Origin of the sequence: Parasphingorhabdus sp., assembly GCF_039982395.1 — a bacterium.
Taxonomy (GTDB): Bacteria; Pseudomonadota; Alphaproteobacteria; order Sphingomonadales; family Sphingomonadaceae; genus Parasphingorhabdus.
Genome location: NZ_JBDWYO010000001.1, coordinates 56,483 through 170,093 on the forward strand (window position 1 = coordinate 56,483; position 113,611 = coordinate 170,093).

117 protein-coding genes (2 of these 117 cut by a window edge) are annotated in these 113,611 nt (G+C 54.3%); 42 read left to right on the forward strand and 75 right to left on the reverse strand.

Features of this window, described 5'->3' with window-relative positions:
* A protein-coding gene (locus ABJV08_RS00290) for an MBL fold metallo-hydrolase (RefSeq protein ID WP_348040058.1) crosses the window boundary here: on the forward strand, positions 1–428 show its end. The gene continues 517 nt to the left of window position 1, outside the view; 428 of the gene's 945 nt are visible here — the last part of the coding sequence; its start codon lies off the left edge, out of view; it ends in the stop codon at positions 426–428.
* A gap of 73 nt (positions 429–501) precedes the next feature.
* Here the strand turns inward: ABJV08_RS00290 and ABJV08_RS00295 are convergent, their stop codons facing one another.
* The 5 genes from ABJV08_RS00295 to ABJV08_RS00315 all read right to left on the reverse strand — a co-directional run bounded on the left by ABJV08_RS00295 (position 502) and on the right by ABJV08_RS00315 (position 8,950).
* Positions 502–2,739 carry a M3 family metallopeptidase gene (locus ABJV08_RS00295; protein WP_348040059.1) on the reverse strand — a complete coding sequence of 746 codons (2,238 nt, stop codon included), beginning with the start codon at positions 2,737–2,739 and terminating at the stop codon, positions 502–504.
* Between the two features lie 170 nt (positions 2,740–2,909).
* On the reverse strand, positions 2,910–3,758 hold the full coding sequence (locus tag ABJV08_RS00300; RefSeq protein ID WP_348040060.1) for a phosphodiesterase: 849 nt from the start codon (positions 3,756–3,758) through the stop codon (positions 2,910–2,912).
* A 27-nt stretch (positions 3,759–3,785) separates the two neighbouring features.
* Complete coding sequence (locus ABJV08_RS00305) at positions 3,786–5,591, reverse strand: cytochrome c3 family protein (protein WP_348040061.1); 1,806 nt, start codon at positions 5,589–5,591, stop codon at positions 3,786–3,788.
* 15 nt (positions 5,592–5,606) lie between these two features.
* Positions 5,607–6,500, reverse strand: coding sequence for a hypothetical protein (locus ABJV08_RS00310; RefSeq protein ID WP_348040062.1), 894 nt, complete (start codon positions 6,498–6,500; stop codon positions 5,607–5,609).
* Positions 6,500–8,950: a cyclic nucleotide-binding domain-containing protein gene (locus ABJV08_RS00315; RefSeq protein WP_348040063.1), complete on the reverse strand. Its 2,451-nt coding sequence runs from the start codon at positions 8,948–8,950 to the stop codon at positions 6,500–6,502. Before ABJV08_RS00315 ends, ABJV08_RS00310 begins: the two co-directional genes overlap by 1 nt.
* A gap of 243 nt (positions 8,951–9,193) precedes the next feature.
* Between ABJV08_RS00315 and ABJV08_RS00320 the strand changes: the two genes are divergently transcribed.
* A complete protein-coding gene (locus ABJV08_RS00320; RefSeq protein WP_348040065.1) occupies positions 9,194–10,156 on the forward strand; it encodes a tetratricopeptide repeat protein in 963 nt (320 codons plus the stop codon).
* Positions 10,157–10,159: 3 nt separating this feature from the next.
* On the forward strand, positions 10,160–10,720 hold the full coding sequence (locus tag ABJV08_RS00325) for a hypothetical protein (protein ID WP_348040067.1): 561 nt from the start codon (positions 10,160–10,162) through the stop codon (positions 10,718–10,720).
* 187 nt (positions 10,721–10,907) lie between these two features.
* Here the strand turns inward: ABJV08_RS00325 and ABJV08_RS00330 are convergent, their stop codons facing one another.
* From ABJV08_RS00330 to ABJV08_RS00385, 12 genes are read right to left on the reverse strand one after another with little or no spacing between them, the layout of a single operon-like run.
* The gene (locus ABJV08_RS00330; RefSeq protein ID WP_348040069.1) at positions 10,908–12,350 is read right to left on the reverse strand and encodes an AMP nucleosidase; all 1,443 of its coding nucleotides are present in this window, start codon (positions 12,348–12,350) and stop codon (positions 10,908–10,910) included.
* Between the two features lie 52 nt (positions 12,351–12,402).
* Positions 12,403–13,101: an ATP12 family protein gene (locus ABJV08_RS00335; protein WP_348040071.1), complete on the reverse strand. Its 699-nt coding sequence runs from the start codon at positions 13,099–13,101 to the stop codon at positions 12,403–12,405.
* A complete protein-coding gene (locus tag ABJV08_RS00340; protein ID WP_348040073.1) occupies positions 13,098–13,412 on the reverse strand; it encodes a hypothetical protein in 315 nt (104 codons plus the stop codon). Before ABJV08_RS00340 ends, ABJV08_RS00335 begins: the two co-directional genes overlap by 4 nt.
* Positions 13,409–14,065 carry an HAD-IA family hydrolase gene (locus tag ABJV08_RS00345; protein WP_348040075.1) on the reverse strand — a complete coding sequence of 219 codons (657 nt, stop codon included), beginning with the start codon at positions 14,063–14,065 and terminating at the stop codon, positions 13,409–13,411. The genes ABJV08_RS00340 and ABJV08_RS00345 overlap by 4 nt, the downstream gene beginning before the upstream one ends.
* On the reverse strand, positions 14,062–14,697 hold the full coding sequence (locus ABJV08_RS00350; protein ID WP_348040076.1) for an FMN-binding negative transcriptional regulator: 636 nt from the start codon (positions 14,695–14,697) through the stop codon (positions 14,062–14,064). The genes ABJV08_RS00345 and ABJV08_RS00350 overlap by 4 nt, the downstream gene beginning before the upstream one ends.
* Positions 14,697–15,986 (reverse strand): RluA family pseudouridine synthase, encoded by a 1,290-nt coding sequence (locus ABJV08_RS00355; protein WP_348040077.1) that lies wholly within the window; start codon positions 15,984–15,986, stop codon positions 14,697–14,699. Before ABJV08_RS00355 ends, ABJV08_RS00350 begins: the two co-directional genes overlap by 1 nt.
* A complete protein-coding gene (crcB, locus tag ABJV08_RS00360) occupies positions 15,983–16,360 on the reverse strand; it encodes a fluoride efflux transporter CrcB (RefSeq protein ID WP_348040079.1) in 378 nt (125 codons plus the stop codon). The genes ABJV08_RS00355 and crcB overlap by 4 nt, the downstream gene beginning before the upstream one ends.
* 9 nt (positions 16,361–16,369) lie before the next feature.
* Positions 16,370–16,633 (reverse strand): ribbon-helix-helix domain-containing protein, encoded by a 264-nt coding sequence (locus ABJV08_RS00365; RefSeq protein ID WP_348040080.1) that lies wholly within the window; start codon positions 16,631–16,633, stop codon positions 16,370–16,372.
* Complete coding sequence (gene hemH / locus ABJV08_RS00370; RefSeq protein ID WP_348040082.1) at positions 16,624–17,631, reverse strand: ferrochelatase; 1,008 nt, start codon at positions 17,629–17,631, stop codon at positions 16,624–16,626. The genes ABJV08_RS00365 and hemH overlap by 10 nt, the downstream gene beginning before the upstream one ends.
* A gap of 3 nt (positions 17,632–17,634) precedes the next feature.
* Entirely contained in the window at positions 17,635–19,923 is a 2,289-nt protein-coding gene (locus ABJV08_RS00375) for a molybdopterin cofactor-binding domain-containing protein (RefSeq protein WP_348040084.1), read from the reverse strand.
* Positions 19,913–20,350 carry a CoA-binding protein gene (locus tag ABJV08_RS00380; protein ID WP_348040213.1) on the reverse strand — a complete coding sequence of 146 codons (438 nt, stop codon included), beginning with the start codon at positions 20,348–20,350 and terminating at the stop codon, positions 19,913–19,915. Before ABJV08_RS00380 ends, ABJV08_RS00375 begins: the two co-directional genes overlap by 11 nt.
* Before the next feature lie 17 nt (positions 20,351–20,367).
* Positions 20,368–21,330, reverse strand: coding sequence for an Mrp/NBP35 family ATP-binding protein (locus tag ABJV08_RS00385; RefSeq protein WP_348040086.1), 963 nt, complete (start codon positions 21,328–21,330; stop codon positions 20,368–20,370).
* A gap of 131 nt (positions 21,331–21,461) precedes the next feature.
* Between ABJV08_RS00385 and ABJV08_RS00390 the strand changes: the two genes are divergently transcribed.
* The 5 genes from ABJV08_RS00390 to ABJV08_RS00410 all read left to right on the forward strand — a co-directional run bounded on the left by ABJV08_RS00390 (position 21,462) and on the right by ABJV08_RS00410 (position 27,323).
* Positions 21,462–22,505, forward strand: a complete 1,044-nt coding sequence (locus tag ABJV08_RS00390; protein ID WP_348040215.1) for a protease modulator HflK — start codon at positions 21,462–21,464, stop codon at positions 22,503–22,505.
* Positions 22,506–22,508: 3 nt separating this feature from the next.
* Entirely contained in the window at positions 22,509–23,360 is an 852-nt protein-coding gene (locus tag ABJV08_RS00395; RefSeq protein WP_348040217.1) for a protease modulator HflC, read from the forward strand.
* Positions 23,361–23,366: 6 nt separating this feature from the next.
* Complete coding sequence (locus ABJV08_RS00400) at positions 23,367–23,807, forward strand: nuclear transport factor 2 family protein (protein WP_348040088.1); 441 nt, start codon at positions 23,367–23,369, stop codon at positions 23,805–23,807.
* Between the two features lie 281 nt (positions 23,808–24,088).
* On the forward strand, positions 24,089–25,639 hold the full coding sequence (locus ABJV08_RS00405) for a Do family serine endopeptidase (RefSeq protein WP_348040090.1): 1,551 nt from the start codon (positions 24,089–24,091) through the stop codon (positions 25,637–25,639).
* 103 nt (positions 25,640–25,742) lie between these two features.
* Entirely contained in the window at positions 25,743–27,323 is a 1,581-nt protein-coding gene (locus tag ABJV08_RS00410; protein WP_348040092.1) for a helicase HerA-like domain-containing protein, read from the forward strand.
* A gap of 338 nt (positions 27,324–27,661) precedes the next feature.
* On the opposite strand, the gene ABJV08_RS00415 is transcribed toward ABJV08_RS00410, so the two are convergent.
* From ABJV08_RS00415 to queF, 3 genes are all read right to left on the reverse strand, one after another.
* Positions 27,662–28,054, reverse strand: a complete 393-nt coding sequence (locus ABJV08_RS00415; RefSeq protein WP_348040094.1) for a thioesterase family protein — start codon at positions 28,052–28,054, stop codon at positions 27,662–27,664.
* Between the two features lie 80 nt (positions 28,055–28,134).
* A complete protein-coding gene (locus ABJV08_RS00420; RefSeq protein ID WP_348040096.1) occupies positions 28,135–29,223 on the reverse strand; it encodes a glutathione S-transferase in 1,089 nt (362 codons plus the stop codon).
* Positions 29,223–29,693 (reverse strand): preQ(1) synthase, encoded by a 471-nt coding sequence (gene queF / locus ABJV08_RS00425; protein ID WP_348040098.1) that lies wholly within the window; start codon positions 29,691–29,693, stop codon positions 29,223–29,225. Before queF ends, ABJV08_RS00420 begins: the two co-directional genes overlap by 1 nt.
* Positions 29,694–29,796: 103 nt before the next feature.
* Here queF and ABJV08_RS00430 point away from each other — a divergent pair, with 103 nt between their 5' ends.
* From ABJV08_RS00430 to ABJV08_RS00450, 5 genes are all read left to right on the forward strand, one after another.
* Positions 29,797–30,990 carry a hypothetical protein gene (locus ABJV08_RS00430; RefSeq protein WP_348114485.1) on the forward strand — a complete coding sequence of 398 codons (1,194 nt, stop codon included), beginning with the start codon at positions 29,797–29,799 and terminating at the stop codon, positions 30,988–30,990.
* Positions 30,991–31,169: 179 nt separating this feature from the next.
* Positions 31,170–32,006, forward strand: a complete 837-nt coding sequence (gene sseA, locus ABJV08_RS00435; RefSeq protein WP_348040102.1) for a 3-mercaptopyruvate sulfurtransferase — start codon at positions 31,170–31,172, stop codon at positions 32,004–32,006.
* A 17-nt stretch (positions 32,007–32,023) separates the two neighbouring features.
* Positions 32,024–33,223 carry a cystathionine beta-lyase gene (metC, locus tag ABJV08_RS00440; protein ID WP_348040104.1) on the forward strand — a complete coding sequence of 400 codons (1,200 nt, stop codon included), beginning with the start codon at positions 32,024–32,026 and terminating at the stop codon, positions 33,221–33,223.
* Complete coding sequence (locus ABJV08_RS00445; protein ID WP_348040106.1) at positions 33,220–34,557, forward strand: mechanosensitive ion channel domain-containing protein; 1,338 nt, start codon at positions 33,220–33,222, stop codon at positions 34,555–34,557. The genes metC and ABJV08_RS00445 overlap by 4 nt, the downstream gene beginning before the upstream one ends.
* 246 nt (positions 34,558–34,803) lie before the next feature.
* On the forward strand, positions 34,804–35,637 hold the full coding sequence (locus tag ABJV08_RS00450) for a TorF family putative porin (protein ID WP_348040108.1): 834 nt from the start codon (positions 34,804–34,806) through the stop codon (positions 35,635–35,637).
* A gap of 58 nt (positions 35,638–35,695) precedes the next feature.
* Here ABJV08_RS00450 and ABJV08_RS00455 read toward each other — a convergent pair whose 3' ends face one another.
* From ABJV08_RS00455 to ABJV08_RS00475, 5 genes are all read right to left on the reverse strand, one after another.
* Positions 35,696–37,243 carry an ABC transporter ATP-binding protein gene (locus ABJV08_RS00455; protein ID WP_348040110.1) on the reverse strand — a complete coding sequence of 516 codons (1,548 nt, stop codon included), beginning with the start codon at positions 37,241–37,243 and terminating at the stop codon, positions 35,696–35,698.
* A complete protein-coding gene (locus ABJV08_RS00460) occupies positions 37,240–38,028 on the reverse strand; it encodes an ABC transporter permease subunit (protein ID WP_348040112.1) in 789 nt (262 codons plus the stop codon). The genes ABJV08_RS00455 and ABJV08_RS00460 overlap by 4 nt, the downstream gene beginning before the upstream one ends.
* A gap of 4 nt (positions 38,029–38,032) precedes the next feature.
* Positions 38,033–38,953: an ABC transporter permease subunit gene (locus ABJV08_RS00465; RefSeq protein ID WP_348040113.1), complete on the reverse strand. Its 921-nt coding sequence runs from the start codon at positions 38,951–38,953 to the stop codon at positions 38,033–38,035.
* Positions 38,954–38,959: 6 nt separating this feature from the next.
* Positions 38,960–40,105 carry an epoxide hydrolase family protein gene (locus tag ABJV08_RS00470; protein WP_348040115.1) on the reverse strand — a complete coding sequence of 382 codons (1,146 nt, stop codon included), beginning with the start codon at positions 40,103–40,105 and terminating at the stop codon, positions 38,960–38,962.
* A 96-nt stretch (positions 40,106–40,201) separates the two neighbouring features.
* Positions 40,202–41,071 (reverse strand): 3-hydroxyacyl-CoA dehydrogenase NAD-binding domain-containing protein, encoded by an 870-nt coding sequence (locus ABJV08_RS00475; protein WP_348040117.1) that lies wholly within the window; start codon positions 41,069–41,071, stop codon positions 40,202–40,204.
* Positions 41,072–41,147: 76 nt separating this feature from the next.
* Between ABJV08_RS00475 and ABJV08_RS00480 the strand changes: the two genes are divergently transcribed.
* Positions 41,148–42,239 carry a DUF1176 domain-containing protein gene (locus ABJV08_RS00480; protein ID WP_348040119.1) on the forward strand — a complete coding sequence of 364 codons (1,092 nt, stop codon included), beginning with the start codon at positions 41,148–41,150 and terminating at the stop codon, positions 42,237–42,239.
* A gap of 3 nt (positions 42,240–42,242) precedes the next feature.
* Here the strand turns inward: ABJV08_RS00480 and egtD are convergent, their stop codons facing one another.
* From egtD to gluQRS, 5 genes are all read right to left on the reverse strand, one after another.
* A complete protein-coding gene (gene egtD / locus ABJV08_RS00485; protein WP_348040121.1) occupies positions 42,243–43,202 on the reverse strand; it encodes an L-histidine N(alpha)-methyltransferase in 960 nt (319 codons plus the stop codon).
* Between the two features lie 18 nt (positions 43,203–43,220).
* Positions 43,221–44,354: an ergothioneine biosynthesis protein EgtB gene (gene egtB / locus ABJV08_RS00490; RefSeq protein WP_348040123.1), complete on the reverse strand. Its 1,134-nt coding sequence runs from the start codon at positions 44,352–44,354 to the stop codon at positions 43,221–43,223.
* A 212-nt stretch (positions 44,355–44,566) separates the two neighbouring features.
* Positions 44,567–45,145 carry a cob(I)yrinic acid a,c-diamide adenosyltransferase gene (locus ABJV08_RS00495; RefSeq protein ID WP_348040125.1) on the reverse strand — a complete coding sequence of 193 codons (579 nt, stop codon included), beginning with the start codon at positions 45,143–45,145 and terminating at the stop codon, positions 44,567–44,569.
* Positions 45,146–45,157: 12 nt separating this feature from the next.
* Positions 45,158–45,388, reverse strand: a complete 231-nt coding sequence (locus ABJV08_RS00500; protein WP_348040127.1) for an HIG1 domain-containing protein — start codon at positions 45,386–45,388, stop codon at positions 45,158–45,160.
* A gap of 10 nt (positions 45,389–45,398) precedes the next feature.
* On the reverse strand, positions 45,399–46,289 hold the full coding sequence (gene gluQRS, locus ABJV08_RS00505) for a tRNA glutamyl-Q(34) synthetase GluQRS (protein WP_348040129.1): 891 nt from the start codon (positions 46,287–46,289) through the stop codon (positions 45,399–45,401).
* Positions 46,290–46,375: 86 nt separating this feature from the next.
* Here gluQRS and ABJV08_RS00510 point away from each other — a divergent pair, with 86 nt between their 5' ends.
* Positions 46,376–46,942 carry an HNH endonuclease gene (locus tag ABJV08_RS00510; protein WP_348040131.1) on the forward strand — a complete coding sequence of 189 codons (567 nt, stop codon included), beginning with the start codon at positions 46,376–46,378 and terminating at the stop codon, positions 46,940–46,942.
* A 17-nt stretch (positions 46,943–46,959) separates the two neighbouring features.
* Here ABJV08_RS00510 and ABJV08_RS00515 read toward each other — a convergent pair whose 3' ends face one another.
* Positions 46,960–47,676 (reverse strand): CPBP family intramembrane glutamic endopeptidase, encoded by a 717-nt coding sequence (locus ABJV08_RS00515; RefSeq protein WP_348040133.1) that lies wholly within the window; start codon positions 47,674–47,676, stop codon positions 46,960–46,962.
* 110 nt (positions 47,677–47,786) lie between these two features.
* On the opposite strand from ABJV08_RS00515, the gene ppc reads away from it, so the two are divergent.
* Positions 47,787–50,474: a phosphoenolpyruvate carboxylase gene (ppc, locus tag ABJV08_RS00520; RefSeq protein WP_348040135.1), complete on the forward strand. Its 2,688-nt coding sequence runs from the start codon at positions 47,787–47,789 to the stop codon at positions 50,472–50,474.
* A 129-nt stretch (positions 50,475–50,603) separates the two neighbouring features.
* Positions 50,604–52,742, forward strand: a complete 2,139-nt coding sequence (locus ABJV08_RS00525; protein ID WP_348040137.1) for a molybdopterin-dependent oxidoreductase — start codon at positions 50,604–50,606, stop codon at positions 52,740–52,742.
* Positions 52,743–52,808: 66 nt separating this feature from the next.
* Here ABJV08_RS00525 and ABJV08_RS00530 read toward each other — a convergent pair whose 3' ends face one another.
* The 3 genes from ABJV08_RS00530 to ABJV08_RS00540 all read right to left on the reverse strand — a co-directional run bounded on the left by ABJV08_RS00530 (position 52,809) and on the right by ABJV08_RS00540 (position 55,079).
* Positions 52,809–53,129 carry a DUF6481 family protein gene (locus ABJV08_RS00530; protein ID WP_348040139.1) on the reverse strand — a complete coding sequence of 107 codons (321 nt, stop codon included), beginning with the start codon at positions 53,127–53,129 and terminating at the stop codon, positions 52,809–52,811.
* A gap of 171 nt (positions 53,130–53,300) precedes the next feature.
* The gene (locus ABJV08_RS00535) at positions 53,301–54,461 is read right to left on the reverse strand and encodes a Xaa-Pro peptidase family protein (protein ID WP_348040141.1); all 1,161 of its coding nucleotides are present in this window, start codon (positions 54,459–54,461) and stop codon (positions 53,301–53,303) included.
* 144 nt (positions 54,462–54,605) lie between these two features.
* The gene (locus tag ABJV08_RS00540) at positions 54,606–55,079 is read right to left on the reverse strand and encodes a hypothetical protein (RefSeq protein ID WP_348040143.1); all 474 of its coding nucleotides are present in this window, start codon (positions 55,077–55,079) and stop codon (positions 54,606–54,608) included.
* A 352-nt stretch (positions 55,080–55,431) separates the two neighbouring features.
* On the opposite strand from ABJV08_RS00540, the gene ABJV08_RS00545 reads away from it, so the two are divergent.
* The 5 genes from ABJV08_RS00545 (at position 55,432) to ABJV08_RS00565 (ending at position 60,730) form a co-directional block, all read left to right on the forward strand.
* Positions 55,432–56,733, forward strand: coding sequence for an SRPBCC family protein (locus ABJV08_RS00545; protein ID WP_348040145.1), 1,302 nt, complete (start codon positions 55,432–55,434; stop codon positions 56,731–56,733).
* 43 nt (positions 56,734–56,776) lie between these two features.
* A complete protein-coding gene (locus ABJV08_RS00550; protein WP_348040147.1) occupies positions 56,777–57,532 on the forward strand; it encodes a glucose 1-dehydrogenase in 756 nt (251 codons plus the stop codon).
* Between the two features lie 89 nt (positions 57,533–57,621).
* Positions 57,622–58,686 (forward strand): GTPase ObgE, encoded by a 1,065-nt coding sequence (gene obgE / locus ABJV08_RS00555; protein ID WP_348040149.1) that lies wholly within the window; start codon positions 57,622–57,624, stop codon positions 58,684–58,686.
* Positions 58,683–59,792, forward strand: coding sequence for a glutamate 5-kinase (proB, locus tag ABJV08_RS00560; RefSeq protein WP_348040151.1), 1,110 nt, complete (start codon positions 58,683–58,685; stop codon positions 59,790–59,792). The genes obgE and proB overlap by 4 nt, the downstream gene beginning before the upstream one ends.
* A gap of 5 nt (positions 59,793–59,797) precedes the next feature.
* Entirely contained in the window at positions 59,798–60,730 is a 933-nt protein-coding gene (locus tag ABJV08_RS00565; RefSeq protein ID WP_348040153.1) for an NAD-dependent epimerase/dehydratase family protein, read from the forward strand.
* Positions 60,731–60,736: 6 nt separating this feature from the next.
* On the opposite strand, the gene ABJV08_RS00570 is transcribed toward ABJV08_RS00565, so the two are convergent.
* Entirely contained in the window at positions 60,737–61,255 is a 519-nt protein-coding gene (locus ABJV08_RS00570; RefSeq protein WP_348040155.1) for a Pycsar system effector family protein, read from the reverse strand.
* A 179-nt stretch (positions 61,256–61,434) separates the two neighbouring features.
* Between ABJV08_RS00570 and ABJV08_RS00575 the strand changes: the two genes are divergently transcribed.
* The 3 genes from ABJV08_RS00575 to ABJV08_RS00585 all read left to right on the forward strand — a co-directional run bounded on the left by ABJV08_RS00575 (position 61,435) and on the right by ABJV08_RS00585 (position 63,782).
* The gene (locus ABJV08_RS00575) at positions 61,435–61,680 is read left to right on the forward strand and encodes an acyl carrier protein (RefSeq protein ID WP_348040157.1); all 246 of its coding nucleotides are present in this window, start codon (positions 61,435–61,437) and stop codon (positions 61,678–61,680) included.
* A gap of 102 nt (positions 61,681–61,782) precedes the next feature.
* Entirely contained in the window at positions 61,783–62,982 is a 1,200-nt protein-coding gene (locus ABJV08_RS00580; protein ID WP_348040159.1) for an aminotransferase class I/II-fold pyridoxal phosphate-dependent enzyme, read from the forward strand.
* A gap of 5 nt (positions 62,983–62,987) precedes the next feature.
* Positions 62,988–63,782 (forward strand): enoyl-CoA hydratase-related protein, encoded by a 795-nt coding sequence (locus tag ABJV08_RS00585; protein WP_348040161.1) that lies wholly within the window; start codon positions 62,988–62,990, stop codon positions 63,780–63,782.
* A 6-nt stretch (positions 63,783–63,788) separates the two neighbouring features.
* Here the strand turns inward: ABJV08_RS00585 and ABJV08_RS00590 are convergent, their stop codons facing one another.
* From ABJV08_RS00590 to ABJV08_RS00605, 4 genes are read right to left on the reverse strand one after another with little or no spacing between them, the layout of a single operon-like run.
* Positions 63,789–64,190, reverse strand: a complete 402-nt coding sequence (locus tag ABJV08_RS00590; RefSeq protein ID WP_348040163.1) for a cupin — start codon at positions 64,188–64,190, stop codon at positions 63,789–63,791.
* A gap of 19 nt (positions 64,191–64,209) precedes the next feature.
* Entirely contained in the window at positions 64,210–65,127 is a 918-nt protein-coding gene (locus ABJV08_RS00595) for a hypothetical protein (protein ID WP_348040165.1), read from the reverse strand.
* Between the two features lie 15 nt (positions 65,128–65,142).
* Positions 65,143–66,117: a diacylglycerol kinase family protein gene (locus tag ABJV08_RS00600; protein WP_348040167.1), complete on the reverse strand. Its 975-nt coding sequence runs from the start codon at positions 66,115–66,117 to the stop codon at positions 65,143–65,145.
* A gap of 35 nt (positions 66,118–66,152) precedes the next feature.
* A complete protein-coding gene (locus tag ABJV08_RS00605) occupies positions 66,153–66,635 on the reverse strand; it encodes a DUF2141 domain-containing protein (RefSeq protein WP_348040169.1) in 483 nt (160 codons plus the stop codon).
* A 131-nt stretch (positions 66,636–66,766) separates the two neighbouring features.
* On the opposite strand from ABJV08_RS00605, the gene lptF reads away from it, so the two are divergent.
* Both lptF and lptG read left to right on the forward strand, forming a co-directional pair.
* Positions 66,767–67,972: an LPS export ABC transporter permease LptF gene (lptF, locus tag ABJV08_RS00610; RefSeq protein ID WP_348040219.1), complete on the forward strand. Its 1,206-nt coding sequence runs from the start codon at positions 66,767–66,769 to the stop codon at positions 67,970–67,972.
* 6 nt (positions 67,973–67,978) lie between these two features.
* Positions 67,979–69,067, forward strand: a complete 1,089-nt coding sequence (lptG, locus tag ABJV08_RS00615) for an LPS export ABC transporter permease LptG (protein WP_348040171.1) — start codon at positions 67,979–67,981, stop codon at positions 69,065–69,067.
* Between the two features lie 5 nt (positions 69,068–69,072).
* Here the strand turns inward: lptG and ABJV08_RS00620 are convergent, their stop codons facing one another.
* Entirely contained in the window at positions 69,073–70,173 is a 1,101-nt protein-coding gene (locus tag ABJV08_RS00620; protein WP_348040173.1) for a fatty acid desaturase, read from the reverse strand.
* 142 nt (positions 70,174–70,315) lie between these two features.
* Here ABJV08_RS00620 and ABJV08_RS00625 point away from each other — a divergent pair, with 142 nt between their 5' ends.
* Positions 70,316–71,476 carry an N-acetyltransferase gene (locus ABJV08_RS00625; RefSeq protein WP_348040175.1) on the forward strand — a complete coding sequence of 387 codons (1,161 nt, stop codon included), beginning with the start codon at positions 70,316–70,318 and terminating at the stop codon, positions 71,474–71,476.
* Here ABJV08_RS00625 and ABJV08_RS00630 read toward each other — a convergent pair.
* From ABJV08_RS00630 to tgt, 8 genes are all read right to left on the reverse strand, one after another.
* Positions 71,473–72,309: an alpha/beta hydrolase gene (locus ABJV08_RS00630; protein WP_348040177.1), complete on the reverse strand. Its 837-nt coding sequence runs from the start codon at positions 72,307–72,309 to the stop codon at positions 71,473–71,475. The genes ABJV08_RS00625 and ABJV08_RS00630 overlap by 4 nt on opposite strands.
* Entirely contained in the window at positions 72,309–73,097 is a 789-nt protein-coding gene (gene xth, locus ABJV08_RS00635; protein WP_348040179.1) for an exodeoxyribonuclease III, read from the reverse strand. The genes ABJV08_RS00630 and xth overlap by 1 nt, the downstream gene beginning before the upstream one ends.
* Positions 73,098–73,448 (reverse strand): iron-sulfur cluster insertion protein ErpA, encoded by a 351-nt coding sequence (gene erpA / locus ABJV08_RS00640; protein ID WP_348040181.1) that lies wholly within the window; start codon positions 73,446–73,448, stop codon positions 73,098–73,100. It abuts the gene before it with no gap.
* A 92-nt stretch (positions 73,449–73,540) separates the two neighbouring features.
* On the reverse strand, positions 73,541–74,236 hold the full coding sequence (locus tag ABJV08_RS00645; RefSeq protein WP_348052731.1) for a M23 family metallopeptidase: 696 nt from the start codon (positions 74,234–74,236) through the stop codon (positions 73,541–73,543).
* A gap of 80 nt (positions 74,237–74,316) precedes the next feature.
* Positions 74,317–75,141 carry a ferritin-like domain-containing protein gene (locus tag ABJV08_RS00650; protein ID WP_348040185.1) on the reverse strand — a complete coding sequence of 275 codons (825 nt, stop codon included), beginning with the start codon at positions 75,139–75,141 and terminating at the stop codon, positions 74,317–74,319.
* Positions 75,142–75,151: 10 nt separating this feature from the next.
* Positions 75,152–75,613 (reverse strand): peroxiredoxin, encoded by a 462-nt coding sequence (locus tag ABJV08_RS00655; protein WP_348040187.1) that lies wholly within the window; start codon positions 75,611–75,613, stop codon positions 75,152–75,154.
* Positions 75,610–78,336 carry a bifunctional [glutamine synthetase] adenylyltransferase/[glutamine synthetase]-adenylyl-L-tyrosine phosphorylase gene (locus ABJV08_RS00660; protein ID WP_348040189.1) on the reverse strand — a complete coding sequence of 909 codons (2,727 nt, stop codon included), beginning with the start codon at positions 78,334–78,336 and terminating at the stop codon, positions 75,610–75,612. Before ABJV08_RS00660 ends, ABJV08_RS00655 begins: the two co-directional genes overlap by 4 nt.
* Positions 78,333–79,472 carry a tRNA guanosine(34) transglycosylase Tgt gene (gene tgt / locus ABJV08_RS00665; RefSeq protein WP_348040191.1) on the reverse strand — a complete coding sequence of 380 codons (1,140 nt, stop codon included), beginning with the start codon at positions 79,470–79,472 and terminating at the stop codon, positions 78,333–78,335. Before tgt ends, ABJV08_RS00660 begins: the two co-directional genes overlap by 4 nt.
* Positions 79,473–79,614: 142 nt before the next feature.
* Between tgt and ABJV08_RS00670 the strand changes: the two genes are divergently transcribed.
* Entirely contained in the window at positions 79,615–79,974 is a 360-nt protein-coding gene (locus ABJV08_RS00670) for a DUF2282 domain-containing protein (RefSeq protein ID WP_348040193.1), read from the forward strand.
* Positions 79,975–80,067: 93 nt separating this feature from the next.
* On the opposite strand, the gene ABJV08_RS00675 is transcribed toward ABJV08_RS00670, so the two are convergent.
* The 6 genes from ABJV08_RS00675 to ABJV08_RS00700 all read right to left on the reverse strand — a co-directional run bounded on the left by ABJV08_RS00675 (position 80,068) and on the right by ABJV08_RS00700 (position 85,032).
* Positions 80,068–81,489, reverse strand: a complete 1,422-nt coding sequence (locus tag ABJV08_RS00675) for an aldehyde dehydrogenase family protein (RefSeq protein WP_348040195.1) — start codon at positions 81,487–81,489, stop codon at positions 80,068–80,070.
* Between the two features lie 90 nt (positions 81,490–81,579).
* A complete protein-coding gene (gene queA, locus ABJV08_RS00680; protein ID WP_348052729.1) occupies positions 81,580–82,611 on the reverse strand; it encodes a tRNA preQ1(34) S-adenosylmethionine ribosyltransferase-isomerase QueA in 1,032 nt (343 codons plus the stop codon).
* An 8-nt stretch (positions 82,612–82,619) separates the two neighbouring features.
* A complete protein-coding gene (locus tag ABJV08_RS00685) occupies positions 82,620–83,270 on the reverse strand; it encodes a peptidylprolyl isomerase (RefSeq protein WP_348039299.1) in 651 nt (216 codons plus the stop codon).
* A gap of 86 nt (positions 83,271–83,356) precedes the next feature.
* Entirely contained in the window at positions 83,357–83,860 is a 504-nt protein-coding gene (gene coaD / locus ABJV08_RS00690) for a pantetheine-phosphate adenylyltransferase (protein WP_348039298.1), read from the reverse strand.
* Between the two features lie 16 nt (positions 83,861–83,876).
* Positions 83,877–84,743, reverse strand: a complete 867-nt coding sequence (locus tag ABJV08_RS00695; RefSeq protein ID WP_348039316.1) for a polyprenyl synthetase family protein — start codon at positions 84,741–84,743, stop codon at positions 83,877–83,879.
* A gap of 40 nt (positions 84,744–84,783) precedes the next feature.
* Complete coding sequence (locus tag ABJV08_RS00700) at positions 84,784–85,032, reverse strand: exodeoxyribonuclease VII small subunit (protein WP_348039297.1); 249 nt, start codon at positions 85,030–85,032, stop codon at positions 84,784–84,786.
* 98 nt (positions 85,033–85,130) lie between these two features.
* On the opposite strand from ABJV08_RS00700, the gene ABJV08_RS00705 reads away from it, so the two are divergent.
* Both ABJV08_RS00705 and ABJV08_RS00710 read left to right on the forward strand, forming a co-directional pair.
* Positions 85,131–85,790 (forward strand): hypothetical protein, encoded by a 660-nt coding sequence (locus tag ABJV08_RS00705; RefSeq protein ID WP_348039296.1) that lies wholly within the window; start codon positions 85,131–85,133, stop codon positions 85,788–85,790.
* Positions 85,791–85,803: 13 nt separating this feature from the next.
* Entirely contained in the window at positions 85,804–86,214 is a 411-nt protein-coding gene (locus tag ABJV08_RS00710) for a DUF2177 family protein (protein ID WP_348039295.1), read from the forward strand.
* 279 nt (positions 86,215–86,493) lie between these two features.
* On the opposite strand, the gene ABJV08_RS00715 is transcribed toward ABJV08_RS00710, so the two are convergent.
* Positions 86,494–87,093 (reverse strand): 2-hydroxychromene-2-carboxylate isomerase, encoded by a 600-nt coding sequence (locus ABJV08_RS00715; protein ID WP_348039294.1) that lies wholly within the window; start codon positions 87,091–87,093, stop codon positions 86,494–86,496.
* Positions 87,094–87,184: 91 nt separating this feature from the next.
* On the opposite strand from ABJV08_RS00715, the gene purL reads away from it, so the two are divergent.
* Genes purL through ABJV08_RS00730 form a run of 3 tightly spaced genes read left to right on the forward strand, consistent with a single transcriptional unit; the run spans position 87,185 to position 90,182 of the window.
* Entirely contained in the window at positions 87,185–89,398 is a 2,214-nt protein-coding gene (gene purL / locus ABJV08_RS00720) for a phosphoribosylformylglycinamidine synthase subunit PurL (RefSeq protein WP_348039293.1), read from the forward strand.
* Between the two features lie 44 nt (positions 89,399–89,442).
* The gene (locus tag ABJV08_RS00725; protein WP_348039292.1) at positions 89,443–89,772 is read left to right on the forward strand and encodes a DUF6122 family protein; all 330 of its coding nucleotides are present in this window, start codon (positions 89,443–89,445) and stop codon (positions 89,770–89,772) included.
* Positions 89,773–89,774: 2 nt separating this feature from the next.
* Positions 89,775–90,182 carry a hypothetical protein gene (locus tag ABJV08_RS00730; protein ID WP_348039291.1) on the forward strand — a complete coding sequence of 136 codons (408 nt, stop codon included), beginning with the start codon at positions 89,775–89,777 and terminating at the stop codon, positions 90,180–90,182.
* Between the two features lie 13 nt (positions 90,183–90,195).
* Here the strand turns inward: ABJV08_RS00730 and ABJV08_RS00735 are convergent, their stop codons facing one another.
* Positions 90,196–90,999, reverse strand: coding sequence for a Coq4 family protein (locus tag ABJV08_RS00735; protein WP_348039290.1), 804 nt, complete (start codon positions 90,997–90,999; stop codon positions 90,196–90,198).
* A 152-nt stretch (positions 91,000–91,151) separates the two neighbouring features.
* On the opposite strand from ABJV08_RS00735, the gene ABJV08_RS00740 reads away from it, so the two are divergent.
* Entirely contained in the window at positions 91,152–91,826 is a 675-nt protein-coding gene (locus ABJV08_RS00740) for a nitroreductase family protein (RefSeq protein ID WP_348039289.1), read from the forward strand.
* Positions 91,827–91,855: 29 nt separating this feature from the next.
* Entirely contained in the window at positions 91,856–93,091 is a 1,236-nt protein-coding gene (locus ABJV08_RS00745; RefSeq protein WP_348039288.1) for a DUF418 domain-containing protein, read from the forward strand.
* Here the strand turns inward: ABJV08_RS00745 and ABJV08_RS00750 are convergent.
* Positions 93,086–93,913 carry a hypothetical protein gene (locus ABJV08_RS00750; RefSeq protein WP_348039287.1) on the reverse strand — a complete coding sequence of 276 codons (828 nt, stop codon included), beginning with the start codon at positions 93,911–93,913 and terminating at the stop codon, positions 93,086–93,088. The two genes, ABJV08_RS00745 and ABJV08_RS00750, sit on opposite strands and share 6 nt — an antisense overlap.
* Here ABJV08_RS00750 and ABJV08_RS00755 point away from each other — a divergent pair.
* The 3 genes from ABJV08_RS00755 (at position 93,900) to bfr (ending at position 94,883) form a co-directional block, all read left to right on the forward strand.
* Positions 93,900–94,085, forward strand: coding sequence for a hypothetical protein (locus ABJV08_RS00755; RefSeq protein WP_348039286.1), 186 nt, complete (start codon positions 93,900–93,902; stop codon positions 94,083–94,085). The two genes, ABJV08_RS00750 and ABJV08_RS00755, sit on opposite strands and share 14 nt — an antisense overlap.
* A 28-nt stretch (positions 94,086–94,113) precedes the next feature.
* Positions 94,114–94,284 carry a (2Fe-2S)-binding protein gene (locus tag ABJV08_RS00760; protein ID WP_348019287.1) on the forward strand — a complete coding sequence of 57 codons (171 nt, stop codon included), beginning with the start codon at positions 94,114–94,116 and terminating at the stop codon, positions 94,282–94,284.
* 122 nt (positions 94,285–94,406) lie between these two features.
* A complete protein-coding gene (gene bfr / locus ABJV08_RS00765) occupies positions 94,407–94,883 on the forward strand; it encodes a bacterioferritin (RefSeq protein WP_348039285.1) in 477 nt (158 codons plus the stop codon).
* Positions 94,884–94,898: 15 nt separating this feature from the next.
* Here the strand turns inward: bfr and ABJV08_RS00770 are convergent, their stop codons facing one another.
* The 13 genes from ABJV08_RS00770 to ABJV08_RS00830 all read right to left on the reverse strand — a co-directional run bounded on the left by ABJV08_RS00770 (position 94,899) and on the right by ABJV08_RS00830 (position 105,008).
* Positions 94,899–95,312 (reverse strand): Hpt domain-containing protein, encoded by a 414-nt coding sequence (locus ABJV08_RS00770; protein WP_348039284.1) that lies wholly within the window; start codon positions 95,310–95,312, stop codon positions 94,899–94,901.
* A 134-nt stretch (positions 95,313–95,446) separates the two neighbouring features.
* On the reverse strand, positions 95,447–96,838 hold the full coding sequence (gene der, locus ABJV08_RS00775; RefSeq protein WP_348039283.1) for a ribosome biogenesis GTPase Der: 1,392 nt from the start codon (positions 96,836–96,838) through the stop codon (positions 95,447–95,449).
* A gap of 31 nt (positions 96,839–96,869) precedes the next feature.
* Complete coding sequence (locus tag ABJV08_RS00780) at positions 96,870–98,204, reverse strand: PQQ-binding-like beta-propeller repeat protein (protein ID WP_348039282.1); 1,335 nt, start codon at positions 98,202–98,204, stop codon at positions 96,870–96,872.
* Entirely contained in the window at positions 98,201–99,028 is an 828-nt protein-coding gene (locus ABJV08_RS00785; RefSeq protein ID WP_348039281.1) for a tetratricopeptide repeat protein, read from the reverse strand. Before ABJV08_RS00785 ends, ABJV08_RS00780 begins: the two co-directional genes overlap by 4 nt.
* Before the next feature lie 99 nt (positions 99,029–99,127).
* On the reverse strand, positions 99,128–100,000 hold the full coding sequence (gene panB, locus ABJV08_RS00790) for a 3-methyl-2-oxobutanoate hydroxymethyltransferase (RefSeq protein ID WP_348039280.1): 873 nt from the start codon (positions 99,998–100,000) through the stop codon (positions 99,128–99,130).
* Between the two features lie 44 nt (positions 100,001–100,044).
* A complete protein-coding gene (locus ABJV08_RS00795) occupies positions 100,045–101,049 on the reverse strand; it encodes a glycerophosphodiester phosphodiesterase (RefSeq protein WP_348039279.1) in 1,005 nt (334 codons plus the stop codon).
* Positions 101,050–101,138: 89 nt separating this feature from the next.
* Positions 101,139–101,420, reverse strand: coding sequence for a DUF427 domain-containing protein (locus tag ABJV08_RS00800; protein WP_348039278.1), 282 nt, complete (start codon positions 101,418–101,420; stop codon positions 101,139–101,141).
* Complete coding sequence (locus ABJV08_RS00805) at positions 101,420–101,929, reverse strand: metal-dependent hydrolase (RefSeq protein WP_348052723.1); 510 nt, start codon at positions 101,927–101,929, stop codon at positions 101,420–101,422. Before ABJV08_RS00805 ends, ABJV08_RS00800 begins: the two co-directional genes overlap by 1 nt.
* A gap of 11 nt (positions 101,930–101,940) precedes the next feature.
* Positions 101,941–102,309, reverse strand: a complete 369-nt coding sequence (locus tag ABJV08_RS00810) for an ArsC family reductase (RefSeq protein ID WP_348019277.1) — start codon at positions 102,307–102,309, stop codon at positions 101,941–101,943.
* A gap of 125 nt (positions 102,310–102,434) precedes the next feature.
* Complete coding sequence (locus ABJV08_RS00815) at positions 102,435–103,130, reverse strand: DUF4336 domain-containing protein (protein ID WP_348039276.1); 696 nt, start codon at positions 103,128–103,130, stop codon at positions 102,435–102,437.
* Positions 103,131–103,133: 3 nt separating this feature from the next.
* Complete coding sequence (locus ABJV08_RS00820; protein ID WP_348422300.1) at positions 103,134–103,610, reverse strand: GNAT family acetyltransferase; 477 nt, start codon at positions 103,608–103,610, stop codon at positions 103,134–103,136.
* The gene (locus ABJV08_RS00825) at positions 103,570–103,971 is read right to left on the reverse strand and encodes a GFA family protein (protein ID WP_348039274.1); all 402 of its coding nucleotides are present in this window, start codon (positions 103,969–103,971) and stop codon (positions 103,570–103,572) included. The genes ABJV08_RS00820 and ABJV08_RS00825 overlap by 41 nt, the downstream gene beginning before the upstream one ends.
* Positions 103,972–104,000: 29 nt before the next feature.
* The gene (locus ABJV08_RS00830; protein WP_348039273.1) at positions 104,001–105,008 is read right to left on the reverse strand and encodes an NAD(P)-dependent alcohol dehydrogenase; all 1,008 of its coding nucleotides are present in this window, start codon (positions 105,006–105,008) and stop codon (positions 104,001–104,003) included.
* Between the two features lie 799 nt (positions 105,009–105,807).
* Here ABJV08_RS00830 and ABJV08_RS00835 point away from each other — a divergent pair.
* The gene (locus ABJV08_RS00835; RefSeq protein ID WP_348039272.1) at positions 105,808–106,227 is read left to right on the forward strand and encodes a hypothetical protein; all 420 of its coding nucleotides are present in this window, start codon (positions 105,808–105,810) and stop codon (positions 106,225–106,227) included.
* Between the two features lie 36 nt (positions 106,228–106,263).
* Here the strand turns inward: ABJV08_RS00835 and guaA are convergent, their stop codons facing one another.
* Together guaA and ABJV08_RS00845 are read right to left on the reverse strand one after the other, a co-directional pair.
* On the reverse strand, positions 106,264–107,835 hold the full coding sequence (gene guaA / locus ABJV08_RS00840; RefSeq protein WP_348039271.1) for a glutamine-hydrolyzing GMP synthase: 1,572 nt from the start codon (positions 107,833–107,835) through the stop codon (positions 106,264–106,266).
* An 88-nt stretch (positions 107,836–107,923) separates the two neighbouring features.
* Positions 107,924–109,576: a tetratricopeptide repeat protein gene (locus ABJV08_RS00845; RefSeq protein ID WP_348039270.1), complete on the reverse strand. Its 1,653-nt coding sequence runs from the start codon at positions 109,574–109,576 to the stop codon at positions 107,924–107,926.
* A gap of 382 nt (positions 109,577–109,958) precedes the next feature.
* Here ABJV08_RS00845 and ABJV08_RS00850 point away from each other — a divergent pair, with 382 nt between their 5' ends.
* Positions 109,959–110,465, forward strand: a complete 507-nt coding sequence (locus tag ABJV08_RS00850) for an LPXTG cell wall anchor domain-containing protein (protein ID WP_348039269.1) — start codon at positions 109,959–109,961, stop codon at positions 110,463–110,465.
* Positions 110,466–110,539: 74 nt separating this feature from the next.
* Here ABJV08_RS00850 and ABJV08_RS00855 read toward each other — a convergent pair whose 3' ends face one another.
* Positions 110,540–112,111, reverse strand: coding sequence for a class I adenylate-forming enzyme family protein (locus tag ABJV08_RS00855; RefSeq protein WP_348039268.1), 1,572 nt, complete (start codon positions 112,109–112,111; stop codon positions 110,540–110,542).
* A 69-nt stretch (positions 112,112–112,180) separates the two neighbouring features.
* Positions 112,181–112,585 (reverse strand): GxxExxY protein, encoded by a 405-nt coding sequence (locus tag ABJV08_RS00860; RefSeq protein WP_348039267.1) that lies wholly within the window; start codon positions 112,583–112,585, stop codon positions 112,181–112,183.
* A gap of 187 nt (positions 112,586–112,772) precedes the next feature.
* Between ABJV08_RS00860 and ABJV08_RS00865 the strand changes: the two genes are divergently transcribed.
* Complete coding sequence (locus ABJV08_RS00865) at positions 112,773–113,270, forward strand: rhodanese-like domain-containing protein (RefSeq protein WP_348039266.1); 498 nt, start codon at positions 112,773–112,775, stop codon at positions 113,268–113,270.
* Between the two features lie 15 nt (positions 113,271–113,285).
* Here the strand turns inward: ABJV08_RS00865 and ABJV08_RS00870 are convergent, their stop codons facing one another.
* On the reverse strand, positions 113,286–113,611 hold the 3' portion of the coding sequence (locus ABJV08_RS00870; protein WP_348116081.1) for a MarR family transcriptional regulator. It continues 121 nt past the right edge of the window; the window shows 326 of its 447 coding nt (coding positions 122–447); the start codon falls outside the window, past its right edge; it ends in the stop codon at positions 113,286–113,288.

Here is a 113,611-nt window from a genome sequence, read left to right on the forward strand (position 1 = left end):
CCAGACGCGACGACGTGCAAGCCGTCAGCGGGCTGACCGATGTCACAATAGAGGCTATAAGTGTCCATCATCTGGAAGTGCCCTCGCTGGCCTATGTCATCCGCACAAAAGGCAAGCGATTGCTCTTTTCTGGCGACCAGAGCTTTCTGAGCACAGGCTTCGTCGAAGCCACACGCAACAGCAAGCCTGATTTGATGTTCATGCACAATGCGATATCCATGGCGGACGGCCAGCCGCGCGGATTGCACCGCGACGGACGCTCCATGGGCGAAGCCGCTGCCAGCGCCGGCACGAAAAAGCTCGTCCTTACTCACCATATGCAGCGCGCGCTGGATGATAAGGATGCCGTTGTCGCCGCGATCCGAGAGAATTTTGATGGTCCGATCATATTTGCCGATGATCTGTCTTGCCATGCAGTTGCTGCCTAATTGATTCAGCAGCGCTAAAAAAAGGGGAGCGCAACCGCACTCCCCTTTCCAAATTTCATCCAGATAAGTGCGCCTATTTGGTTGCGCTATCCTTACCACCCGCATCCGCGCTTTCGCTTGGTACCGGAAAGCCGCGTTTCTTGAGGATATATTTAACCTCGGGATCGCGTCCACGGAATTTGCGATAGGCTTCCTTGCGGTCGGTTTCATTGGCGGTGCTCAAAATGATCGAACGGAAACGTTCGGCCGTGTCGGCATCCCAAACATCACCGGCTTCTTCAAAAGCGGCCCATGTGTCGGCATCCATCGTTTCCGACCAGAGATAGCTATAATAACCAGCAGAATAGGCGTCCGACGAGAACAGGTGATTAAACTGTGGCAGGCGGTGACGCATCACGATTTCTTTCGGCATGCCAATTTCTGCCAGCGTCTCCCGCTCAAATGCATCCGGATCGGCAACCGCTTCTTCCCGATTGTGCAGCTTCATATCGACAATCGCGCTCGAAAGATATTCGACCGTCGCAAAGCCTTCGTTGAAGGTTTTTGATTTGTTGATCTTGTCGACCAGAGCCTGTGGCATCGGTTCGCCAGTCTCCGCATGTTTCGCATAATTGTCGAGCACGTAGCGCGTCAGCAACCAATTTTCATTCACCTGGCTAGGATATTCCACAAAATCGCGCGGTGTACCGGCAAGGCCCGGATAGGTGATATCATAGTTGAGATAATGCAGCGCATGACCAAATTCATGGAACAGGGTTGAAGCATCATCAAGGCTGATCAGCGTCGGTTGTCCTTCGCCACCCTTGACGAAATTATTGTTGTTCGACGCGAGAACATAACGGTTCTTGCCGCCCAGCTTGTGCTGGCTGCGATAAGTGGTCATCCAAGCGCCCGAGCGTTTGCCTTCGCGGGCATAATTGTCGAGATAGAAGAGACCGATCACCTTATCGCCGCGCTTGACTTCAAACGTCCGCACTTCCGGATCGAATACCGGAACGCTTCCCGTATTGTCAGTGAAGGTCATGCCATAAAGCTTGCCCGCCGCATCAAACATCGCATCCACCATATTGTCGAGCTTGAAATAGGGTTTCACTTCTGCAGCATCGAGATCATATTTCGCTTTGCGGACCTTCTCTGCGTAGAAACGATAATCCCAAGGCGCGATGGTAATACCGGCGCCTTCAGCGTCAGCCACTTCCTGCATATCTGCGACTTCTTCTTTCACGCGGGCGACCGCTGCCGGCCAGACTTTCATCATCAGGTCCATTGCTGCTTCGGGCTCTTTCGCCATCGTGTCAGCCATCCGGTAATGCGCGTGGGTTTTGAATCCCAACACCTTGGCGCGGTCGGCCCGCAGTTTCAGGATCTTGGCGATGGTCGCATTGGTGTCGTTTCCGTCACCATTGTCACCACGGTTGATATAAGCGTTATAGACTTTTTCCCGCAGAGCGCGGTTGGTTGAATTTTGCAGGAACGGCTGCATCACAGACCGCGTGTTTTTCAACGCCCAGCCTTCTTTCTTCTGGCTCTCTGCAGCGCCCTTGATCGATGCGATGAAGCTATCTGGAAGGCCTGCTAGCTCTGCTTCGTCCGTCAGATAGATATAAGTCTCTTCATCAGCCAAAACCTTGTTCGAAAAGTCATTAAAGGCCTTCGACAATTCGGTGTTGAGCGCGATCAGCTTCTCTTTTTCAGCCCCTTCGAGCAATGCGCCGTTACGGACAAGCTGTTCGTAATTGCGTTCCACCAGGCGCAATTGCTGGGCGTTGAGACCAGCATCGGCACGGCTTTCGTAGACCGCCTTGGTCTTTGCGAGCAATATCGGATCGAGCGTCAGTTCATTGAAAAAGGCGGAGACCTTCGGCAGCCACTCGCCTTGAATCTTGCGCACGTCTTCGTTCGACAGGTTACTGCTATGCACGCCCCAGATTGAAAACAGTTCGTTCGCATCATTGCCGGCCAGTTCCGAAGGCAGCGTAAAATTCTCAAAGGTTGCGGGTTCCGGATTGTCACGGACCGCGTAAACTTCGGCTTTTACCTTGTCCATCGTCGCTTGAAAAGCGGCTGGAAAGTCGGAGACCTTAATCTCGTCCCACGGTGGTACCCCATCATAAGGGCCCGTCCATGTTTGGAGAATGCTATTTTCACTTGCTGCAGCCGGGGCAGATTGCATCGCGCTCATTTTGTTCAATTCTGCTGTTGTCATTTTTTTCCCATGATCGTCGGCCAAAGCTGGAGTCGCAGTTGCGCCAAAAAGCGCAGCGCTGGAAACGCCCAGAAAAAATTTGCGGGTGGAAATCGTGAATCGCATTTATATGTCTCCAAATGTGGGGCCGCTATCGCGGGTTGCCCGTGAGCGCCATTGGCGCCGTTGGCAATGGTCTACCCAAAGCAAAGCGGAAACGCAAAAAAGGTTGCGCTGGAAATCAATTATTAGACGAACGGCGATTTCCTGTCGATGAACGACATGGTAAAATATCGCTATTTGGGTCGCTCAGCCAGAAGCGCTCGTACCAGCGGCTGCAGATTTTCGTCATAGCGGGCCAACATCACATGTTCTTCAGCATTTTCGAAATGGCTAATCATCTGGCGTCCGTTCCACCAGTGCAGTGCAATGGCTGGCGGATCGGCAACGATCATATTGCGTCCGTCCGGATTTTCAGGATCAATCGGCTTCAGATCAAGGGCAACTTGCGGCGCGGTCGAAGCGCAAATCGCCAGGCTGATATCGCCCCACCAGGTAGAAATATTGCGGTGTAAATGGCCGGTGATCATACCTTTGACCTGCTTGTGTCCGGCGACGGTTTCGGCGAGCCGTCCGACCCAGGGTTCGTCGGGATGGGTGTTCATCCATTCGATGCCGCTTTCCACCGGTGGGTGGTGCAACACGAGGACGGTCGGCTTGTCAGGCTTTTCCGATAGCTTCTCGGTCAACCATGCCGCGCGGATATCGCAAAAGGCGCCGCCATGCCGTCCCTCTTCCAGCGTATCCAGCACCAGCAGCCGGAGTTGCGGGGTATCGACTTCATATTGCACAAAGCCTTCAACCGTTGGAACGTCTGGGAATTGTTTGCTGAACGGTGCTCGCAGATCATGATTGCCGAGGCACATGTGAACGGGGAAAGGAACAACCGAAAGGGCATTTTCAAGCCGCCGGTAGCTTTCTTGGTCACCGCGATCAACGAGGTCACCGGTTGCCAACAACAGATCTGGTTGCGGATCCATAGCGCAAATGATCTTGATCGCTTGATCAAGCCGCTTGCGATTAAATTCCGCCGGATTGTCCGGATCAAAGCCCAGATGAATATCCGTGATTTGCGCCATTAGCATGGGCGCTCTCCCTCTTCTGCAATCCCGTTATTGTTGGGCAATCTGTTTATCCGGCTTCTTCTGTTTGTCTTTTTGTAGTTCCTTGGTCAACCAGGGCGCGCCATCATCGGCATGATAATCGTGGCACATGGCGCATGTCGAAGGCACATCCGATGTCTTCTGGAATTCTCCGCCATGACATTCTCGGCAAGTCTTGATACCCGGAAGCAGCAGATCACTGGCATCTTTGGACGCCGGCGCATTGTGACAGGTCGAGCATTTCTCGTCATTATGCGGTTCGTGGCTGAACCAACCCTTATGCATGAAGCGATCGGATTGGGTGACCGGCTTGATGCCAAAGTCAACCCGACCGCGCGCGGTGGGCGGCGTGATGCCATGGCAGTCGAAACAAGCCCCTCCGCGCGAAAAGACGTCTCTAATCGCAAGATTGGCGCGGGTCGGACGGAATTTGACGGCCCGGGCATAATCGCTGGCAACCCGCACTTCATTGATATTCCCCGGACGGCGGCGCTTCATGCCGCCAAGGTTGATCGGACGGGTCGGACGGGTGGAACGATAATAGGCACGGATATCGGCCTGCACCATTTCTGGTTCGCCATGCCGCAATGTCCGGATCGTGCCGCCAATCTCGTCATAGGCGAGACTGTGGCACATGCTGCAGTCTTCCTGCATATCGACGGGTTCAAAGCGCACACCATTGGGATCAGGCGTATGACAGTCTTTGCAAGCAAGCGCGGAACCAAAGCCATATTCCTTCGATAGCCTCCGCCCCATTTGCGCCACACCGCCGGTCCGCGACAGATGCACGTCATGCGGGAATTTCAGACCATTATTGTCGGTTGGCTTATCGTCTAGCGAGACACGTTTGCGCACCGGGTTTTTGCCGCCCGGGCTGATCAACACGGCGGGCCGGAACTGCGGATGTTCAATACCGAAGTCGGATGCATTTTCCAGTTTGGTATCGGTCAAGCGCGCATCCATCCCATTGTGGCAATCCGCGCAGAATTTTTGCGCGGTCGGTTCCATAGCACCGCTGCCTTCATGCTCGCTGTGACATTCGACACACCTGCCCGGTGGTTTGTTAAAAGCAGAAGCAAAGGCAGCGCCGATTTTGTCAAATCCTTCGGGTGCACCGCGCGCGGTCAGCAGGCGGGGCTTGGCCGCATGATCATGCGCGTCGTCTTCATGACAGGTCATGCAGGTTTCGTCTTTGACCGTGACAAAGGCATCCACGTGACAGGCTTGGCAATCTTTCTCGAGACCATGATGGGCGCTGCTCAGCGCGCCCGACGACCACATCGTATCCGCGTGGAATTCATCCGGTCGTTCGTCGACACTGCGCCATGTCGACCACGTATATATCGGCCAGACAAGAAACGCTGCCAGCACCAAGGCGACAAAGCCCCAAGCCGTAAGACGCTTGCCCGGAAGCAATCCTTTCAACGTATAGATCGTCGATTCGCTGCGTGTCTGGGCGGAATCGGACAAGGCCTCGACTCGCTTAACAGTCAGGACGATATCATCGCCCTCTTCGCTCACAACAATGACATGGCCGCCAAAACCAAGTTCTGCACCGGCAGCAGGTTCAACGGTCACAGAGATTCTCTGTTTTCCATCCAGCGTGAAATTCTGGCCGGAGGTGCTTTCGACAATGATCTGCCCATCGTCGCGTTTGCGAATGACGGCATGGTCGGGGTTGACCGCTAGATCGGGTAAGTGAATCGCATTTGTGGTGCTACGGCCAATGCCGATTTCATCCGATGGAAACGGGTTGGACCGGATGATTTCCCGGCCGTCGGCGGTGGTCGCAATCTGGCGAACAATGAAGGTCATGCTTGGGTCTCCATCCTACCAGTAAAAAAACACGCTGATGATGTGCGCGGTGAGCGAAGCAATCAACGCGAAGGTCATCGGAATGTGAATGAACAGCCAGACCTGAAGCATTGCTTTGAGCTTCAAATGGCGGCGAACGCGGGCCAATGTGGCTTCCTTTTTCTCGAGCAGCGCGTCAACCTTGTCGAGCGGATCATCGCCGCCCATTTTCGGCTGATAGGCCCGTTCGCGGCGCAGATCACCCTGCGCCACGCGGGTCGCGCAGTCGCGATATTTCCCTGATATTCGCTGAAAAAAGCCGCCGCCGAAGGGGTCCTGCTCCAGCGATTGCAGCACCAGATTGGCATGTTCCGCCGACAAGGGCTGGGCCGATTCGTGCAGCTGCCGGTCGAGCGAGCGGAGATTTTCAAGCATCTCCGTTTCGGTCATCTCGTCACGGTTATCCGACAATGCCTTTGGAATGGTCACATAGAAGTAGATCCCGACGATGCCGGAAATGATGACGATCATCATGAACACATAGGCCGCGGTGTGGATGTTCCAGCCGAGCTGGAACCCGGTGTGCAAAGTTCCGATGACAATCAGGCTGAGCCCTAGATAGATATGCGCCGATGTCCAGGCCTTGAGCGACCAGCTTCCCGACGTCATGGCCCGCTTGCGGACGCCCAACATGGTCAACCAGAGGATCAGCAGCGCGCCAATCGTGCCCAGCGTATAGCCGTACCAACTGCCGCCATTATGCCGTGGCGACACGTCGATGAAAATATAGCTGACGATGCAAGTCAACATGATCACCGATGAAATCTTCAACCAGCGGAAACCGGCATGCCGCAGGAAACCATCATGACCGACGGTTTTTGCGGCTGCTTTTTTGCCACCAGACTTGGCGGGCATTGCCTGAGACGCCATCAGATATCCTCCGCTTCAAGCTTGGAAACGGTCAGAAATTCTTCCGGTGCGACGCGAATGGCAGCGCCGGTCGGGCAAGCCCGCACACAGGCCGGGCCACCCTTGATACCAGCGCACATATCGCACTTGATCGCCTTCTTGGGCTTTTCAACCGTTGGATCGCTGTTGTCGGCGGTCCATTGCTTGTCCGGCTCACCCGGTCCTGGGCCAGCACCAAAGAACAACCAGTTCAACAGGCTCGGCTTTTTCGGTGGGACCTTGTCCATGCGGATCACGCCATAAGGGCAATAGCGCTGGCAATTGCCACAGCCGATGCAGGTGTCGTCGATAAACACTTCGCCATCGGGTCCCCGATGGATCGCGTCCGGCGGACAATCGGACATGCAATGCGGATGTTCGCAATGGCGGCAACTGGTCGGCACGTGCAGATGCGCATAGGTGCGGCCAGCCTCGCGATCGAGACGTGATAGACCTTCATGGCTGTCGGCGCAGGCTTTTTCGCAATTGTCGCAGCCGACGCAAAGATTTTCGTCGATCAGCAACACGTCCGTGGCTTCGCCAATACCATTGTCGACCAGGAAGTTGGCGATCCCCGAATACATGTCAACGACACCCGAGAAACTGTCTTTCTTCGCCTCGACGAAGGCATTGACGTCTTGCCGCGACGCCATTTCCTTCTTCGCCTTGCGCATCAAATCCGGATTGGCATCGAGCACTTTCTTGAAGGCATCGCCATTGATCTTGATGACTTCCGACTTGATCGCCGCCTTGACCGTTGCAGTACGATAGCCGCCAGCGATCAATGTCATTTCACCGACATAGGAACCGGCGGGCAGATAGGAGAGGAAGACCGGCTTGCCGCCAATCTGTTTCTCAACCACCATCGACCCGACACGTATGACAAAAATGTCATTGCCTTCCGCACCTTCGTCGATGATCGCTTCCCCGGCCCGGACGTTGAGAATTTCGCTGGATTCAACGACCTCGGCAATATCCTCTTTGGTCAGACCTGATCCGAACATCTGCAACAATTGCCGTTCGGTAGAAATTTGTGTGATCCGGCGCTTGGCCGCAGGAACCGAGGCCTGCAGCTTCAACGCAGCCGTGCGCGAAATTTCAACCACGATGACATCTTCTGCTGCCTTGATCGTAGCGCCGCGCCGCCGACCCGAAATCAGGCCCACTTCGCCAAAGATCGAGCCTTGCTCAATCGGCACGGTGATCGATGGATCATCCGGATTAATCTCGACCGCGACCGAACCCTCGGCAATGGCGAAAAGTGAGCTACCCGGATCGCTTTTTTCGAAAATCACATCGTCCCGCCGATAGCTTTGCGGCTCGCTGTCGAGCATGAATTCCCGCATCTGCAATGGCGATAGATCATTGAGTATCGTCACATTGGAACGGAAAAACTCAAGCCATTCATCAACCGACCGGCTGTTAGGCAGGCCCGCAAATTTCGCTTCGAGAATCGGTTCATCGGCAGGCTTCAGCTCGCTGTTGCCATTGATGAATTCGATGACATCATAGCCCTGGTTCATGCAGTGTTTGATCAGCGGATAGCCGGCGAGCGCGCCAATGACATAAATGCCTTTCTTGGTGCTTTCAAATGCGGGCGACAGCTTTGGATAGGCTTCCCGGTCTTCGCTGGTAAATTCAATCCCGCATTGTTCGACAAATTTGCGCGGCGGTGCACTGCCCATCCGAGCGATGATCCGGTCGCATTTGATGGTTTCCTGACCATCCCGGGTTTCCAGCACCAGTTCGCCATCCTTGACTTCGGCGGGCGTCGTCTCGTTGCGGACCATCACCTTGCCTTGCTCGCCCGCTTCCATGAGCAGTTTCACATTGGCTTTCTTGGCACGGGCGAATTCCGCCGAACGGTTTAAGATGGTCACGATATTATTCTGCGCCGCGTCGGCAGCAAGGCCAAGGGCGTTCTCGATTCCGGCATCACCGGACCCAATCACAGTAATATGTTCGTCATAATATTCGCCGGGATCGTCGAGCTGATATTGCACCAGCTTGTTGTCGCCGCCGGGGCACCGCATCAAATTGGGATTACCCTGCGTCCCGATCGCCATGACGATCGTTTCCGCTTGAACCGTATCTCCGTTTTTCAAAGTGATGGTGAAATTGCCTTCTTCACCCTCAATCTTTGTCGGCTCGGCATTATACATGACATTCACGCCATGGCCGGCTGTTTGCTCGTCCCATGTGCCGAGAATCGCCTCGCGTTTGCCGGCGTCAAAATCCATATCCGAACGCAGAACCAGCTGGCTCGGCGTCGCCATGACATGTTTGCCCTTCTGATATTTGTAGATGGTATCGGAAAGATGGTCGGTTTTCTCAAGCAACACATGCTTCAGTTTCAGCTGTGCTGCACGCCCAGCGGCGCTCATGCCCGCTGGTCCGGACCCAATTATGACTACTCGAAACTTGTCCGACACGCGCTAAATTCCCCCTTTATTGCTTCACCGACCAACGCACCCTCATACGTTTTTTTCGATCCGGTTCAGCTATATGTCCGGTAGTAGCGCGACCCAAAAGATTGAACTTTGGCAGTATCTTACCAAAAAGTCCCTTCATTGCCAGTGCAAAATAACACAAGCATCTCGGCGCTTGTCAGGTAGCGAACGGCTCCGTATCCCTGCGCGGGAATATTGCGACAAAAATCAGCTTAAGGACTATTCATGACAAAACCCGGTTCATCGATGAATATTGGCCGTATCGCCCTCATTGTCGCGGCTTTGCTGGCGGTCGGAGCGGTTGCGGTACAGGTCTATCGCAGCATGAACGACGAATCAGGTGCCAATGGTTCGGTCGCTGCCAGCGACGCCGAACCAGCACCCAGCGTCGATGAAGTCATCGCCGGTCTGGAAAAAAAGCTGCAAGAAAGCCCTGATGATGCCGAAAGCTGGCGGATGCTGGGGTGGAGCTATTTCGAAACCGCAAAATTTGCCGAGTCGGCCACGGCGATGAAACGGGCGACCACGCTTGACCCGGACAATCCAGAATATTGGTCGATGCTGGGAGAAGCCCTGGTCATGGCGAGCGACGGACAACAAGTCCCTCCCGATGCCGCAGAAGCTTTCCGCAATGCGTTGAAACATGATCCCAAAGACCCGCGTGCGCGCTATTTCCTGGCGGTTCAGAAAGACATAGCCGGCGACCATAAGGGTGCGATCGACGCGTGGTTCGCGCTGCTCGAAGACACGCCCGCCGATGCGCCTTATGCCGCAGACATCCGCCGCGTCATCGGACAGGTGGCCGAGAATGAAGGAATCGACGTCGCGGCCCGCCTCGCGAAAGCCGCACCCGCCGCGCCTACCGGTGGCATCACCACCGACGGCCCTGCCACCGCCACGGCGGCAATCCCCGGCCCCAGCCGCAAGGAAATGCAGGAAGCCGCCGCCCTGCCCCCCGGCCAGCAAGAAGCGATGATCGCCAATATGGTCGACGGCCTCGACAAGCGCCTGAAAGCCAATCCCAATGATGCCAACGGCTGGATCATGCTGATCCGCAGCCGCATGCAATTGGGTCAGACGGTTCAAGCGAAACAGGCGCTGGATCGCGGACTGGACGCGTTCAAGAACGATGGCGCCGAGGCGAAGCGAATTAGAGAGGCTGCTGCGGCATTGGGTGTTGGCGGTTAAAAAATGCGAGTAATTGCCAGATTGCTTCTTCTAACCTCAACCATCTTTTCGGGCGGAACAATCCTCCACGCTCGCTCCGTGCCGCCTTCATGCCCGCAATATGATCAATACCTGGGCATGAGTTTACAAGAACTGGTCAAAACATCTGATGCGGTGGATCTGGTGAATATTGTCAGCTTCTCTCCCTCTGACAACGATGGGCTTTTTGACGGCACATATAAAGGAATTAGCACAGGATCGGACTTAAAAGGATCGCAGCGGCTTCCCTACAAATTTCGAGGCAGAGCACCATATAAAATGCTGCCACAATATTATCTCGACCTAACATTGAAACACCAGCGCATAGACGCGAAACAGTTTTATCCAACCAGCCATCCACGCGTACATCAGCCGGAAGGCTGTAGTTTCCTACCTAAGTTTCTAATAAACTTCTCGTACTTGATGTTTATGAAAAAGGGCGATCTGATCGCATATGAGCCAATTCATACAGCTTCTCTCGACAATCTTTACAAGAAAGTTGAGCAAATCGCGTTATGTCAATCCGATAGCAATTTGTGCAAGTGAATATTTGAGCTAGACGATCAAGTTTTAGGGCTTTGAAAGCTGTATCCTCCGACAGCTTTTCTAAAGCTACTTCCACCACTTATCTTCCTCGCCACTCCATAGCCAAGCGCAGGGCTAACTCTTTGGCAATTGGGATATAAACAAACCAGCATTCTCTACCAACTTTGCGACGTGAAAGCGGCAGAGTCTAACGGAACAACGGTTCGCCAAAGCTCCTTAGTTTCCGGCTATGCAGCGTTCCCGCATCGGCTTCTTTCGCCAGCAGGTCGATGGCGCGCAATCCGATCGCCAGATGCTGTCCGACCCGTTCCTGATAAAAGGCATCTGCCATGCCGGGCAGTTTGATCTCGCCATGCAGCGGTTTGTCGGAGGCGCATAACAACGTCCCGTAAGGCACACGATAGCGATAGCCATTGGCGGCGACCGTCGCGCTTTCCATATCGATGGCGATGGCGCGGGACTGGTTGAGGCGCCGGGCAATCTGTTCAAAGCGCAGTTCCCAATTGCGGTCGCCGGTGGTCACCACCGTACCGGTGCGCAATTGCTGCTTAAGCTTTGAATGATCAATGCCAGTTTCTTCCTGCACGGCCCGCGTCAGCGCCAGTTGCACTTCGGCGATGGTTGGCAACGGGATGCTCGGTGGCAGCACATCGTCGAGGACATTGTCATCGCGCAAATAGGCGTGTGCCAGAACATAGTCGCCCAGCCGCTGGGTCCGGCGGAGCGCGCCGCAATGGCCGATCATCAGCCAGACATGAGGGCGTAGCACCGCAAGATGGTCGGTGATCGTCTTCGCGTTGCTGGGGCCGACACCGATATTGACCAATGTCACCCCGGGGCGGCCATCGCCGCGCACCAGATGATAAGCCGGCATTTGTGGCGGCTTCGCGATCGGCGGGGCTGATGGATTGCCATCGCTGCCGGTGATCCGGTTGCCCGGTTCCACCAACATGGTGGCTTTGCCCGATTTCACTTCGGCCAGGCCATGTTCGATAAATTCGTCAACATAGCGCTGATAGTTGGTGAACAGGATGAAGGGTTGAAAATGCTCGGGATCGGTCGCGCAATAATGGCGAATCCGGTGGAGCGAATAGTCGACCCGTTCCGCCGTGAACAGGGCGAGCGCAGAGGCATCTTCGCCTTGAAAAATCTGGCCGCCGTCGACGATCTCGTCATTGGTTTTGACCAGATTGGGTGTGTGGAAATAATTTGGCAGTTTTTCCTTCTTCGCCCGATCGAGGCCGGCTCCGGCATCTTCCAGCGCGAAGGCCAATGGAATCGGCGTGTCGGAAAGCCCGACCCAGATTTTCGCGGTGAAGGTTTCGGCGATACGCTCCAGCTGATCGAGCAGATAGGCCCGATAGAGACGCGGTTCGGAGATCGTCGTGCGGTAGGTGTTGATATCGGACAGATGGCCGGATGCCAAATGGCTGGTTTCGGTAGCCTGATCGGCGGGAATTTCAACGCTGATCTGCGGATAAAGACCCTGCTGACGATCGTCCTTGGCAAGGCCGGATGTCGCATAGCGCCCAAAACGGGCAGCCGTGATTTCAATTTGTTCGGTATAGAGTTTTTCAAGCAAGGCCACCGCTTCAACAGGGGTGGCACATAAAGTGGCTTCGGTTGTCATGTAGTCTCCGTTACAGTTTCAGCCCTTTAACGGAAAACCGGAACAAAAGATACTAACTACGCGACAAGTTGAGAAAACGGGTCGCGGCTTCAAATTCTGCCTGCTTGAGATTGCGGGTGGCAACGGCTTGATCGTCGCGTCCCCATTGCTGCTCCTGCCAAAGCTCTTCCAGATTGACCAGCGGCCAAAGCGTCTCGGCATCCCGGGTCTGTTCAACCAGCGCAAGCGTCGCAATCAGAGAGCCGGTCAAGCCGACGAGCGAAAGCATCGCAGCGACGACAAAATCATCTTGTCCGTCAACCACTGCTCCAAGATTTTCGATCGTTGCTGCCGGTTGGGCTTCATAACGGATGCCATAGATGAGATTGAAGCTGACATCATAATTTTGCCGCGCCCAATCGAGCAACGGATCCCAATGCTCGGCTTGGTGATCAATCAGCGCCTGTTGATTTGGGTCAGCCCGGTAATAGAGCATGTCGCTATCGGCAAAAGCGGCAATGCGGGAGACGATGCGGTCGCGCTCATTCTCGACCTGATCCAGCGCGCCTTGCGCCAGTGCGGTCAGCGGCATGGTCACGGGTAGAATATCTTCTCCTTGCGCCGCCCATTCCGCTGCGATCGCTTCGGCCAGACCAGCATAGGGCACGGCAAGCGCATTGCGCTGAGGCGTCTTCATCGGACGCCCATCAAGCGCAATCGCAAATGCATCGCTATCCTGGGAGACCGACACGTCTTTATAGAAACGTTTCATGGGGTGTCGGAGCCTTCTGCCGCTTTGGCAATTTGTTCTTCGGCTACCCGGGCCTGGACATATTTGCGGATGATCCAGACCGGTGCGATCCACATTTGCGCGAGGCCAAGGGCGATGAACACATAGCCCACAGGCGCCGGCATGGGCGGCAAGCGATCCAGCACAATGGCCAGCCCCAGCATCACCAACACCACACCCAGCAACCGGATCATGCTGACCATGAAATGCACGGCCTTGGCCTGTTTCTCTTTCTCGGGATCCGGAACATATTCAGGCTGTTCTTGGCCAGATTCGTCGATTTTCTGGGTCATTTGTTCAATATTCCGCTCAGATCCGACATTTTGGCGGCGACAATTTCCGCTCCGGCGTCGATCAGTTCATGCTCGTCATGATAGCCCCAGTCGACTCCGACCGCGCGGACATTGGCATTGACCGCCATCGCCATATCAAAGCTGGTATCGCCGATCATAGCCGTGGTTTCCGCCGCCGCTCCAGCTTCGGCAATCGCCAGCTCAACCATCGCCGGATGCGGTTTTGATGGATGCCTGTCCGCGGTTTGCAGCGTCACGAAACGATCCAACAGACCGTGCGTTTCCAACACATGACGCAAACCACGATCCGACTTTCCAGTCGCTACGCCCAACACCCAACCAGATGCCTCCAATGCTTCCAGCGTCTGGAGCAATCCCTCATAAAGAGGTTCCTGAACACCGCCGGACTGGCGGAGTTCAAAGAAACCGTCCTTATAGGATTGGGTCACCTTGGCGACGATGACTTCGTTGCCGCCCGGCAGCAATTGTCCGACGGCTTCCGTGAGGCTCAGGCCAACAATCCGCCGCACCAGATGGTGGTCAGGCGGAATCAGGCCGTTTTTCTGAAAGGCCAGATCCATTGAGGCACAGATATTGGCTTGGCTATCCACCATCGTGCCGTCGCAGTCGAACAGGGCAAGCTTGTTGGTCATTTCTCTCCGAATTCCCGCATCATATGAGCGATCGCGCGACGCCCGACCGAATCCAGTTCGGCGGCAGCGCGCTCTCTTACCGCTTGCGGTTTGTTTTGGCTGAGCTTGGCAGTGGGCCGCCAAGCCATTATTTCCATCTCAAAGCCGACAATAGCGTCAACCATCTTGTCATATTTTTGCGCATCCATTTTATTCCGATGCCAAGGCGTTTTGGGCAGCAGCTTCGCTTCATTCTGCGCCGCGAGGTCATCCAACAGGCTGATCAGGCCTTCCCGCTCCATCTGACGTACCGTCCCTTCAAGTTCGAGCGTCAGGTAATTCCAGGTCGGCACCTGATCATCAACGCCATACCAATCCGGGCTGATATAGGCATCGGGGCCGTTGATCACACATAGCGCTTTGTTGGTCGCGATATGCTTGGTCAAACCATTGCCGCGCGACAGATGAAATTGCAGCGCACCATCTCCGGTTGAAAAAACCGGGACATGGGCAACGCGCGGCCCATCGGGGGTTTCAGCAAAAACCATAGCAAAACCAATATTGGCGATCATCGCCTCAAGGGCCGCCCGCTCATCAGCGTCATGATGATCATTGGCAGACTTGGGCCATCGGAAGGCAGGATCAGGATGCATTATTTGGACTTCTTGTGGAGTGCCTGTTTAACTTTGGCTTTGTGCGGCATGTTTTTCTTATGCGTGGCTTTGCCAGCATTGGGACGCTCGCGTTTCGTCGGCTTGCCCGCTTTTGTAGGCTTGCCGCTAGTCTCTCCCCGACCGCGCCGTTCGCCGCGCTTGTCCTTTCGGATCTGCTTCGCATGAGCCTTGGCCTGCTGTTTGCGAACCATTTTTCCGCCCGGCTTTTTCTCGTCAAGAGGCAAGTCACCGAGAATCAGGTCTAGTCCAAGATTATCAATCGATTCCGCAAAATGAGCCGGCAAATCAGCCTTCACATCCAGATTGTGTCCATCTGGATGCTCAATCCGCAACCGTCTCGCATGCAAGTGCATTTTGCGGCTGATTGTGCCGGTCAAAAATGCATCTTTGCCGCCATATTTTCCATCACCCACAATCGGGTGACCAATGGCTGCCATATGCACACGAAGCTGATGAGTACGCCCAGTATGAGGTTGCAACTCGACCCAGCAAGCCCGGTTGCCAGCACGTTCGATAATCCGATAACGAGATTTGGCCGACTGGCCGTTCTCTTCATCAACATGCATTTTTTCGCCTCCGGAACCCGGCTGCTTGGAAAGCGGTAAATCGATCACGCCATCGGCAATTTCCGGCACACCCATAACGAGCGCCCAATAGACTTTGCGGACGTCGCGCCCGGAAAAGCGCTTCGAGAAAAAGGCAGCCGCGCCCGCTGAGCGGGCCAGCAGAATCACGCCGCTGGTGTCCTTGTCGAGGCGATGGACCAGCTTGGGTCGCGATTTTGCATCAAAGCTCAGCGCATCGAGCAGACCATCAAGATGGGTTGTTGTTTTGCTGCCGCCTTGCGTCGCCAAGCCCGGAGGTTTGTTGACGATCACCGCTGCCTTGTCTTTGTGAATCACCAGTTCCCGCGCGAAATCGATCTGATCCTGAGACAAGTCTGCCTTGGCTTTCGGAGTCCGACCGGGTCGTTCCAATTCTAGGGGCGGGACACGCAGAATCTGCCCCGCTTGAATGCGATCACCCGGAGATACTCTTTTGCCGTCCAGTCGCAATTGCCCGGTCCGCGCCCAACGCGATACAATGTTGAACGGAACATCCACCATGTGCCGCTTGAACCAGCGGTCCACGCGAATATCATCATCATCGGCCGACACCGTGAATTGCCGCACATCAAGTGTTTTCAGCGCCTGCTTCTGTTCCTTGGCCGAACCCTGCGGCTTTTCTTCTTCGGAACCGCTTTCCGCCGTGGGGTCAAAGCCGCTCATGCCAATGCCCTAACAGCCATAAGGCCCGCAAATAGTGCCAGCACCGAACCGACAACTGAAAGCAAGGCATAGCCGATAGCCATGCTCCATTCGTTTCGCTCGATCATATTGATAACTTCCAAACTAAAGGCCGAAAAAGTAGTAAAACCGCCTAGCAGACCAACGCCAAGCAAAAGCCGCCAAGGTTCATCAACAAAATTGCTACGGGCCAACACGCCAGCCAGCACACCCATCAAGACCCCCCCCATCAAATTGGCCACTAAAGTGCCAAGGGGATAGCCCATGGGACCGAGTTGAAACACGAGACGACCGAGGTGGTAGCGTCCTGCCGCTCCAATCGCACCGCCCGCCATGACAAGAAGGGTTGCGTTCATGGCCGTCCCTTAGTCTCCTTGCGTCGTTATTCCAAGCAGATCATTGGTAAGCCACAAGCGGATCGCTGTTGCCAGACCTGGAGGCTGTGCAGCAGATATCCTTTCAACGTCGATCTGGGCAACCAATGCATTGAGAGGTAAACCCCTAAGATCAGCAGCTGATCTGAGTAAGTCCCAGAACAGCGGTTCGAGGGAAATGGAAGTCTGGTGCCCGGCGATTGTGATGCTCCGCTTGACCGGCGGATGGAAAATTTCGGACTTTTCTAGATCCACCCTGACAGTTCCCGGCGGGCCAGTTTTTCGAGCATATTGATGCTTATTTCGCTATCATTGAGACACGGAAGATAGGCAAATTTTTCGCCACCGCCCGCTTCAAATTGTTCTTTGCCGCGGATCGCCAATTCCTCACAGGTTTCCAAACAGTCGCTGGAGAAGCCGGGCGCAAAAATCGCGATATTTTTCTTCCCCTGCCCCGGCAGCGATTCCAAAGTTGTGTCGGTCGCCGGTTCGAGCCATTTTGCCCGGCCAAAACGCGACTGGAACGCAATCACCAATTCTCGTCCCATCTTCTCAGACAAAAGTCGGGCGGTCTTCTGGCAATGACAATGATAAGGGTCCCCCAATTCCAAGGTGCGCTCTGGCATGCCATGAAAGCTTGCGACTATGGCATCCGGTTCAAAATCTAGCGCCGCGATATCGCGTTCAAGGCTGTTTGCCAGTGCCGTAATATAGGCTTCGTCATCATGATAGGCGGGCAGCAGCCGAATAGCGGGTTGCCAACGCATATCAGCAATTGCATCAAATACCGCATCATGAACGCTCGCGGTCGTTGCGCCGCTATATTGCGGGTAAAGCGGTGCGATCAAAATACGATCGCATCCTGCCTCTTTCATGGAGTCCAGTCGGCTTTTGATGCTAGGATTGCCATAACGCATCGCCCAATCCACCATGACTCCATCAATTTGGTCATCAAGCTTCGCGGCCTGCTTCCTGGTGTATGAAGCCAGCGGCGAACCATCTTCGGTCCAAACCAGACGATAGGCTTCCGCAGATTTTGCCGGACGGGTGTTGAGAATGATCCCTCGCAAGATCGGCTGCCAGATGATCGAGGGAATTTCGACAACCCGTTTATCCGATAGAAACTGCTTGAGATAGCGTTTGACGGCATGCTTGTCAGGTGCATCCGGCGTACCGAGATTGACCAGCAGCACGCCGATTTTTTTCTTTGCAACCCCTGGATGATTCTGTGGCAATGGACCGGTTTCACGCATAGCTTATGATACTTCCCCAAAAAGCGGAATTTGGCGCAGTCGAACGCCAGTTGCCGAGAATAGTGCATTGGCGACCGCTGGTGCGACTGCCGGTACACCCAATTCTTCGTAACCGACAGGATCTTCATCGCTTCGGATAAATTCGATCTGGATCGGTGGAATTTCTGCGAGCCGCGGCAAAGACAGATCGCTCAGCCTGCGGGCAGTGGGCAGACCGTTTGCAAATCCTGTTGCGCTGCCAAGCGCCATCGCCAATCCAAAAATTATGCCGCCTTCAATCTGCTGTCGGGCAATATCCGGATGTATGATCCGACCAATATCGACGGTTGCAGAAATGCGGCGAACTTCCAAGCCACTGGCTCCCCGGCTAGCGCTCGCGATGACGGCAATATGGCCGCCGCGCATGCTGTGACACGCCATGCCCTGACCGCTGTTGTCGAGCCCCCCGTCCCATGCTGCCATGGTCGCGACGCTCGTGAGACAACGGGCAAGCCTCGGCTGATTGTTCATCATTTGCATGCGAAAAGACAGGGGCTCGATGCCGGCATTCGCCGCCAGTTCATCGATGAAAGACTCGAGATAAAACACATTACTGCTATGGGCGTTGCTGCGCCAGTTTCCTGTCGGCACGCCAACAAAGGCGCTATGATGATCAACGGTTAGATTGGGGATATCATAGGGTATGTCCAGACCGTCAATGGCCTTGATATCCGCCTCTCCGATTGACGATCGCATCGCCTCGACATTGTCCATAGCGTCAAACAGACGTTTGACCTGTTCCCGGGCTGACGGCGGAGCGGCTATTTTGATCTGCATCGCGTCCACGCGGCCAGCCTTGGCCATGGCTGCATCAAAACGCGCGTGGCTCGGCGCCCGATAATGATCGTGCATCAAATCTTCAGGCCGAGACCAGACCAGTTGAACCGGACGGTCCATTTTTTTAGCAATTTTCGCGACTTGCGCCGCGATATCATTGTCAAGATTATGGTCGAATGACCCGCCGCTCAACATAGGATAAAGCGTCACGCGATCCTGACCAATATTCAATGCTCTGGCCGCCGCCTGAACGGCCGCGGCCGGCGCCTGCGTGGCCATCCATAGCGCGAGACTGCCATCTACAAATTCGGCAGTGGCGGTCCGCGTTTCGATCGGCGCATGCAGTGCTGCGGCAGCATGGTAACGGGCGCGAAAAACAGTGTCTTCTTCAAACACCGCTTCGGTATCACCGCGAGACACAAAGCGGATTCCGGGACCATCTTCTAGCGCCTCTTCCAAAGCGGTATCAATCTTGTCGCTATCCGCCATGAAACCCTTGGTTTCGAATACTGGACTCATCAGGTCCAATGCCCGATTGGCTGCCCACCAGTTTGTCGCCACCGCAGCAATCCATTGCTCGCTTTCGACAACATCGATAAATCCCGTGATCTTGCTCGCGCCGTCACGGTTGAACGATTTCAAGCTGGTCTCGCCAATTGGTCCCTGTCGGACAGCCGCAAAAACCATGTCCGGTAATCTGATATCACCAGCAAAATTTGCAGAACCATCTAGCTTGGACGGCATATCTAGACGCGGAACATCCTGACCAATCAAATTGCCTGCACCCGCCGGACGAAACGGCACAGGATCGTGCAAGACCTGATTTGCGGCATCGCGAACCAGTTCGCCAAAGCGCACTGTCTTTTCACCATTGGAAATCACACCGTTCTCGACAGTACAAACTTCCCAGTCCACGTCCCATTTGGCGGCCGCAGCCTTGGTCAGCAATACTCTCGCGGCAGCGCCCGCTTCGCGAAAGCTCTGAGCGAAAGCGGGAATAGACGTGGAGTCTGCGGTCAGCATATATTGATCCGGAATCGTCACTTTCTGCGCGACCCATTGCAGCTTTTCCGATTCTGCCAATTTTCCAATACCGGCCGGCATCTGGGATTCGGCCCACTGCGCAGCCAATAGATGATTGCTATAGAGAGGATTGATCGGCGCAGGCTCGACCGCGACCGTTCGCCAGTCAGCGCCCAGCTCATCGGCTAAAATTTGAGGCAAAACAGTATAGACGCCCTGTCCCATTTCGCTTTGCGGTACGACCACAGTGACTAGCCCATCTTCGGATATTTTCAGAAATGCCCCGAAAACCTGCTCGTTTTCGGTAGCAGCTACATTGGGTTCGTAGCGGCGTGGCCAGAATGCCCAAGCGACAACCAGGCCAGCAACAGCGCCAGTGCCAACCAGAAATTTGCGGCGGTTCAAACCCTTTGACGGACCGTCCGCTTTTTCAATTTCGGGTTCATCCGCCATGTGATTCTTTCATCAGGCCCAAACGAGGGATTTCGATTTTCGGACATCGATCCATAACGACCTTAAGGCCCGCATCTATTGCGCGCCGCGCTGCGGGTTCGTTGATCACGCCCAGCTGCATCCAGACCGCTTTCGCGCCAATCGCGATGGCCTCGTCCACCACATCGCCGGCGGCGGCAGAATTCCGAAAAATATCTACAAGATCGATGTCTCCTGCAACAGTATCCAAGGAACCCGCCACCGGAACATCATATAATGTTTGACCTGCGAGCCCGGGATTAACCGGAATCACATCATAGCCTTGCTCCAGCAGATACCGGAATATCCGGTTGCTCGCCCGTTCCGGCTTAGCCGATGCGCCAACCAGAGCGACACGCTGTGTCGACAGAAGCAAATCGGCAATGTCCAGATCACTTTCCAGCAGCATGACGCCCTTTCTAGCGGCTATTGATTGTCCAACCAAGTGGCCAGCTTTTTGGCAACATCCCGGAAAGCCTGTCCTTGCGTGCCGTCCATACATGCCGGCGGCGTGCCGCCGTCGCTGGACTTGCGGATATCAATGTCCAGCGGAATTCTGCCAAGAAAGGGCATGCCCATTGTTTTGGCAGCCGCTTCGGCGCCGCCGGCTCCAAAGGGGTCGCTCGCCTCGCCACAATGCGGGCAATGATAGCCGGACATATTCTCGACCATACCGATGATCGGAATCTTCGCTTGATTAAACAGATCCACGGCGCGCGTGGCATCCATCAATGCCAGATCTTGTGGCGTCGAAACAATCACTGCGCCAACCGGTTTGTGATTTTGCATCATAGACAATTGCACATCGCCGGTGCCCGGAGGCATATCGACGATCAGTTCTTCGACATCTGCCCAATGAGCATCGATCAACTGCTCCAGAGCTTTGCCTGCCATCGGTCCGCGCCAGGCGATTGCCTGCCCGGGCTTCGCGAGATGCCCCATGGACAAAACTGGCACGTCATACCCATTCGGTACCGGGATCAACTGCTTGCCTTCAACCTCTGGGCGTCGCCCTTCACATTGCAGCAGACGAGGCTGAGAGGGGCCGTATATATCGGCGTCCACCATTCCAACCTTGCGACCCATCAACTGCATCGCAATCGCCAGATTAGCAGAAAGCGTAGACTTACCGACACCACCCTTGCCGCTGGCTACGGCAATGAGACGCCGTTCCACCTTCTCGGCTGTCATTGCCAAATCGACTTTCTCAACGCCGTCCATCTCCAGCAGCTTGCCTTTGACGGCAATTTCGATCTGGCCACGGTCTCGTACGTCGAGTCCGCCAACATTAAGCACCAGAGTGACGCGGCCTTGCGCAAATTTTACGGCGCTGAAGCGGCCTTTGGCAACAGCGTCCAGCGCTGCTTCAATTGAAGAAATATCGGTCATGAGATGGACATAGTTACACTTTTCTCGGATTGACACTGTTTTTCTGGTGATGTGCTACCTATAAAGAAACTATGGATAAAAATATTGACGGCGAAGCCCGCCGCGGATCGATTTTAAGCGCAATATTGAACATGGCCGGACCATGGGGCAATGACAATGGCAGCGGAGGGGAAGGCGGCAACGGCAATGGCGGCGGTCCCCGCAATCCCTGGGGCAACCCTCCAGGCGGGTCTCCCGGTGGCGGACGCAAAGGCGCTAGCTCTCTAGAAGAGCTGTTCAAAAGAGGTTCTGGTGGCGGGTTCAAAGGCGGCATGCCGAAACGCCCCGGCGGCCGATCTTGGTGGCCCCTTATGGCCATTGGCTTTATCGTTCTATGGGTTTTGCTGACCAGTATTCACCGCGTCAGCCCGCAAGAGCGCGGCGTTGTTACGTTTTTGGGCTCTTATTCTCGAACAATGGAACCTGGCCTGCACTTCTCGCTGCCCACTCCGCTTGAGCAAGTCACGAAGCTTGATATCGAGGATATCCGGACAATCGATATTCCCGAAGGAGAGACTGAGAAACTGATCCTGACCGGCGATCAGAACATTGTCGACTTGGCCTATTCCGTGCGTTGGAACATCAAGGCGCCAGAGCTATTTCTGTTCCAGATTGCTGAACCGGAAGAAACCATCAAAGAAGTAGCGGAAGCCGCAATGCGTGCATCGGTAGCGAATTTCACGCTAGACGATACGATCGGTTCCGAGCGGACAGAAATCGAGCAACAGGTCGAACGCAATATGCAACAACTGCTCGACGGCTATGGCGCCGGCGTTGTCATTCGCGGTATCGCGATCAAAAAAGCGGACCCTCCTGCGGCGGTTAACGACGCGTTTAAAGAAGTGTCCGCCGCTCAACAAACGGCGCAAACTTATCTCAACGAAGCGCGCGCTTATGCGCAGCAGCTGACCGCGCAGGCACAAGGTGAATCGGCCGCTTTTGACAAAGTCTATGAAGAATATCGTCTTGCCCCAACCGTGACGCGTCAACGTATGTATTATGAAACAATGGAACGTGTCTTGTCCAAGGTCGATAAAACCGTGGTCGAGGCAAATGGCGTCACTCCCTATCTTGCCCTGCCAGAATTGAAGAAGCGCGCGCTGCAACCTCCGATTACAACCGTGGAGGGCAAGTAGATGATAGGACGCATCATGCAAAACCCCGTTGCGCTTGGCGTAATCATCATCGCAGCTTTGTTCACATTGCTGAACACACTCATCATCGTGCCCGAAACACGGCAAGGCGTGGTTGTCCGCTTTGGTGAACCTGTACGCATTATCAACCGGTACCAGAATGATGTCCCATTCGGACAAACTGGCGCCGGACTGCTCATGAAATTCCCGTTCATTGAGCAAGTGGTGTGGATCGACAAACGCATCCGCGACGTCGAAATGGAACAACAGCAAGTGCTCTCTACGGACCAGCTGCGCTTGCAAGTCGATGCCTTTGCCCGCTTCCGGATCACCGATCCGTTGCGTATGTATATTGCAGCTGGCAGCGAAGAGCGCGTTTCGGAAGAACTCCGGCCAATTTTGGGTTCGGCCTTGAGAAACGAACTGGGCAAACGTCCCTTTGCGGCCTTGCTTAGCCCCGAACGCGGCCAAGTGATGGACAATATCCAAGCCGGACTCAACCGCGTTGCACGCCAATATGGGGCCGAGATTGTGGATGTGCGCATAAAACGCGCCGACCTGCCAGACGGCACGCCACTCGACAGCGCTTATCAAAGAATGCGGACAGCCCGTGATCAGGAAGCGCGGACAATTCGCGCCCAGGGTGCAAAGCAGGCACAGATTATTCGGGCCGAAGCAGACGCTAGCGCCGCTCGGACCTATGCCGAAAGCTTTGGCAAAGACCCGGGTTTCTATGATTTCTACCGGGCTATGAAGAGCTATGAAACGACCTTCCAGGGCGGCGGACCAGACGATCCACAAAGCTCGTTCATTCTCTCTCCGGACAATGAATATTTGCGCCAGTTCCGGGGTCGATAAGACGCTTTGAGCAGCAACTGCGAGATCATTGACGCCTATTATGCTGCATTGGCGGCGATGGACGTCGATGGTTTCGAAGCGCTGCACCATTCAGATGTCGTATACAATGTATCGGGACATACGATCATATCCGGGCGGTATGAGAGTTTCGCGGCACTGAAACAGGTGCTGCCTGCTATATTTGAAGCGTTGGATTTCGAACAATTCCAGTTCGCGGTAAAATGGCGTGTGATGAACGATGGTCCGGATGGAGCAACCGCCATCATGGAAGCCAAGGGCGTGGCCCGAAACGGACAGCGCTATGACCAACGCTATGCCCATATCTTCTCGTTCCGAAATGGCAAGATCGCTTCGGTTCATGAATTTTTCGATACACAGTTGGCCAATGATGCTTTGGGTTTCAGTGGCAAATCACAATTTGAAACCGACGGTTCATTCGAATTTTGACGATCACATATTTTGACGCCCCTTCTTACCGACTACATTTGTCATCTTTTCGGCACGGAGCCGGTTTTTTTCGACCAAAGGCCTCTTGCACGCTTGCGAAAAGCTCGTAACGCACCCAAATAGGTGAACATGAGAAATATGTTGCAGTTCTGCGCTCGGGAACGACGAATAAATATGCTAATATTCAATTGCCGTTCATGAAAATTGCGCCATTATTTCTACGAATTTGAACGGATCTGACGGCGAGCATCCTTTTGCTCCGTCAGAAATTTGAGAGGAAAATGACAGTGCGTTACGCTTACGGAATTTCAGCAGCTTTGCTTTTGGCCGGCAGTGCAGCAGCCCTGACTGGCATAGGCCCAGCCGGAGCACAGACCGCCGCCAACGACAGCTCAGCAATGCGCAACGTGGTACCACGCGCAAATGCTCCGATGAGTTTTGCAGACCTGACTGAGCAGTTGCAGCCAGCCGTGGTCAACATCTCTACCACCCAGCGCGTCCGCGTAAACAATAGCAATCCCTTTGCAGGCACTCCGTTCGACGGCTTGTTCGGCAACCGCAGGGGTGGCGGAAACGGCGGCGCACAAACACGTCAAGCACAGTCGCTGGGATCAGGCTTTATAATTTCCGCCGATGGCTATGTTGTTACCAACAACCATGTTGTGGCGCCGGGCAACCGCAATGCAACGATCGAAACCATCACCGTCATCATGCCGGACCGCACAGAATATGAAGCCGAATTGATCGGCCGCGATGCGGCTTCTGATATTGCTGTGCTCAAGATCAAATCATCTAAGCCGCTGCCGTTTGTGAAGTTCGGCGACAGCACGGGAGCCCGGGTCGGCGACTGGGTCATCGCAATCGGCAATCCTTTTGGCCTTGGCGGTACGGTAACCACTGGCATATTGTCCGCGATCCACAGAAACACTGGACAAGGCGGCGCATATGATCGTTTCCTCCAGACCGACGCATCGATCAATCGGGGCAATAGTGGCGGACCAATGTTCGATCTCAATGGCAATGTCATTGGCATCAACAATGCTATTATTTCGCCCACCGGCGGCAATGTCGGCATTGGCTTTGCCATTCCTGCAGAAGTTGCTGCTCCGATCGTCGAAACGCTGAAAAAAGGGAAAGCGATCGAGCGTGGCTATCTCGGCGTTCAGATCAGTGCGCTTTCAGAAGATCTGGCGGACTCTCTGGGATTGCAGAAAAACCGAGGCGAATTTGTCCAGCGGGTTGAACCAGGTGAGGCTGCTCAAAAGGCCGGCATTCAGGCTGGTGACGTGATTACCAAGGTACAAGGCAAAACCATTACACCGGACCAGACATTGTCCTACCTAGTGGCCAATCTGCCGGTCGGCACGAGTGTTCCGATCGAACTGGTTCGCGATGGCAAAACAGTCAAGGTCAACGCCAAGCTGGGCAAACGTCCGTCTGAAGAAGAACTGGCTAGCAATTCCTTTGATCCAGATGCTGAAGACAATGATCAAGGCCAAGATGAAAATGGCGCTAGTGCCCAAGCGACTGCTGATGCACTGGGATTGTCTGTCGTCGATTTAACGCCAACCATTGCAAGGCAGGTTGGCATCCCATCGTCGCAGAAAGGCGTCGTGGTATCGACGGTCAATCCAAATAGCGATGCCGCTCAAAAAGGTATCAAGCGCGGGTTTGTGATCACCAGCGTCAATCGCAAACCAATCGCCAATGCAGCTGATCTCGACAAAGCGATCAGCAGCGCCAAACGTTCAAAACGGGAAGCTGTGTTGCTCCAGGTTCGTCGCGGCGCTCGTGATCCGCAATTTGTCGCGGTTCGCCTGCAAGACGACTAAATGCGTCTAAACACATGTAACAGAAAAAGGCCGGTGCTTGACGCCGGCCTTTTTTTTGCGTCAAGCATAGGGCTGTTTACAATATGATTGAGGGGATTCGCCGATGGCCGATGCAACAGAAATTTTTCTCGGACTGGGCGGTGACGAACGACAATGCCTTAGCCTATCCCGCGCCAATCGCCATGGTTTGATAGCCGGAGCAACCGGCACCGGCAAAACGGTGACCCTGCAGGGACTGGCCGAAAGCTTCTCCGCCAACGGCGTTCCGGTATTTGTTGCCGATGTAAAAGGCGACCTCGCTGGCATTTCCATGGCGGGGTCATCACAGTTCAAACATGCCGACAAGCTCGAAGGCCGGGCCAAAGAGCTTGGGATGGACGACTACGCCTATTCCGACAATCCGGCGATATTCTGGGACCTCTATGGCAAGCAGGGTCATCCGATCCGCACCACCATTTCGGAAATGGGGCCTTTGCTTCTCGCGCGTTTGATGGACCTGAACGACACGCAGGAAGGCGTGCTCAATATCGTTTTCCGGTTTGCCGACGAAGAAGGCTTGTTGCTGCTGAACCTCGATGACCTTCAATCGATGCTCGCCTATACTGCGGAAAATGCGAAAGAATTGTCAGCAAAATACGGCAATGTATCGAAAGCCAGCGTCGGCGCGATCCAGCGTCAATTGCTGCAGCTTGATAGCCAGGGCGCAGGCCAATTTTTTGGCGAACCTGCGCTGGAGATCGATGATTTCATCAAATGCGATGATCAAGGTCGCGGCTATATCAACGTACTCGCGGCCGATCAGTTGATGCGCAGCCCGAAACTCTATGCAACCTTCTTGCTCTGGCTGCTCGCGGAACTGTTCGAAACCTTACCAGAGGTCGGAGATCCGACGAAGCCCAAGTTGGTTTTCTTCTTCGATGAAGCCCATCTCTTGTTCGACGATGCTCCCAAGGCCTTGGAAGATAAAATTGAACAGGTTGTGCGTTTGATCCGTTCCAAAGGGGTTGGCGTCTTTTTCGTGACCCAGAACCCGGTCGACATTCCCCAAAAGGTTGCTGGCCAATTGGGCAACCGTGTGCAGCATGCCCTGCGCGCCTTCACACCTCGAGACAAAAAGGCGATCAAGGCGGCAGCCGATACATTCCGCATCAATCCCGACCTGGATGTCGAGGAAGCCATTACCGAGCTGCGGGTAGGTGAGGCCCTTGTATCAACGCTGCTGGAAGATGGAGCGCCCTCAATCGTCCAACGGACACTAATCAAACCACCTCGCTCGCGCCTTGGCTCGATCACGCCAAAAGAGCGGGCGATCATCAATTCAATCTCGCCTTATGATGGCAAATATGATGAAGAAATCGACCGCAATAGCGCTGAAGAAATATTGGCGCAGAAGGTCGTAGATGCCACGGAAACCGCAAAAGAAGTCGAAGAAAAAGGCGCCAAAGAAGTCGGCAAACGCTCCCGCAAGACCAAGAGTATTTGGGAAAAAGCCTTCAGTCGAGGCGCTAAGGTTGCCGTGGGATCAGCGGCGGGTATTGCCGCCTCTACAATCCTGGGTAAAAAATCTCGCGCAAATCCGATGCGGTCAGGCGTAACATCGGCCGTGGGCTCGGTTGTCACCGACCTCGCCGGGCCTGTTGCCGGCCGCTTTGTGCGCAACCTGATTGGCGGGCTGATGCGTTGATTGCGGGGTGATTCCCATGTGAGTCTTCGGGCCACGCGCCTCCTATTACACAGGCAAGCTTGAATCCTATCTGCGGTGCAAAGGCATAGAATCTACCCCCAAAAAAATGCGCTATAATGATCGGGAACGGATCATGAAGAATGTTGGTGCGGTCTAATATCCTGTGATCGAACGGGGTGATGGACGATGGATGTCGATCAGGATAGAATCAAGAAGCTGCCGCCGTTCAGCCAAGCCTGAATTTAATGGGCAGATGACATACCGTCGCATTCTGAATATGACATCGACGGTCACTTGCCTGTTAGCAAAGCCATCAATGCTTTCGGCAATGGCCCGCCTTAACCCAAAAATCGCGCGACAATATCCTTGGCCAGACGGGTTGGCCGCAACGTGTCAGCATCGATGCAGCACCAGCTTGACTGCACTTCAGCGAGCACTTCTTCCCCACGGCGAATGACTGTGCTGTAGAATGCCCGCGCGCCATGGACCTTTTCCAACAAGACCTCGGCAATCACATCGTCGTCCAGAAAAGCTGGTTTGCGATAGGTGATTTCATGCTTGATCGCGACCCATAGATGGTCAGCGACGGCCTCTGACGGAGCAAATTTTTGCCAATGTGCAACCACGGCGTCCTGAACCCACGTCAGGTAATTCGCATTGTTGACATGCCCCATGAAATCGATGTCGGATGCCTCAATGGCAATGCTATGATGATGTGGGATACCGCTCATATCGCCAGTAGTAAGATTAGCCGCGTCCGATTGATAGGGTAAACTCTTTTTTGTGCAAAATTTTGGACCGGTTCACGGCTTTAACCAACGGAAAGTTTGAATTTTTCAAACACCAAAGGCCTGTCCATCACAAAATTTTGAAACCCCGATGCGCCTTTGACCGTCGCCAGAAAGTCATCCGCGACGGTTTTCTCCACATCGTTCAAACTTTCATAATAAGCGAATGCGCGCTGCAGCATCCACAAACTGAAGGGCGCGGCAATCCGCTGCCCCTCCACGCCTTCTATGACAAATGCAGCCATGCCAACGGCGCGCGGCAATTCCGTATCCGGATTCGAGCCTGACCAGCTTACCAACATATCGGCAGTGGTTTGAAGGAACGGCATTTGTTCGTCCATCATCCGCTCAAGCAAAGGCATCAGACTTTGCGGAACTTCGTCATCGGCAAGAAATTCACCCGACAGAGGCGTTTTGACATCCACCATCCGTTCAACCCAAGCGGCAACGCGCGGGGCCAACCGTTTCATGATCTCACCCGATGCCGGATCCCGATAGAGATGGGCATAAAGCGGTCCGATCAAACCAAAGTCACCTATGGAAGGTCGAGAACCCAAGAGATAATCATGAATCGCAAAATGCGCGTCGAGATCGGCGAGCAATGCCTCATAACTGGCCTCTATTGCCGGGATCGTATCTGGATTGATTCCCAAAATTGGGCAGAAACCTTTGAAACTGGACCCGCGTTCCCGTCCGATCGCTAGTTGTTCTTCCTTGCTGGCATCCGGTGCGGAAGCCGCACCAAATTCTCCGTACACCCATTCTTCGTTATAATTCCATCGGTAGTGCATCGCCGGAATCACCAACCATTCATCACCATATGTTTCCAATAGCAATGCGGTAAGCCTTTGCTTGGGCGTAGCGGGATAAATTGAAGGGCCACCGATCGTTTCTTCGAAATGATCTATAATGCAGGTCGTATCCTGAATGGTCTGACCATCGTCTGTATCCACGACCGGAATGACTGGTCGGCCAACTTTGGGGAGGATAATATTCTTGTAGACATCGCTCGTCGACAGAATCTCTTCATAGTCGATGCCTTTCCAATCCAGATAGGCACGCGCCTTACCGGAATAAAGCGACAGGGGCGCAGCGTATAATTTATGGGCCATCAACCGCGCCCTCGATAGGAAGCAACACCTTGATCAGGCACCCAGAGTCCCTTCGGCGATTCCCCCGATTGCCAGAAGATATCTATCGGAATACCGCCGCGCGGATACCAGTAGCCGCCGATCCGCAACCATTTGGGCGCCATTTCATCAAACAGGCGCCGACCGATTCCCACCGTACAATCTTCATGGAAGGCGGCATGGTTCCGGAATGAACCGAGAAAGAGCTTCAGAGATTTGGATTCAACGATGGTTTGATCCGGCGCATAATCGATGACCAGATGGGCAAAATCCGGTTGACCGGTTACGGGGCACAGCGATGTAAACTCCGGCACAGCGAAACGGGTGAGGTAAAGCTCGCCAGCACGGGGGTTGGGCACATAGTCAAGCGTCGCTTCTTCAGGAGAAGCGGGCATTTCACTTGTCTTGCCCAAATATTTAGGTCCAGCGGCAGATGAAGTTTTATCGGTCATGCAGATTGTCTAGTCCACTGGGCGCTTCATGTCATCACCCCTGCTGAATTCATCCCCGGTTCAGTGGTGCAGCGCGCAATTTGGTCCATGGATATTTAGGAACATGGTCGTGGATCAAACCAGCACATATTTTTGGTTCAGGGTGCTTTTGACCGGCGCCATGCTTGGACTGCTACCTAGCGCTGGCGCTCTAGCGCAAAACGCGATTGATGATCCGGCACCGCTTCCGCAAAACCCGGCCTCGACAGAAAACTATTCTCTGCCACCCGGACAGAACAGCCGATCGGACCAAGATGTCGTCCAAGGGCCGGTGGACGAAGATGTTCCGCAAATAGAACCATCTCTTACTGTCCCGCGCAATAGTCCAGTAAACACGCCACAACCCATACAGGAACCCCGAGCCGGTGCATCGACCGCGATGCCCGTTGCGGCTGAGAACACACCTAGTCAGGAACCGGTCAGTCAAGTGCCGGCCCAATCAAGATTGATCGCAGAACCATCACCTCCAAACGCGGCCCTTTCGCCTCGAGACTCTGGGTCTGCGGAAGTGGATAGCCAGGAACCTGTTGATACATCGAGCGATATAAATTTATCGCCATCGGACCCCTTGGAGGAACCAGAAACCGTAGCATCGAGCGCATCAGGAAATTGGTTTCTTTGGGCAGTGGCAGCGCTTCTATTCGCTTTAATCAGTGCAGCATATCTGTGGCGTGCGCGGCGCACTTCCATGAAACAATCGATCACCATAGAGGCTGAAAATGCGGGGCCCAGCCTGCCCGACCACGAAGCAAAGCCGCTGGAACCGCTCCAATCTGCTCCTGCCATCACCCTTGGTTTTCAGCCTCATTCGGCCAATGCAACCTTGATCAACGCGGTCCTTGGTTTTGAACTCACACTATCCAATCTTGGGAGTGAAATATTGACCGACCTCAAAGTCACGGGAACAATGGTCCAGGCCAAAGACGAGTGCGCCCGTGACCTGCTATCGGCCGACCTTTCGCCACTGCAAGATATTGAGATTCTCCAGATCGGGAAAACTGAGAAGGTTAGTGCAGAGTTTCGTGTACCTTTGGTCGCAATCCATCCGATCTTGTTCCGGTCTCAGGCTTTGTTCGTCCCGCTCGTACACCTCTCAATTGAGTTTACCGATGGTTCCGATTTCCGGCACTTTCAAACCGCTACCTATCTGGTTGGTCAAGAGCACGAACCACAGCGCACAAAAATGGCTCCTTTCCGTCTGGATTTGGGGCCATGTAGCTTTGCACCGCTCGGGCACCGTCCTATCGTGATGGGCTGAGTAACGGCCCTAGGACCATCGCCATGCGGCACATCTGCGGTCGCAGAGGCACCCAATGCACAAAAACCACATAAGCGGTAGATTCGTGAACCAATGCGTTATAGCCTCGACGGCTGGAAATCGAATCGCTAAACGGCGGAACGAATAACGCAAATGGTTGCGGGTATGAGGAGCTAAATATGGAATTGCTGGTAACGACCGACTGGCTGGCCAACGAGCTAGGTGCATCCGATCTTCGGATTGTAGACGCAACGAAATTTTTGGCCGATGCAGGACGTAATCCTGCAGCAGAATATGAAGCTGGACATATCCCTGGCGCCGTTTTCATGGATCTCAGCGAACTGACCGATACCAGCAATCCGGTCGACAATATGCTCCCGCCGGCGGAGAAATTTGCCAGTCGGATGCAATCGCTCGGCTTGGGCGATGGCAGTCGCGTGGTTCTATATGATGACAGCCCATTGAAGAGCGCGACTCGCGCTTGGTGGATGCTGACCATTTTTGGCGCCCACGAAGTCGCCATTCTCGATGGTGGCATTGCCAAGTGGAAGGCAGAAGGCCGACCACTGGAAACCGGTAAAGAAACTCTGCGTCACCGCCATTTCACAGTCTGGAAAGATGACAAGGACGTTCGCACCAAAGCGGATATGCTCGCCAATTTGCACAGCAAAGACGAACAAGTCGTTGATGCGCGACCCGCCGACCGGTTTAGCGGCGAAACACCCGACCCTCGGGGCGCTGCGGCCTCCGGCCATATTCCTGGTTCGACCAATATCCCGCACGGCAGCTTTTTCAACGCGGACGGCACGTGGAAAAGCAGTGACGAGATAACAGGAATTTTCAATGATGCTGGCATCGATCTTTCGAAACCGCTTATCACAACTTGCGGATCGGGAATGACAGCAGCGGCCATATCTTTTGCAGCTGCAGTAGCTGGCGCAGAGAAAACAGCCCTTTACGATGGCAGCTGGACCGAATGGGGTGCTGATACGGACACTCCGAAAGCAACCGGCTGAAGATGCTGGAACTATAGTTGGCCGATAACGACTCTGGTTCAAGAAAACCCGCGACTCAGGTCGTCACCGGCGGTCGCCGGAAAAAATGGACAGGAGCCGTGGTCAATCCGCCCGTCTGGCGCGGGAGCACGCATCTATATGATAATGTCGCCCATCTACGCGATGGCCTGAAATCGAACGACGATGGCCATTTCTTCTATGGTCGACGTGGTTCCCCAACCCAATGGTCGCTCGCCGAAGCGCTGACCGAAATGGAGCCCGGCGCCGCCGGGACCATGCTTTATCCTTCGGGAGTGGCCGCCATTTCGTGCTCGCTGCTCGCTGTCCTAAATCCGGGCGACGAAATTCTGCTCACGGACAGCAGCTATGACCCAAGCCGAAGCTTTGCTGATGCGTTTCTCAAGCGCATGGGTATCACAGCTCGCTATTATGATCCGATGATCGGTGCCGATATCACCGGCCTTTTCGGACCTAAAACAAAAGCCGTTCTGATGGAGAGTCCTGGTAGCCTGACCTTCGAAATTCAGGATGTGCCGGCAATCTGTAAAGCGGCTCGCGCCGCCAGCATCGTCACTCTGCTCGACAACACATGGGCGACTTCGCGCTTTTTCCCAGCATTGGAACATGGTGTGGATATCGCCATTACCGCTGCCACCAAATATATTGTTGGTCATAGTGACGTGATGATGGGCGCTGTCACCACGCACAGCAGCTATTGGACGCGGCTGCGGCGCACAGCGCAACAACTGGGACAAGTGGTCTCCCCCGACGATGCTTATCTTGCTGGGCGAGGACTCAGGACTTTGGACGTCCGCTTGCGCCAACATGAAGCCAGCGCATTGAAAGTTGCACATTGGTTGAAAGGACGGCCTGAAGTGGGCCGCGTGTTCCACCCTGCCCTGCCCGATTGCCCAGGGCATGAAATATGGAAACGCGATTTCAAAGGATCATCGGGCCTTTTTTCCTTCGAACTGTCGGATGGCGATGACAAATCCCGTGCAGCCTTCATTGATGCGTTGTCTCTGTTCGGCATCGGTTACAGCTGGGGCGGGTTTGAAAGCCTCGCGCTGCCGGTCGATCCTGGCAAATTTCGATCCGCAACCGAATGGATAGACAAGGGTCCGCTGGTACGACTGAATATCGGGCTAGAGGATCCAGAAGATCTCATTGCAGACCTTGCCAAAGGCTTTGAACATTACCACAGTGCACAACCATGATCGACAAAGCGTATAAATATCTGGAATCGCTGGCTCCCGGAACGCCAGCCAATGTTCAGTATATTGAAGGCATAATAGCGATCGGACTGGTGGCCATAGCATTGACCGCCGGCTGGTACCTCAGCAAATATATCGGGCCGAAATTGCGCCACCTCTGGGAAGCGCGTGCTGGCTATGAGAGCGAGCTTGCCGGTCGCCGAATTCGGGACATGACCCGGCGCGCCGCTACCTTCATATTATGTGGTATTTTTCTAGCCGCCTATCCTTGGCACAACATAGCGCAAGTCGTTTTTTCTCTGACCATAGCCATCACTGTCGGCCTGTTTGCGAATGATCTGATCCGCGGGGTCCGGATGCCGGACTGGATTGGCACAATTGTCGGCTTGGCCCTTTTTATCACCATTGGCTCAGGTCTTGTCGGCGGCATAGCGCCAATTGCGGAAGCTATGGAACGGGTTGGCTTTGATCTCGGCTCGCGACGCATATCTTTGTGGTGGATTGTCACGGTCGCCATGACAGCGGTTATATTGCTGGCCGTCGCCCGGGCCCTGATGAAAATTGTTTCGCATATCATCGGCAATAGCCAACTGGATGGTGCGCAACGGGTTTTGGGCCAGAAGCTGGCGACAGTAGCGATCCTGGCCGGTGCGTTCGTCCTCGGCTTGGATATTGTTGGTATCGACCTGACTGCACTTGCTGTTTTCTCAGGCGCCTTCGGCTTAGCCATTGGCTTCGGTATGCAGAAGACAATCGGCAACCTGATTGCCGGAATTATCTTGTTAATGGACCGCTCGATCAAACCAGGTGATGTCATTGCAGTCGGTGACAGCTTCGGCTGGGTCAACAAAATCGGCGTACGTGCCGTTTCGGTTCTGACCCGTGAAGGCAAGGAGCATCTGATTCCGAATGAGGATTTGATGACCCGGGAAGTTGAGAATTGGTCCTACTCCAATCCCAATATCCGGATAGGCATCCCCGTTGGAGTCTCCTATAATACCGACATGGATCTCGCGATGGATCTGATGAAGCAAGCATGCGTTGACGTGCCGCGAGTGCTCAACCATCCGAAGCCGGTCGCGTGGATGCTGGAATTTGGAGACAATAGCGTCAATTTTGAAATCCGCTGCTGGATCAAAGACCCGCAATCTGGCGTCGGCAATTTCAAGTCGGCTATCCTCAAACGAGTTTGGGATCTGTTCAAAGAGCATGAAATCGAAATTCCATTCCCGCAGCGCGACATTCACATCAAGTCTTTGCCAGAAGGTGGGACCGTCAAACTCGAAGCGAGCTCGAAACACGTGGTCCACGGAACAGAATCGACTAACATCGATTAGGACAAGTTCGCCGATTCGGACTCCACTGATGTGAGATCGCGGGATGAGGTGACGCATTATTAGTCATCCAAAATCAAATTCGCCTAATTTTTAAGCGACCGAAAACCGGTTTGTGGCGCAAGTGCAACAATTCTATATTATGTCACCCTTCCTGTCGTTTTCTTGCTTGTGCAGCGCAATGATATGGACCAGCTTCATTGCACATGTTTAGAGACTGTTCGCGTTCGGGGCATCTGGCGCAATAATATGACAGCCATGACAATGACAGGAGGGGCGATACGCATTAACGAGAAAGGGATTTCCATGCGCACGTCCAATACAATCAGCCTTGGCAAAAACGCCAAAGCAACCATCGCAGGCCTCTCGGCCATCTTGCTAGCCACCACGGCTGCACCAGCATTCGCGCAGGAAGAATCTTCCAGTGCTATTACAGTTTCGGGAAATGCTGCGGTCACTTCAGATTATCGTTTCCGGGGCCTGTCTTTCTCAGATGGCGACATCGCCATTCAAGGCGGCATTGACGTCTCTCACGAGAGCGGCTTTTATATCGGAACCTGGGGATCTTCGATTGAAGATAGCGCCACATTTGGCCACACCGAGCTTGACCTCTATGGTGGTTGGTCCGGTGAAGTCACCTCCGGCCTGACCCTTGATGTAGGCCTCCTCTATTTCTTCTACCCAAATGGCGAAGATGGCGCGGCAGGTCCAAGCGACTATTTTGAACCATACGCTTCGGTATCCGCAACCGTCGGCCCAGTCGATGTTACCAGCGGTATTGCTTATGCTTGGAGCCAAGACAGTCTCGGCAATTCCGACAATGTCTACATTTACACGGGCGTGTCAGCTGGAATTCCAGACACCCCGATCACGTTGAATGCCAATATAGGGATCAATGAAGGATCCTTGGGCAATCCTGCGGGCGTTCTCGGCGCCAACGACTATGTCGATTGGATGCTCGGAGTGGACTGGGCGATTACCGACAATCTAACAGCCACGCTCGCATATACGGATACCGATGCGCCAGCGATCAACAATTTCACTGATAGCGCGATCGTTTTCACTCTCGGCGTATCTTTCTAAATTCACAATAACTCACGCTGATAAAGAGGGCCGCTCGGACATCCGGGTGGCCCTTTTTTTAGCTGGCGGCAATGAGCCTTTTCGTCGCCGGATGTTGAGGATCATCAATCACCGCTTGCATATCGCCGGTTTCGACGATCCGACCGTCTTCCAACACTGCAATCCTGTGGCACAGTCGGCGGGCTGCGGCGATATCGTGGGTAATGAACAATAAGCTCAATCCATTGTCCATCTGCAACCGCAAGAGAAGTTCTAGAATTTCGGCGCCCACCAAAGGGTCTAGCGCGGAAGTGGCTTCGTCCAGCACCAGCAGCTGAGGCGCGGCAATAATGGCCCGCGCAATAGCAATTCGTTGCGCTTGACCGCCTGACAGGCTCGCCGGTGCTCGGCGCAAAAAATCCTCAGACAGGTCAACATTGAGCAATGCTTGCCGGGCCATCTCGTGCCGGTCGGCCTTTGTCAGTTCAGGCCGGAAATTGCCAAGCGGTTCGGTTACAATATCTATCACCTGCCATTGTGGATCAAGGCTTGCCACCGGGTCCTGAAAAACGGGCTGGATCAGTCCGCGCATTTCTAAAGTTCGCTGCCGACGCCCTGGTAGCACCGTCCCTTGCCGGAGGATTTGTCCTTCGGTTACGGGACCGATCCCAGCAATGGCACGTCCGAGTGTTGATTTTCCAGAACCCGACCCGCCGACCACGGCCAAAGACTCCCTCTGCCGGACCATGATATTCGCATCGACCAAGGCCGAGACCTTGCCACGACGCCAGCCGGGCCGATCAAAGGCAACGCCAAGTTTTTGCGTTTCGAGCAACGGCCCCAGAGGCTCGCTAAGCTTCTGAACCGGTTCATCAAGCCTAGGGGTGGCCGCTATCAGGCATTTCGTATAATCCTCGGCAGGATTATCGATGATATCACGGGTCGATCCCGCTTCTACCACCATGCCCTTTTCCATAACCACCAGTTGGTCGGCATGCCCCGCAACCGATGCAAGATCATGGCTTACTAGCAACATTCCGAGCCCCTGTTCCGCGCGCAAACCATCCAAAAGCTCCATGATCTCTGCACGTAGGGAGGCGTCCAGTGCACTGGTCGGCTCATCAGCGATCAGTAATTTTGGGCGATGGGCGATAGCCGCCGCAATCATCACCCGCTGGCGTTCGCCGCCGGAAAGACGGTGTGGAAACTGATCCAACCGTTCATCCGCTCTGGAGAGGCCGACGCGATCGAGCTTACGAGCCAAGTCCCGCCGCGATGGACGAGCGGCTCCGGCCTGCATGGTCGCTTCCTGCAATTGCGCGCCTACGGTTAGATGCGGTGTCAGTGCGGTCAACGGCTGCTGGAACACAAATCCGGTTAGTCTGCGACGTGCGTCGCGCAATTGATGGGCATCAGTCTCACCAAGGTCCATTCCATTCAACATCATAGAACCGGAAGCCATGCCGGGCGTCAGCCCAAATGGTGTCAGGCAAGACAGGCTTTTTCCGGAACCCGATGCGCCGATGATTGCCGTGCACTCTCCCGCCTCAACCGTCAGGCTGACATCCTGGACCAGGCGCTTGCCAGCAATTGCCACAGCGAGGTTCCGGACTGCATACAAGCTCACGAGAAATGGTCTCTCAATCGTTCACCTTCGATCGTCAGACAGACGAGGATCAACACAAGCAGACCGCCTGGCAAGGCCAGACCGAGCGGTGCCATGTCCATGTCATCGGCACCTTCTTTGACCAATATGCCGAGAGAAGTGAGCGGCTCTTGCACACCCAGGCCGAGAAAGGACAGGAAGCTCTCTACCATCACCACTTGCGGCACCGTCAGCATGAGATAGGCAAGCGCAACACCCGCGATATTGGGCAATATGTGACGCAAGATGATGGTGAAGGGTGGCGTACCCGATGCCTCGGCAGCCAGAACAAAGGGTCGTTGTTTCAGCGCCATCACCTGCCCGCGAACCACCCGTGCCATGGTCAACCATTCCACCAGACCGATCCCTATGAATACCAGCAAAATCGATCGCCCGAACACCACCATCAACAATATGACGATGAACATGAAGGGCAAGGCATAGAGGCCATCGACAATGCGCATCATCGCCTCATCCACTCTGCCGCCAACCCATCCTGCGGTAGCTCCCCAAGCGATGCCCACGATCAAGGAAACCAACGCTGCAGCCATCGCCACCATCAGGGTGATGCCGGTGCCCGCTGCCAACCGCGCCAGGCGGTCCCGGCCAATTTCATCAGTCCCAAACACATGCGATCCAGTGAATGCCGGCGCGCGGACCGCATCCCAATCGATCTGGTCATAGGTCCACGGCAAAAGGAACGGCAGCATTAGCGCTAGCACGACAATGGTCAGAACGATGAATAGCGGGAAATGGCGTTTCAGCATGACATCAACCCTCCCGCATTCTGGGGTCGAGCCACCCGTAGATCAGATCAGCAAACAGATTAAAAAGGATGATCAACGCGGCGTACAGCGTGACAACCCCGAGCACGAGCGGATAGTCTCGGTTGAGCGCGCCTTGCACGAAATAACGCCCCAAGCCTGGCAATCCGAAGACGGTCTCAACAACGACTGCGCCAGTCAAGAGACCGGCTGCCGCTGGACCCAAATAGCTCGCCACAGGAACCAAAGCGGGACGAAGCCCGTGCTTGAACAATATCTTGGTCTCAGGAAGGCCCCGGGCTTGCGCCGTTCGGATATGATCCTGCTTGAGGACAGTGGCGAGCCCAGCGCGGGTCAGTTTGGCGATCGCGCCGGACACTGGCAGCGCCAGAGCAATAACGGGCATTATCAACCAGGCGACGCCTTCACCGGTCCCTGATACGGGCAGCAGGCCCAGCCACAGACCAAAAAACAACGCCAGCGCCGGCCCGGTAACAAATGTAGGAAGCGCAGTTGCAACGGTCGCTAGCATCATAATTGCCTTGTCTACGGCCCTTCCAGCTTGCACGGCTGCAAAAAGGCCAGCCGTCACGCCGATCATGAGGGCCAGCATTATCGCTAGCCCTCCAAGGGTCAAAGAAATGGGCAGACCCTGAGCTATCAGCTCTGATACGGTAAAATCGCGATAGACCAACGAAGGCCCAAAATCTCCTTGCACCAGTCGCGAAATATAGAGCCATGCCTGCTCCCAAAGCGGCCGGTCCAGACCATATGCCTGTTGCAAGGCCGCTTGCGTTGCTGGGTCCAGCGGACGTTCGCCATCAAAGGGTCCGCCGGGAGCCAGCCGCATGAGGAAGAAAGAGGCCAAAATAATCACCAGCAGCGTCGGGATCGCTGTCATCAGCCGCCGGGTGATCAAGGCCAACACGCCGGACTAAAGCGCCATTGCGCCGAAACAGTTCCGTACTTCGGCTAGAAACGATTCAGGCACTTCCATAGCCGCGAAATGGCCACCTTTTTCTGGTTCGTTCCAATATTGCAGATTCTGAAACCGTTGCTCTGCCCAGCGGCGCGAAGGGGTGATGATCTCGTTCGGAAAAATGCTGCACCCGGATGCTATGCCGACCGGATCAATATTGGGCGCACCAAAGCTTTCACGATATAAGCGCGCTGAGGATGCTCCTGCATTGTTAAGCCAATAGATCATCACATTGTCGAGCAAGCGGTCACAATCAAAATTGTCGTCCGGAGCCGTGGCGTCGTCTGCCCAACCTTGGAATTTTTCCATGATCCAAGCCATCTGCCCGACCGGTGAATCGGCTAAACCATATCCTAGTGTCTGCGGCCGGGTTCGCTGGATTTCTGCATAGCCTGAGCCCTGTTCCTGATAGACCGCAAAATGCGCCAATGACGCTTGTTCTTCCGGCGTCGGATTGGCCATGATTTCATCGGATGGCGGGCCTACGATCACCATATTGACATGGATACCAGCGCAATGGCCCAGATTCTGCGCGCCGATAACGGACGTTATCATTCCGCCCCAGTCCCCGCCCTGCGCGAAATAACGATCATAGCCAAGACGCGTCATCAACACATCCCATTCCCGCGCGATTTTCTCCATGCCCCATCCGGTTGTGGTTGGCTTGCCGGAAAATCCGAAGCCGGGAAGTGACGGCAATACGAGATGATAGGCATCCTTCGCCTCGCCACCATGGGCGACCGGATCGGTGAGCGGACCGATCACATCCATGAACTCGATAATCGATCCCGGCCAGCCATGAGTCATCAGCAAAGGCCGTGCATCGGCTTCCGGCGAACGGATATGCATGAAGTGGATATCGACACCATCAATCTCCGTCAGATGGTGGGAATATTGGTTGAGCTCATCCTGACAGCGCCGCCAGTCATAACTGGTCCGCCAATGCTCGACGACGGTTTTGACATAGTCGAGGGGGATGCCCTGTGACCAGTCTTGAACGGGCTCCGGGTCTGGCCAGCGCACATGCCGCAACCGGATGTCGAGATCATCCAATGCCGTTTTGGGGATGTCGATCTGAAAGTCTCTGATTTCGTCGCTCACAACATATCATCCTGTCTCCATCGCCCTAAGACCGCCGAAGGACGCTTGCACTATTCTATTTTCATTCTCCTGAACATTCAGGCGAATGGTAGGTCTTCACATCGTTGGAACCGGTACTTCACCCGAATAATCATAAAATCCTTTGCCGGTTTTTCGGCCGAGCCAACCGGCTTCAACATATTTCGTCAGGATCGGCGCGGGGCGATATTTCGGATCGCCAAAGTCGGTTTGCAACACCCGCAAAATCTCCAGCAATGTATCCAGTCCGATCAGATCTGCCAGGGTGATCGGTCCCATTGGATGACCGAGACCCAATTGCACACCGCGATCAATATCTTCCATCGACGCTGTGCCTTCGCCCAGCGCGAAAAATGCCTCGTTGAGCATCGGCAGCAGGATGCGATTGACGACGAAACAAGGAGAGTCTTTCGCCATAACAGCGCTCTTGCCCACTGCCTTGGCAAAATCACTGGCCATAGTTGCCGTTTGATCGCTAGTGGCCAAGCCGCGGATGACTTCAACCAATCCCATCAACGGCACCGGATTGAAGAAATGCACGCCGACAAAACGTGACGGATCCTTGACCGATTGCGCCAGTCTGGTGATAGAAATTGATGAAGTATTGCTCGCGAGAATCGCTTGGTGTCCCAACACCTCTGACGCTGCGGCAAAGATCTGACGCTTGATTTCCTCACGCTCGGTTGCAGCTTCGATGATGATATCAGCATTGGCCATCGGGTCGAGCTGAACAATCGGTTCAATACGAGCCAGAGTCGTTTCAGCCGCCTGTTGCTCGATTTTTTCTTTTTCGACCAGACGCGCCAGCTGTTTGCCTATTCCGGCCTTGCTGCGTTCGGCAATCTCGAGACTGACATCCGATAGATAGACATGATAGCCCGCTTGAGCCGAAACCTGTGCAATACCGGCACCCATTTGCCCCGATCCGATAATTCCGATTGCTTTCATATCATGCCTTTCGCGCTGTTCGCTTTGATTTAACAAGCCACTAGCGATTGTCAGCCAAACTGGCTAGATTGCAAATATGCCCCCTATCAGTTTCATCGCTGGAATATTTGCGACAATCGCCGCTGCTGCCGCTTTGCCGGTCCCGCAGCCAGGAGAAATTCGGACCTTCAAGGACTGGGCCGCCGGCTGCGACAACAGCGCCAATTGCGAAGCCGTGTCTTTTGTCCCTGACCAAGGCGGAGCCGGCTATGACGGCTGGGGAGGACCGATCAAGATTGTCCGCACCGCCGGCAGTGAAGATATTTTCAAAATCCGCTTTCTGTTCGAAGCCGATAGCATGGACCGCTACACTATGCTGATTGATGGCAAATTGGTGGACACTGGTCCAATTGTGCAAGGCGATTATGCTATCGAGATCGTCGGCGAGGACGCCAAGAAAGTTGCCAATGCAATTATTAGCGGAAATCAATTGGTTCTGCGGGGCCCCGAAGGGGAGAATATCACTCAGATTTCTTTGGCGGGATCGTCAGCAGCGCTACGCTATATCGACCAGAAACAGGATCGAGCAGGAACCATCACCGCTCTGGTCGCCAAAGGCAAGAAGATGTTCAAACCTTCGCCTTCTACCGTGCCGGTCATCACTGTTGATCAATGGGAGGCCGCAAAACTGGCCCCCGATACCAGTGCTCTAGTCGCTCTGGCTGAAGATTCTAAATGTAAAGAAGATCGCTATGGACTAGTCGAGGATCAGGCCTATCCGCTCGGCAAACGTGGACAGACATACCGCGCATTGGTGCTGATATCATGCGGCTCCGGAGCGTATAATTTTTCCAGCGCACCCTATATCGGTGAATTTCGTGAAGACAGTTCCGAGGGTTGGACTTTCACACCGGCAAAATTTGATCGACAGCCTTCATGGGGCGGAGAAGGCGGACTGCCTTTGCTGGTCAATGCCGGTTGGGACGAAAAAGACCAGACGCTCAGCAGCTATGGCAAAGGACGTGGCCTCGGCGATTGTGGCAACGCCGAAAACTACGTGTGGGATGGCGAGGCCTTTCGCTTGATCGACGCCAGCGCTATGGATGAATGCCGCGGCGCTTATGACTGGATAACCACCTGGCGCGCCGAATACCGCAAATTGGAGCAGGCGTCAGCGGCAGCCAAATAGGCTCTATGGCGCATGCTTATAGGGATGTGCTTCTACCAGCATGAGCGTGAAATAATCTTGCTCATCACTCCATTCATGCAATGGCGTCCACCCGCCAGCACGCAGCATCAGTCGTGCGTCGCGCAAACCGTATTTGTGGCTGTTTTCAATATGGATTCTCTGCCCATTGCTGAGCGCATATAAATTTTCGCCGATGGAAAAGCGCATATCCGATTGGGCTTCGAGATAGATTTCTATGCGCGCATAGATATCGCTCCAGACGGCCACATGCCGGAACTGATCAACCGCTATGTCACCATCCAGTTCGCGATTTATCCGGTGCAGCAGGTTAAGAGAAAATTGCGCCGTCACGCCAGCGCTATCGTCATAGGCATCCACCAGAATTTGCTCTTCTTTGATCCGGTCAAAACCGATGAGCAGCTGCGCGCCTTCGCCTAGAGTCTCCCGCATGAAGCGAAGCAGATCAACGGAGGTACGGGCAATCATATTGCCAATAGTCGAACCGGGAAAAAACCCGAGTTTCGGCATATCCGCTACAGCTTCGGGCAGCGCCACCCGCTTCATGAAATCAGCCTCGACAGGATGAATGGGCAAGTCAGGAAATTCCTGTTGTAGCAATGATGCGCTATGCTCCAGAAACTCTCCCGAAATATCTATCGGTACGTAGGCAGCAGGATCAATAGCTTTTAGCAAATGTGGTGTTTTGGTCGAACTCCCGGAACCGAATTCGATCACCGCTCGTTTTGGGCCGACGGCAGATGCGAAGGCACTGCCATTCTCTTTGAGCAATGCTGTCTCGGTGCGGGTTGGGTAGTATTCCGGAAGTTCGGTAATGTCCTCAAACAGCTCGGACCCGCGTAGATCATAAAGCCAGCGCGCCGGGATCGCATAGGTCTGATTTTCAAAACAACGCTTTACGTCCTTGCGAAACGTATGGTCGACGAGCGTGGTGGTCATATCCATTGGTATTCGTCCTTGACGTCAAAGATCTTTAGCAAGCCGCAGTCCGCAGAACTGCCAGCGCTGGTGGGGATAGAAGAAATTTCGGTAACTGGGGCGGATATGACCGGGTGGGGTAGCGGTGCTGCCCCCCTTTAGGACCGATTGTCCCGACATGAACTTGCCATTATACTCACCAACTGCACCGTCGGCGGGCTTGAAACCGGGATAGGGCCGATAGGCACTGCCGGTCCATTCCCAGACATTTCCGGTGTCACGCAGCCCACAGTTTGCGGCTACTTCCCATTCCGATTCCGTCGGCAAACGGGCGCCAGCCCATGTTGCATAGGCATCCGCTTCATAGAGGCTAATATGCTTGACCGGTGCAGTAGGGTCGAGGCGAACGTCCCCAGCCAAAGTAAATTCATTCCAATTCTGATCGGAAGCCTGGTTCCAGTAAAGAGGCCTGTCGATTGCTTCCTGCTGTATCCAGGCCCAACCGTCGGACAACCAATGACAGGCGTCACGATACCCACCATCCTCGATAAATGCGATCCATTCGCCATTGGTGACCGGACGACTGGCTATTGCGTGAGGATGTAACAGCACATCATGACGCGGGCCTTCACAGTCAAAGGCGAAGCCATGGCCATCATGCCCGATTTTTTGCATACCAACACTGCCTTCGATCCATTGCAATGCTGCTGGATCCGTGGTGCGAACCGGAGCCTCGCTAACATAGGCAGGCTTCAAGGGATTGCGGGAAAAGAGATGCAATATGTCCGTGAGCAACAGTTCCTGATGTTGTTGTTCATGATGTAGACCAAGCTCAACCAGATCGAGCAGTGGTTCGGAAAAACCCGCGATCGCTTCAACCATCGCGGCATCGACATGGCTGCGATAGGCCATCACATTCGCGAGTGACGGACGAGTTAGCAGACCTCGGTCGGGTCGAGCATGTCGTGCTCCTTCAGCTTCATAATAGCTGTTGAACAAATAAGGGTAGGCTTCATCAAACAGACGATAGCCCGCAACATGATCACGCAGCAGAAAAGTTTCAAAAAACCAGCTGATATGGGCCAAGTGCCATTTGGTTGGCGAAGCATCGGCCATCGATTGCGCCGTCGTATCCGCGTCGCTCAGACCATCAGCCAGTCCAACCGAATAGCGTCTCACTTCCCTAAATCGATCCAGAAGCGCACTTGACCGAGCAGGCTTTTGTTCGTCGAGCGATGACGGAGGCGAGGTCTGCGGTTGGCTAGCGATCAATCCTACTCCGGTATATTGTCGGCTTTTGTCTAGAACATAGAGCGAACAATGACGAGGTCAACAGCGCATATTTGCGCCACTTGGTTGCAGAAAGGCAGAAATCGTCGCGCTGCTGCGGCTTAGCGGGAAGCCCCTGGCACCCATAATATATCGTCTTTTCCGCCGCCATTCAGCGCCCGTCCGAGCACGAACAAATAATCGGAAAGCCGATTAATATAGGCCAAGGCTTGAGGATTGATGGTCAGTTCTTGCGCAGCGGCAACACATGTTCGTTCGGTCCGCCGAGCGATGGCGCGCGCACAATGAACAGCTGCCGCCGCTTTGCTGCCGCCCGGCAGGATGAAGCTGGTCAAAGGCTCCAAGTCAGCATTGGACGCGTCGATTTCCGTTTCCAGACGATCAACCTGCGCCGGAACGACACGGAGAACCATCTCTGACGGGGCGAAATCGTCCCCTTCTTTTGCCGGAGTTGCCAAATCTGCACCCAGATCGAAGAGATCGTTCTGGATGACCCGCAATGTTTTTACGAGTCTGTCATCAGTGATTTCGCAAATTGCAGAACCGAGAAAACTGTTTAATTCGTCCACATCACCAATAGCGGCCATCCGGGCATCATTTTTGGCAATGCGTGACCCGTCGACCAAACCGGTCGTGCCATCATCGCCGGTCTTGGTGTAAATTTTGTTGAGTTTGACCATGAAAGCAGCCGCCTAGCTTTGGCCGCCCGCTACCGCCAACAATATCACCACAAGAACAATCGCGATCGCTTGATATTTGACGCGAGCAAACATCATTTCATTCTGCTTTTTGTGCGACGCCGTAATGCCGTCTGCGTCGACGTCATCCGGTTTCATATTGGCGAAAGCAATCAAGCCGCGCGCGAGTGCATAGACAACGGCGCAAGCCGCTGCGATGATCATCAATATCAAAATATAGCTCATATATTTATCCTTAAGCTGTAGAAAGCGAGATTCCAACTGGGAAGATTCCCCGCCTGAGATCTTGCACGAGTTGATAGCCGCTCTGACCGGTTGTCCGCAATACGGACAAAGAGGCAGAATCCCGGCTTTTCGATAGCTTTGCACCGCTGCTATCGAACAACAATGGATGATGGAAATATGTCGGTGTAGGCAAACCCAACAGAGCCTGCAGCAGACGGTGGATATGAGTGGATGCGAACAGATCATCACCACGCACGGCATGGGTAATCGCATCTCGCGCATCGTCTAGCGTCACCGCGAGATGATAGGCAACGGATGTGTCCTTGGGCACGATCACAACATCGCCGAGATTTTCCGGACAAGCCACTTGCTGGCCATGTATTTTGTCCAGCCATTCAAGAGGACCGGTCAAGGCATGGGCTTTTGCGACATCGAGGCGCCAACTATGTGGCTCTGCTTGCGATCGATCAAAGGAGATATCTGCATCCAAATGACGGCAGGTGCCGGAATATATGGGCCCATCTGGCCCTTCCGGTTGCGACCCAGATTCCTGGGCGCGCCGCATACTGGTCCGGGTACAGAAACAGCGGTAAAGCAACCCTATATCCTTCAGCCGCTCCACGGCTTCGGCATAGCTTTCCAAACGGTCTGACTGGAAAATAACTTCACCGTCCCAATCCAAACCAAGCCATCGCAAATCAGCCAATATCGCTTCTACAAATTCGGGCCGCGCGCGTGCGCTATCAATATCTTCTATCCGAAGAAGAAGAAGGCCGCCCCTTTCCCGGGCGAAGTCATGCGCTATCATCGCCGCATAGGCGTGACCCAAATGCAACAATCCATTGGGGCTAGGGGCGAAACGCACTACAATATCTCGATTCAACTGCACACTTGACGTCATGAGACGGATATTGTTCTTTGTGTAATAGTCATGTCACGTTCTTAGGCATAAAGAGCGGACAGTAAAGGCCAAGGGAGACCGTGCTTATGTATCACCCCGACCTGCTTCGGCATCCCGAAAGCTGTCCTTCGCTTGTCCTCAATGCAGATTACACACCGCTCTCTTACTATCCGCTGAGCCTGTGGCCTTGGCAAACAGCAATCAAAGCGGTGTTTCTGGACCGGGTGGATATCGTATCAAGCTATGAGCGCGAAGTGCATAGCCCGAATCTGGATATGAAGATTCCTTCGGTGATTGCGCTCAAAAAATATATCAAACCATCGGAATATCCAGCCTTCACCCGCTTCAACCTGTTCTTGCGAGACAAGTTTGAATGCCAATATTGCGGATCGCCTGACAATCTAACCTTTGATCATGTGGTTCCACGTCGCCAGAAAGGGCGCACAACTTGGGAGAATGTTGCGACAGCTTGCCTGCCCTGCAACCTCAAAAAAGGTGGCCGAACGCCCAAGGAGGCCCATATGCAGCTCGCCAATCGTCCCATCAAACCAACCAGCTGGCATCTGCAGGAGCACGGCCGGGCCTTCCCGCCCAATTTCTTGCACGACACTTGGCACGACTGGTTATATTGGGATATCGAACTCGAGAACTAAGCGCTTCCTCAGCTTTCCTAGTCCTCGATCCCGAGGAAACGGAAGGTCTGGCCCAGACTGTTGAAAATCCCGTGAGCGAAAATCAGGGGCATGACGTTTTTACGCCCAAACCAAAGATAGAAGAGAGCAAAAGCAAAACCGCCCGCTCCGGTGATTAAGGCTCCGTGCATGCCCTGATAATAATAGTGCCGATAGCCGAAGAATATCGAGGACAATAACGCCGCGGCAATGTCGGCCTTCAAGCCACCACCAAAAGTTGCGCTGGTTCGGTCAATAATGAAAGCACGAAACAGCAGTTCTTCAAAAAAGGAACCGTGCGTCCAGACCAACAGCATGATACCGATATAGGCTATCAAATTACCTTCGATATGGTCAAAACGCCCGCTCATACCGACATCTTCGAAAAATGCGTCAGCGAACAACTGCATCGTCTGCGTGGCCACTATGAAGGCGGCCATCGAAAGCAATGTCAGGCCCATGGTTTTCAACCAGTTTTCGGGCCAGCGAAACCCAAGATCTTTCCACCCCAAGCCTCTCCGGCGCAGCAGGATGGTGGCAACCACCATCGCCGAGACAGTCGATGCGGGGCCAGCGTATAGATAACTAAACAGCAAGACCGATTGTTTGACCACCACCAGCACCGCCAGGATAATCAGCAAGTCCAACAATGCGCCAGAATCAATCAGCTTTTTCCGTTTTGCTCGGCTAGTGCCGGAATTTGCGTTGCCTGACATCGGACCTTGTCCTCACATTAAGTGTATTATCTGAATATAACACTAGAAGTTATTATCACAAGGTCCCAGATTTTCTTGACGCAAACTCTGTTGCAGTGCAGCAGAACCGCATGACAGAATCTCTGACCGTTCGCCAAAACCCTGACATCAAATATCTCGGCAAATTGCTCGGCGATGTGATCCGCTCTTATGGTGGAGAGGAATTATACAAACGCACCGAATATATTCGTTCGACCAGTGTCGATCGCCATCGCGGCCTAGCGGATGCCGATGCCATAGACCCCGGACTTGACGCGCTGTCACTCGACGAAACACTCGCTTTCGTGCGCGGGTTCATGCTGTTTTCATTGCTCGCCAATCTCGCCGAGGATCGGCAAGGGGTTGCAGCCGAAAAAGGTGCCACCGTGGTTGAAGCCATCGAGTTGCTCGCGAGTGAAGGGGTTGATCGCGACGCGATCCTGAGCCTGCTTGATGAGGCGCTGATTGCACCTGTGCTCACCGCCCACCCGACCGAGGTCCGGCGCAAAAGCATTATCGATCACAAGTCACATATTGCCGAACTTTTGTTGATGAAGGATGCGGGAGAAACAGAAACACCGCAAGGCGATGTGCTTGACGCTGCTATCATGCGCCAGATCGCATTGCTTTGGCAAACCCGTCCGCTCCGCCGTGAGCGGCTGTTTGTCACCGACGAAGTTCAGATTTCACAAAGCTATATGAAAGACGTGTTCCTACCTGTCCTGCCTAGACTCTATGCCAAATGGGAACGGGAGTTGGGCGCGCGTCTTCCCAGTTTCCTCAAGCTCAACAGCTGGATCGGCGGCGATCGGGACGGCAATCCCTTTGTCGATGCAGATGCTATGGAGGAGGCGCTTTCACGCGCTGCCGAAACGGTTGTCGGCTATTATCTGATGCGCATCCATGCACTCGGCGCTGAACTTTCTATCTCGACCGAGCTCACCGAAGTGCCTGAAGCAGTATTGGCACTCGCCGAAACCAGCGGTGATGATGCTCTCAGCCGCAAAGACGAACCTTATCGTCGCGCGCTGTCGGGAATCTATGCAAGACTATCCGCAACACACCTCAAACTCTGCGGTCATGTCCCGGGGCGCCCATCTCCTATTGCAGCCAAAGCTTATGACAATCCCCAGCAATTGCGCGAAGAGCTTGTCATATTGGCACACGGCCTCAAGTCAGCTGGCAAAGGTGTTTTCGCTACATCGGGTGCGCTCGGGCGATTAATCCGTACGGTCGAGCTCTTCGGGTTTCATCTCGCTACGCTCGATATGCGCCAGAACAGCAAAGTGCACGAACGGGTGGTTGCCGAGCTACTCAAGCAAGCCGGCGTCGAACCAGATTATCTGGCTTTGGATGAAACGGATCGGGTGAAACTGCTGCGCGCAGAACTTGGCAACAACCGGCCGCTCGCCAGCCCGTGGATATCCTATAGCGAAGAAACGGCAAAAGAACTGTCGATCATTCGCGCGGCCGCGGAAGCCCATCGTAAATATGGCCCCGAGGTCATAACCAACTATAATATCAGCAACGGCGAAAGCGTTTCCGATATTTTGGAAGTCTATGTCCTCTTGATGGAAACTGGTCTCTATCACGCTCCAATCGACAATACGTCGGCGCCTTCCTGCCCGGTTATGGCCGTGCCTTTGTTCGAAACCGTTGCCGATCTTGAAAATGCCCCGGACGTGATGACCGATTTCTTCGCAATTCCGGAGATGCATGCACTCGCGAAGGGTCGCGGTCATCAGGAAGTGATGATCGGCTATTCCGATAGCAATAAGGATGGCGGCTATCTGACGTCGACATGGAGCCTGTTCAAGGCGAGCGACGCGCTAACCCCCATATTTGCAGATTCTGGGATCAAAATGCAGCTTTTCCATGGACGCGGCGGGGCTGTGGGACGGGGCGGAGGCTCGGCCTTCGGTGCTATCAAAGCCCAGCCCAAGGGCACGGTCGCTGGCCGAATCCGCATCACCGAACAAGGGGAAGTGATCGCGGCAAAATATGGTACGGTCGCTGGCGCCGAAGCCAATCTGGAAGCTATGACATCGGCGGTCCTGATCGCTTCACTGGAGCCGGATCAAACGAACACCAAAGTTCAGGCCGATTTCGCGCCAGCCATGGACCAGATCTCACAAGTTGCGTTCACAGAATATCGCGATCTCGTTTATGGTGATGATAGTTTCCGAACCTTTTTCCGGCAAATGACTCCGCTGACCGAAATCGCGAAACTCAAGATCGGCTCGCGCCCCGCCAGCCGGACAAAAAGCGACAAGATCGAAGATTTGCGCGCTATCCCGTGGGTATTCAGCTGGGCACAAGCACGCGTGATGCTGCCGGGCTGGTACGGCGTAGGACAAGCACTGACAGCTTTTGATGATAAGTCCAAGCTCAAGGAAATGGCTCAAACTTGGCCATTTTTTCAAGCATCACTTTCAAATATGGAAATGGTTCTGGCCAAGTCCGACATGGGCATCGCTGCCCGCTATGCCGAACTTGTCGAAGACCAAGCCATGGGCCAGGCATTTTTCGAGCGCATCCGTTCCAGCTGGTATCAGACACGCGACATCTTGCTCGAGATCACCGACCAACCCCATCTGCTGGCAAAAAATCCGTCCTTGTTCAACAGCATCGAATTGCGTCTCCCGTACATCGAACCACTCAACCATCTTCAGATCGAGTTGATGAAACGGCTGCGTGCCGGAGAAGATGATCCGCGTATTGGCGAAGGCATCCAATTGTCACTCAACGCCATCGCAACCGCATTGCGCAATAGCGGCTAAGTTTGAGCGATTGCCGATCGACAATGCTGGTCAAAGAACTTTCCGCCGGAAGAGCGTTTTTACGACCATTTTTGTCAGTCGCCTACCATCTCAGCTAAGCCTAGGTTTCTCCTCAAATAGGAGAGATTCATGGCTGTTGATACCAAACGTAGTTTTTGTCGTTTTTGCCACGCCAGCTGCGCGATGCTGGTGGATGTTGAGGATGACAAGATTGTTGCCGTGCGCGGCGACAAAGAAAATCATATGTTCAACGGCTATACATGCATCAAAGGCCGTCAGCTTCCTGACATGCACAATCTCCCCGACCGGATGATCACCAGCAAGATTCGTCAGCCCGACGGTAGCTTCAAGGACATCTCGACCGCTGATGCGCTAGCACTGGCTGGTGCTCAGATGAAGGCTCTTGTCGAAGAGCATGGCCCGCATAGCGTCGCTGTTTATTGCGGCACCAATGCTTTTCAAAATAGCGCCGTGTTGGGCACATCCTATGCCTTTGCCCAGGGCGTCGGTACGCGAAACTGGTTCACCAGCGTGACCGTCGATCAGCCTGCCAAGGTCTTCACCACCGCGCGCTATGGTATGTGGATGGGCGGCGGTAACGCCTTTGCCGATTCCGATGTCGCGATGTTTGTCGGCAACAATCCGATCGTTTCCCACTATTCCGGCGGCATGCCAACGGCATCTCCGTCTCGTGGCATTCGGGATGCAAAGGACCGTGGCTTAAAAGTCATCGTCGCAGATCCACGGGTCAGCGAAATGGGCAAATTGGCCGACGTCTATCTGCCAGTGAAACCGGGCGAAGACCCTGCCCTGTTGGCTGGCATGCTCAATGTGATTTTCGAAGAGAAACTGTTCGACCAGAATTTCGTCGCGGCCCATGTCGATGGCGTCGAAGAGCTGCAAGCTGCGGTCAAACCGATGACGCCGGATGTCGCCGCAAAACGCGCCGGCGTTGACAAGGATGAATTAATCAAGGCCGCCCGCATGTTTGCAGGCGCCAACAAAGGCCGCGTGGTAACCGGAACTGGCCCGGAAATGGCTGGCAATGGCACGCTGACGGAATATCTGGTCGCCTCACTCAATATCTTGTGCGCGCGCTTCAATCAGGAAGGCGACAAAGTTTCCGCTCCGATGGTTTTCAATCCCCTCAGCGGAATGCCCAAAAAGGCGCAAGTCGCGCCCAAAATGCCAACTTTTGGCGAAGGATTTCCCAAATCCCGTATCCGTGGCCTCGGCCATCTGGGCAAGGAAATGCCGTGCAACGTGTTGGCTGATGAAATCCTGACCCCCGGCGAAGGCCAGATCAAGGTTCTCATTTCGATCGGTGGGAATCCGGAAATTGCCTTTCCCGATCAACAGAAAGTCCGCCGTGCGCTGGATGAGTGCGAACTGTTCATTCAGGTTGACCCCTGGATGTCGGCGAGTGCAAAACGTGCGGACATCATTCTCGCCCCCAGCATGTGCTTGGAACGCGAAGACATCAACAATGTCTCCGATGCTTTCACCGAGGAAGCTTATGCCCATTATACCGAAGCCATGGTACCGCCACCCGGCGACACGATGGACGAATATGAAATGCTTTGGTGGCTTGCCAAACATATGGGCATTGAAATGAACTTCCCTGGCGGTGCGGCTTCGATGGATGCTTGCCCCGACAAAGCGACGATCCTCGACCTGATTACCGAAGGCTCTCTGCTCAAACCAAGCAAAGCCAAGGCAGATGCTGCCGCGCAAGAGAAAACGGGCGCGGCGATGACCTATGAGGAGTTGCATCCGGTTATCGGACCAGCCGACACAGATGCGGAAGAAAAATTTGATTTGAATGCCGGAGCAATGCCAAGCGAGTTGCTAGATTATGCAGCCAATGATCCGGTGGACAGTGGATTTGATTTCCGTCTGATATCGCGACGTTCGAAGCATCGCTACAACAGCAACGGCCATCCCTTTCCGAAGCTGGTAGAAAAAATGCCTACCAATCCGGCCTTTTTCAACCCGGCTGATTTGGCCGCAGCTGGCATTGAAGATGGTGCAATCATCGAAATCACGTCCCCGACAGCCTCTATTTTCGGACTGGCCCAAGCAGATGACAAAATCCGACCCGGCGTTATATCAATGAGTCATGCTTTTGGTGATAGTGAAGCCGGCAAGGATGATGTGATGACAAAAGGTGGGTCAACCAACCGGCTGATCGTCGACAATGATCATCTGGATCCGATCACCGGCCAAGCAATGCAAAGCGCGATACCTGTGAAAGTTAGCGCTGCTTAAAGCAGGAAAACTATTGTCGGAGCAAAGGGCGTATGTCGTCCTTTGCTCTCGCCCATCGGGTCGATGCTATTTTTTGCGCCTTTTCCGTTTTGCGTAACGCTCGTCACGGGCGGCCTTCTTCTCGGCTTCGGTTAGGCCCAGCGCGAGCTTCGGCTTGGCTTGTTCTTTCGCGGCTTTCCGCTCCGCTTTCAATTGCTCGAATGCGGCCCGCTTTTTCTCGCGGGCGGCGGCCTGCTTTTCTTCTCGGGCCAGTTGGGCCGCCTTGCGCTCAGCAATGACTTCAGGGCTGAGCGGCGGCTTTGCCTTCAATTTCTTGAGGGCAGCCTGCTTGGCTTTGGCTGCCATCTGGGTGCGTTCTTGAAAGCTCGGTTGTGAAAATGGCGGCATTTGAGTTTATAATTCCTTGATTGTCCGATGAGGTTTAACCATCGGATCTTTCCGAAAAGCGATGCCACCCGTACAGCGGTTAGAGCCGTCGGGCAATGTTTATGCAATCTTGCTGGATTTTAACGAGGGGCCATTGCTGCAATATTTGCCGCTGATCCGGCAAGAGAAACCCTATCCAAACGGCTGATACAAATCATTCTGAGGCAGGGTGAACCATTTCGGACCTGTTGGGGTTATATGGAAATGGTCTTCCAATCGAATGCCAAACCTGCCCGGCACCACGATCATCGGTTCGTTGGAAAAACACATGCCCACTGTAAGCGGCGTCTCATCACCTTTCACCAAATACGGGCCTTCATGGATATCTAGGCCGATGCCATGGCCGGTGCGGTGGGGAAGCCCCGGCAACTCGTAATCCGGTCCGAGCCCGTGACGGATCAACACATCACGTGCGGCTTTGTCCACGGCTTCGCATGCTGTGCCGATAGCAGCACAGTCAAATGCTGCTTGCTGCGCTTCTTTCTCCAAGTGCCATAGGGCCTCGATCTCACGGTCCATTTTGGACAAAGCATAGGTGCGGGTAATATCGGAATTATAACCATCGATAGTGCAACCGGTATCGATCAGGATCAATTCGCCTGCCTGCAGCGCTGGATCGCCAGGGACACCATGCGGATGTGACGTCGCTTCGCCAAATTGCACTGCACAAAAACTGTTGCCATTGTCAGCGCCGCCAGCCCGGTGCAGACGATCAATTTCAGCGATCACTGCACTGGCCTTCATCCCCGGCTGGATCCAGCCGAAAATCGTCGCATGTACATCAAGTGTCAGTTGTTTTGCGGCTAGCATCAAATCAATTTCTTGCGGTGATTTTGCGGCTCTCAACGTCGTAAAGATAGTGGCCGCGGAACCATAGGCGATCGGATTCTCTAACTGCGACAGAGCATCGAACAACCTTGCAGCATGTCCATAAGAACAATTGGCATCCAGCGCACATCGCCTGACCCCATGATCCGAAAACAGGGAGGCGATGAGCGCGAAGGGGCTTTCATGCTCCTCCCAATAAGCCATTTCCAACGCCATGGGCAATTTCGCGATCACAGCCGTGTCTTCGAATTTCGGGCAGATAAATATGATGCTGTCGCCGGTGATCAGCGCACCGACAAACCGTTCGCTTTCGTAAAAGGCTTCGCCGAAGAAATAGCGCATATTGCTGCCCGGCGTGACAATGACCGCATCAAGATTGCCCTCGTTCATAGAATGGCGCAAATTGACCAATCGTTGGTCCCGCTCAGCATTGCCGATCCGCGGTGGGTGCGATAATATCGCCATAGCTCGAAACTCCATAATGCGAAATAGTCGCCAAGATACTGGCGTTGAGCATCTGGCAAAATCAGATATTTGACCGATGCCTAACTTTGCTTTTCTAGCGCCTCAGGAAGAGACTGTCCTCTCAATTTTCTGATGGTTTCTCTGCTATTCCTCTTGCCCGTCTTCCAGGCTTTTCTCAGGTGCCATTAGAACAGGGGAACATCGAAATCTGTCAAACGAAGAACCTTCGCTAGCAATGGAAAGCGTGTCGCCATCTTCGGACAAAATCATTTGAAATTCTCCGCGCCAGGCCTCGCCTTCACCCATTGCCGCGGTCACGACAGATACATCCCCCGGACCATTTCGCACGATCGACTGCAGGTTGTGGATAGATTCCCAGAAGAGAAGTTCCCTGCCCGACACGGTCAACACCGTGTCGTCGAAGTCCCGAATATCAGGCCCGCATGAAGACAAATTTTCCGTCCACACCCCGTGAAATTTCTCGGGAAGAACCTGAACTTCTAACTTGGCTTTCGGCTTTTTTACGAGCTCTGGCTCCGCTGATTTCGGCTTGTCCTGATGCGGTCGATCGCTTGGCACGATCACCGCATTGGATTCTAGTGGTTCCCTAGAAGACATATTCTCTCCTCCCTCACTGCAAGAAAACAGCAGAAAGCTCGTTACCGCGAAGACAGGCCAGTTATGTTGCACTGCGAAACTCCTCAAAATGACAGAAGCACAGTCGAAGCGTTCTGATCTAGAAAATAATCTGTCCATATCGACCAAGCAGAATGCAATTATCCTGTCAATTCAGAGGAATGTCCCTGGGTACAGGTTAGAACAGCTGCAAATTTGCTAGGCAAAATTTTCCGACCGTTCATCCAGCAAGCCTGCCCGATGCGCCGATATCATCGCTGTCGATCTATCATATTTGCCAATCGACTTTCGCGCATGGATCGGGTCTTTCCCGTCTCAGGAAGAGGAAAAAACCATGCCCATGACGCAAGGCTATATCGATCAGATGAAACGTCTGATGGATTGGGAAGCTTCACGGAAAGCGCCGCCCAGCGACTTTCCAAAACTGCCCGACATGCCGGCAGGCCGTTACACTTCTCAAGAATATTACGATCTCGAGCAGCAATATCTGTGGAAGAAAAGCTGGCTCTTCGCCGCGCATATTGATGAAGTGCCAGAGCCCGGCTGCTTCATGAAATGGGAACAGGTTGGTGATCCGATCATCATCGTACACGGCATGGATGGCGAAATGCGGGCCTTTTACAATACCTGCCGCCATCGCGGTGCGCCAGTCGTCACCGAAGAAAAAGGCAAGGCACCGCGCTTGATGTGCGGCTATCACAATTGGACTTACAAAACCGATGGCAGCTTGGTTGGCGTGACCGACAAGCAGGATTTTCCGCCAGATTTCGACCTGAGTTGCCGAAGCCTGATCCCGGTAAAATGCGAGATGCTGGGCAATTTGATATTCGTGAATTTTGACGAAGATGCGATGCCGCTCAAAGAATGGCTTGGACCGGTCTGGGAGGAATGGAAGGAATTCCGCTTCGACAAAATCAAGCTGGCCGCGCGCCATAGCTTTGACCTGAAGTGCAACTGGAAGGTCGCGATGGAGGCCAATATGGAGGTCTATCACGTGCCCTTCATCCATCCCGACACGGTCGCCCCTCTGGTCGATGCCCAGCGCAATGTGAACACGATCTACCCCAATGGCCACGCCCGGATGCTCGCACCAGCACCGCAGCAGACAGACCGAGAGCATGTCCGTGCCATCGATAGCCCGCCCAATTGGCAAGAAATTGAAGGCGTCGGTGAATTCGGCAAGACCTGCACCCAAAGCTACACGATGTTCCCCAATTGGGTTTCGCCGCTAAGCAATTATTTCGTGCCACCGCTGATATTCTGGCCGACGTCGCTGAACACCACACGGATCGAACTGGTGACCATGGCAATGGACTGGGGCGATGGCCCTGCGCCGGATCTCTGGACCGTGCCGGATGGCAGCAAGCCCAATGGCCGCGACATGTCCCCGATCATATTGGAAGACACGCAATTCGGGGAGATGATCCAGAAGTCGATGGAAAGCGATGGTTTCAAAAGCGTGCCGCTTAGCTACCAAGAGGCTAGAATTTATAGCTTCCACCAGACTTGCGACAAGATGATCGGACTCAATCGCGTGCCGGAGCATCTCGCCGTGGCACAAGTGATCGGCGAGAATTGGGTCTACCCCAATGACCCCCGGGTCGCTGAAATGGAACAGATGGAGGCAGCGGAATAGCCGCAAGGCACCGCCGCAAAACACCAGCAATCGGGAGAATATCATGGGACGGGTAAAGGATAAGGTCATAGTGGTGACCGGCGGCGCAATGGGGCTGGGCAAAGCCGCGGCACAGCGACTGATCGAAGAAGGCGCCCGCGTTCTGATCACCGATCACAATCCCGAAGCCGGAGCGGCGACCGCCGCAGAATTGGGCGCCAACGCAGCATTTTTGGAGCAGGATGTCACGGACCCCGATGGATGGGGCACCGTTATCGCGCATGTCGAGGCAGAATATGGCCGACTGGATGTTCTGGTGAACAATGCTGCTGTTACGGTCTTCGGATCGATCGCGGATGTCAGCTATGAAGATTTCAAGCGCTGTTACACCGTCGATGTCGACTCGATATTCCTAGGGTGCAAAACGGCGCTGCCCTTGATGAGCAAAACCGGTGGTTCAATCATCAATTTGTCTTCCGCTGCTGCGATCAATGCCAGCGCCGACCTTGTCGCCTATAATAGTGCGAAAGCCGCAATTCCCATGCTCACCAAATCTATCGCGCTCTACTGCGCCCGGGAGAAAAACGGCGTCCGGGTCAATGCCGTGTTACCTGGAACGATCATGACTCCCAATGTCCGCAGCGTGATTGATGGAACGCCAAACCCTGCAGAAACCGAGGAATCGTTCAAACTTGCCCAGCCGGTTGGCCATATGGGAGAGCCCGATGATATCGCCCATTTGGTCGTTTATCTTGCGTCAAACGAGAGCAAATTCGCCACTGGCGCTGCCTTCGCGGTTGATGGAGGTTTGAGCATTTAGGCTGCCCATTCGACCCCCGAAATCCGGCAATGTCGTTATATTGCAGCAAAGCCTAGCCTTTCCCGCACCAAATCCCTAAATGCTGACCCATGCATTTCTTGGATCAAGCCAAAATATACGTAAGCTCGGGTCAGGGCGGGCCTGGCGCTGTCGGATTCCGGCGTGAAAAATATATTCAATATGGTGGTCCTGACGGCGGCAATGGCGGCAAAGGCGGTGATATTGTCTTTCTGGCGGTTGAAGGCCTCAACACGCTGATTGACTTTCGCTATGCCCAGCATTTCAAAGCCCCGCGCGGCAAAGGGGGCGCAGGACGCAACAAAACCGGCGCAGGCGGCGATGATCTGATCATCAAAGTACCCGTGGGCACTCAGATATTGTCGGAAGACAAGGAGCAAGTGCTGCTCGATTTCACACAGGAAGGTCAGCGCGTGACATTTCTGGAGGGCGGCATCGGCGGACGCGGCAATGCCAGCTACAAGAGCTCGACAAACCGCGCGCCGCGTCAGCACCAGCCCGGCGAAATCGGCGAAGAAGCGGCCCTCTGGTTGCGGCTCAAGCTAATTGCCGATGCAGGGCTTGTCGGCCTGCCCAACGCAGGCAAATCAACGCTGATCAACAAAGTCACCAACGCTAGCGCCAAGGTCGGTGCTTATCCGTTCACCACTATCCATCCGCAACTGGGCGTGGTTCGGCATAAAAGCCGCGAATTCGTGCTGGCTGACATTCCCGGATTGATCGAAGGAGCGGCAGACGGCGCGGGCATTGGCGACCGTTTCCTTGGCCACATCGAACGGTGCAGAATATTACTTCACCTTGTCGATGCAACCGGCGATGATCCCGTTAATGCCTGGAAAACCGTGAGCAAAGAGCTGGAAAAATATGGCGGCGGCCTTGCTGAGAAACCCCAGATACTGGCGCTTAACAAAGCGGACCTTCTGGATGATGAGTTGATGTCGGATATCTCCGAACAATTACGTGCAGCCGGTGCAGAACATGTTCTTCCGGTGTCTGGCGCAACGGGCGATGGTCTCGAGGCCGCGCTCAATAAAGTGCTGGAAGCCGTTGGCGAGAACAGCTCAATCGAGCAAAAAGACCAGCCGACCATTGCACCGGGTGAAGAGGAAGCAACCAAAACCTGGTCCCCATTGTGAACGATACAGACGCGGGTGTTATTGTCGTTAAAGTAGGGTCATCCCTGCTCGTGGGAGAGGATGGGCGACCCCGCAAAGCATGGCTGAAGACTCTGGTTGCGGATATCGCAAAACGCCATCAGGCCGGCCATAACATCATCATTGTCTCATCAGGGTCGATTGCTCTAGGCGCTCGGAAACTAGGCCTCAGAAAGACCAGTCGCACCAGTTTGGCAGATGCTCAAGCCGCAGCTTCGATCGGCCAGATCGCGCTCAGCGGTCTTTGGTCAGAACTGTTAGCAGAACATGATATTGCCGCAGCGCAAATGCTGCTGACGCTGGGTGATATGGAAGGGCGCAAACGCTATCTGAATGTCGCGGCTACACTAGAAACCCTGCTGGAGCATCGCGCCGTTCCGGTGATCAATGAGAATGATAGCGTTGCTACTGACGAGATCCGCTTTGGGGACAATGACCGACTCGCAGCCCGGGTTGGCCAAGCCGCGACGGCCGATCATGTCATGTTGCTCTCGGATATTGACGGTCTCTATGACCGCAGACCCGACAGCACAAACAAAGAGCAGCTAATCGGCACAGTTGATCTGGTCGATGACAATATCATGGCTATGGCAGATGGCAGCTCGTCTTCCGGACTGGGGTCTGGCGGCATGATTTCCAAACTTGAAGCTGCAAAAATCGCCAATCTTGCCGGAATCGAAATGTCGATCATCTCGGGCAAAGAAGACCATCCCCTAGAGCGCTATGCGCGCACCGATATCGGCACCTTGTTCAAGGCCGGCGATGGCATCAATGCCCACAAGGCATGGCTGAGCGGACTGCTCACGTCAGCCGGCACGATTACGGTCGATTCTGGTGCAGTCGAAGCCTTGCAATCCGGCAACAGCCTTTTGGCGGCCGGCATCGTCACCATCAACGGTGACTTTGAACGCAGTGATGTTGTCGAAATCCTGGATGTAGACGGCCTGAAGGTCGCTCGCGGTCTGGTCGAATATGACTCGATCGATTGCGTCAAAATCATTGGATGCCGCAGTTCACAAATGGAAACCTTGTTGGGCTATGCGCCGCGTAGCGCCGTGGTCCATCGCAATCAGATGGTGTTGGTCTAGTCACTATGGCGGGCGTCTCTTCCAAGACAATCGCGATCACCGGTGCGACCGGCTTTGTTGGAGGCCGGATGCTCGATCTCGTGATCCGGAATGGCTATGAAGCGCGCGCTCTGACGCGCCGCAAGCAGGATGATCGCCGCAACGTCACCTGGGTGCGCGGTGCGCTGGACGATGCACAAAGCCTTGCAGACTTGTGCGACGGTGCCGATGTCGTCTTGCACATTGCCGGCGTGGTCAACGCACCCGACAGAGCCGGGTTTGAGGCGGGCAATGTTGCAGGCACACTCGCCGTTGTAGAAGCCGCCAAACACGCCGGTGCCAAGCGGTTCATTCATGTCTCCTCTCTTGCTGCGACCGAGCCAGATCTGTCCATCTACGGAGATACCAAAGCAACCGCCGAAAAAATTGTCGCCGCCAGTGGCCTCGACTGGACGATCCTCCGTCCGCCCGCCGTATATGGTCCCGGCGATGGCGAATTTCTGGAACTGTTCAAGATGGCAAGATTTGGAATTGTCACGCTGCCGCCCGACGCAGATGGTCGCTTATCTGTCATCCACGTCCAGGATTTATGTCGTGCGCTGCTTTCACTATTGCCGGAAGACGAAGATCTGACCGCTCAGATATTCGAAGTAGATGACGGCAAACCGGAAGGATGGACACAGGACAGTTTCGCCAAAGCCATAGGCTCGGCGATTGGAAAACGGGTTTCCACCATCGGCCTGCCCAAATCGCTATTGCGCCTTGGTGCCAAGGCAGATCGTCTGGTGCGTCGCGACAAAGCCAAGCTTACCGAAGACCGGGTGAATTATTTCTGTCATGATGACTGGACTATTGATCCACAGAAACGCCTGCCATCGCAATTGTGGCATCCACAGATCGAAACCCGCAACGGCCTGAAAGAAACTGCCAAATGGTATCGCCAAAATGACTGGCTGTAACCGGCTTTACATAATCGGTCCGGTTAGTTGCTCATAAACAGACGTTATGAAGGTCAAGGTCAAACCAATCAAAAACACCCGATAAGCCCAGCCCAGAAAGCGATATTTCTTGCGCTTTAGGATCACGCCCATCTGATAAATATCACGCAACATAGCGCGATAAGTGGATTCCTGGCTGAGCAATTCTCGCTGTAGCAGTTGATCAACAAACTCATCCTCTGTCAGTGACGAGAACCCACCGAAAAACAACATGTTAGGGGCGCTATTTTTCTGAGGCGTGACAGAAGGCATTACCGCCAAAGCCGCCAAACAGGCGGACAAAAATGCCGAAACAGCCAGAATGAGAAGCGGCAACGACATGTTTCCGGCCTGACTTTGACCAATGGCCAATGTAAAAACGACAAAGGTAGCCCCAATCAACATATTGGCCTTATTGTCGGCCATAACGCTCAATTGCACATGATGCCGCTGGGTCGTGCCAAGCGCATAAACAACCTCGTCTGGCCATTTGTTGCCATCGTCCATGAAACTACTCCCCGAAATGATAAAATGCGATGCGGCAGAAGAGTGGCAGAATCCATGCGTTCGAACAAGACAAGGCGCGCATTATGCCGCTTTTGCGCCTTATTCGCTTGCCAATGGGGCGTATCCATTGGCAAAGGTCAGAAAAGGCCATTTGGCCAGTGACACTAGGGAAGCAATTTATGGCAAATCGCGAAGAAATCATGGCAAAGGTCAGCGAACTGATCGGACCGTTCAACAACAAGGGCGTCGCGCTGGCGGACAAAACCACTTTCCAGAACGATCTGGAATGGGACAGCCTGACGGTAATGGACTTTGTCGCCGCCGTGGAAGATGAATTTGATATCATCATCACCATGAACATGCAGGCTGAAATCGAAACTGTGGGTCAGCTTGCCGACGCCGTTGCGAAGTTGATGGAAAACTAGGAAACGCCCCTTACCTGGTGCGGTGCCCAGGAATACATGCGCGAACATCGCCATGTTACGCCCTGGGTTTCGGATCACGTCCGGGACACGAGATGAGAAAAAATGACCGACCTATTATCAAAATATGATCCGCTCATTCAGGAGCGCGAGAATCTTCTGGCTACCGGCGTGAAAGATCCGTTCTCGTTGGTGATGGAGGAAGTGCTGTCTCCAACCGTTGCGGTTTGCAATGGCAAGGAAACCATTCTTCTTGGCACCTATAATTACATGGGCATGACGTTCGATGACGATGTTCAAGAGGCCGGTTTGAATGCGTTGAAAGAATTCGGGTCCGGCACCACCGGCAGCCGTGTGCTCAATGGTACCTATAGTCTGCACCGCGATTGCGAAGATGCGCTCAAAGAATTTTACGACATGGATCATGCGATGGTCTTTTCGACTGGCTATCAAGCCAATCTGGGGATTATCGCCACGCTGGCTGGCAAAGGGGATTATGTGATCCTCGACATCGATAGCCATGCTTCGATTTACGACGGCTGTGCAATGGGCAATGCCGAAATCGTAGCCTTTCGCCACAATGATATCGAAGCGCTGGAAAAGCGGCTCAAACGCCTGCCAGCGGAAGCCGGAAAACTGGTCGTTCTAGAAGGTGTCTATTCGATGCTGGGCGATGTCGCCCCGCTCAAAGAAATGGTCCGCATCTGCAAGGAAAACGGCGCCATGGTGTTGGTCGACGAAGCCCACTCCATGGGCTTCATCGGCGACAATGGCCGCGGTGTTTGCGAAGATCAGGGCGTGATTGATGATGTCGATTTCATCATCGGTACGTTCAGCAAAAGCGTCGGCACGGTCGGCGGATTCTGCGTCTCCAACCACCCGAAATTCGAAATCATGCGGCTGGTTTGCCGCCCTTATGTTTTCACCGCCAGCCTGCCGCCCAGCGTCATGGCAACCGCGAGTACATCGATCCGCAAACTCATGCACAGCGGCAACAAGCGCGCGCATTTGTGGGAAAATAGCAAGAAGCTCCACAAAGGCCTGCGCGATCTCGGTTTCACGCTTGGAACGCCCGAAGCACAAAGCGCGATCATCGCAGTGATCATGCCCGATTTGGAAAAAGGCGCGATGATGTGGCAGGCACTTCTAGCGGAAGGGCTATATGTAAACCTGGCCAGACCCCCCGCGACCCCAGCGAATATGACCCTGCTACGCTGCTCACTCTGTGCAGAACATACGAGCGAACAAGTCGACCAGATATTGGGTATGTTTGAAGCGGCTGGGAAAGCTGTTGGGGCGATCTAACAGTCATGACCAGCTCCATCCTCATCGAACAACGCGGCGCGATCGAGATATTGACGCTCAACCGTCCCGACAAGCTCAACACGATGAACGAGGATATGATCTTCGCGCTGCAGGATTATTTTCGTGGCCTGCAAAAACGTCATGACGTGCGGGTGATCCTCTTCCGCGCCGAAGGTCGTGCCTTTTGCGCGGGCCTCGATATCGGCGGCTGGAAGAATGATGGTTCACAAGGACAAATCCAGCATGTCTGGCGGACCCAGCGCTCCATTGCCACGGTTATGCAGCTCATGCGGCAATGCCCACAACCGATCATCGCGCTGGCGCAAGGCGCGGCCTGCGGTGGTGGCTTTTCGTTGTTACTCGCCAGCGATGTCCGTTTTGGCGCGCCCAGCCTGAAAATGAATGCGGCCTATATCAAAATCGGCCTGGGAGGCTGTGATATGGGTTCGAGCTATTTTCTGCCACGCATGGTCGGTGCTTCCATCGCGTCAGAGCTGATCCTGACCGGACGTTTCATCCACGCCGAACGGGCCGAGCAACATGGCTTGATCAGCGAGGTGGTGGACGAGGATAAGCTGCTCTCAACCGGCCTGTCGCTGGCCGAAGAAATGCTCGATACCGCACCGATGGGGCTGCGCCTGTCAAAGGATGCGCTGAACCGCAATATCGATGCCCAGAGTTTCGAAGCGGCGCTCGCGATCGAAGACCGGCAACAAGTGATGCTATCGATGACCGAAGACAGCCGCGAAGCCGCCAAGGCATTTTTTGCTAAGCGCAAGCCGGATTACAAGGATCGGTGAACGCGACTACCGCTGGCGATGGTCGGTACCTTCGCCTGCCGTGATAAAAACAGCCGTAGCGGTTTCCTCTACATCAGCCGTGTGCCAGACACCCGGCGCGTTGATTACATATTCTCCCGCTGTCAGTTTCGTGAGCAGTTCTGACCGATCCGGCATTTCCTGAACCAAGGTCATCTCTCCCGCCGTGCACAGGACCACCTCTGTACCTTTCGGATGCATTTCCCAGACGTCCCAACTTTCCGTGAACGTGTACATGGAGACCAGCCGGCCCTCTGGACCATCGCTGCCGTGGCGCGCACCATAGCCTGCATACCATTCCATCTCGCCGGTCATTATGGGCTCAACCTCTGCAGTTGCCCCAAGACCCAAATGGATCGGATTTTTATCCAGGCGATGCGACATGCTCAATCTCCTTTGAAAACAGGTTCTACTTAATCGCTCCACCGGCAATCAATCGCGGCAGCATCACCAGCGCTCCCAAGATCGGCCATTTGCGTTGCCAAGGCTTTATCACATAATCCGTCCCGGCGTGGCGATTGATTTTCCAAGCCAGATAATCGATGCCGCCGGCGTATGTAGCGGATGCTTTGGCCAATCTGGCAAGAGTGAGAAACTTGCCATTGCGGCGCAATTGCCGCCATCTTTTTTCCACAGCCTCTCGAGAAGCAACTATTTTCAGCTTCTTGCCCTGCGCTTTGTCGCGGGCGGTGATGACCGCCATGACTGCCGGTCCAAAGCGCGCGTAGCGCCGTGGATCAGAATCGACGACAGAGTCGGATCGGTCCTTCCGTTCAGCGCGCAATTCCGCACCATAGGTCAGTTCGAACCCGCGCTTCCATAGATCCGAGACCTTATATTTCGTATCAACCGCCATCATCGGAAAGGTCATGTCGAACAAGGTGACAGAGGCGCCTTCTATCGCTTCTACCGCGCGCGCTTTCGCTTCTGCGTCCGCTTGCCAGACCAACCGCGACGGCTGCGCAAATCGCGCCCATACGCTCACCGCACTGGCGGTAATCCGGTTGAGATTGTGAAAATCTTTCTCGCTCAAAACAGCCACTTTGGCGACCAGTCCGTCATGGGCCGCGGGGAACACATTCGGCGGCAATCGTTTGTTCGCCCGCACCAGCCAGCTTTTTCCGTAAGCCGCCTCATAGTCCGAAACGATCAAGTAGAAATCAAGCATCTGCCCTTCAAGCTCGGTCGTCCGCAAACAAGACCCATAGAATAGCACCGCTCGCGAGGCTCCGCCATATTGCGCAGCGATCGAGGCAGCAAAAGCCGTGATTCGCGCATCAACGGGCTGGGCCAATTCTTCTGCAATCAAGGATCTTAATTCGCTCACGCGAGACGCTCTAGCTTAAGCAGCGAGCCGAAGAAAGGACACTGGCTTCGTTGATTTCAGTACGATGGGATGTCCCGGTACTGCACTGAACAATTCGCCATCCATCAGCACATTGCTGCCTTCACCTTCGATCCGGATCATATCTCCGCGTTCGAGATGAATGCCCTTCTGGACATTTTTTCCCAGCCGACCAAAAAGCACCGAAAGCAGAAAACGCACAATGGCTCCCGCCTTCTGATCAATCGCTAGAAATTGCATTCGGCCAATGGCATTTTTATTCCGCATGGACCGTTTCATGAGCAAAAGGCGCTCGAGCGTCGTCACAATCAACACAGCAAAATTGCCTTGAAACTGGCCGTCCCGGATCAAGGATATCTTGATCGGAGAGGACCGGTTAGGCAAGAATTTCGCTCGAATACCAAACAAGACCGATGCCAGTGCAGCAAAAACCGTCAACACATGTGCCGCAGCATTGGGCAATCCGAGCGGATAGATTTTGTGACGACAATAGAGAATGAATTCCGAAAGACCTGCGCCGCCCAAAAACATACCAAGCACAACCTTGCTATCCTTGCCGCCATCGGAGAGGGCAATAAGCTCGCGGTCCACCAGATGTTCGTGCAAGTCATGCTTCGCCAGCTCTACAATACGTTCCAGCGCTTTGAGTGGATTGCCTTCAGACCCGAGATCAAGTGCGATCAAATTGGTCTTGCCATTGGGCAAAACAGCGACCGGCGGCGGACTGTCGCCAAAATGGCCACCTTGGTGCAATTCGGTCAATGCCGCCTGAACGGTTCCATCGCCGCCGTTGATGACAAGCACCTTCGGTTTCACCCGGGCAATGGTTTCCAAGGCTTTGGCAATTTCATCGACATGGTCAACTTCATAGTGGAAAACGTCACTGTTTTTAACGCAGTAAGAGCGCACTTCCGGTAATATCGCCCGATTTCCCGTTGAATTCGGATTGGAAAGAAGTGCTACATTTGCCATGAAATAGCCTTAAATGGTCTCGTGTGCTGGATGCATCACATGTACTTCATGGTGATGCTGATGGATTTAACCTCATTTCCGATCGCAAATTTGGTTTTCTTGTAGCTTGGCTTGCCGAGGTTGAAGATACTGATGCTTGGATTGTTCGACATGCCGCCGCCGTCTTTGGAAAGGTCGGTTTTGCCGTTGCCGTTTAGATCGTGACGCACAGCGATCGCATAATCGCCCGCTTTGCTAATCGGCATGCAAAAGGTCATGTTTTTCGCGCTTGCACGGGTTTCGATGCGGTTCAGCCAGGCGCCCTTTTTCAGCCATTGATCCTTGGTTCCACGATAGCTTTGAACCCGAATGTTTCCGGATGCGGCTTTCAGGCCACTGACTTTCACAAGCACGGCTGGGCCGTTGCCTGACCGACAAGGGGTCAAGTCATTGGAAATCACTCGGCCCCCTGCGAATGCCGGGGCAGAGGACAATAAAATAGTGGTCGATAATGCGATAGATGCCGCAAATTTCAACATGACGAAGTAACTCCTAGTCGTTATACCCGCGCCAACACTCCGGCACGGACAAGAATCAGCCCCCGATCTCCCCATTGTTATGGATTTGATTTGCGGCGAAAACATGGTGAGAGGGCGACAACAAGTTGAAATTGCTGACTTCCACCGACCGTTATCTGGCAAAATTGATTGCATTGCCGCTGTTTAGCACGCTGGTAATCGCGGCGATGCTGCTTGTGCTTGAGAAAATGCTGCGTCTATTTGATTTTGTAGCAGCGGAGGGCGGCCCAGTCAGCGTGGTTTGGCGGATGCTGGCCAATCTTATTCCGGAATATCTCTCGCTCGGCATACCAATCGGTTTGTTGCTGGGCATATTGCTGGCATTCCGGCGCTTGGCGCTAAGCTCTGAACTCGATGTATTTCGCGCCGTAGGGCAAGGCTATGGGCGTCTTCTGCGCGTGCCCTATATGTTCGCAGTGGCCCTCATGCTCGTAAATCTGGCCCTCGTCGGGTTCATCCAACCCCTCTCCCGCTATTACTACGAAGAGCTCCGGTTTGAATTGCGATCGGGTGCACTCGGAGCATCAATCAAGGTCGGAGAATTCACCAATCTAGGCAACCGGATGACCCTACGGATCGAAGAAAGCCGCGAAAATGGTACCAAGTTGAATGGGATTTTTGTCCGTGCGGAAAACAAAAAGGACCAGACAGTCTCGGTAACTGCTGAAAGCGGACAATTTTTGGCAACCGACGACCCTGACACCATTATATTGCGGTTGACCGACGGGGTGCTTGTCCACGACGCACCCAATTATCAAAAGCCGCGTATCCTGAGCTTCAGCAACCATGATTTGCCGATCGATCTACCCGACATCGAATCCTTTCGATCGCGGGGCGGCAAAGATCTAGAATATACCATTCCGGAACTGGTGCGGGTCGGTCTGGATGAAAAAAGACCATTGGCGGAACGCAACGAAAGCCGGTCCAATTTCCATTTCCGGATGGTCGAAGTGGTCATGATGTTGCTGATGCCGCTGTTAGCAGTTGCGCTGGCCATTCCTCCGAAACGATCGAGTTCTGCCCTCGGCGTATTTCTGTCGATCGTGATGATCGTGACCTATCACAAGGTCAACGAATATGGCGAGGATGTCGGATCATTGGGCTTGGTAGACCCGATTATTGCTTTATGGGTTCCTTTCTGCCTGTTTGCCGCACTGATCCTCTGGATGTATCATGTCGCCGCCCATGTTCCCGGCGGCCAGCCGATTGGGGCATTGGAAAAAGCATTCTCCAAATTCGGTGGCGTCTTCAAGGGCTTGCTCAATTTCAATCGCAAACGCGCGTTGATGAAGGAATAGCCGGACATGGATTTTTTCCCTTCCCGCATACTCGCCGTCTATATGGCAAAAATGTTCATCGTCCGCACCTTGGCAGTGCTGGCACTGCTCGTCCTTGTTCTACAAGCTTTGGATCTGCTGGGCGAAAGCGGCAAAATTCTGGCCTATGAAGCCAACGGAGAAGCCGAACTTTGGACCTATGTCTCGTTGCGGGCTCCCCAACTCGTGGCCCGATTTTTGCCATTTTCTGTGTTGTTGGGCACGATCATCACGCTGGCGACATTGAACCAGAATAGCGAAGTCGTATCAATGAAGGCAGGCGGATTGTCGGCGCACCAGATTCTGGCTCCATTGATTGTCACCAGCATGGGCGTCGCGCTATTTTCCTTCATATTCAATGAAACAATCGTCGCGCCAGCCACCGACCGGCTGATGCAATGGGAGAAAGTCGATTTTGGTCCAATCCCGGCAAAGAGCAACATACGAACCAACGTATGGGTGAAGGACGGCAATAATTTGATCAACGCTGCCAAGGTAACGGGGCGTGGAGAAAACGTCATCTTGCAGGATGTGACGATCTATAACCGAACCGAAAATGGTTTGAGAAGCCTGATGCAAGGAGATCAAGCAAAGTTCACCAGCTCCGGTTGGCTGCTCACCAATGTCGTACAATTTAACGTCAGTGCGGGCACCGAAGACAAAAGCAGTGAGATGCTGATCGGCGATTCCATCCGGCCGGATCAATTCACCCTGAGCAACGTCAACGCCAACAGCCTGTCCATTTTCGCTCTCCGCTCCGCCATCGACGAGCTTGAGCGCGCGGGACGTCCTACAATGAGCCTCAAGGCCGGTTGGTGGCACAAGATTTCTGGTCCAATGTCGTCGATCCTGATGCCTTTGCTGGGCGCGGTTGCCGCCTTCGGTCTTGCCCGATCGGGACAGTTGTTCCTTCGCGCCGTCATCGGGATGGCGTTGGGCTTTGCCTATTTCGTTGCAGATAATTTCGCACTCGCAATGGGCAATATCGGAGCCTATCCGCCAATATTGGCGGCCTGGGCACCTTTCCTGCTGTTTTTCCTCATTGGCGAAACAGTGCTCGTGCGGACCGAGGAATAGTCGCGCTAGTTTCGGCCGCCGCTGCCGCGCACCAGTCCGACAATCAACGTCCACAGACTATCATGGTCCGCCCGATAGAAATTGGACTCTCTCGGCAGTTCGGCCGCTATGCGCCGGTGTGCTTCCCCCAGACTATGATAAGGCACTCCGGGCAGCAGATGGTGTAACGCATGATAGCGCAATCCTACAGGCGCCCACAGAGCGGGTAACGTTGCCGGCGGCGGGACATTGACGCTGTCGAGATATTGCGCGGTCACGCTCATCTCCTGCCCGTCATTCTCCCAGAGATGTGCGACCAGAGTACGGATTTGATTCAACACGACGCTTGCCGACAGGACACTCAAATATATCAAAAAGGCACGCATTGGAATGACGCCCGTCGCCACCATTGAGATCAGAGCAATCGCCCAAATACTGGCTCCGATCTCACAGGCCAACCAACGACGCTTCAGATCACCCTCCGGCGGCTTACGACGGAATTCCGGATTAATAATCAATCCGGAATAGCGCTCAACCACTATACGGCGCAGCGGCGGAATAATCGCTGAGAGCGGCGACAAAATGGCATAGCGGAACAACAGCGCAACCGGTGCGAGCGATGCGACAATCACAAATAGCGGCACCGACCAGGGTTTCATCAAGGCCAGCGGTAAATATTCCGGATCTTCCGCCGTACCGTATTTTTTGGTCCGGTGATGAATGCTGTGAATGCCTTCATACATGAATGAGGGAATCAACATTGGGACCCCAAACAAGGCGTTCCAGGCAAAATGGAAACCAGGCAATGCATTGCGGCGCACATGGGTCAATTCGTGAATGAAGCTGCCCGCCCGGTAGAGCGCCAGCACAGCAATAAAACCCAGGAAGATCGCAAGGCTTGTGGACTGGCTGAAGATCGCACCAAGCAGAGATCCATAGCCCGCGGTCACAGAAGCCAGAAAGTCAGCCCAATAGATGGCTGGCTTAGGCGTGTTAAGATCACGCGTTGTCTTCGCCGCGGTGCGGATCAATTCATTGTCTTCGCCAATGGGCACAGAAGCGGAACCGGCGCGCGGATCGACGCCGGCCTCTGGCGCATTTTTCGGAGGGATGGTTGTCGAACTCATAAACACCTGCATAATCGTTGGGCTGCCTAGAGCAACATATCGTGGCGACATCATGGCAATGGCAGGGTCACAATGGATGCCCCGCCCTTGACAATATGCCGCGAATACCGCCACAGCCACCCCAAATGGAGAAGGATGAAACATGGTCGCTGGTCAGGATATAGTCGTACGGCCCGTTACTACCAAGGCCCAGACCAAACAGTTTATCGACATTGCCTATACGCTCAACGCCAATGACCCGCATTGGGTGCCGCCCTTGAGGTCCGAAGTCGCCAAAATAATTACACCGGGAAAGAATCCGTTTTTCGAACATGCCCGGGTCCAGTTTTTTCTGGCCGAGCGGCAAGGCAAAGTGGTTGGACGGATCAGCGCGCATATTGATGAGCTAGCGCTAATGCAGCCGGTTGAACAAGGCATGGGCCCTGGGACCGGCAATTGGGGCCTTATGGAGGCTAGCGACGAAACCGCGATGCATGCCCTGATCCAGACCGCTGAAGCCTGGCTCAAGGAACAAGGCATGACCCGGGTACTCGCTCCGCTCAGCATGTCCGTTTGGGAAGAGCCGGGACTATTGACCAAGGGCCATGATCATAGTCCGATGATATTAATGGGACACCATAGAGCGGAATATCAGGGCTGGATCGAGAGTTTCAACTATCAAGTCGCCAAGCGCTTACTATGCTATGCACTGCCGGTAGTCGACGGCTTCAATAACCTGGTAAACCGCATTGTCGCGTCGGGTGAGCGCAACAAAAGACTCCATATTCGACGGGTCGATAAGAAACATTTCGACCGCGATGCCGCGATCATCATGAATCTTCTGAATGATGCTTGGTCCGACAATTGGGGCTTCGTCCCCATGACCGATCACGAAATTGAACATGCCGGCAAAAGCCTTAAGCCCATTGTTCATGAAGATTTGATCCGAATTGCCGAATTGGAAGGTGAGCCGGTCGCTTTCATGATGACCCTTCCAGATATGAACGAGCACATCAAACCGATGAGAGGTTCGCTTTTGCCCTTTGGTTGGGCAAAGCTGCTTTGGTGGCTAAAATTTCCCAAATCCCGTTCGATGCGCGTGCCGCTGATGGGCGTCAAAAAAGAACTGCAGAACAGTCGACTGGCCAGCCAAATGGCGTTCATGCTCATTGAATATATCCGCCGCGACGCGACCCGTTATTTTGGCACGAAGCGCGCAGAACTGGGATGGATTTTGGAAGACAATCAAGGGATGGTGGCAATTGCAAGTGCCATCGAAGCTGATGTTAATCGCGAATATCTGATTTATGAAAAAGCGCTTTAAGGAGCCGCAGTTTCTGCCGTAGCCTTTAGCAGGATCTTTCCGGAAGCCTCTCGAACAATCTGGTCAGCACCTTTTTGCCAAAGATCATTATGACCACCTTTTTCGATAGCAAAGGCTTCTTTCGACGCACCGGCGGCATCAAATAATCGCTGCCCCATCGCAAATGGTATCAGTTCATCATTTGTCCCGTGAATCCAGACGAGCGGCATTTCAATATCCAAAATACGGTCAATGGATCGATAGCGATCCTTGATCAACCAACGCGCAGGGAAGATCGGAAACTGGCGCTGTGCCATTTCATCCATCCCGGTATAGGCCGCCGCAAGGATCAATCCAGCAGCGCGATTTTGCGACGCAAGATGCGTGGCCACACCACTGCCAAGAGATTCCCCGACAATGACTATCTGGCTTGGCGGAATGCCTTGCTCGATAAGCCAGTCATAATTGTCTTGGGCGACTTGAAACAATGTCGCCTGCGTGGGCGACCCTGCATTGCCGCCATATCCGGGATAACCAACTCCTAGGACAGCAGCACCATCTTCTGCCAAAGCCTGATAGATCGGAATTCTGTGATAGTGGGAACCGGCATTGCCGTGGAGAAACAGGATGACCGGAGAGTCAGCTGTTCCGGGCTCCTGCCACAACGACCGGACGTCGCCATCCGGGCCAGAACCAATGAGCACAGACGCTATGCCCATTTGATTCAGCTGGTTTTCGGACGGGACCGATTGGTCAGGAAAATATAGAAATTGGCGTTGGAAAACGTAAACCAGAAACAGCAGAACCAGATAAAGGCCGATCAATATGGCAAGTCCGGTCAATAAAATCCGCATCAAATGGTCAAATCTACCCAGGCCGGCGTGTGATCACTGGCCTTCTCGCGGCCACGATGTTCCTTGTCTACACCACAGCTATGGAAGCGATCCGCAGCCAGCGGGCTAAGCAGCAGGTGATCGATACGAAACCCCTGATCACGCTGCCAGCCGCCGCTTCGATAGTCCCAGTACGTCCACAAATTGCCTTCCGGATGAGCGACGCCCAAGGCATCGGTCCAGCCATCGTTTAATATGCGTTGATAACCGGCACGGCTTTCCGGCTGCATCAGCGCGTCATTTTGCATCGCTTTGACCGAGAAGACATCATTGTCGCGCGGAATGACATTATAGTCGCCAGCCAGCACAGCAGGCACTTCTTCAGCCCATATTTCAGCGGCCCGGAGGCGTAGCCGTTTCATCCAGCGCAGCTTGAAATCGAATTTGGGGCCGGGGTGCGGATTGCCATTGGGCAAATAAATGCTGGAAACTCTTACTTTTGAGCCATCTTTGCTACTGATATTGGCCTCAAGATAGCGGCTATGCTCATCTTCCGGTTCGCCATCCAGGCCGCGTTTTACCTCTTCGGGCACCTGATCGCGCGCCAAGATAGCAACGCCGTTAAAACTCTTCTGGCCGTGCCAGATCGAACCATAACCAATTTCTTCAAATTTATCAGCGGGAAAGCCTTCATCCTGCGTCTTGATTTCCTGCAGACAAGCAACATCCGGTTTGGTTTCTTCGAGCCATTCCAGCAAGCGCGGCAAGCGCGCCTTGATGCCATTAATATTGTAGCTGGCTATTTTCACTTAAACGGAGAAACTGGAGCCACAGCCGCAACCGGATGCAGCATTGGGATTGGTAACCTGGAACGCATTGCCTCCGAGCGATTCGACAAAGTCCACGGCGCTCCCGCGCACCAGATCAAGGCTGATCTCATCGACCACCAGAGTAACACCGGATTCTTCCACCGAGACATCATCCCCTTCAATGCCATCGGCAAGGCCAAAGCGATATTGGAAACCGGAACAGCCCCCTCCCTCGACGGCCAGCCGCAATATTGCAGCCTTGCCCTGTTTTTCGGCAATGATCGCAACGCGCTTTGCGGCGTTGGGGGTCAGGATAATATCCTGTTCGATGGTTGCGGCTTGTTGGTTCATGATCTGTAGATAGGGAGAATCAAAAGGAGCGGCAAGCCTTAAGGCTCGAACCGCTCCTTGATGCACCCTCTCCCAAAGGTGTTAAATCACTCTTATTCGGCTGGGCCGCCCAATGCAACGCCGGAATTCAGCTTCTGCGCGATCAGAAAATCATTGGATTGCATGAAAGGAATAGGATTAACCGCTTCGCCTGAAATTCTTACTTCATAGTGCAGATGACTGCCGGTCGAACGGCCAGTCGAACCCATGAAGCCAATCAAGTCACCATTTTTTACGCGCGCATTGGCGGAAACATTGAGCCGGGACATGTGGCCGTAGCGAGTCTGTATGGAGTTGCCATGGTTGATCTCGATATATTTGCCATATCCGCGGACCCATTGGGCACGGCCAACAATTCCATCGGCTGTAGCGTAGATCGGTGTACCGACTGGACCAGCCATATCGATGCCTTTGTGACGTGCCCGACGACCCCTAAACGGATCGGACCGGAAACCATAGGAACTGGTAAGCGTGAAATTTTTAACAGGCTTGCTGGATGGGATGGTGAGTTTCACCGCCTCTTTCTTGCCTTGACCACTCCAATTCTTGAAAATCATTTTAAACGCCGGATCCGCTTCGCCAAGGGCGTTTTCCGCTGCACGACTTTTCAGCACATCAACGGGAATGCTGGATGCAGACGCCTCTTCCGCAGATGCTGCGGTGGAGAACAGCATCGCTGATCCCAAAAAGGCAATTGCTGTGAGCTTGGTCACAGACTTTCGAAACAAAACTACTACACTGTCGGTCATAAAATGATCGAACCTTTACTGGCGACCCATGTCGTTCATGGATTGGTATTAAGTGGCAGAAGCTCTGCCCCGTTTGTCATTTACTTGTGTAAATTCATATCGGTTAACAATTCAATACCAGAATAATATTCTTGGGTTAGACCGGCTGCTTGGCGCGCTGAGTCGTTAAATGGGGGCTTTAACCCGCCTTTTATATGGGTTTTTACAAGATTTTTCCAATGCTCATGCGGGAGTTTTCCGATTCTCTCACAGGCATATTCAAACCATTTCGTTCCATAATAGACGTGGTTAATTTCATCTTGATAGATTCGGCTTAGCACTTTGGCTGTCAGATGATCGCCCTGCTGTTTGAAACGCTCCACCGTCTCCATCGTTACGTCCAGGCCTCTCGCTTCTAGCACCATGGGAACGATCGCGAGACGGGCGGTCGCATCGTGCGCGGTGTCTTTTGCAGTATCCCAGAGGCCATCATGAGCAGGGTGCGCACCATAGAAGCTGTCCATGTCCCGGAGTCGCCGGTCGAGCAGCGCAAAATGCATCGATTCTTCCGATCCCACCCGCATCCATTCGTCGGTGAATTCTCGCGGAAATTGAGCACCAAACCGGCCGATCATGTCAAATGCGAGATCGATCGCAACAAATTCGATATGCGCGAGCGCGTGAATCAGCGCGATGCGCCGCGGAACCGATGTGCCCTTGCCGCGCCGCGGCATATCCCGGGGCCGCATCAAAACCGGATGATCCGGGCGAGCGGGCATATCCGGCATAGAGTCGCAAAAGTCGTGGGTCAGCCGTCCCAACCGCCATTGCCGGGCGGCCTGACGCGCAGCCATTACTTTGGCGACTGGATCTGCCGTTTGCAGGACGCGCAACACCGCTGCCCCAGCGCTGGATGATTCGGTCATTCCAGCGGGTCTACGCAGCCTGCACGGCGGCCAGAACCTCTTCCGCATGCCCTTTGACCTTCACCTTCGGCCAAGCCTGAAGGACTATGCCGTCTGCACCGATCAGAAATGTTGAGCGAATGATGCCCATATAGGTCTTGCCGTACATTTTCTTTTCCGCCCAAACGCCGATCTTCTCCAGAAAAGCTGTGCTTTCGTCGGAAGCGATATCGACGGTCAACTCCTGCTTATTGATAAAATTCTGCTGCCTCTTCGGCGAATCCGCAGACATGCCCAATACTGCGGCACCGGCTTTTGCAAACTCCGGCAACAAGGCCGAAAAATCCTTCGACTCTGTTGTACATCCAGGCGTGCTGGCTTTGGGGTAGAAGAACAACACCAGTTTTTTTCCGGCATAATCGGATATTTTTACCGAGCTGCCATCTGGTGCTGTCAATTCCATGTCCGGAAGTTTGTCGCCTATATCGATCAATTTATATCTCCTAATATTTCATCGGGATCTGGCCGTAAATGCCTGTTCCATTCGTCAATAACGCATTGCCGCGCCTGATCATAGCCGTCCAATAGGGCATCCCAATTCGCCTGTCCCGCAGCTTTGGCAATCAGTGCGCGACTCGTTTCCGGCGGAAAGTCGCAATCGGGGGACATCAACCGCAAAGCGACCAGCAAGCGCGTCATCAATTCATGCGCGGCGACCATTTCTGCGCCAAGATGGCCCGCGGCCACCAAAGCGCGAACCGCCTCACCCAAGTGCGGAGACAGCGCTTCGCCAGTCTTCAATTGTAAAAAGTGAATGATGAATTCCCAGTCAACCAGACCGCCTTCCATCATCTTGGTATCAAGCGGCCCCTTGGGCGGTTTATGTTTAACAATATCCAGGCGCATTTTCCGAACCGCCTTGCGCAGCGCCTCTGATTCCCGACTCTTGCGCAAGATATTGCGAATCTCGTCCTGCAGTTCCGCCCGATCAGCGACAGCTCCATAAACCGGCCTAGCTCGAGTCAGGGCCATATGCTCCCAAGTCCAGGCGCTGTCCCGCTGATACTTGTAAAAGCTCTCCAAGGTCACAGCCAACGGCCCCTGCGTCCCCGATGGCCGCAATCGGGTGTCCACCTCATAAAGCGGCCCGGCGGCCGTTGGAACAGAAAGCGCGGTCACAAGACGCGCCGTCAACCGATTGAAATATTGCGTGGCACCGAGTGAGCGCCGGCCGTCAGAATCCGCACTATGATCTCCGGTAAACAGGAATATTAGATCAAGATCCGAGGCATGGGTCAAAGCTTCGCCGCCCAGCCGGCCCAATGCCAAAATCAGAAGCGCGCCGTCCATGATTTTTCCGTGGGCTTGCTCAAATTCCAAGATCGTTGCATCAGCCAACACCTGAATGGCTGCCTCCGCGACCCGTGAATAACCAGCTGATATCTCTAAAGCATCATGGCGGCCCTCGATCAGCTGCACACCCAGAGCGAAGCGTTTTTCGCCGACCCGAGCGCGCACGCGATCGAGCAATATCTGATAATCGTCACCGGGTTCTGTGCGCGCGAATTGTTCGGCGAGCTTCTCGACCGATGGCGGCAGATCCAGCGCCGTTGCATCGATCAGACCGTCGAACAATTCTGCACGTTGCGCCAACGCGTCGGCCAGCACCGGTGCATGACTGAGAATCTTGCCGAGCAAATCCAACAACCCGGGCCGTGCTTCCAAAATCCGGAAGAAATTGATCGCAGTCGGCAATTTGTCGATCAAGCTATCCAATCGCGCCAGCGCTTTTCCTGGATTGGGTGCCGTTGCGATCGCATCGACCAGATCGGGCAATATTGCCTCGAACGATTCCAGCGCAGCAGCGGACCGCAATGCCGTCACCTTGCCGCTTCGCCAGCGTTTTATCGCCTGCAGGAATGTATCGGCGTCTGGCAGGTTCTTCCCGGCCAGCGCAGAGACCAGCTTGCCCTCTTCATTTGGCAAACGTGTGTCATCTTCTGGTTCGATCAAATCGTCGTAAATCGTGCCGACGGCATCAACATGCGGCGTCAGCAGGTCGAGCAGTGTCTGGCCATTCTCCAACCCGTGGAGCCGTGCAACCCGATCCAGTGATTCTGGGTCGTCGGGCAGGCTGTGGGTTTGTTGATCATTGATCATCTGCAAACGATGTTCCACGACTCGATAGCCTTCATAGGCTTGGCTCATCACTTGCGCTTTGCCGCCATCGATCCGGCCAGCCTGTGCCAAGGCAGCCAGCGCGTCACGCGTCGCAGGCTCCCGCAAAGCCGGTTGCCGCCCCCCAAAAATCAGTTGATGCATCTGGGCATAAAATTCCGTCTCCCGGATACCGCCGCGGCCCCGCTTCAGATCGAAACCTGGTCCGAATATCTGCCCAGCCGCATAATGATCCCTGATTTGTGCCGTAACCGATGCAATATTTTTGATCGCCCCATAATCGAGCGAGCGCCGCCAGATGAACGGATTGATTGTTTCGAGAAAATATTGACCGAGTTGCGGATCACCGGCCGCCGCACGGGACCGGATAAAAGCCGCTTGCTCCCAAGCCAACGCGCTTGATTCATAATAGCTGATCGCGGCTTCGACCGGCAGAGCCACGGGGCTCACTTCGGGCGACGGACGCAACCGCATATCGACTCGAAACACATAGCCGTCGGCATCGCGGCTGTTGAGCGCTTCCACCAACTGCTGGCCGATCCGCCGCGCAGCATCGCTGGGCTCTTCCCGGCCCCGCACCGGAATTTTGTCCGGATCATAGATGAAGATCGGATCGATATCCGAAGAATAGTTGAGCTCCCGACTGCCGTGCTTGCCCAGGCCAATGATCGAAAAGCCTTCTAGTGGCGCATCGGGATAGCGGGTCGTATAAATATCGGCGAGCGCCTCATCCAGCGCATGATCCGCAAAATCCGACAATCGGGTGATGACGTCGGTCAAAGACAACCGCCCTGCCAGATCACCAATAGCAAGAGTCAAGGCAAGGGCCCGCTTTTCTTGCCGCAGTTTTTGCCGGACAGTGGTGGCGCCCTCTCCCGCTTGGCGCCCAAACTCGATGGCCGCATCGAAATTTTCCGCGGCCAGCAAGTCGGTCAATTCAGGCTGCACCTGCATCGCCATGGCGAGAAAAGGCGCATTGTCGCGAGCGCGTTGCAGCGCATCTTGCAGGGTTGTTTGTTCCGGCCGTCCAAGGATCATGGGTTCAAATAGGCGGTGCGGAAATTTTTGGCAAAGTCAGCAAAGCTGCCTTCTACAATCGCCCCTCGCATGCCCGCCATCAACGTCTGATAGTATGCAATATTATGCTCAGTCATCAACATGGCGCCCAATATCTCTTTCGCCCGAATCAGATGGTGCAAATAGGCTCGGCTGTGATTTGTGCAGACAGAACAGCTGCAATCCTCGTCGAGTGGGGCCAGATCCTCGGCAAATTTTGCGTTGCGGATGTTGAGCGCCCCCCGCGTTGTAAAGGCCTGGCCGTTGCGGCCAGACCGGCTGGGCAGCACGCAGTCGAACATATCGACGCCGCGCTCGACAGCGCCAACAAGATCATCGGGCTTCCCTACACCCATAAGATAGCGCGGCTTGTCAGCAGGCAATTGTCCCGGCGCATAGTCGAGCACGTCGAACATCGCCTCTTGTCCCTCGCCAACCGCAAGACCGCCAATCGCATAGCCGTCGAAACCGATTTCAATCAGCGCCTCTGCCGATGCCGCGCGGATCTCCTTGTCCAGGGATCCTTGTTGAATGCCAAATAGAGCCGCTTTCGCCGCATGATCTTTACCGCTGTCAAAACCATCCCGGGACCGCTTGGCCCAGCGCATAGATCGCTCCATCGACGCCAATGCCTCGTCACGCGTTGCTCCGTTCTTCGTACATTCGTCAAACGCCATGACGATGTCGCTACCCAGCAACCGCTGGATTTCCATCGACCGCTCGGGAGTCAGCATATGGCGGGACCCATCCAGATGACTCTGGAATTCCACCCCGTCTTCGGTCAGCTTGGTGAGCTCCGAAAGGCTCATCACCTGATAGCCCCCGCTGTCCGTCAGGATGGGACGATCCCAGTTCATAAATTTGTGCAATCCGCCCAGCCGCGCCACTCGCTCTGCGCCGGGGCGCAACATCAAGTGATACGTATTGCCCAGAATGATGTCTGCTCCAGTCGCGCGCACGGTCTCTGGCTTCATCGCCTTGACCGTCGCCGCAGTGCCCACAGGCATGAAAGCAGGCGTACGAATATCCCCGCGCTGCATATGAATCGTGCCGGTACGCGCCTTGCCGTCCGTCGCCGCGATGGAAAAGGAAAAGCGCTCAGCCACGTGATCGCTCATTCATGTCTCTAGAACGGTATTTCACCGCACCGGATTTGTGTTTTTCTTCTTTTGGTGTAACCAATGCTCAATCCTGCCCGAATATTTCAGCATCTGTGCAGGATGGGAACAGATTTTCAAAGACCTAAATCGGGAGTATTTTATGACAAAAGCAACAAAACTTGGTTCTGCAGCAACCGCATTGATCGCAGCCGCTGCCCTTTCCGCCTGTTCCGGTGGAGCCGGTGAAGCAACCACCGAAGGCGCTGAAGCGACCGGCGGCGAAGTGACTGAAGTCGCAGCAGCGGAAAAAGAAAAATGCTTTGGCATCGCCAAGGCGGGTGAAAATGACTGCGCCGCTGGCGAAGGCACAAGCTGTGCTGGTACGTCTGTTGTTGATTATCAGGGCAATGCCTGGAAATATACCGACGCTGACGGATGCGAATCCATTGGCGGCTCGCTGACCGAAGTAGCAGATAACGATCCTCCGGTAGCACCGGCGGCAGCTCCAGCTGAAGGCTAAGTCTTCAGGGACAAAATATTAAAAAGGGCGGTTCGCGAGAACCGCCCTTTTTTGTTTTAGATAGCAAGCAAATGATCGCCTGTGCGTGGGGGTTTACGCCGCCCCGCTGACCGACTTCATTTCCATGAAATCTCTTAGACCGTAGACACCGCCTTCGCGACCGTTGCCGGATTGTTTATATCCACCAAAAGGCAAGCCGGGGGTTGGGCCCCAATTGTTGACGATGACCATACCAGCTTTGAGTTGCGGAGCGATTGCACCGGCTTCGGCAGGATCACCCGAAATTACAGCCGACAGACCATATTCCGTATCATTGGCGATCTCGACCCCTTCCTCGAGCGTGTCATAGTTCATCAATGTGACCACGGGACCGAATATTTCTTCTTTCGCGATCCGCATATCGGGCGTGACGCCACTGAAGACGGTCGGTTTGACATAATAGCCACGGTTCACATTGGTCGGCAGATCGGGGCCGCCGGTTTCCAGCGTGGCGCCCTCGTCAATCGCGGATTGAATCAGGTCCTGAATCTTGCTGTGCTGAGCCTTGTTCACAACCGGCCCCATATGACCGCCTTCCGCGGTTGGATCGCCCACTTCCTGGCTTGCGACGATATTCTTGACCACCGCAATTGCTTCGCTGCGCTGATCTTTGTGGACCAAAACGCGGGTTGGCGCGATGCAACTTTGTCCCGTATTGATCATCACACCGCCAATCGTCGGCGGCAATACTTCTTCCAGCTTCGCACCGGGCAAGACCAGATTGGGAGACTTGCCACCCAGTTCCTGATGCACGCGTTTGACGGTATCGGCGGCGGCCTTGGCTACCAAGATCCCGGCGCGGGTCGAACCGGTGAAGCTAACCATATCCACACCCGGGTGCGAAGAAATTGCTGCACCAACGGTTGGTCCATCGCCCTGCACCAGATTGAACACGCCAGCCGGAACACCCGCCGCATCCATCACTTCGGCTAGAATAGCAGCGCTACCCGGACATTCTTCCGATGGCTTCAAGATCATCGTGTTCCCGCCAGCCAGAGCCGGAGCCACTTTCAACGCGATCTGATTCAAAGGCCAGTTCCAGGGCGTGATCATGCCAACCACACCAATCGGTTCATATAGAATCGTATTCGCGCCGACTTTTTCAGAAAATTCAAAATTCTTCAACGCTTCAACCGTCCCCATGAATCCACCGAGACCGGCTGGCGCTTGCGCCGCATTGCCTAGGCTGACCGGAGCGCCCATTTCGACAGCCAGGGAAGCGGCGATATCGGGCATCCGCTTGTGATATTCTTCTATGATCCGGCCAAGCAGCGCCAAACGCTCTTCGCGCGACGTCTGGCTGAACGATTTAAAAGCTTCCTTCGCCGCGGCAACAGCAGCATCGACGTCCGCCTTGGTGCCCAAAACAATTTTGGTGCCCGGCTCTTCGGTCGCAGGGTTGATGACTTGATGCGGTGTGCCGCCGATAGAATCGACCCATTGACCATTGATGTAATTCTGTTCGTAGCTATCCATTTTCATCTCTCCGTTCACAACCTTTTCGTCTGCAGAGCACTCTGCCCTGTTTCGGTTTGCTATGCCACTAGCAACAAGGCCAGCGCAGTCTTATCGTTGCGGTAACAATAAGCTGGAATCCCCGTAGCTGTAGAATCGGTAATCATGTGCGATGGCATGGGCGTAAGCCTCTTGCATCATGTCCAGCCCCATCAGCGCGCTGACCAACATGAACAACGTTGACTTGGGCAGATGGAAATTGGTCATCAGACCATCGATAGCGCGGAACTTATAGCCGGGCGTGATAAAAATATCGGTATCGCCTTCAAACGGCTGGATGATGCCATCTTCTCCCGTCGCGCTTTCGAGCAGACGCAAGCTGGTGGTGCCAACGGCAATCACCCGGCCTCCGGCCTTTCGCGCGGCGTTCAAACGGTCAGCAGTAGCGGCATCAATCCGCCCCCATTCGCTGTGCATTTGATGGTTATCGGTTTCATCCACCTTGACCGGAAGGAAGGTACCCGCCCCGACGTGCAAGGTCAGAGTTTCGCTGCCGACCCCTGACTCCGCTAAGCCAGTCAGTAAGCCATCGGTGAAGTGCAACGCCGCCGTTGGTGCCGCCACAGCCCCCTTTTCCCGCGCGAACATCGTTTGATAATCATCGGCATCGCGCGCATCAATCGCCCGTTTGCTGGCAATATAGGGTGGCAATGGCATGGTGCCCGCGCGTTCCAGCAGCAATTCAACCGGTTCATCACCAAGAAACCGCAATATGAAACTGCCATCGTCAAGCTTGGCTTCCGCTTCCGCAGACACGTCCATACCGAAATCGACAATCTCGCCCACGCGCAGCCGTTTCGCATTACGGATAAAGGCTTGCCAGCGCCGAAGGTCTACCCGCTTGTGCAGTGTGGCACCGATTTTGGCCTCGCCGCGCGTGCCCTGCAATTGCGCAGGAATGACCTTGGTATCGTTGAACACGAGAATGTCCTGGGGTCCCAGCAGTTGCGGCAGTTCACTGACAATATGGTCGGATATCGCGTCGCCGTCGACCTTGAGCAGCTTCGCGCTATCCCGTGGAACAGATGGTCGTAAGGCGATGCAATCTTGTGGCAGCGCAAAGTCGAATAGATCAACGCGCACGGAACGGACTAGGGCTGGATCGGCGCGTTCAGGTCATCCACCGAGATCGGCGCTGCGGAAACATTGGCCTGGGCCCCCGGCAAGACCGGTGGTTTGTTGTCTGCCGCGACCGACGCTTGCAAAATCCGGCTGGGATTGAGTGGCGGTTCGCCCCGTTGGATCGCGTCAACATATTCCATTCCCGACGTTACCCGACCGAATGCTGTATATTTTCCGTCGAGGGAGAAACGTGGATAGAAAACGATAAAAAACTGACTATTTGCGCTATCTTCACCTTGCGCCCGTGCCATAGAAACCACACCCCGCAAGTGAGGAAAGGGACCGAATTCCGCCTTGAGGTCCGGCAGACTGGAGCCGCCCGTTCCTGTTCCGGTCGGGTCGCCAGTTTGTGCCATGAAGCCTTCGATCACGCGATGGAAAATAATGCCATCATAAAAGCCCTGCCGTGTCAGCATCTTGATCCGTTCAACATGCTTGGGAGCGAGCGCGTTGAACAATTGTATCGTGACACGACCACCGGTCGAGAGATCAAGGTGCAGCATATTTTCTTCAGCGGGAACCGATGCGGGCGCCGGGGCCTGCTCCTCCACTTCCTGCGCATGTGCTGCGAAGGAAACCAGAAACAGGGCAGAGAGGGTCAGAAAATATTTGCGCAGCATAGCTTACTCATTTGGAAAATGGGGCTTGAAAAGGAACTAGCCTTTGGACGATTCTACCTTGCCCTGCAATGAATTGCTAGTGGTGGCTATTGATCGCCCTTCAGGCCTATCTTTTGTACCCGCGCGGTAATTTCATCGGCCACCGGCGGCGTGACGAATTTGTGAATGTCGCCGCCAAACATAGCGATTTCCTTAACCAGGCGTGATGCAATCGGTTGCAGCGAGACGTCGGCCATCAAAAACACTGTTTCGATATTGCCATTGAGTTGCTGGTTCATACCCGCCATCTGATATTCATATTCAAAGTCGGCCACGGCGCGCAGGCCGCGAACAATCACTCCAGCGCCCTGTTTCTCTGCAAATTTCATCAGCAATGAATTGAAACCCACAACCTCTACGCCATCTCCGAGATCTGCCGTTTCGCGGCGAACCATCGCGATTCGTTCCTCATCTGCAAACATCGGCGATTTTGAAGGGTTGGTGGTAACACCAATCACAAGCTTGTCGACCAGACGCATGCCGCGCCGGATGATATCCATATGCCCCAATGTGATGGGGTCGAAAGTCCCCGGATAGACGCCGATTCTCATGTCTCGTTCTCCCCGCTTAGCGGTCTCTTGTGATGGTATATTCGGCAATCGCGCGCAACATATCTGCTTCTGCGCCATAGCCGTTCAAATGAGATTTTGCCTGATCGACCAACATCTGCGCTTGTTCTTTGGCGCGCTCGAGTCCCATCAGGCTTAGAAACGTTTCCTTGCCGGCATTCGCATCCTTGTGGAGCGCCTTACCAGCCTTTTGTTCGTCGCCTTCGACGTCCAGAATATCGTCTGCAATCTGAAAAGCGAGTCCAAGATCATGGGCATAGCCGCGCAGACTGGTGCGACCTTCGCTTGTCACCCGGCCCAAAATAGCGCCAATTTCTACGCAAGCGGCTATCAGCGCACCGGTTTTCAATTGCTGCAATCTGGTCACCGTCTGCAGGTCAAAGGTCGATTTTTCCGCAACCAAGTCCATCATCTGGCCACCCGCCATCCCAGCAGGTCCAGCCGCTTTGGCCAAGCAAGCGGTCATTTCGGCACGAACGAAAGGATCATGATGGGTGCGCTCGTCGACCAGCAATCCAAAAGACATTGCATGCAGCGCGTCACCAGCAAGAACCGCTGCGGCTTCACCAAATGCAATATGGGTCGTCGGTTTGCCGCGCCGAAGGTCATCATCATCCATGCATGGCAGGTCGTCGTGGATCAGGGAATAGACGTGCAGCGCCTCAACCGCAGTCGCGGCCCGGATGGCACAAGACTCGTCGACGTTGAACAATTCGGCGGTCGCCATCACCAGCAAGGGTCTCAGCCGTTTTCCGCCGCCAATTGCAGCATGGCGCATGGCCTCATACAGTTCTCGACGCGCATCATCGGGAACCTGCAAAAGCGAATCAAATTGTCTATCCACATCGGCAGCGACCCGCTCCATTTCCTGCAATAGGTCGGAATTATTGTTGGCCGCCACCGGTTCAGTCCGCGTCAAATGGTGCGGTGGCTTGCGGCGTACCATCACGATCGAGTGTGATCTTCTCAATCTTCGCTTGTGCCGATTCTAGGCGTTGCTGGCATAAACCACGCAGTTTTTCGCCTTCGCTATAAAGCGCAATCGACTGATCCAGGGGCACGTCGCCACTTTCCAGTTTGCGGACAATATCTTCAAGCCGCTTAAGGGCGTCTTCAAAATTCAGTGCGGAGGATTCGTCGTTGGTTTCGCTCATAGGGAATTTCAATGACGGCGCTTTCCCGCGCGGTCAAGGGCGCAGCTTCACTTATTGTGCCGTCAAGTGTAGCCTTCCCACAGTGAGGGGAATAAAATATGTTTATCGGTCATTTTGCACCAGCCATGGTTGCGGCAACCCATCCCAAGGCACCGGGCCTTGGAACATTGTTTGTTGCCGGGCAGCTGCTGGACTTCGGGTTTTTCGGTCTCGCGCTAACCGGGATTGAGAATTTTCGGATCACGCCGGGGATCACCAAGATGGTGCCGCTGGATCTCTACGACATGCCTTATACCCATAGCCTGCTGGGAAGCGCCGTCTGGGCTGCCGGATTTGCGTTGCTGATCTGGCTGTTTACTCGCAACCGCACCGGCGCACTGATTGGCGGGGCGGTAGTCTTGTCGCACTGGTTTCTTGACCTTTTGGTGCATGCGCCAGATCTGACGCTGACCGGGTCACCACCAAAATTGGGATTTGGCCTTTGGAACTATCCGGCCATCGAGATGCCGCTGGAGCTAGCCATCACTTTCGGAGCGTTAGCCTTTTTCATCGCCCGCACCCGCGCCGTCTCTGCCCGTTCGAAATATGCGCTTGGCCTTTTGGCCGTATTGCTGGCGGTTTTCCAAGCGGCCAATTGGTTCGGACCGGTTCCAGAAGCAGCAGATGCCGCGATGAAAGCAACCGGACTGTTTGCCTTTTCGGTCGCCGCTCTGGCAGCTTGGTGGGCAGGCAAGTCACGCGTGCTGAAACAGATTTGAAAGCAGAACGACCATGACCCAATATATTGCCGCCTATGTCATCGCCGCCATCATCTTCGGGATTCTCGATTATCTCTGGCTCAGCAATATGGCAGGAACATTATACCGGCCAGTCATCGGTGGAATCATGGCCGATGAGTTCCGCAAAGTACCAGCGTTGGCTTTTTATCTAATCTACCTATTCGGAATCGTCTGGTTCGGCATCAAGCCTGGACTGGCCAATGGTCAATGGACCACGGCCTTACTCAACGGCGCACTTTTTGGCGGCATAGCTTACGCGACCTATGACCTGACTAGCCAAGCAGTCCTCAAGGTCTGGTCGACCAAGATCAGCCTCTATGACATTGCTTGGGGAACCTTCGCGACGGGTGTGACGGCCGCGCTGACCACTTATTTGCTACTTCGGTTCATGAAGGCAGCCTAGGGCCGGATTGTCAGGCCTGACAGTCACGGCTTCAGATTCGCCGGGAAGGCCTGCATCCTCTCAGGCAAGCTGGATAGGATCTCGCGCTGCCGATCGGCGGTAGCCGTCGCCCATTCTCCTATTTCAGACGATGTCCGGCCACAGCCCATGCAGAAGCCGTTTTTGGGATCAAGGATACAGATTCTGTTGCAAGGCGATTCCATGCCCATCTCATCACCACAATCAGAAAGGGCTGGCAAGGCCGTTGCTGCTTGAAAAGCCCGCGACTAGAACCGGAGATCAAGCAGATAGTTGCTCGTCAATCTGTTCCAGTCGTTCTTTGCCAAAATACATCTCGCCATCAACATACATGGTCGGGATACCAAAGGCGCCGCGTTCGACCGCATGATCGGTATTGTCCATCAGGCCCTGTTTGACCGCTGGATCCTGGGTCTTGGCGAACAAGGCCTCGGCATCGAAGCCGCCGTCCTGTAATATTTTACCAAGCGCCTCGGCATCGGTCACGTCCAGCCCCTGTTCCCAGATACCGGGCAACAATGCTTCCACAAGGGCGCCCCGTTCGTCCGGTGCCAGCGCGACCAGCATGCGCTGCAGGGTGATCGTATTGAACGGGAATTTCGGGTTCATCTTGAACTTGGTAAGACCGTGCTTTTGAATGAAGCGGTTCATCTCCAGCATCGAATAGTCATTCTTGCCCTTCACATCTGCGTCGCGCACGAATGGCGGGGCATTGCCGGTTAGCTTGTGCATCCCGCCAAGAAATGTCGGGGTGACCAAGATTGTCGCGTCATGTTTCGCGGCTAGCGCCTTGATCGGTTGCCAGATGAGATAGGCATTGGGGCTAACGAAATCGAAAATCAGCTCGATGATCTTAGACATGGTGTCTCTCCTTTGCCCAGAACCATAAAGCAGCGCCACGAAACATCAATTCCCTCTAGGCGAAATTGTCGCGCCTCGTTAAAGGGACTGCATGAGCACAGACACGTTGATTGCAGAGCCCCAGATCTCCACCGAAACCGTCCGCGAGCACGGTTTGAACGCGGAGGAATATCAGCGCATATTAAACGCGCTGGAACGCGAACCGAATATCACGGAACTGGGTATATTCTCGGTCATGTGGTCGGAACATTGTTCCTATAAGTCATCTCGTCTGCATCTGAAGAAACTGCCCACCACCGGCCCACAGGTTATTTGCGGCCCGGGCGAAAATGCCGGCGTCATCGATATTGGCGACGGTCAGGCCGCGATCTTCAAGATGGAGAGCCACAACCACCCTTCCTATATCGAACCTTATCAGGGCGCGGCGACCGGTGTCGGTGGCATTCTCCGTGATGTATTCACCATGGGCGCGCGGCCGGTGGCCAATCTGAACGCGCTGCGTTTCGGTCGCCCCGACCATCCGAAGATGAAGCATCTGGTCAAAGGCGTGGTTGCCGGCATCGGCGGCTATGGCAATTGCGTGGGCGTTCCCACGGTCGGCGGCGAGACAAATTTCGATCCGGCCTATGACGGCAATATCATCGTCAACGCGATGACCGTCGGCGTGGCGGATGCCGACAAGATTTTCTATTCAGCCGCCAGCGGCGTCGGCAATCCGATTGTCTATGTCGGGTCCAAGACCGGCCGCGACGGCATCCACGGCGCAACCATGGCGAGCGCGGAATTTGATGAGGATATCGGAGAAAAGCGCCCGACCGTGCAGGTCGGCGATCCGTTTACCGAGAAACTGCTGATCGAAGCCTGCCTCGAACTGATGGCCAGCGATGCGATTGTTGCCATTCAGGACATGGGTGCCGCAGGTCTGACCAGCTCCAGCGTAGAAATGGCGACCAATGGCGAAGTCGGCATCATTCTCGACATGGACAAAGTGCCCTGCCGCGAAACAGAGATGACCGCCTATGAAATGATGCTCAGCGAGTCGCAGGAACGCATGTTGATGGTTTTGAAGCCCGGTCGTGAAGAAATGGCCGAAGCCATCTTCACCAAATGGGAACTGGATTTTTCGGTCATCGGCGAGGTCACCGACACGCGCCGGATGGTCCTGACCCACAAGGGTGAAACCGTTTGCGACATTCCGCTCGGCCCGCTTGCTGATGATGCACCGCTTTACGACCGCCCGCATCTGACCCGCGAAGAATATGCCGCGCATGTTCAATATAACGGTCCGACATATGACATGCCGCTTTGTGAAGACCTGGGACAGGACTTGCTGAAGATGCTCGCCCTCCCCGCGCTGGCCAGTCGCCGTTGGATCTGGGAACAATATGACAGTCAGGTGGGCGCGGACACGGCGCAACGCTCCGGCGGAGATGCCGCCGTGGTCCGGGTGCATGGCACCAACAAAGGCCTCGCTATCGCGACCGATTGCACCCCGCGCTATGTCCATGAAAATCCCTATGAAGGCGGCAAGCAAGCAATCGCGGAATGCTATCGCAACCTGACGGCCATTGGCGCAAAACCGCTCGCAACCACGGATTGCATGAATTTCGGCAATCCCGAAAAGCCGCATATCATGGCCCAATTTGTCCATAGTATCGAAGGTATCGGGGAAGCGTGCAAAACGCTCAATATGCCCATCGTATCGGGCAATGTCAGCCTGTATAATGAAACAACCGGCGCTGACGGCGTCAGCCATGCCATCTTGCCAACCCCTGCTATTGGCGGAGTCGGATTGATCGACAATCTAGACAATATGGCAACCATCGCGTTCAAGGATGAGGGCGAAGCGATTTTCGTCATCGGCGAGATGCGGGGCCATATTGCCCAGTCGATCTGGATTCGCGAGCTGCACGGGATCAAAGACGGCCCTGCTCCGCAAGTCGATCTCGATGCAGAGCTGGCCCATGGCGATTTTGTTCGTGACCTGATCAACAGCGGCAAGGTGACGGCCGTGCATGATGTTTCGGATGGCGGCCTTTTGGTCGCTCTGGCCGAGATGGCCATAGCTAGCGGTATTGGCGCAACAATAACCGGTATTGGTGATCATCTGACCGGTTTCGGCGAAGAACAAGCCCGCTATATTGTGACGAGCAATGTTGCTGAGCAGATACAGGCAGCGGGCATCCCAATGACCCGCATCGGCACTACCGGCGGCAAGAATTTGGACATTTCAGGATCGCAGTTATCGATTGCGGAGCTTCGCAATGCCCATGAGAGCTTTTTCCGCGACTGGATGGAAGACTAAGCGCACAGTCTCTCCGCCGAGTTTCGGAGCAGGAAGGATCGAGAATGCCTGACCTTCTCCAGACCTTGCTCCACTATGGCGGGCATTTCATCCTGCCCTTTGCTTTGGGCTGGCTGCTCTTCCGCGATCATTGGTGGAAAGCAGGACTGATCATGGTCGCGGCCAATGCCATCGACATTGATCATCTACTCGCGGATCCGATGTTTGATCCGGAACGCTGTGGAATAGGATTCCACCCCCTGCACACAGGATGGGCTGCTCTCGTCTATGCAACGATGCTGGCTATCCCGTCTTGGAAGTGGCGAGCTCTTGGTCTTGGCCTGCTATGGCATCTGGCGGTTGATAGCGGTGACTGTTTGATGCAAATCTATTGACCATGAGCCAAGGCTATTCCGGAACCCCGCTTGCAAAAAAGCTCTCCCTGAAAGACGGGATGCGGGTCTGGTTTGACGGCATGCCCGCTAGCGTTCGCGCCGAAATCAATGCTTATGGTGTGACGCTGGTGGAGGAATTGGAACCATCAGAGGGGCTCCACGCCGCCCATATTTTCACCACCGAACGGGTGGAAATGGAAAAACATCTCTCGCGGCTGCGCAACCAGATTGATCCGGCTGGTCAGGTCTGGGTCAGCTGGCCCAAAAAGGCGTCGAAGGTCGCAACGGACATCACCGAAGACACTATCCGCAAGGTTTGCTTGCCTATGGGCTTTGTCGATATCAAAGTCTGCGCAGTGGACTCGACCTGGTCAGCCCTAAAATTGGTGATCCGAAAGGAACTCCGGTAGTCGGACTTCAATGCTAGGCTGGCTGCACCAGCATAGCATAGGGATCAACATCCTCGGCACGATATTGTTCATGGGCCTGATGATAGAAATGCGGCGTTTTGATGTGCAGCCGTTCGCGCAATTCGTCGAGCGGTTGGGCCAGCAGGTCGATGATCGATTCTTCGCTGATGCGAGGGCAAGCCTTACCCATTTTCTGGGCCTGACGGATCGCCTTGAACACAGGCGCCTTGCTCTTGACCTGCATCTTCATGTTCAGGCCACCGGCATAAGCGATGAAGAGATTGCCGAGTGCCGGATTCTGGCCATAGGTGAATGCCAGTACACATTGCTCACCTAGTGCGTCGCGTCCGTAACCGGTCAATATGTGCAGCAAATCATGGGTGTCGCGCTGGCGAAAGCCGTACCATTCGATCAGGTCGTTATATTTGCGCGGGCTGAACTGATCATATTCGGCAATCAGACCAGCGGCGCTGAGCCCCTCTTTCTCCATGAAATCGCAATAGGCATGGGCCAGGCTACCCTCGGGCATCTGGCGCAAACGGTCATGATCATCGAGGATATGCTGAAGCGCAGGTTCATTTGCCAAAAGCGCTTTGCCGGCATCGCTTTCAACGAAGGCTTTGGCATCTTTACGGAAACTGGGGCGCGGCAAACATTCAAAGATATGAAACACTTGCTCGGTGTCTTCTTTGTCTTTGATCAGCTCGCGAAAATGGTGGAGCGCCTTCAAAGGACGAAAGCGGGCCGCTGGACGTTCTGGGTGAACGAAAGGCGTTTGCGAATCACTGGGTGCGGTGAAGTCATGATCTATTTTCATAAGACGTATCTGACAGTTACTAACACTAATGTCAATAGAGATAATGACTTTGCCCTTCGCTCTGGCTTCGCTATCCTGCCAACAACAGCCCGAGCGTGGAAACCATTATCACGGCATGGGTTAGAACAGCGTTAACCGCAGGAGACGGAAATTTGAAACCTCATGACACCCTGCCTTATACCGACCTGCCGGACTATTCCGATGCCGAACGCATCGCGCGATCCCGAACCTTTTACGAAGCGATCAAGCAGCGCCGGACCTGTCGCTATTTCACCGACCAACCGGTCCCGCGGGCGGTCGTAGAAAATGCTCTCTTGGCCGCCGGTACGGCCCCAAATGGCGCCAATCATCAACCCTGGCATTTCGCGGTAATTCAGTCAGCGGACAAGAAAAAGGCTCTCCGCGCCGCCGCCGAAGAAGAAGAGCGCGCCTTTTATGAAAGCAAGGGCAGCGAAGAATGGCTAGCGGCACTGGCGCCGCTGGGCACCGATGCCGACAAACCGTTTCTCGAAACCGCACCCTATCTGATCGTTATTTTCGGCCAGCGCAAAGGCGGGATGAATCCCGGAGAGATGAAGCAGAATTATTATGTCAACGAGAGCGTCGGTATCGCAACCGGTGTGCTGATTACCGCGCTGCATGACGCGGGGCTGGCGACACTGACCCACACACCCAATCCGATGAAGTTCCTGAATGAACTTTGCGAGCGCCCGGCCAATGAAAAACCGATGATGGTCCTAGTGGTCGGGAAACCGTCTCCGGATGCCACCATCCCGACCCATGCCACGATCAAGAAACCGCTGGACCAGATCTCGACCTGGCTGTAGCACATAGATAATACAGTGAGGGTTTGAATATGGCTGCGTCACAACGCTATTTGGAACTAGACGCATTGCGCGGCTTTGCCGTGATCGGAATCTTGGCGATGAATATCGTCGGATTTTCTATGCCCGAAATGGCCTATATCAGCCCTGCTATATATGGCGGTACCGATACGCCGGACATTATAAGCTGGTTTCTGTCTTACCTGCTTGTCGACGGCAAGATGCGCGGGCTTTTTACGTTTCTCTTTGGCGCTAGCCTCATGTTGATCTGCGATCGCGCCGCCGCCAAAGGCGAAAGTCCAGCCAAAACGCATTTTTCCCGCATGTTCTGGCTTGGGCTTTTCGGTCTGATCCACTATTTTTTCATCTGGTGGGGGGACATTTTATTTCTCTACGCCGTGATCGGCTGCCTTGCTTTTCGGATGCGGGATTTTGAATCGGCCAAATTGATCAAGTGGGGCGTGATCATCTATGCAACGGGATTCATAAGCTACTCGCTATTCACCGGCAGCCTGTTCTATTTGCAATATGCCGCCGGTCTCGAAGGTTCAGGGTCAGAAATGGCATTGGAATATCAGAAAGCTATGGCCGAGATTTCCCCTAGCGCTGCGTCGATCGCCAGTGACATCGCCCTATATGGGTCGGGCTATTTCAACATCCTGAGTCACCATTTTGGAGAAAAATGGATAGGCCCCTTCGCTCTGGTTTTGTCCAATGGCATGGAAACCCTCCCCTTCATGATGTTTGGCATGGCGCTCTACAAAAATGGATTCCTTACCGGCGAATGGGAGACGAAAGCTTATAGGAAACTAGCCATCAAAACGATTTCACTCGGACTGCTGTTGCTTATACCGCTCGGCATCTGGGCCGTTGCCAGCGGTTTCGAAATCCTGATCACTCTGAATGCGGTCATGTCATGGGCGATGCCTTCGCGATTGTTGATGACCATCGGGTATCTGGCTTTGATGATCATGATCATTCAGCGCTATGCCAACCGCCCTATCTTGCAGCGTGTCGCCGCAGCCGGAAGAGTAGCCTTCTCCAATTATCTCGGCACCAGCATCTTGATGACCTTCATCTTCTATGGCTGGGGACTGGGCCTCTATGGATCAATCGGTCGCGCCGAACTCTATCTCTTCGTGCTGGGCGCTTGGGCGCTCATGCTACTCTGGTCAAAACCTTGGCTGATGCGCTTTCGCTATGGTCCGTTGGAATGGCTGTGGAGAAGTCTGGCCAGGGGGCAGCCGCAACCGATGCGCCTGTCATAAAGGGTCGCGTGCTGCTTCTGCCGGACCCGACGATTCATCATCGGTGAGCATGCTGGTGTAATTGGCATTTAACTGCTCGTACAGATTGACCTCGGAGACAATTTCCAGCCGGTCACCGTCATCGTTCATCAGCCCCAGCGGCCGGCCGTCCGGCGTATATGTCAAGCTCTGCAAAAGGCCTTCCTGATCGCGCCGGAATATTGAACAGATAGGCGGCGCGCTGAGACTGCCCATCATGCTATATATCACGATCGCTTCCGCTTCTGCCTCCAGAGAGGCATCGCTGTCCGGATCAAACGGCGTAGCGGAATAGCGATACACGGTCACATGGTCCGATGCTCTTTCAACAGGAGATTTCATGCAACGGGCATTGCCGTTCTGTATGCCATCATCCGCTTCGAAAACGACATGGTTTGGACCGATGGCAACAAAGACACCGCCTTTGGCTTCCAGCGGACTTACAGCCTTCGATCCCGCTTGAATCAGCTCCCAATCGGCAAGAAGGTCGGCAGGGACTCTGCCGAAAAATTCAAGTGATGGCACCTCTCCAAGGGTCAACAGAGCGTTATTGGCAATACCACCGGGCAAGGATTCGATATGTTTATGCAGGTCTAGTCCCCTGCTGTTCCAGTCTGTTTCCGCTTCACCGGTCGGGACCAATGTGGCGCGAAACTCGGTTTCAATCAACTGCCGAACCTCTTGCAGTTCTTCCGCCATTGTCGATTGCATGAGCTGCCAAAATTCGGCGACCGGCAAAAGCTTCGGAGCAGCCACGTCTCCCGCTTCATCACTATCCGCAATCTGCAGCGTGGATTCTGGCATACCGGAAGCGTTAGCCGGCGCTGACGCCAAGGCCAACGCAGCCGGTACCAAGGAACAGAATATTCTACGCATTGCTAACCTCGTACTGGGATCGGAAGTGACTGTAACCGATATTCTCAAGATGGGAATAGTCGTTGACCGTCACTTTGCTATTGCGATCTATTCTCATTAGCGATATACGAGTCGCGTAAGGAGCCACTATGGTTGTTTGTGTCTGCAACGCGATTAAGGAAAAAGACCTGAGAGCTGCCGTGCGCAGCGGGGCTGACCGCCCCGGTGAGGTCTATGCGCAACTTGGCCGCAAACCGAAATGCGGACAATGTCTCGCATTTGCACAACAGATTATTAAGTCCGAAGTTGCGACCGCTTAGCATTCTCGTTATCAAAGCATTGAAATAATTATACTTTTTACGCAAGCCGCTCTTTCGCTTGGTGGCCTGATGCTGTATAGCCTTCCCCAACTGATCCACTGACAGACGGGAAGGACTCTGCCATGAAGGGCGATATCAAAGTCATCGAGTTTCTCAACGAAGCTCTGAAAAACGAACTCACCGCGATCAACCAATATTGGTTACATTATCGCATGCTGGACAATTGGGGCGTGTCGAAACTGGCTGCTTTTGAACGGGAAGAATCGATCGATGAGATGAAACATGCGGACAAATTGTCCGAGCGTATCTTCTTCCTCGACGGCTTGCCCAACTTCCAGATGCTAGGCCGGTTGAAAATTGGTGAAACGGTTGAAGAAATTCTGAAAGCCGATCTGGAACTCGAGCATGAAGCGCTCCCAATGCTGAAAAATGCGATCGAACATTGCGAAAGCGTGCGCGACTATGTCAGCCGCGATCTGTTTGCCGAGATACTCGCGAGCGAAGAAGATCATGTCGATACGCTTGAACAGCAGTTTGACTTGATCGAACGCATGGGGATTGAAAATTATATCCAACTGCAGTCGCAGCCAGCGGAATAGCCGGAGAAGGCCGAATTAGCCGAACCGGCGACCGAAACCCTGAGGGTGACGTTGCTGGACCACCGGACTGACATCTTCTTCCAATATGGCCAGTGTTTCTTCAAACATCGACCGCAGAGCGACGACGAGTTCAATCACGTCGTCAGGGGTTTCATGATGCTCCACACAAGCGCGGGCAGTCGTCTCGATAATTTCTGTGGTGGCGCTTAGGCGCATAGCTCCAAATTGCAGCGCCTCGCCTTTCAGCTTGTGCGCTGCATCAACCATGGCAATGGGATTTTTCGCCCGCATCGCGTTTTCGATCTTTTCAATAGAGTCCGCACCATCCTCTCGAAAATAGCCGAGAATCCGGACGAAATTTGGACCGAGCGCCGAACGGGTTTCGGTGCAGACCGTCCAATCAATCAGTTCTATTTCCAATGGTGCCACCGAAAGTTCCCAACAAGAATAGCGAAAATGCGCTACTCTGGGCTGGACTAAGCGATAACCGGTAAAAAATTTATTACCATGTTCAAATATAATTAACCAAGATCAGCCTTGAGGTTAACTATCTTTTGGAAAAATCATTCTTTTTCATGATAGGGGTTTTTGGGCGCACGGATGATCAAACGCACGGGTACGCCACCAAAGCCAAGTTCACGTCGAATACCGTTCACCAGATAACGACGATAGCTTTCTGGCAGATCATCAACCCGTGTCCCGAAAATCACGAAAGATGGCGGCCGCGTTTTGGCCTGTGTGATATAGCGCAACTTGATCCGCTTACCGCCCGGTGCGGGAGGAGGATTGTCGGCAATCGCGTCTTCAAACCAGCGGTTGAGTGTTCCGGTTGAAACCCGTTGCGACCAGATTCTGCGAGCCTGGAACGCCGCTTTCATGAGCTGATCAATGCCCTTGCCGGTGAACGCTGACACAGCAATCATCGGTACATCACGAACCTGTGCCAATCCATCATCCAATGCCGCACGGATACCGTTGAACAATTTGCTTGGCCCTTCGGCAACATCCCATTTGTTGATCCCGATTACGACACAACGGCCTTCTTGGATCGCATGGTCGGCAATGCGCAAATCCTGCGCCTCGAGGCCTTTGGTTGCATCCAGCAGCAGCACCACCACTTCGGCAAAATCCACTGCGTGCCGGGCGTCTGCCACAGCCAGTTTTTCTAGCTTGTCATTGACCTTCGCCCGCTTGCGCATGCCAGCAGTGTCGATCAAGCGTACTTTCCGATCCGGCTCGATACCGTCCAGTTTTTCATCTTCCGTCAGCGCGTCATCATGCCAGTTCCAATCCACAGTGATGCTGTCGCGTGTGATTCCTGCTTCCGGACCGGTAATCAGCCGGTCTTCATTCAGCATCTTGTTGATCAATGTCGATTTTCCGGCATTCGGCCGCCCGACAATTGCAAGCTTCAGAGGTGCGGATTCATCCGTAGGCTCTTCCAATACAGCCGCTTTGAAATTCTCGACATAGGGCTGGATGGCCTGGAACAGGTCGGAAACGCCATCCCCATGTTCTGCGCTAAACGGAATGGGATCGCCAAAGCCGAGCGAGTAGCTTTCCAATATACCGGATTCCGCTGCTCGGCCTTCAGCCTTGTTGACCAGCAACACAACCGGTGTTTTTGAACTTCTCAGCCAGCGGGCGATTTCTTCGTCAAGCGGCGTGAGGCCTGCGCGGCCATCGATCACGAATATCGCCAGCTCCGCGCCAGCGACCGCCATCTCTGTCTGTTTGCGCATCCGTCCGGGCAGGCTCTTGGCATCCTCGTCTTCATAGCCAGCCGTGTCGACGACGTTAAATTCAAGACCAAGCAAATTGGCCGGTCCTTCGCGGCGATCACGCGTGACGCCGGGCCTGTCGTCGACAAGCGCCAGTTTTTTGCCAACCAGGCGGTTGAACAGGGTCGATTTGCCGACATTGGGTCGACCGATAATTGCGATATTGGGCAGCATAAAGCCGGTCCCTATCCTTCTTTTCTGATCCTCAGCGGAACGCGGAAATCCGGCCACTGTCGTCGAGAATATATAGCATGCCGCCAGCAACAACCGGGGGTAGCGAAACGCCATTGTTCAGTTCGAACAATGTTTGACTAGACCCTTCGCCCGGCGAGATCGACACGACCTCACCTTCGGTGCTGGCAACAATCAAGCGATTTCCAGCTAAGATCGGCCCCGTCCAACTGATCGGATTTTTCTTCTTCTCTTCGTTCTTGAAGGACGCAAGCTTGCTGATCCAGCGAACCTTGCCATTCGGCCGCGCAATGCACAGCAGCTTGGCATCATCGGTCAGCACGAACACCCATTCACCGGCCACTACCGGGGTTGTTATGCCAGCGATATTCAATTCCCAAATCCGCTGCCCCGTGACCAGCTCATAAGCTGCCATACGGCCACCCTGCCCGAGAGCAAAAACCCGGCCGCGATCGATCACCGGATCGGCATCAATATCGGACAATGTCGACACAGAGGTGGAAATGCTGGTCCGCGCGAGCGCGTCATTCCACAAATTGCGACCATTTTCATACCGATAGGCCGTCAATTCGCCCGATGAATAGCCGGCCAATACCGTACCTTGTCCAGCAGAGGGCGCGGCAACACCGAAAATGCCGGCCAGCCCTACTGTGCCGGCTTCGTTCCACTGCACCGAACCATCGGTCATGCTGAGTGCATAGATTTGGTTGTCCTGCGTCATCACATAGATATTGCCGTTGGAAATCGTTGGCGACCCGCGCAAGGGGCCGGCCGGACGCACTTTCCAAATCTGGCTACCATCCGCTGCGTTCAGAGCGACAACATCACCGACGCCATTGGTGGCATAAACGATATTGTTGAAAACACTGGCTCCGCCGCCAAAGCGCGAAGTTTCACCGTCTCCTTTGACTTCGATCTGGGTGGACCAGATTTTCGCTCCGGTGGCTGCATCAAAGGCATGCACCCGGGCTTGTGTGTCGGTAGCAAACAACCGTCCGCCAGACACTACGGGCGCAGCGGCAAGCCGTTCCCTTTTGTTGGTGCCGCTAATGTCGGCGGTCCAGACTCTTCCGAGACTACCGCTTAGGGCAACATGGCCAATGGATTTGCTCGCATTGCCGCCCGATTGCGCCCATTCGCTATTGGCGACTGGAGCCGGCAAAATAACGGCAATTGACGTTAGCGCTGGATCAACTTCTGCACCGCTTTCACCACTTAAAATCGGTGTGCGCTTGCCCAGGGTTGGTGTGCTTTTCTTGTCTTCGCCATCGCCGCCGCCCAATATGCCGCAACCGGACAACAAGGATAGCGCCAATAGGCTAGCGATCAGTTTCTTACCGGAAATCATTCCTTGGATTCTCCCTCAGCCGCGTCCGCGTTTTCCGGCGCTGGCTTGTTATCATCGCTGTCCATTTCGACGGCGTCAATGCCTTCGACACCTGCCATTTGCAAAGCACGAGAACGAATTGTGGCCGGAACACTGTCATCTTTCGCCAGCTGGGCAAATAGCGGGCCCGCTAGATCAGATTTTTCCATATTCAAGTAGGATATTGCGACCATTTCGCCGGCGCTACCGAACCATGGGTTCCCCGGAACAGCAAGCGATTTGAGCCGATCGACAACTTGCTGTGGCGTCAGGGAATCAAATTCTGCCGCTGTTTGACGGATAAGCGCGAGATCACGAAACGGTTTTGGCAGGCTTTCGTCTGCAGCGACCTTGCCATAGCCAGCAATAGCCTTTTCCGGATCTTCTTTCTCCAAAGCAATATTGGCCTGCAGCAATTGTGCGGCGGCCCGATAACCAACCTGCTCAGCTTCCATGAGCGGCGTTAGCGCCGTGGCAGCACCATCTAGGTTTTCCTGACGGATACTATCGACGGCAGCGACATATTCTTCGCTACGAATGCCAGAATCTTCGCTCTGACTATTTTGATAGAATATCCAGCTCGCCAAAGATCCCAGTCCGATAACAATGGCTGCAAAAATCCATATCCCGTAGCGGGTCACAAAATTTTTCAACTGATCTTCACGCACCGCTTCGTCTACTTCGCGCAGAAACACTTGCTCCTGGCGGTCTGGCTGCTCTTCGGGTGCTTTGTCTTCGTCTTTGGCCAATGTGGCTTCCTCAAATCTGTTTAGCGTGTCGCAATCGCCGGTCAGACGAAGGCACAATGCAATCGGCTGTCCTTTAGCGTCCGCATTAGCAAATGTAAAAGTCTATTGACCATTTCTACAGGCTGAACGGAGACAGGATAGAAAGCAAGAAAATCGCTATTTCTTCGGTTGATAGAGTTGGTCTGGTCCCGGGAAGCTGCGTTCCCGGACCTCTGCGGCATATTGTTCGGCCGCCTGATCGATTTGTTCGGAAATATTATGATAGCGTTTTACGAAACGGGCGGTGCGGTCGAACATGCCCAGCATATCCTCGGTGACCAGCACCTGACCATCACATTGCGCCGATGCACCGATGCCAATGGTGATCGCATCGACGGCCTTGGTCGCTTCGATCGCGATCGGTTCCAACACGCCTTCCAGCACGATCGCAAAGGCCCCGGCTTTGTCGAGAGCAACCGCATCACCGACTATTTTCTTCGCTTCCGCATCACTGCGGCCCCGCGCTGCATAGCCGCCCAGCACGTTGATCGCCTGAGGAGTCAGGCCGACATGGCCGACCACCGGAATGCCCCTCTGCACCAGAAATTCAACGGTTCCCGCCATCACTTCGCCGCCCTCAAGCTTTACTGCAGCAGCGCCGGTCGCCTTGAGTATATGGGCAGCGCTTTCATAGGCTTGTTCTGGAGAGCCTTCATAAGATCCGAACGGCATGTCGACCACTACAACGCTATGGTAGCTACCGCGAACGACCGCCGCACCATGGTTGCACATCATATCGAGAGTGACGGGAATCGTCGAATCAAGCCCGTAAATCACCTGTGCCAGCGAATCTCCAACCAGCAGCATATCGCAATGGGCATCCAATAATTGTGCCGATCGCGCGGTATATGCGGTCAGCATCACCACCGGTTCTGCGGTTACCCCGTCGACCTTGCGGCCCTGGATTTTGGGAACGGACAGCCTGCGCATAGGCTGTGGCCGCGGATTGGCGCGGCTTGTCGAAGTGTCGAGTTTGAAGGTTGTAGACATGCAATATGTTTAGCCTCACTTCACAGATAAGGCCAGCCTTGCCGTCATCGGTCCCGCGCAGTCACCGCACGCCCGGGATTGTCGCTGAACAGACCGTCTACACCAGCGGCAACAAACGCCTGAACTTCTGCCTCCAGGTCACCGGAATCACGCGGATCAACTCCGCTTTTGAAATCCGTTGGCAAAAAGTAATTTTCTGCCCGGAAGGTCCATGGATGGACGGTGAGCCCTGCCTTATGCGCGGCCTCTACCAACCCAGTGGCTTCGGTCAGTTGACCGATCGCGTTGCGAGCAATCACCTGATCTTTCGATGGCCCAATCCCGTCGGCATAAGCAGCGATTGCGTTAAGTCCACCGGCAGTGAGCATGTCTGTATATGCGATATGCTCCCGATCGGGTGGCCCTCCTTCGCTGGCAACCAATTGCACCAGCCGGACTTCTGTTTTCTTGGCGAGCGCTTTTAGATTGCCCACCTCGAATGATTGGATGAATATCGGGTCATCCGGGCCATCAAAACCATATTGTGCGAGCAACGCCAACAGCGGGCCTTCATGCGCCAGTCCAATTGAGTTGAAATAAGAGGGATGTTTCGTCTCGGGATACACGCCGATCCGTGTTCCGCTTTGCTGTTCATGTCGCTGCAGCAGCTGCAAGATTTCTTCAAAGGTCGGTACGTCAAATTGGCCGTCATATTGCATATTGGCCTCCCGCAGTTCGGGCAGACGCTCTTTGGCGCGTAGCGTCTTCAACTCGGCAAGCGTGAAATCTTCGGTAAACCAGCCTTCATACGGTTGCCCGTCTATCGTCTTGCTAGTTTTGCGATCCGCAAATTCCGGCTTGTCGGCCACGTCGGTGGTGTCACCAATCTGGTTTTCATGGCGGGCCACCAGCACACCATCTTTGGTCAGCACCAGATCGGGTTCGATAAAATCCGCGCCTTGCTCAATCGCCAGTTGATATCCGGCAAGCGTATGTTCCGGACGTTCGCCGCTGGCGCCGCGATGGGCGATGATGACGGGTCTCGCTCCGGTCAATGTCGTGACATTCATGCTCGCTCCTCCGGCCTGCTCAGCCTCTACCCCACATGCGGTCAAAACCAGAGCGCACAGGAAAGACAAGGCAATCCGCGCGCGCATCTCTATCCGACTTCTACGCCATTCCAGAAGGCAATCCGTCCCGCGATTTCGGCAGCTGCCTCTTTGGTCTCGGGATAATGCCAAGCGGCATCTTCGTTGGTTTCTCCATCGACGACCAGGCTGAAATAGGATGCATCGCCTTTCCAGGGACAGTGGCTGCTTTTGTCGCTGTGCATCAGATATTTCGACCAAACGGCGTCACGGGGAAAATAGTGATTGCCCTCAACCACCACTGTGTCGTCACTCTCCGCTATCACCACGCCATTCCATCTTGCTGCGACCATTAGCTCATCCTTTTCCTGATTCCGAATCCGACGGCAGCAATTAATGTCAGAGGTATCCAAATCCATATAGCTTCGGAATATAACACTTTGATGCCACGATCGCTGATAAAATCAGAAATCCCGATAGGCGATACGGCAATCGGGGTATGCGGAGCGAAATGACGCGCGGTGTCAAACGGCCAGTATAAGGCGACACCCAGTCCGCCATTGGTCAACATGTCGAGCAGTCCGTGCGAGGCCATCGATACGAACAGAAACAGGGTAACCACGCCGAAGCGCTTAGGCCTTAACACTGCAGTGGCGAATAAAGCCGCCGCTGCGGCAAAAACCAAACTGTGAGTCGCACCCCGATGACCCCAGCTGTCAGCATAGTCGATACCGAAACCGAAACCGACGACGTCAGCATCTGGCACCATCGCAAAGAACAAGCCGGTTGCGATCACCGGCAAAGACAGCTTGCTGCGTCCCAAAATCAAGGCGCCGGCGAGCGGCACCGCGGCATGGGACATGATCGTCGGCATTAGCTGTTGCGCGCAGTCAGTCCTGCCGCTTCGTAATCCGAAGCCTTGAAGCCCACGACCAGCTCTTCGCCATGCTCCAGCACCGGTCGTTTGATCATGCTGGGGTTTTCCATCATCACCATGACCGCTGTATCGTCACCGATATTTTCTTTCACCATGTCAGGCAGTTTGCGAAAGGTGGTCCCGCGCTTGTTGACCAATGTTTCCCAGCCAACTTGCATCACCCACATTTCCAGCTTTTCCCGCGTGATTCCGGATTTCTTATAATCATGGAACACATAGTTGATGCCGTTTTTCTCCATCCAGTTGCGCGCCTTCTTGATGGTGTCGCAATTGGATATGCCGTACATTTTGGTTTCGTTGCTCATGGGCTTGGTCCTGTTCTTGTGCAGCGCATCGGACGATGATGATCATCCTTACATTTGCCAAAGAGGCTTAATCAGAATTGTCTTTCGCGCAAGAGGCAATTGCATGCCGCCTGAACCAGAGGTCTTCAATCGAGCCAGGCAAAAGCCTGTTTTATAAAGGCTTGTCCATGGGCGCGTTGGATTTCGCCGTGGGCCATTATCACCCGCTCCGGATTCCAGTCGAGCAGCTGATCCCGTGCCGCCCGCGTGGCTTTGCGTCGGACAAAGGAAAGGCGCCATTCAAGTGGAGCATAGCCCTTCCCCTCGGTGATGCCCCATGGCTTGGCGATCCAGCCTTTCCAGCCTTTCCAATGTTTCGCGATAAAAGCGTCGCTGAAATTTTCAGACAAGTCACAGAGGATTGCGGTTTGGGATGCCCGATGGAAAAACACCATTTCGTCCATCACCGGCGATCCTGTGAACCAGATTTGATCCATAGCCCCCTCCCAGGCGGCGGGCGGTTCATCGGTCAGTGGTGCTTCAAAGGCCAGATCGGAACGTTTTTTTATCGTTGAAGCGGGGCCCCATAGCTTTGCGTCCGGCCATGCCGCTTGCCAATCCTGCAGATAGAGATGGTGAATTTTATTGGGGCTGACCAGATGTTTGGGCCGACCAATCTGATCAATTGCTGCTTTTAGTTCCGGCGTCAGCGCAATCGGAGACCAGCACCATAGATCGCCACTGGGAAGCCGAACAATGACGCAGCGGGTCGGATAAGGAAAGCCGTGAAAATCAACAATATCGCCTTCGGCAACCCAGATTTCATCGGCCAGTTGTTCCATCGTTCAGCTGCTTTCCGGACCCAATTTTTTTCCAATCGTCACCACTGGTTGTACATCATATCCCAGCGCATTGTAAAAGCCGATAGCCCGATCATTGTCATCCCGCACCATCAACTGGATTTTGGGCGCATCGCGCGCGCGCAGCCATTGCTCAGCCGCCTCCATCATCTTTCTTCCCAGACCTTGCTTCTGGTGACCGGGATCAACCGCCAGATAATAGACCCAACCGCGATGACCGTCGAAACCGGTCATAACGCTGGCAACCAGATCGCGATCTGCGCGCGCCAGCAATATCGCCGATGTCTCATTCGCCAAAGCCAGACGATAATCCGCCACCGGATCATTCCAAGGGCGCGTCAGTTCACACGCCTCCCACAGCGCGATGACCTGTCCCATGTCGGACTCACTGGCGGTAGAAATCTGCATTCTGATCGCGGCGCTAGGCCCTGACATAGCCTTCCGCCAGCTGACGGATTTCATGGTCCGGATCATACCATGGCGCGCCATCGGATCGCCAGATATGGGCGTCAGGCCGGTCGGTAATTTCGGTATCCACACAGCCTATTCTGAGCAGCACCATCTTGGCCGCCAGCCGCTCGGCGATCAGTTGCGATCCGCAGTTAGTGCAGAAATAACGGTTCTTTCCCGGCGAGGATTCGAAACGGTTCAGAACATCTTCGCCGCTGGCCCATCGGAAAGCATCATGCGCGATCGGCATGACGGTCGAAAAGGCCGCGCTATGGGCTTTGCGGCAAGTCTGGCAATGACAATGGATGATCGGCCCATTGTCGCAATCCGCTTCATAGGTGACCGATCCGCACAGACAGCTTCCCTTGATCATATTGCTTCCTTTCAACCGCGAGGGCTCCTTCAAATATCGACGATGATCTTACCGAAATGCTGGCCCGATTCCTGATGCCGGAATGCATCGCCTAGGTCGGCCAACGGGAAGGATTTGTCGAGCACAGGTTTCAGGCCATTGACCTCAATTGCCGCGATCATGTCCTGCTGCTGCGCTCGGCTGCCCACGGTCAGCCCCTGCACGCGCAGATTCTTTGCCATCAGCAATGCGGTTTGCACCGGGCCGGCGAAACCGGTCAGAACACCGATAAGCGCAACATGGCCACCGATGCGGGTCGCCATCATCGACTGGTCGAGTGTTCCAGCCCCGCCGATTTCAACGACGCAATCAACGCCTTTGCCGCCGGTCAGTTCGAGCACTTTCGGTCCCCAGGCTTCGACTTTTTTATAGTTGATCAGATGATCCGCGCCGAGCGCCTTCAGCCGCTCCAGCTTTTCATTAGATGACGACGTTGCGATCACCGTCGCACCCGCCGCTTTGGCAAATTGCAGCGCAAAGATAGAAACACCGCCGGTGCCCTGCACCAGCACCGTATCGCCCGGCTTCACCGTGCCATCGACAAAAAGCGCCCGCCAAGCGGTAAGCCCCGCGCAGGTCAGGGTCGCGGCTTCCGCGGCGCTATAACCGGCGGGTGCCTTGGTCCATGACGTGGCCGCGCCAACGACCTGTTCAACCGCATAGCCGTCAATGCCGTCACCCGGGACACGCTGGAACCCGCCTTCGGGCGGTGTCCCGTCAATCCAGTCCGGGAAAAAGGTCGAAACCACCATATCACCAACCGCAAAACCGCTAACGCCTTCACCGACAGCGGTAACCTCACCCGCGCCGTCCGACATCGGAATACGATTTTCGGCCGTCGGGATCATGCCTTTGACCACCGCATAGTCATGATAGTTGAGGCTGGACGCGCGCAGCCGCACGGCAATTTCACCGGTGCCGGGCGCCGCCGGATCGGGCAGGTCGACGAGTTTGAGATTGTCGAGCGATGCAGGCGTGTGGAGTTGGATGGCTTTCATGGGTGTGACCTCTCTTATGATTTGGTTTTCAGCATGATAGCAGCGCTTCATGCGCGGTCCAGTATCGAAAATGCGGAATGTCTCGCACGAAGACACGAAGGCACCAGATTTGACGCGATGCTTTGTGACTTGGTGTCTTTGTGCGGATTATCATCAGCCTGAACTTGGTGCGGGATGCTAGATGATGAAGTTTCAATTGCTACTCCCCGTTGTTATATGCAAAATTGGGTTCATCAAATAGGGTGAAGAAGGACGAGAAACCAGGATGAACATCGCTGATGGTGCAGCCTCGGGTGCCTACAAGGTCAACTCACTTAGCCAATTGGAAACGGCTAGCGCTGTTGACGGCAACATAGTTTGGGATCCGGTTCGCTCAATCTGGAATATGTCGATACTTATTGCGGCTCTGGTTTTAGCTCCGCTAACATTTTCTTGGAGTGGCCTAGCCGTTTTCCTTGTGCTTTCCGGTGTCACTTTATGCATAGGGCATTCTGTGGGTTTCCATCGACGACTGATCCACCAAAGTTTCGACTGCCCAAAATGGCTCGAACGGTTTATGATTTGGGTTGGCGTTCTTGTTGGAATGGGCGGCCCCATATGGACCATCAGTTTACACGACTTGAGAGACTGGGCGCAACGCCAACCGGAATGTCATTGGTTTTTGCGTCATGGCAAACCGATATTGATTGATGGATTCTACTATCTCAACTTTAAACTAAAACTCAAAAACCCGCCTAATTTCGATCCCGGTCCAGGCATCAGCGATGATCCCTTTTATATCTTCTTGCAAAGAACATGGATGCTACATCAAATCCCAGTGGCGCTTGTTCTTTATGGACTGGGTGGATGGTCTTGGGTCGTTTGGGGCGTATTGGTCCGGGTGGCGGCTTGTTTTACGATGCACTGGTATATTGCTCATGTTGCCCATACCGACGGCCCTCAGGACTGGTCAGTGGATGACGCTGCCATTCAAGGTTACAACGCGCCTTGGCTAGCGATTCCGACCGTCGGAGAAAGTTGGCACAGCAACCACCATGCTTTTCCTGCTTCGGCCCGACACGGACTGTACAAAGGTCAGATCGACATTGGATATAATTTCATCCAGCTTCTAGCGCTTCTTGGACTAGCCAAAAACATCAAATTGCCCGAGAATTTGCCTTCCAGGGAAGGGCTAACAGCCGAAAGTGCGCGAGCGAAAGAAGCGGCTCGAAATTTCTAGTCCAGATCGCTTACTGCAGCTCCGTACATAACCGACTCACTCCCACTCAATAGTCCCCGGCGGCTTGCTCGTATAATCATAGACCACCCGATTGATCCCCTTTACCTCGTTGACGATACGCGTCGATACGCGGGTCAGGAAGCTCGCTTCGAAGGGATAGACGTCGGCGGTCATGCCGTCGGTGCTGGTCACGGCGCGCAGGCCGCAGACATTGTCATAGGTGCGGCTGTCACCCATCACGCCGACGGTCTTCACCGGAAGCAGCACGGCAAAAGCCTGCCAGATCGCGTCATAAAGTCCGGCGTTCCGGATTTCTTCGAGATAGATGGCGTCCGCCTTGCGCAAAATGTCGCAGCGTTCCTTGGTCACTTCGCCGGGGATGCGGATCGCAAGGCCCGGGCCGGGGAAAGGATGGCGATCGACGAATTGATCGTTCAGGCCAAGCTCGCGCCCGAGATCGCGAACTTCATCCTTGAACAATTCGCGCAAAGGCTCGACCAGCTTCATATTCATCCGCTCGGGCAAGCCACCAACATTATGGTGCGATTTGATCGTGACGCTCGGCCCGCCGGTGAACGAGACGCTTTCGATCACATCGGGATAGAGCGTGCCCTGCGCGAGGAAGTCAGCGCCACCGACGCCGGCGGATTCTTCATCAAAGACTTCGATAAATTCGCCGCCGATAAATTTGCGTTTCTTTTCCGGGTCGGTCTGTCCGGCAAGACCGGCCATGAACCGTTCTTCAGCGTCCACCACGACCAGCGGAATATTATAATGGTCACGGAACAGGGTCTCGACCTGCTCGCGTTCGTTCATGCGCAGCAAGCCATGATCGACAAAGACACAGGTCAGCTGATCGCCAATGGCTTCGTGGATCAGGATCGCGGCCACCGAGCTGTCGACACCGCCGGACAATCCGCAAATGACTTTCTTGTCGCCAACCTGGGCCCGAATTTCGGCGATTTTCGCATCCTTATATTCCGCCATCGTCCAGTCACCAGCGCAACCGCACACATGACGCACGAAATTGGCGATCATCTTCCCACCAGCCGGCGTGTGCACGACCTCGGGGTGGAATTGTGTGCCATAATAGCGGCGCTCGTCGTCGGCGATCAGGGCGAATGGCGCGCCTTCAGTGGTCGCGACGATCCGGAAGCCGGGTGCAAATTCGGTGACCTTGTCACCATGGCTCATCCACACCTGATGCTGCTCGCCGACCTTCCACAGGCCGTCGAACAAAACGCATTCTTCGCTAATCTCGATAATGGCGCGGCCGAATTCGCCGCCAAATTCACCGCCATCACCCGATTCAACGGTGCCGCCCAGCTGATGGGTCATCACCTGCTGGCCATAGCAGATACCGAGGATCGGCAGGCCGCTTTCAAAAATCACATCCGGCGCGCGCGGGCTGCCTTCTTCGGGAACCCCGGCGGGCGATCCAGACAGGATGACCCCTTTGGGTTTCAGCCGGTGAAAGGCCTCTTCCGCGCTGTTGAACGGCGCTATTTCGGAATAGACTCCCGCTTCGCGCACCCTGCGGGCGATAAGTTGCGTGACCTGAGAGCCGAAATCGACGATCAGAATGGTTTCTTCATGAGCTATGGACATGGGTTAGGCGCTTAATGGCGCCCGGGTTTTTAGTCCAGTGGGTTTTACGCCTTCTTGCGTCCGGACCTTTGATCCAGAAAAAAAATGTTCAAATCCACGATAGCAGGTTGGCCAATTTGACCTTGTCGCCGTCATTGGCCTCGACCGCCAATTTGTAGATCAATTGCCGCGCTTCGTCTTTCCTGCCATTGGCTGCTAGCGCGTTGGCTAGATGCCAGTGCATTTCCCCGTTGTCCGGTGCCGCGGCGGCGGCCTTCTCAAGCAATTCCAGCGCGACCTTCTTGTCAGTCCGGGTCTGTAGCAAAATCCAGCCGAGCGTATCCTGAACCATCGGATCTGCCGGGGCCATCTTATAGGCCTGGCGAGCGAAGCCGAGCGCCTTTTCAGCTTTACCGATATTCAACTGAACCATCGCTGCATTGTTCAGCAACATCACTTTCTGCTGAGGATTGCCTGCCAGCAGCTCGGTATAGGTTTTTTCCGCTTGCATCCAGCGTCGTCCAATGATCGCATGTTCCGCTACAAATATCCGGCCGAGATCCGGGTTTTTCTTTAGTTGGCGCGCGCGCTCAACCAGCGATGCCGCAATCGGGTCGTTCGCTTTTTGGGCGAGGTTCGCTGCAAGCTCTAAGCTATTCAATGGCGCGGTTGCGGACTGGGCCAAAGGCAAGATCGTGCGCAATGCTGCACCATTGTCGCCAACATTGGCATAAGCCTCTGCCAATGTCGTGATTGTTTGGGCATCGGCAGGATTTGCCGAAAGAAAGCGGTTCAACTTGCCAATCGCCTGCTCAAAAGCGCCACGTTGCACATCCAGAATGCCTTTTAAGCGCAAAGCAGGCGGCACGGCATCCAAATTCGCTTTGCTCGCCTGCAAACGTTCAAACGCAGCTGCACCATCACCGTCTTGAAAATCCATTTCGGCCATCAAATAGGTGGCCCAAGGGTGCCGAGGCGATGCTGCCAAAACCGATTTAAAAGACTTGCGGGCACCGGCCCGATCGCCAAGATCCTTCATCACGCCGCCGCGCAGAAACTCCGCTTCAACCAAATCGGGACGCACTTCGCTTGCTTTGGTAAAATAGCCCAGCGCCTGTTTGCCGCGATGCTGTGCCATCGATACGCGTCCGGCGAACAATAAAGCCTCGGCGCTTTTGGGTGCCAATTTAAGCACCCGCTTTGCGCTCGCTATCGCACCGTCAATATCGCCATATTGCAATTTGTCACCGCCATCGATCTGCAACAATTCAATATTGTCCGGATTGGCCGTAAATCCTTCAACCAAGGCGACCTTCGCATCAGCCCTCCGATCGAGATTGGTGAGGGCGAGAAATTTGATGGCGTGTAATGTGTCGGCAAATTCGCCCTTAGGCTCTGCTGCAATCGCTAGAGCCTCCTCCGCTTTGCCCTGAAACAATTGAGCCCGGGCAATCAATGGCTTGATCCGTTCCTGATATTCACTGTTGCCAGCCAGCATATCAAGTGTCGTCATCGCAGCTTCACCATCGCCCAACGCAATTTGGGTCTTGGCGAAGAGATATTTGGTTTGGGGATCGGATGGATCATCCTGCATCGCCGTCATCAAGTGAATGCGCGCAGCTTGATAATCCTGTTGCTCGAGCGCCTCCGCGGCCTCAGCAAGAGGGTCTCCCGATCCCATCGAACAGGCCGCCAGCGCCGCGCTGGCCGCCAAAAGAACGACATATTTGCTGAAAAAGCGGGCTTTTGTGGATTTTTTCATAGTGGGTTCCCCTAGTCGAAAAATCTTTCCGCTTCGCTAACATCCGCCATCTTTGGTTAAGATTTCTGATCAACTCAGCCAAGGACCGCCTGCAGTTGTTTAGATTTCAAGGTCCAGCAACTGCGTCAAAAGGACAAACCCAATAAATTACTTAACTATAGTTGCTAAGCTTTGACTGTCGGAAGATCTTTCAATTATGAAATAATTTACGTCGAATTAACCATCTAAACTATATGTAAATAAAGATATTCGGATTTAGGCACAGCTATTGCTTAGTTACTGACAATTCCAGATGCGGTTTTGCAATGGGGACGTAACAAACAATGCCCAGATGGGCGATGAGAGAGCCAATATGAAAAATTTCCTTGGAAAAGCAGCTATCATGGCAGCATGTGGATCAGCAGCATTGGTCGTTTCGAGTCCTGCAGCAGCAGCGATCTACACATATAAGCAAACCAATGGTGACGTCCTTACGATCGACAGCACCACCAAATCCGGTTCTTTGAAAGGCGCGAAAATCGATGTGACTTTCACAGGTTCCGATTTCGGCAATTTTACCGGCACCGCAAACCCAACGGGCGCCTATAAGCTTGATAGTTTGGACGGCACACGCTCCGTGAACGGTCAACAATATACCGACAATCCATCGCATCAGCAGATCATCAAATTCCTCAGCAAAGATCGCGTCAACCTTTGGTCATGGTGGGGCAACCCAATTGTGGCTGGTGACTATGTTACCAAAATCGCTAGCTACACGCCGCCAACAACAGGCGGAACGCCGGTTCCGGCCCCCGGCATATTTGGCCTGCTCGGCCTAGCGCTGGCCGGTCTTGGCTTTGCACGCCGTCGCAAGGCTGCACCTGCACAAAATAAGCTCGCGTTCGCATAACACTCAATATGCTAGAGCTATTAGGGGCTGCGGAAACGCGGCCCCTTTTTTATTCCATGCTGTAAATTTGCTGGTTAGTTTGGCGCTTTTTCAACCAGATCACGCAATTCGGTTTTCAATATCTTGCCGATATGGCTGCGTGGCAATTCGGCAATCATGCGCAATTCCGATAAGCGCTGTGTCTTGCCGAGGCCTTCATTGGTTGCCGCTTTCAATGCGTCTAGATCGAGCGCAACGCCAGGTTCGGCAACAACGAAGCCAAGCGGCGTTTCACCCCATTGCCGGGAATCAATACCAATGACAGCAGCATCGGCGACGCCCGGCTGTTCCATCAACGCCTCTTCCAGATCGCGCGGATAGATATTGAAGCCGCCCGATATGATCATATCCTTTGATCGGCCCATCAAGGTGATGAAGCCATCCTCGTCGACCTTACCGATATCGCCCATTCGCTGCCAGCGGTCGCCATTCTCGTCATACCAACTGGCTTCGGCGGTCTTTTCCGGCTGGTTCTGATAGCCGGACATCATTGTCTGCGACCGTCCAACCAATTCGCCCATTTCTCCCGGCGGAAGCTGTTGTAATTCTTCATCGACGGTGATCACCTCGCTGCCACCCCAGGCGACACCGACCGTGTGCAATTTGTCGGGATGGGCATGGGCGAGCAAGATGCAGACCACGCCGCCTTCGGTCATCGAATAAACCTCGATCAGGCCGCCGGGCATGCGCTTGATGACTTCCGCCTTCAGTTCCGCCGAGAAGGGCGCGCTGGTGCAATATTTATGGGTGAAAGTCGACAGATCGTAATCGTCAAATCCTTCGAAATCCATCAGCCGCTGATATTGGACCGGCACCAGCATCGTGTGAGTCGCGCGATGCGCCTGCGCCAGTTCCAGCCAGCGCTGGCAATCAAATTTGCGCATCAGCACCGCAGTGCCGCCATAGGCCATGGTTGCGACAAAGATACCGAGCGTCGTGTTGGAATAAAGCGGAGTCGAAAAAAGCGAGACTTGACCCGGCTTGCCATAACCAGAATTTTCGCCGACCGCCATCTGGTACCAGCGCATCTGCCGGCTGTGGACAATGCCTTTGGGCGTGCCGGTGGTGCCGCTGGAATAAATGATATTATACGGGTCTTTCGGACCGGTTTTGGGATCGGCGGGCGTCGCGCCTTCGGCCGCCATCCAGTCGAACATCAGCGGTGCATCCGGCTCCTCCGCATCCATCATGATATGGTTGAGCGGTGGCAGTTCCAATCCGCTTTCCAAAAGCTCCGCGCGTTTGACGCCATCAATGAACAAATGCATGGCACCGCTATCACGCGCCATATTGGCCAGCTGTTTCGGGGTGGCCGATGTGGTCAGCGGCGCCGCGCAACCGCCCGCGACAATCGTGCCAAGATAGACCAGCGCATAGCGGATCGTGGTGGTTCCCAATATCGCAACCGCCTGCCCCTTTTGCAGACCATCCGCCTGCAGTTGCGCCGCGATGCGGTTTACCTGTGCGGCGGTCTCGGACCAGTTGAGCTTCTCCACCCCGTCATCCAGCGCGATCCGGTCCGGTTGATTGACGGCATGCGCGTTGATGAGATCAGCCAGTTGGCCAAAGGGCTGTTCAAGATAGCGATAGGGGTCTAATTTTGTCATGCGCGGGTGATTCCGCATCCCTGCACAAAATGCAACTTACTTTAATGAGCAGGGCCCTAGCGCGCGCCGCTAGCTTGCATGACCGTTGGCAATCCGTTTGACGCCCTGCTTGAAACTCGGCGCTCCAAAATTGATCAACAATCCCATTGGCAGGTTTAACAACCGCAAATAGGTGGTCACCCGCTGGCTATCGATCGGCATCAGATGGTCGGCCGAGACGATCTCGATGAGCAGCTTTCCCGCGACCAGAAGGTCGCAACGAAACCCTTCGTCAAAACTCTGGTCGTCGACGGTGATCGGGATCGGTTTCTGCCGTTCCACTTCGAGCCCGGCGCGGGTCAGCCTTTCGGCAAGCAACAGCTCATAGACATTGTCCAATAGGCCCGGACCGAGTTCGTCATAAATACGATATCCGGTATCGATCGCCGCAGTTTCGAGTTTTCCAATGGCGTGAGCCGGTAATGATGTAGTCAATTGTGGGGTCCCTCTTCAGCGCTCCAAGCAGCGCTGTCGTGGCTCTAGTCATCTTCCATGACAGATTGGATAAATCCTATGGTTAGCGAAACGTAAATATCGCCTCACCAAGTCTCCAACCCGACCTTGCCTCGTTCAGCATGGGTTAAATGCGCGCAACCAATATCGATGGCGATTGGATGAAAATATGCGCATTTCCTTGATCTTATGCATAGCGACCCTGTTTGCCGCTCCGGCCGTCGCTCAAGAAACCCCAAAGGCTCTTGTGGATTATGCCGGTTTTGAACGTTTGACCGGCGAAGTGTTCGGCTACCGGCAAAACCGCATGGTCAACCTGCAAGATTTCCGCGCGCGCGCGGCAAAGCCGGACACGATGATTCTCGATACCCGCTCAGCCGCAGCCTTTGCCGCCGGCCATATCGAAGGAGCAGTTAACCTGCCCTTCTCAGAATTCACGGAAGACAGTCTCAGAGCCGTCATCGGAGAGGCGAACGATCGCGAAATATTGATCTACTGCAACAATAATTTCACCGACAATATCGCACCCGTGCGATCAAAGAGAGCCAGACTGGCACTCAACATCCCGACCTTCATCAATCTCTATGGCTATGGCTATCGCAATATTTACGAACTGGAGGGCGCCTATCAGATGAAGGACCCATCCATTTCCTGGATCAGCCAATAGAGCCTAAGGCGACGCTCAATCGCGTTGCGAATCCAGTTTTGCGCGGACATCCTGCAGCAAGGGCAATAGCTCTCCCATGATCTCCGGCGACAACAGGGCATTCGCCTCTGCCAATGGCCCCGCCAATTGATTGAGGCAGATATCTCGCATTTTCCGCCCTGATTCGGTCACCGACACCAGCTTGCCCCGGCCATCTTCGGGATCCGCTCTGATCACCACCAATCCCGCTTTTGCCATCCGCGCCAGCGTGCTGGTCATCGTCGGCCGGGTGATCTGAAAGGCTCTGGCGAGCTTGGCCGGCGATTGCGCATCGAGTTCCAGCCGAATGAAATGGTTGAGCA

What these genes read in the sequence shown, in the direction of transcription:
- ABJV08_RS00295 (WP_348040059.1), bottom strand. Translation starts at nt 2,739, where the DNA reads ATGCGATTCACGATTTCCACCCGCAAATTTTTTCTGGGCGTTTCCAGC.
- ABJV08_RS00300 (WP_348040060.1), bottom strand. Translation starts at nt 3,758, where the DNA reads ATGCTAATGGCGCAAATCACGGATATTCATCTGGGCTTTGATCCGGAC.
- ABJV08_RS00305 (WP_348040061.1), bottom strand. Translation starts at nt 5,591, where the DNA reads ATGACCTTCATTGTTCGCCAGATTGCGACCACCGCCGACGGCCGGGAA.
- ABJV08_RS00310 (WP_348040062.1), bottom strand. Translation starts at nt 6,500, where the DNA reads ATGGCGTCTCAGGCAATGCCCGCCAAGTCTGGTGGCAAAAAAGCAGCC.
- ABJV08_RS00320 (WP_348040065.1), top strand. Translation starts at nt 9,194, where the DNA reads ATGACAAAACCCGGTTCATCGATGAATATTGGCCGTATCGCCCTCATT.
- ABJV08_RS00325 (WP_348040067.1), top strand. Translation starts at nt 10,160, where the DNA reads ATGCGAGTAATTGCCAGATTGCTTCTTCTAACCTCAACCATCTTTTCG.
- ABJV08_RS00330 (WP_348040069.1), bottom strand. Translation starts at nt 12,350, where the DNA reads ATGACAACCGAAGCCACTTTATGTGCCACCCCTGTTGAAGCGGTGGCC.
- ABJV08_RS00335 (WP_348040071.1), bottom strand. Translation starts at nt 13,101, where the DNA reads ATGAAACGTTTCTATAAAGACGTGTCGGTCTCCCAGGATAGCGATGCA.
- ABJV08_RS00340 (WP_348040073.1), bottom strand. Translation starts at nt 13,412, where the DNA reads ATGACCCAGAAAATCGACGAATCTGGCCAAGAACAGCCTGAATATGTT.
- ABJV08_RS00345 (WP_348040075.1), bottom strand. Translation starts at nt 14,065, where the DNA reads ATGACCAACAAGCTTGCCCTGTTCGACTGCGACGGCACGATGGTGGAT.
- ABJV08_RS00350 (WP_348040076.1), bottom strand. Translation starts at nt 14,697, where the DNA reads ATGCATCCTGATCCTGCCTTCCGATGGCCCAAGTCTGCCAATGATCAT.
- ABJV08_RS00355 (WP_348040077.1), bottom strand. Translation starts at nt 15,986, where the DNA reads ATGAGCGGCTTTGACCCCACGGCGGAAAGCGGTTCCGAAGAAGAAAAG.
- crcB (WP_348040079.1), bottom strand. Translation starts at nt 16,360, where the DNA reads ATGAACGCAACCCTTCTTGTCATGGCGGGCGGTGCGATTGGAGCGGCA.
- hemH (WP_348040082.1), bottom strand. Translation starts at nt 17,631, where the DNA reads ATGCGTGAAACCGGTCCATTGCCACAGAATCATCCAGGGGTTGCAAAG.
- ABJV08_RS00375 (WP_348040084.1), bottom strand. Translation starts at nt 19,923, where the DNA reads ATGGCGGATGAACCCGAAATTGAAAAAGCGGACGGTCCGTCAAAGGGT.
- ABJV08_RS00380 (WP_348040213.1), bottom strand. Translation starts at nt 20,350, where the DNA reads ATGCTGCTGGAAAGTGATCTGGACATTGCCGATTTGCTTCTGTCGACA.
- ABJV08_RS00385 (WP_348040086.1), bottom strand. Translation starts at nt 21,330, where the DNA reads ATGACCGATATTTCTTCAATTGAAGCAGCGCTGGACGCTGTTGCCAAA.
- ABJV08_RS00390 (WP_348040215.1), top strand. Translation starts at nt 21,462, where the DNA reads ATGGCCGGACCATGGGGCAATGACAATGGCAGCGGAGGGGAAGGCGGC.
- ABJV08_RS00405 (WP_348040090.1), top strand. Translation starts at nt 24,089, where the DNA reads ATGACAGTGCGTTACGCTTACGGAATTTCAGCAGCTTTGCTTTTGGCC.
- ABJV08_RS00410 (WP_348040092.1), top strand. Translation starts at nt 25,743, where the DNA reads ATGGCCGATGCAACAGAAATTTTTCTCGGACTGGGCGGTGACGAACGA.
- ABJV08_RS00415 (WP_348040094.1), bottom strand. Translation starts at nt 28,054, where the DNA reads ATGAGCGGTATCCCACATCATCATAGCATTGCCATTGAGGCATCCGAC.
- ABJV08_RS00420 (WP_348040096.1), bottom strand. Translation starts at nt 29,223, where the DNA reads ATGGCCCATAAATTATACGCTGCGCCCCTGTCGCTTTATTCCGGTAAG.
- queF (WP_348040098.1), bottom strand. Translation starts at nt 29,693, where the DNA reads ATGACCGATAAAACTTCATCTGCCGCTGGACCTAAATATTTGGGCAAG.
- ABJV08_RS00430 (WP_348114485.1), top strand. Translation starts at nt 29,797, where the DNA reads ATGGTCGTGGATCAAACCAGCACATATTTTTGGTTCAGGGTGCTTTTG.
- sseA (WP_348040102.1), top strand. Translation starts at nt 31,170, where the DNA reads ATGGAATTGCTGGTAACGACCGACTGGCTGGCCAACGAGCTAGGTGCA.
- ABJV08_RS00445 (WP_348040106.1), top strand. Translation starts at nt 33,220, where the DNA reads ATGATCGACAAAGCGTATAAATATCTGGAATCGCTGGCTCCCGGAACG.
- ABJV08_RS00450 (WP_348040108.1), top strand. Translation starts at nt 34,804, where the DNA reads ATGACAGCCATGACAATGACAGGAGGGGCGATACGCATTAACGAGAAA.
- ABJV08_RS00460 (WP_348040112.1), bottom strand. Translation starts at nt 38,028, where the DNA reads ATGCTGAAACGCCATTTCCCGCTATTCATCGTTCTGACCATTGTCGTG.
- ABJV08_RS00475 (WP_348040117.1), bottom strand. Translation starts at nt 41,071, where the DNA reads ATGAAAGCAATCGGAATTATCGGATCGGGGCAAATGGGTGCCGGTATT.
- ABJV08_RS00480 (WP_348040119.1), top strand. Translation starts at nt 41,148, where the DNA reads ATGCCCCCTATCAGTTTCATCGCTGGAATATTTGCGACAATCGCCGCT.
- egtD (WP_348040121.1), bottom strand. Translation starts at nt 43,202, where the DNA reads ATGGATATGACCACCACGCTCGTCGACCATACGTTTCGCAAGGACGTA.
- ABJV08_RS00495 (WP_348040125.1), bottom strand. Translation starts at nt 45,145, where the DNA reads ATGGTCAAACTCAACAAAATTTACACCAAGACCGGCGATGATGGCACG.
- ABJV08_RS00500 (WP_348040127.1), bottom strand. Translation starts at nt 45,388, where the DNA reads ATGAGCTATATTTTGATATTGATGATCATCGCAGCGGCTTGCGCCGTT.
- gluQRS (WP_348040129.1), bottom strand. Translation starts at nt 46,289, where the DNA reads ATGACGTCAAGTGTGCAGTTGAATCGAGATATTGTAGTGCGTTTCGCC.
- ABJV08_RS00510 (WP_348040131.1), top strand. Translation starts at nt 46,376, where the DNA reads ATGTATCACCCCGACCTGCTTCGGCATCCCGAAAGCTGTCCTTCGCTT.
- ABJV08_RS00515 (WP_348040133.1), bottom strand. Translation starts at nt 47,676, where the DNA reads ATGTCAGGCAACGCAAATTCCGGCACTAGCCGAGCAAAACGGAAAAAG.
- ppc (WP_348040135.1), top strand. Translation starts at nt 47,787, where the DNA reads ATGACAGAATCTCTGACCGTTCGCCAAAACCCTGACATCAAATATCTC.
- ABJV08_RS00525 (WP_348040137.1), top strand. Translation starts at nt 50,604, where the DNA reads ATGGCTGTTGATACCAAACGTAGTTTTTGTCGTTTTTGCCACGCCAGC.
- ABJV08_RS00530 (WP_348040139.1), bottom strand. Translation starts at nt 53,129, where the DNA reads ATGCCGCCATTTTCACAACCGAGCTTTCAAGAACGCACCCAGATGGCA.
- ABJV08_RS00535 (WP_348040141.1), bottom strand. Translation starts at nt 54,461, where the DNA reads ATGGCGATATTATCGCACCCACCGCGGATCGGCAATGCTGAGCGGGAC.
- ABJV08_RS00540 (WP_348040143.1), bottom strand. Translation starts at nt 55,079, where the DNA reads ATGTCTTCTAGGGAACCACTAGAATCCAATGCGGTGATCGTGCCAAGC.
- ABJV08_RS00545 (WP_348040145.1), top strand. Translation starts at nt 55,432, where the DNA reads ATGCCCATGACGCAAGGCTATATCGATCAGATGAAACGTCTGATGGAT.
- ABJV08_RS00550 (WP_348040147.1), top strand. Translation starts at nt 56,777, where the DNA reads ATGGGACGGGTAAAGGATAAGGTCATAGTGGTGACCGGCGGCGCAATG.
- obgE (WP_348040149.1), top strand. Translation starts at nt 57,622, where the DNA reads ATGCATTTCTTGGATCAAGCCAAAATATACGTAAGCTCGGGTCAGGGC.
- ABJV08_RS00565 (WP_348040153.1), top strand. Translation starts at nt 59,798, where the DNA reads ATGGCGGGCGTCTCTTCCAAGACAATCGCGATCACCGGTGCGACCGGC.
- ABJV08_RS00570 (WP_348040155.1), bottom strand. Translation starts at nt 61,255, where the DNA reads ATGGACGATGGCAACAAATGGCCAGACGAGGTTGTTTATGCGCTTGGC.
- ABJV08_RS00575 (WP_348040157.1), top strand. Translation starts at nt 61,435, where the DNA reads ATGGCAAATCGCGAAGAAATCATGGCAAAGGTCAGCGAACTGATCGGA.
- ABJV08_RS00580 (WP_348040159.1), top strand. Translation starts at nt 61,783, where the DNA reads ATGACCGACCTATTATCAAAATATGATCCGCTCATTCAGGAGCGCGAG.
- ABJV08_RS00585 (WP_348040161.1), top strand. Translation starts at nt 62,988, where the DNA reads ATGACCAGCTCCATCCTCATCGAACAACGCGGCGCGATCGAGATATTG.
- ABJV08_RS00600 (WP_348040167.1), bottom strand. Translation starts at nt 66,117, where the DNA reads ATGGCAAATGTAGCACTTCTTTCCAATCCGAATTCAACGGGAAATCGG.
- ABJV08_RS00605 (WP_348040169.1), bottom strand. Translation starts at nt 66,635, where the DNA reads ATGTTGAAATTTGCGGCATCTATCGCATTATCGACCACTATTTTATTG.
- lptG (WP_348040171.1), top strand. Translation starts at nt 67,979, where the DNA reads ATGGATTTTTTCCCTTCCCGCATACTCGCCGTCTATATGGCAAAAATG.
- ABJV08_RS00620 (WP_348040173.1), bottom strand. Translation starts at nt 70,173, where the DNA reads ATGAGTTCGACAACCATCCCTCCGAAAAATGCGCCAGAGGCCGGCGTC.
- ABJV08_RS00625 (WP_348040175.1), top strand. Translation starts at nt 70,316, where the DNA reads ATGGTCGCTGGTCAGGATATAGTCGTACGGCCCGTTACTACCAAGGCC.
- ABJV08_RS00630 (WP_348040177.1), bottom strand. Translation starts at nt 72,309, where the DNA reads ATGCGGATTTTATTGACCGGACTTGCCATATTGATCGGCCTTTATCTG.
- erpA (WP_348040181.1), bottom strand. Translation starts at nt 73,448, where the DNA reads ATGAACCAACAAGCCGCAACCATCGAACAGGATATTATCCTGACCCCC.
- ABJV08_RS00645 (WP_348052731.1), bottom strand. Translation starts at nt 74,236, where the DNA reads ATGACCGACAGTGTAGTAGTTTTGTTTCGAAAGTCTGTGACCAAGCTC.
- ABJV08_RS00650 (WP_348040185.1), bottom strand. Translation starts at nt 75,141, where the DNA reads ATGACCGAATCATCCAGCGCTGGGGCAGCGGTGTTGCGCGTCCTGCAA.
- ABJV08_RS00660 (WP_348040189.1), bottom strand. Translation starts at nt 78,336, where the DNA reads ATGATCCTTGGACGGCCGGAACAAACAACCCTGCAAGATGCGCTGCAA.
- tgt (WP_348040191.1), bottom strand. Translation starts at nt 79,472, where the DNA reads ATGAGCGATCACGTGGCTGAGCGCTTTTCCTTTTCCATCGCGGCGACG.
- ABJV08_RS00670 (WP_348040193.1), top strand. Translation starts at nt 79,615, where the DNA reads ATGACAAAAGCAACAAAACTTGGTTCTGCAGCAACCGCATTGATCGCA.
- ABJV08_RS00675 (WP_348040195.1), bottom strand. Translation starts at nt 81,489, where the DNA reads ATGGATAGCTACGAACAGAATTACATCAATGGTCAATGGGTCGATTCT.
- ABJV08_RS00685 (WP_348039299.1), bottom strand. Translation starts at nt 83,270, where the DNA reads ATGCTGCGCAAATATTTTCTGACCCTCTCTGCCCTGTTTCTGGTTTCC.
- coaD (WP_348039298.1), bottom strand. Translation starts at nt 83,860, where the DNA reads ATGAGAATCGGCGTCTATCCGGGGACTTTCGACCCCATCACATTGGGG.
- ABJV08_RS00695 (WP_348039316.1), bottom strand. Translation starts at nt 84,743, where the DNA reads ATGGAGCGGGTCGCTGCCGATGTGGATAGACAATTTGATTCGCTTTTG.
- ABJV08_RS00700 (WP_348039297.1), bottom strand. Translation starts at nt 85,032, where the DNA reads ATGAGCGAAACCAACGACGAATCCTCCGCACTGAATTTTGAAGACGCC.
- ABJV08_RS00705 (WP_348039296.1), top strand. Translation starts at nt 85,131, where the DNA reads ATGTTTATCGGTCATTTTGCACCAGCCATGGTTGCGGCAACCCATCCC.
- ABJV08_RS00710 (WP_348039295.1), top strand. Translation starts at nt 85,804, where the DNA reads ATGACCCAATATATTGCCGCCTATGTCATCGCCGCCATCATCTTCGGG.
- ABJV08_RS00715 (WP_348039294.1), bottom strand. Translation starts at nt 87,093, where the DNA reads ATGTCTAAGATCATCGAGCTGATTTTCGATTTCGTTAGCCCCAATGCC.
- purL (WP_348039293.1), top strand. Translation starts at nt 87,185, where the DNA reads ATGAGCACAGACACGTTGATTGCAGAGCCCCAGATCTCCACCGAAACC.
- ABJV08_RS00725 (WP_348039292.1), top strand. Translation starts at nt 89,443, where the DNA reads ATGCCTGACCTTCTCCAGACCTTGCTCCACTATGGCGGGCATTTCATC.
- ABJV08_RS00730 (WP_348039291.1), top strand. Translation starts at nt 89,775, where the DNA reads ATGAGCCAAGGCTATTCCGGAACCCCGCTTGCAAAAAAGCTCTCCCTG.
- ABJV08_RS00735 (WP_348039290.1), bottom strand. Translation starts at nt 90,999, where the DNA reads ATGAAAATAGATCATGACTTCACCGCACCCAGTGATTCGCAAACGCCT.
- ABJV08_RS00745 (WP_348039288.1), top strand. Translation starts at nt 91,856, where the DNA reads ATGGCTGCGTCACAACGCTATTTGGAACTAGACGCATTGCGCGGCTTT.
- ABJV08_RS00750 (WP_348039287.1), bottom strand. Translation starts at nt 93,913, where the DNA reads ATGCCAGAATCCACGCTGCAGATTGCGGATAGTGATGAAGCGGGAGAC.
- ABJV08_RS00760 (WP_348019287.1), top strand. Translation starts at nt 94,114, where the DNA reads ATGGTTGTTTGTGTCTGCAACGCGATTAAGGAAAAAGACCTGAGAGCT.
- bfr (WP_348039285.1), top strand. Translation starts at nt 94,407, where the DNA reads ATGAAGGGCGATATCAAAGTCATCGAGTTTCTCAACGAAGCTCTGAAA.
- der (WP_348039283.1), bottom strand. Translation starts at nt 96,838, where the DNA reads ATGCTGCCCAATATCGCAATTATCGGTCGACCCAATGTCGGCAAATCG.
- ABJV08_RS00780 (WP_348039282.1), bottom strand. Translation starts at nt 98,204, where the DNA reads ATGATTTCCGGTAAGAAACTGATCGCTAGCCTATTGGCGCTATCCTTG.
- panB (WP_348039280.1), bottom strand. Translation starts at nt 100,000, where the DNA reads ATGTCTACAACCTTCAAACTCGACACTTCGACAAGCCGCGCCAATCCG.
- ABJV08_RS00795 (WP_348039279.1), bottom strand. Translation starts at nt 101,049, where the DNA reads ATGAATGTCACGACATTGACCGGAGCGAGACCCGTCATCATCGCCCAT.
- ABJV08_RS00800 (WP_348039278.1), bottom strand. Translation starts at nt 101,420, where the DNA reads ATGGTCGCAGCAAGATGGAATGGCGTGGTGATAGCGGAGAGTGACGAC.
- ABJV08_RS00805 (WP_348052723.1), bottom strand. Translation starts at nt 101,929, where the DNA reads ATGTCCCATGCCGCGGTGCCGCTCGCCGGCGCCTTGATTTTGGGACGC.
- ABJV08_RS00810 (WP_348019277.1), bottom strand. Translation starts at nt 102,309, where the DNA reads ATGAGCAACGAAACCAAAATGTACGGCATATCCAATTGCGACACCATC.
- ABJV08_RS00815 (WP_348039276.1), bottom strand. Translation starts at nt 103,130, where the DNA reads ATGGAACAACTGGCCGATGAAATCTGGGTTGCCGAAGGCGATATTGTT.
- ABJV08_RS00820 (WP_348422300.1), bottom strand. Translation starts at nt 103,610, where the DNA reads ATGAAATCCGTCAGCTGGCGGAAGGCTATGTCAGGGCCTAGCGCCGCG.
- ABJV08_RS00825 (WP_348039274.1), bottom strand. Translation starts at nt 103,971, where the DNA reads ATGATCAAGGGAAGCTGTCTGTGCGGATCGGTCACCTATGAAGCGGAT.
- ABJV08_RS00830 (WP_348039273.1), bottom strand. Translation starts at nt 105,008, where the DNA reads ATGAAAGCCATCCAACTCCACACGCCTGCATCGCTCGACAATCTCAAA.
- ABJV08_RS00835 (WP_348039272.1), top strand. Translation starts at nt 105,808, where the DNA reads ATGCTACATCAAATCCCAGTGGCGCTTGTTCTTTATGGACTGGGTGGA.
- guaA (WP_348039271.1), bottom strand. Translation starts at nt 107,835, where the DNA reads ATGTCCATAGCTCATGAAGAAACCATTCTGATCGTCGATTTCGGCTCT.
- ABJV08_RS00845 (WP_348039270.1), bottom strand. Translation starts at nt 109,576, where the DNA reads ATGAAAAAATCCACAAAAGCCCGCTTTTTCAGCAAATATGTCGTTCTT.
- ABJV08_RS00850 (WP_348039269.1), top strand. Translation starts at nt 109,959, where the DNA reads ATGGCAGCATGTGGATCAGCAGCATTGGTCGTTTCGAGTCCTGCAGCA.
- ABJV08_RS00855 (WP_348039268.1), bottom strand. Translation starts at nt 112,111, where the DNA reads ATGACAAAATTAGACCCCTATCGCTATCTTGAACAGCCCTTTGGCCAA.
- ABJV08_RS00865 (WP_348039266.1), top strand. Translation starts at nt 112,773, where the DNA reads ATGCGCATTTCCTTGATCTTATGCATAGCGACCCTGTTTGCCGCTCCG.